At 40.8% G+C, this 93,469-nt stretch carries 86 protein-coding genes, 1 tRNA gene, 1 rRNA gene, 1 other RNA gene and 2 pseudogenes; 78 read left to right on the top strand and 13 right to left on the bottom strand.

The annotated features are described in order from the left end of the window. The 8 genes and pseudogenes from DL92_RS19140 to DL92_RS0111990 form a co-directional block, all read left to right on the top strand. Positions 1 to 307: pseudogene (locus DL92_RS19140) on the top strand (transposase); the annotation flags it as partial. Between the two features lie 570 nt (positions 308 to 877). Continuing rightward, positions 878 to 1,129, top strand: a complete 252-nt coding sequence (locus tag DL92_RS19135; protein WP_051625320.1) for a hypothetical protein — start codon at positions 878 to 880, stop codon at positions 1,127 to 1,129. 49 nt (positions 1,130 to 1,178) lie between these two features. Then, positions 1,179 to 1,415: a hypothetical protein gene (locus DL92_RS0112015; protein WP_026667851.1), complete on the top strand. Its 237-nt coding sequence runs from the start codon at positions 1,179 to 1,181 to the stop codon at positions 1,413 to 1,415. Between the two features lie 87 nt (positions 1,416 to 1,502). Beyond that, complete coding sequence (locus DL92_RS0112010; RefSeq protein ID WP_026667850.1) at positions 1,503 to 1,934, top strand: hypothetical protein; 432 nt, start codon at positions 1,503 to 1,505, stop codon at positions 1,932 to 1,934. 61 nt (positions 1,935 to 1,995) lie between these two features. Further along, a complete protein-coding gene (locus DL92_RS20785; RefSeq protein ID WP_081816899.1) occupies positions 1,996 to 2,115 on the top strand; it encodes a class IIb bacteriocin, lactobin A/cerein 7B family in 120 nt (39 codons plus the stop codon). A gap of 133 nt (positions 2,116 to 2,248) precedes the next feature. Beyond that, the gene (locus tag DL92_RS0112000) at positions 2,249 to 4,405 is read left to right on the top strand and encodes a peptidase domain-containing ABC transporter (RefSeq protein WP_034469039.1); all 2,157 of its coding nucleotides are present in this window, start codon (positions 2,249 to 2,251) and stop codon (positions 4,403 to 4,405) included. Between the two features lie 3 nt (positions 4,406 to 4,408). Beyond that, the gene (locus DL92_RS0111995; protein WP_026667848.1) at positions 4,409 to 6,739 is read left to right on the top strand and encodes a beta-barrel domain-containing protein; all 2,331 of its coding nucleotides are present in this window, start codon (positions 4,409 to 4,411) and stop codon (positions 6,737 to 6,739) included. A gap of 137 nt (positions 6,740 to 6,876) precedes the next feature. Further along, a complete protein-coding gene (locus DL92_RS0111990) occupies positions 6,877 to 7,965 on the top strand; it encodes a PucR family transcriptional regulator (RefSeq protein ID WP_026667847.1) in 1,089 nt (362 codons plus the stop codon). A gap of 44 nt (positions 7,966 to 8,009) precedes the next feature. Here DL92_RS0111990 and ffs read toward each other — a convergent pair. Then, positions 8,010 to 8,109: signal recognition particle sRNA small type (gene ffs, locus DL92_RS21870), an RNA gene on the bottom strand. Between the two features lie 81 nt (positions 8,110 to 8,190). After that, on the bottom strand, positions 8,191 to 8,598 hold the full coding sequence (locus DL92_RS0111985; protein WP_026656419.1) for an RrF2 family transcriptional regulator: 408 nt from the start codon (positions 8,596 to 8,598) through the stop codon (positions 8,191 to 8,193). Positions 8,599 to 8,743: 145 nt separating this feature from the next. Between DL92_RS0111985 and tadA the strand changes: the two genes are divergently transcribed. The 7 genes from tadA (at position 8,744) to DL92_RS0111950 (ending at position 18,634) form a co-directional block, all read left to right on the top strand. Beyond that, entirely contained in the window at positions 8,744 to 9,280 is a 537-nt protein-coding gene (gene tadA, locus DL92_RS0111980; RefSeq protein ID WP_420354238.1) for a tRNA adenosine(34) deaminase TadA, read from the top strand. After that, positions 9,281 to 10,870 (top strand): extracellular solute-binding protein, encoded by a 1,590-nt coding sequence (locus DL92_RS0111975; RefSeq protein WP_026667846.1) that lies wholly within the window; start codon positions 9,281 to 9,283, stop codon positions 10,868 to 10,870. It begins immediately after the preceding gene. Between the two features lie 95 nt (positions 10,871 to 10,965). Further along, positions 10,966 to 13,257 (top strand): hydratase, encoded by a 2,292-nt coding sequence (locus DL92_RS0111970; RefSeq protein ID WP_026667845.1) that lies wholly within the window; start codon positions 10,966 to 10,968, stop codon positions 13,255 to 13,257. 17 nt (positions 13,258 to 13,274) lie between these two features. Then, positions 13,275 to 14,867 (top strand): glycoside hydrolase family 9 protein, encoded by a 1,593-nt coding sequence (locus DL92_RS20340; RefSeq protein WP_026667844.1) that lies wholly within the window; start codon positions 13,275 to 13,277, stop codon positions 14,865 to 14,867. A gap of 71 nt (positions 14,868 to 14,938) precedes the next feature. Continuing rightward, a complete protein-coding gene (locus DL92_RS0111960; protein WP_026656423.1) occupies positions 14,939 to 15,733 on the top strand; it encodes an alpha/beta fold hydrolase in 795 nt (264 codons plus the stop codon). Positions 15,734 to 15,745: 12 nt separating this feature from the next. Beyond that, positions 15,746 to 17,395 (top strand): Mur ligase family protein, encoded by a 1,650-nt coding sequence (locus tag DL92_RS0111955; RefSeq protein ID WP_051594206.1) that lies wholly within the window; start codon positions 15,746 to 15,748, stop codon positions 17,393 to 17,395. 30 nt (positions 17,396 to 17,425) lie between these two features. Further along, positions 17,426 to 18,634, top strand: coding sequence for a D-alanine--D-alanine ligase family protein (locus DL92_RS0111950; RefSeq protein WP_026656425.1), 1,209 nt, complete (start codon positions 17,426 to 17,428; stop codon positions 18,632 to 18,634). A 77-nt stretch (positions 18,635 to 18,711) separates the two neighbouring features. Here DL92_RS0111950 and DL92_RS0111945 read toward each other — a convergent pair whose 3' ends face one another. Beyond that, the gene (locus tag DL92_RS0111945) at positions 18,712 to 19,449 is read right to left on the bottom strand and encodes a lysophospholipid acyltransferase family protein (protein ID WP_026656426.1); all 738 of its coding nucleotides are present in this window, start codon (positions 19,447 to 19,449) and stop codon (positions 18,712 to 18,714) included. A gap of 140 nt (positions 19,450 to 19,589) precedes the next feature. Between DL92_RS0111945 and DL92_RS0111940 the strand changes: the two genes are divergently transcribed. From DL92_RS0111940 to DL92_RS0111920, 5 genes are all read left to right on the top strand, one after another. Further along, the gene (locus tag DL92_RS0111940; RefSeq protein WP_026667843.1) at positions 19,590 to 20,879 is read left to right on the top strand and encodes a dihydroorotase; all 1,290 of its coding nucleotides are present in this window, start codon (positions 19,590 to 19,592) and stop codon (positions 20,877 to 20,879) included. A 15-nt stretch (positions 20,880 to 20,894) separates the two neighbouring features. Further along, on the top strand, positions 20,895 to 21,968 hold the full coding sequence (locus tag DL92_RS0111935) for a hypothetical protein (RefSeq protein ID WP_026667842.1): 1,074 nt from the start codon (positions 20,895 to 20,897) through the stop codon (positions 21,966 to 21,968). 79 nt (positions 21,969 to 22,047) lie between these two features. Beyond that, on the top strand, positions 22,048 to 22,827 hold the full coding sequence (locus DL92_RS0111930) for a dihydroorotate dehydrogenase electron transfer subunit (protein ID WP_026667841.1): 780 nt from the start codon (positions 22,048 to 22,050) through the stop codon (positions 22,825 to 22,827). A gap of 1 nt (position 22,828) precedes the next feature. Continuing rightward, positions 22,829 to 23,731, top strand: coding sequence for a dihydroorotate dehydrogenase (locus DL92_RS0111925; RefSeq protein WP_026667840.1), 903 nt, complete (start codon positions 22,829 to 22,831; stop codon positions 23,729 to 23,731). 114 nt (positions 23,732 to 23,845) lie between these two features. Continuing rightward, the gene (locus tag DL92_RS0111920) at positions 23,846 to 24,142 is read left to right on the top strand and encodes a hypothetical protein (RefSeq protein ID WP_026656430.1); all 297 of its coding nucleotides are present in this window, start codon (positions 23,846 to 23,848) and stop codon (positions 24,140 to 24,142) included. 40 nt (positions 24,143 to 24,182) lie between these two features. Here DL92_RS0111920 and DL92_RS0111915 read toward each other — a convergent pair whose 3' ends face one another. Beyond that, positions 24,183 to 24,806, bottom strand: coding sequence for a hypothetical protein (locus DL92_RS0111915; RefSeq protein ID WP_026667839.1), 624 nt, complete (start codon positions 24,804 to 24,806; stop codon positions 24,183 to 24,185). 193 nt (positions 24,807 to 24,999) lie between these two features. Between DL92_RS0111915 and ispE the strand changes: the two genes are divergently transcribed. Together ispE and DL92_RS19125 are read left to right on the top strand one after the other, a co-directional pair. Continuing rightward, on the top strand, positions 25,000 to 25,875 hold the full coding sequence (gene ispE, locus DL92_RS0111910; RefSeq protein ID WP_051625319.1) for a 4-(cytidine 5'-diphospho)-2-C-methyl-D-erythritol kinase: 876 nt from the start codon (positions 25,000 to 25,002) through the stop codon (positions 25,873 to 25,875). Positions 25,876 to 25,884: 9 nt separating this feature from the next. Continuing rightward, the gene (locus DL92_RS19125; RefSeq protein WP_034462145.1) at positions 25,885 to 26,325 is read left to right on the top strand and encodes a YwiB family protein; all 441 of its coding nucleotides are present in this window, start codon (positions 25,885 to 25,887) and stop codon (positions 26,323 to 26,325) included. A gap of 72 nt (positions 26,326 to 26,397) precedes the next feature. Here DL92_RS19125 and DL92_RS0111900 read toward each other — a convergent pair whose 3' ends face one another. Further along, positions 26,398 to 26,871 carry a hypothetical protein gene (locus DL92_RS0111900; protein ID WP_026656433.1) on the bottom strand — a complete coding sequence of 158 codons (474 nt, stop codon included), beginning with the start codon at positions 26,869 to 26,871 and terminating at the stop codon, positions 26,398 to 26,400. 192 nt (positions 26,872 to 27,063) lie between these two features. Here DL92_RS0111900 and tig point away from each other — a divergent pair, with 192 nt between their 5' ends. The 12 genes from tig to DL92_RS0111835 all read left to right on the top strand — a co-directional run bounded on the left by tig (position 27,064) and on the right by DL92_RS0111835 (position 38,463). Beyond that, positions 27,064 to 28,281 carry a trigger factor gene (gene tig / locus DL92_RS0111895; RefSeq protein ID WP_026667837.1) on the top strand — a complete coding sequence of 406 codons (1,218 nt, stop codon included), beginning with the start codon at positions 27,064 to 27,066 and terminating at the stop codon, positions 28,279 to 28,281. 45 nt (positions 28,282 to 28,326) lie between these two features. Beyond that, positions 28,327 to 29,718 (top strand): asparagine--tRNA ligase, encoded by a 1,392-nt coding sequence (asnS, locus tag DL92_RS0111890; RefSeq protein WP_026667836.1) that lies wholly within the window; start codon positions 28,327 to 28,329, stop codon positions 29,716 to 29,718. 82 nt (positions 29,719 to 29,800) lie between these two features. Then, positions 29,801 to 31,126, top strand: coding sequence for a C40 family peptidase (locus DL92_RS0111885; protein ID WP_026667835.1), 1,326 nt, complete (start codon positions 29,801 to 29,803; stop codon positions 31,124 to 31,126). A 78-nt stretch (positions 31,127 to 31,204) separates the two neighbouring features. After that, positions 31,205 to 32,755, top strand: coding sequence for a glutamine-hydrolyzing GMP synthase (gene guaA, locus DL92_RS0111880; RefSeq protein WP_026667834.1), 1,551 nt, complete (start codon positions 31,205 to 31,207; stop codon positions 32,753 to 32,755). A gap of 970 nt (positions 32,756 to 33,725) precedes the next feature. Continuing rightward, entirely contained in the window at positions 33,726 to 34,478 is a 753-nt protein-coding gene (locus DL92_RS19120; protein ID WP_051625318.1) for a hypothetical protein, read from the top strand. 54 nt (positions 34,479 to 34,532) lie between these two features. Next, on the top strand, positions 34,533 to 34,730 hold the full coding sequence (locus DL92_RS0111865) for a hypothetical protein (RefSeq protein WP_026667832.1): 198 nt from the start codon (positions 34,533 to 34,535) through the stop codon (positions 34,728 to 34,730). A 31-nt stretch (positions 34,731 to 34,761) separates the two neighbouring features. Then, positions 34,762 to 35,550, top strand: coding sequence for a class I SAM-dependent methyltransferase (locus DL92_RS19115; RefSeq protein WP_051625317.1), 789 nt, complete (start codon positions 34,762 to 34,764; stop codon positions 35,548 to 35,550). Further along, a complete protein-coding gene (locus DL92_RS21655) occupies positions 35,534 to 35,665 on the top strand; it encodes a hypothetical protein (protein WP_256379966.1) in 132 nt (43 codons plus the stop codon). Before DL92_RS19115 ends, DL92_RS21655 begins: the two co-directional genes overlap by 17 nt. Next, a complete protein-coding gene (locus DL92_RS0111850) occupies positions 35,662 to 36,168 on the top strand; it encodes a GrpB family protein (protein ID WP_026667831.1) in 507 nt (168 codons plus the stop codon). The genes DL92_RS21655 and DL92_RS0111850 overlap by 4 nt, the downstream gene beginning before the upstream one ends. A gap of 68 nt (positions 36,169 to 36,236) precedes the next feature. Continuing rightward, on the top strand, positions 36,237 to 37,100 hold the full coding sequence (locus DL92_RS0111845) for a TraX family protein (protein WP_155841141.1): 864 nt from the start codon (positions 36,237 to 36,239) through the stop codon (positions 37,098 to 37,100). After that, positions 37,097 to 37,762, top strand: coding sequence for a response regulator transcription factor (locus tag DL92_RS0111840; protein WP_034469034.1), 666 nt, complete (start codon positions 37,097 to 37,099; stop codon positions 37,760 to 37,762). The genes DL92_RS0111845 and DL92_RS0111840 overlap by 4 nt, the downstream gene beginning before the upstream one ends. Then, a complete protein-coding gene (locus DL92_RS0111835) occupies positions 37,744 to 38,463 on the top strand; it encodes a histidine kinase dimerization/phospho-acceptor domain-containing protein (protein ID WP_026667828.1) in 720 nt (239 codons plus the stop codon). The genes DL92_RS0111840 and DL92_RS0111835 overlap by 19 nt, the downstream gene beginning before the upstream one ends. A gap of 53 nt (positions 38,464 to 38,516) precedes the next feature. Here the strand turns inward: DL92_RS0111835 and DL92_RS20335 are convergent, their stop codons facing one another. Together DL92_RS20335 and DL92_RS0111825 are read right to left on the bottom strand one after the other, a co-directional pair. Then, positions 38,517 to 40,037 (bottom strand): ABC transporter permease, encoded by a 1,521-nt coding sequence (locus tag DL92_RS20335; RefSeq protein WP_051625316.1) that lies wholly within the window; start codon positions 40,035 to 40,037, stop codon positions 38,517 to 38,519. A 3-nt stretch (positions 40,038 to 40,040) separates the two neighbouring features. Beyond that, on the bottom strand, positions 40,041 to 40,760 hold the full coding sequence (locus DL92_RS0111825) for an ABC transporter ATP-binding protein (protein ID WP_026667826.1): 720 nt from the start codon (positions 40,758 to 40,760) through the stop codon (positions 40,041 to 40,043). Positions 40,761 to 40,920: 160 nt separating this feature from the next. Between DL92_RS0111825 and DL92_RS0111820 the strand changes: the two genes are divergently transcribed. The 30 genes and pseudogenes from DL92_RS0111820 (at position 40,921) to DL92_RS19100 (ending at position 74,039) form a co-directional block, all read left to right on the top strand. Next, positions 40,921 to 41,625 carry a response regulator transcription factor gene (locus DL92_RS0111820; RefSeq protein WP_026667825.1) on the top strand — a complete coding sequence of 235 codons (705 nt, stop codon included), beginning with the start codon at positions 40,921 to 40,923 and terminating at the stop codon, positions 41,623 to 41,625. After that, positions 41,625 to 42,776, top strand: coding sequence for a sensor histidine kinase (locus DL92_RS0111815; protein WP_026667824.1), 1,152 nt, complete (start codon positions 41,625 to 41,627; stop codon positions 42,774 to 42,776). Before DL92_RS0111820 ends, DL92_RS0111815 begins: the two co-directional genes overlap by 1 nt. 94 nt (positions 42,777 to 42,870) lie before the next feature. Next, positions 42,871 to 44,151: an AAA family ATPase gene (locus DL92_RS0111810; RefSeq protein ID WP_242838976.1), complete on the top strand. Its 1,281-nt coding sequence runs from the start codon at positions 42,871 to 42,873 to the stop codon at positions 44,149 to 44,151. Then, a complete protein-coding gene (locus DL92_RS0111805; protein ID WP_026667823.1) occupies positions 44,141 to 44,770 on the top strand; it encodes a hypothetical protein in 630 nt (209 codons plus the stop codon). The genes DL92_RS0111810 and DL92_RS0111805 overlap by 11 nt, the downstream gene beginning before the upstream one ends. A 64-nt stretch (positions 44,771 to 44,834) precedes the next feature. Further along, a complete protein-coding gene (locus DL92_RS0111800) occupies positions 44,835 to 45,422 on the top strand; it encodes a nitroreductase family protein (RefSeq protein WP_026667822.1) in 588 nt (195 codons plus the stop codon). Then, a complete protein-coding gene (locus DL92_RS0111795) occupies positions 45,419 to 45,895 on the top strand; it encodes a DNA-deoxyinosine glycosylase (protein ID WP_026667821.1) in 477 nt (158 codons plus the stop codon). Before DL92_RS0111800 ends, DL92_RS0111795 begins: the two co-directional genes overlap by 4 nt. 25 nt (positions 45,896 to 45,920) lie before the next feature. Beyond that, positions 45,921 to 46,376: a GNAT family N-acetyltransferase gene (locus tag DL92_RS0111790; protein ID WP_026667820.1), complete on the top strand. Its 456-nt coding sequence runs from the start codon at positions 45,921 to 45,923 to the stop codon at positions 46,374 to 46,376. A gap of 25 nt (positions 46,377 to 46,401) precedes the next feature. Then, entirely contained in the window at positions 46,402 to 46,932 is a 531-nt protein-coding gene (locus DL92_RS0111785; protein ID WP_026667819.1) for a cysteine hydrolase family protein, read from the top strand. Positions 46,933 to 47,239: 307 nt separating this feature from the next. Beyond that, complete coding sequence (locus DL92_RS0111780) at positions 47,240 to 49,375, top strand: HD-GYP domain-containing protein (RefSeq protein WP_051594214.1); 2,136 nt, start codon at positions 47,240 to 47,242, stop codon at positions 49,373 to 49,375. Positions 49,376 to 49,387: 12 nt separating this feature from the next. Next, the gene (locus DL92_RS0111775; protein WP_242845858.1) at positions 49,388 to 53,617 is read left to right on the top strand and encodes a hybrid sensor histidine kinase/response regulator; all 4,230 of its coding nucleotides are present in this window, start codon (positions 49,388 to 49,390) and stop codon (positions 53,615 to 53,617) included. A 9-nt stretch (positions 53,618 to 53,626) separates the two neighbouring features. Next, positions 53,627 to 54,400, top strand: a complete 774-nt coding sequence (locus DL92_RS19110; RefSeq protein ID WP_026656463.1) for a response regulator — start codon at positions 53,627 to 53,629, stop codon at positions 54,398 to 54,400. A gap of 18 nt (positions 54,401 to 54,418) precedes the next feature. After that, positions 54,419 to 56,803, top strand: a complete 2,385-nt coding sequence (locus DL92_RS0111765) for an HD-GYP domain-containing protein (protein ID WP_026656464.1) — start codon at positions 54,419 to 54,421, stop codon at positions 56,801 to 56,803. Positions 56,804 to 56,918: 115 nt separating this feature from the next. Continuing rightward, on the top strand, positions 56,919 to 57,941 hold the full coding sequence (locus DL92_RS0111760; RefSeq protein ID WP_026656465.1) for an acyltransferase family protein: 1,023 nt from the start codon (positions 56,919 to 56,921) through the stop codon (positions 57,939 to 57,941). Between the two features lie 91 nt (positions 57,942 to 58,032). Next, the gene (locus DL92_RS0111755; protein WP_155841139.1) at positions 58,033 to 58,557 is read left to right on the top strand and encodes a hypothetical protein; all 525 of its coding nucleotides are present in this window, start codon (positions 58,033 to 58,035) and stop codon (positions 58,555 to 58,557) included. Positions 58,558 to 58,780: 223 nt separating this feature from the next. Further along, on the top strand, positions 58,781 to 59,845 hold the full coding sequence (locus DL92_RS0111750) for an NAD(P)-dependent alcohol dehydrogenase (RefSeq protein ID WP_026656467.1): 1,065 nt from the start codon (positions 58,781 to 58,783) through the stop codon (positions 59,843 to 59,845). Between the two features lie 186 nt (positions 59,846 to 60,031). Next, positions 60,032 to 61,018, top strand: a complete 987-nt coding sequence (locus DL92_RS0111745) for a GTP-binding protein (RefSeq protein ID WP_026667816.1) — start codon at positions 60,032 to 60,034, stop codon at positions 61,016 to 61,018. 297 nt (positions 61,019 to 61,315) lie between these two features. Further along, positions 61,316 to 62,005: a hypothetical protein gene (locus DL92_RS0111740; protein ID WP_026667815.1), complete on the top strand. Its 690-nt coding sequence runs from the start codon at positions 61,316 to 61,318 to the stop codon at positions 62,003 to 62,005. Between the two features lie 229 nt (positions 62,006 to 62,234). Further along, positions 62,235 to 62,324: pseudogene (locus DL92_RS21865) on the top strand (DUF7695 domain-containing protein); the annotation flags it as partial. A gap of 121 nt (positions 62,325 to 62,445) precedes the next feature. Next, positions 62,446 to 63,882 carry an ATP-binding protein gene (locus DL92_RS0111725; RefSeq protein WP_026667814.1) on the top strand — a complete coding sequence of 479 codons (1,437 nt, stop codon included), beginning with the start codon at positions 62,446 to 62,448 and terminating at the stop codon, positions 63,880 to 63,882. Positions 63,883 to 63,961: 79 nt separating this feature from the next. Further along, the gene (locus DL92_RS21270) at positions 63,962 to 64,102 is read left to right on the top strand and encodes a hypothetical protein (RefSeq protein WP_197027257.1); all 141 of its coding nucleotides are present in this window, start codon (positions 63,962 to 63,964) and stop codon (positions 64,100 to 64,102) included. 166 nt (positions 64,103 to 64,268) lie between these two features. Then, positions 64,269 to 65,573 carry an MFS transporter gene (locus DL92_RS0111715; RefSeq protein WP_026667813.1) on the top strand — a complete coding sequence of 435 codons (1,305 nt, stop codon included), beginning with the start codon at positions 64,269 to 64,271 and terminating at the stop codon, positions 65,571 to 65,573. Between the two features lie 44 nt (positions 65,574 to 65,617). After that, on the top strand, positions 65,618 to 65,971 hold the full coding sequence (locus DL92_RS0111710) for a hypothetical protein (protein ID WP_026667812.1): 354 nt from the start codon (positions 65,618 to 65,620) through the stop codon (positions 65,969 to 65,971). Between the two features lie 328 nt (positions 65,972 to 66,299). After that, on the top strand, positions 66,300 to 67,034 hold the full coding sequence (locus tag DL92_RS0111705; RefSeq protein WP_026667811.1) for a response regulator transcription factor: 735 nt from the start codon (positions 66,300 to 66,302) through the stop codon (positions 67,032 to 67,034). Further along, positions 67,034 to 67,705, top strand: coding sequence for an LptM family lipoprotein (locus DL92_RS0111700; RefSeq protein ID WP_026667810.1), 672 nt, complete (start codon positions 67,034 to 67,036; stop codon positions 67,703 to 67,705). Before DL92_RS0111705 ends, DL92_RS0111700 begins: the two co-directional genes overlap by 1 nt. A 17-nt stretch (positions 67,706 to 67,722) precedes the next feature. Next, positions 67,723 to 70,143 carry a sensor histidine kinase gene (locus tag DL92_RS20330; protein ID WP_051625315.1) on the top strand — a complete coding sequence of 807 codons (2,421 nt, stop codon included), beginning with the start codon at positions 67,723 to 67,725 and terminating at the stop codon, positions 70,141 to 70,143. A gap of 197 nt (positions 70,144 to 70,340) precedes the next feature. Beyond that, positions 70,341 to 70,664, top strand: coding sequence for a hypothetical protein (locus DL92_RS0111690; protein WP_026656474.1), 324 nt, complete (start codon positions 70,341 to 70,343; stop codon positions 70,662 to 70,664). Positions 70,665 to 70,755: 91 nt separating this feature from the next. Continuing rightward, entirely contained in the window at positions 70,756 to 71,844 is a 1,089-nt protein-coding gene (locus DL92_RS0111685) for a metal ABC transporter substrate-binding protein (RefSeq protein ID WP_026667809.1), read from the top strand. A 16-nt stretch (positions 71,845 to 71,860) separates the two neighbouring features. Further along, positions 71,861 to 72,571 (top strand): metal ABC transporter ATP-binding protein, encoded by a 711-nt coding sequence (locus DL92_RS0111680; RefSeq protein ID WP_026667808.1) that lies wholly within the window; start codon positions 71,861 to 71,863, stop codon positions 72,569 to 72,571. Beyond that, positions 72,568 to 73,410, top strand: coding sequence for a metal ABC transporter permease (locus tag DL92_RS0111675; RefSeq protein WP_026667807.1), 843 nt, complete (start codon positions 72,568 to 72,570; stop codon positions 73,408 to 73,410). Before DL92_RS0111680 ends, DL92_RS0111675 begins: the two co-directional genes overlap by 4 nt. Then, on the top strand, positions 73,407 to 74,039 hold the full coding sequence (locus DL92_RS19100) for a hypothetical protein (RefSeq protein WP_051625314.1): 633 nt from the start codon (positions 73,407 to 73,409) through the stop codon (positions 74,037 to 74,039). Before DL92_RS0111675 ends, DL92_RS19100 begins: the two co-directional genes overlap by 4 nt. On the opposite strand, the gene DL92_RS0111665 is transcribed toward DL92_RS19100, so the two are convergent. From DL92_RS0111665 to DL92_RS0111645, 5 genes are all read right to left on the bottom strand, one after another. After that, positions 74,034 to 75,725 carry a GGDEF domain-containing protein gene (locus DL92_RS0111665; RefSeq protein WP_026667806.1) on the bottom strand — a complete coding sequence of 564 codons (1,692 nt, stop codon included), beginning with the start codon at positions 75,723 to 75,725 and terminating at the stop codon, positions 74,034 to 74,036. The two genes, DL92_RS19100 and DL92_RS0111665, sit on opposite strands and share 6 nt — an antisense overlap. Then, positions 75,718 to 77,484 (bottom strand): GGDEF domain-containing protein, encoded by a 1,767-nt coding sequence (locus DL92_RS20325; protein ID WP_026667805.1) that lies wholly within the window; start codon positions 77,482 to 77,484, stop codon positions 75,718 to 75,720. The genes DL92_RS0111665 and DL92_RS20325 overlap by 8 nt, the downstream gene beginning before the upstream one ends. Positions 77,485 to 77,586: 102 nt before the next feature. After that, entirely contained in the window at positions 77,587 to 78,480 is an 894-nt protein-coding gene (locus DL92_RS19090) for a TPM domain-containing protein (RefSeq protein WP_051625313.1), read from the bottom strand. 36 nt (positions 78,481 to 78,516) lie between these two features. Next, positions 78,517 to 79,572 carry a TFIIB-type zinc ribbon-containing protein gene (locus DL92_RS0111650; protein WP_026667804.1) on the bottom strand — a complete coding sequence of 352 codons (1,056 nt, stop codon included), beginning with the start codon at positions 79,570 to 79,572 and terminating at the stop codon, positions 78,517 to 78,519. A 15-nt stretch (positions 79,573 to 79,587) separates the two neighbouring features. After that, entirely contained in the window at positions 79,588 to 80,778 is a 1,191-nt protein-coding gene (locus DL92_RS0111645) for an SPFH domain-containing protein (protein WP_026667803.1), read from the bottom strand. 179 nt (positions 80,779 to 80,957) lie between these two features. On the opposite strand from DL92_RS0111645, the gene DL92_RS0111640 reads away from it, so the two are divergent. The 6 genes from DL92_RS0111640 to DL92_RS0111615 all read left to right on the top strand — a co-directional run bounded on the left by DL92_RS0111640 (position 80,958) and on the right by DL92_RS0111615 (position 86,209). After that, positions 80,958 to 82,517, top strand: a complete 1,560-nt coding sequence (locus tag DL92_RS0111640; RefSeq protein WP_026667802.1) for an ASKHA domain-containing protein — start codon at positions 80,958 to 80,960, stop codon at positions 82,515 to 82,517. Between the two features lie 101 nt (positions 82,518 to 82,618). Then, positions 82,619 to 83,521, top strand: a complete 903-nt coding sequence (locus DL92_RS0111635; protein ID WP_026667801.1) for a YARHG domain-containing protein — start codon at positions 82,619 to 82,621, stop codon at positions 83,519 to 83,521. 124 nt (positions 83,522 to 83,645) lie between these two features. Further along, positions 83,646 to 83,978 carry a cupin domain-containing protein gene (locus tag DL92_RS0111630; protein ID WP_026667800.1) on the top strand — a complete coding sequence of 111 codons (333 nt, stop codon included), beginning with the start codon at positions 83,646 to 83,648 and terminating at the stop codon, positions 83,976 to 83,978. Then, a complete protein-coding gene (locus tag DL92_RS21265) occupies positions 83,975 to 84,145 on the top strand; it encodes a DUF6472 family protein (RefSeq protein ID WP_175531841.1) in 171 nt (56 codons plus the stop codon). The genes DL92_RS0111630 and DL92_RS21265 overlap by 4 nt, the downstream gene beginning before the upstream one ends. A gap of 8 nt (positions 84,146 to 84,153) precedes the next feature. Beyond that, a complete protein-coding gene (locus DL92_RS0111620; protein WP_026656486.1) occupies positions 84,154 to 84,819 on the top strand; it encodes an NUDIX hydrolase in 666 nt (221 codons plus the stop codon). Positions 84,820 to 85,063: 244 nt separating this feature from the next. Beyond that, positions 85,064 to 86,209 carry a Yip1 family protein gene (locus DL92_RS0111615; RefSeq protein WP_026667799.1) on the top strand — a complete coding sequence of 382 codons (1,146 nt, stop codon included), beginning with the start codon at positions 85,064 to 85,066 and terminating at the stop codon, positions 86,207 to 86,209. A 187-nt stretch (positions 86,210 to 86,396) separates the two neighbouring features. On the opposite strand, the gene DL92_RS0111610 is transcribed toward DL92_RS0111615, so the two are convergent. After that, positions 86,397 to 86,483: transfer RNA gene (locus tag DL92_RS0111610), tRNA-Ser, on the bottom strand. A 124-nt stretch (positions 86,484 to 86,607) separates the two neighbouring features. Between DL92_RS0111610 and DL92_RS0111605 the strand changes: the two genes are divergently transcribed. The 8 genes from DL92_RS0111605 to DL92_RS0111570 form a co-directional block, all read left to right on the top strand. After that, positions 86,608 to 87,681, top strand: coding sequence for a 6-phosphofructokinase (locus DL92_RS0111605; protein ID WP_026656488.1), 1,074 nt, complete (start codon positions 86,608 to 86,610; stop codon positions 87,679 to 87,681). 36 nt (positions 87,682 to 87,717) lie between these two features. Continuing rightward, positions 87,718 to 89,316 (top strand): DNA polymerase III subunit gamma/tau, encoded by a 1,599-nt coding sequence (dnaX, locus tag DL92_RS0111600; protein WP_026667798.1) that lies wholly within the window; start codon positions 87,718 to 87,720, stop codon positions 89,314 to 89,316. Positions 89,317 to 89,318: 2 nt separating this feature from the next. After that, a complete protein-coding gene (locus DL92_RS0111595) occupies positions 89,319 to 89,666 on the top strand; it encodes a YbaB/EbfC family nucleoid-associated protein (RefSeq protein WP_026656491.1) in 348 nt (115 codons plus the stop codon). Then, the gene (gene recR, locus DL92_RS0111590; RefSeq protein WP_026656492.1) at positions 89,666 to 90,265 is read left to right on the top strand and encodes a recombination mediator RecR; all 600 of its coding nucleotides are present in this window, start codon (positions 89,666 to 89,668) and stop codon (positions 90,263 to 90,265) included. Before DL92_RS0111595 ends, recR begins: the two co-directional genes overlap by 1 nt. Positions 90,266 to 90,295: 30 nt before the next feature. Next, complete coding sequence (locus DL92_RS0111585) at positions 90,296 to 91,333, top strand: aldose epimerase family protein (protein WP_026656493.1); 1,038 nt, start codon at positions 90,296 to 90,298, stop codon at positions 91,331 to 91,333. Positions 91,334 to 91,387: 54 nt separating this feature from the next. Then, entirely contained in the window at positions 91,388 to 92,611 is a 1,224-nt protein-coding gene (locus tag DL92_RS0111580) for a DUF5711 family protein (RefSeq protein WP_026667797.1), read from the top strand. A gap of 47 nt (positions 92,612 to 92,658) precedes the next feature. After that, the gene (locus DL92_RS0111575; protein WP_026667796.1) at positions 92,659 to 93,123 is read left to right on the top strand and encodes a CvpA family protein; all 465 of its coding nucleotides are present in this window, start codon (positions 92,659 to 92,661) and stop codon (positions 93,121 to 93,123) included. A gap of 205 nt (positions 93,124 to 93,328) precedes the next feature. Next, positions 93,329 to 93,469: ribosomal RNA gene (locus tag DL92_RS0111570) — 16S ribosomal RNA — on the top strand; the annotation flags it as partial.

Below are 93,469 nucleotides of genomic sequence, written 5' to 3'. Positions count from 1 at the left end.
CGGAAAGGTCTGCGAAAACTGTCCTTACCTTGAACAATGTACACTTAGCAAGAATCATGTAAAACTGGTAACCCGTCATATCTGGGAAGATTACATGGATGAATGTGATGACATAAGATACACCGAGGGGATGAAAGATCTCTATTCTCACAGGAAGGAGACAATAGAGAGAATCTTTGGGACAGCCAAAGAGAATCATGGATTTAGATATACACAGATGTATGGAAAGGCGCGGATGGAAATGAAGGTCGCGCTTACCTTTGCGTGTATGAATCTAAAAAAGCTTGCAAGAATCAAGCATGAATGGCGGTTAGAAATGGCCTGATAAGGGCTGTTTATGACCATATTTATTATAAAAACGTCATCATAAGATGAAAAATGGCCTTGAGAGCTATGCTCTCAAGACCACTTTGTCTACAGTCTGAAAGGGGCATGCAAATTGCATGCCCCTTTTTTGCTTGCCTGAACTCTTATCATAAATGGAAGAAACACAACTACTAAGCTTACAATAGCATCGAGTAGACTCAATATGCCTATAAAAACCAAACAAATTTTTGCGAGTCAACAAAAAGTTAGATTTATTATAGTAAAACTCTAAAAATGTAATTACTAAATGATGCCGCGATCGTAGAACACACGGGGATTTGTATAATATGCAGGATTTTTTACCAGTCTATATCTTGCTTATAACCCCCCCCATGCAACTGTCGTTCACACAAAAAAACTGTATTTCACACAATTGATATTGCATATTTATTCAGGGGGGGTAGAGTAAGGGAGTCGACGGAATATACAGGCTTGTAGAAAAAAATCAAAAAACAAATGAAGTTATCTGATACAATTCTGTTGATTAGAAAACTTCAGAAAAGGGGTACAAATGGAATTAGTATTGAATGATAGTTTTTTAGAATTATCTTCTGTAGAAACAGAGCTAATTGATGGCGGCAACATTGATTGGGACGGTACAGGAGATGCGATTGCAGTAGGAGCAGGAGCAATTATTGGCCGAGCTGCTGGCGGAGCTGCTGGCATGGCCATTGGTGGTCCTGCTGGCGCAAAAGTTGGAGAAGCTGTAGGGGAAATAGCAGGTGCTGCGGCAGGTCATATGATATACAGAGCTTTTGACTAATTTATGCTGTATGAATAAATAATATATATTTAAGGAGAGGTTAAATAATATGAATAGCTTTTGTGAAATAAGTAATATTGAAGCAATGGAGTGTAATGGTGGTGGACCGGTTTTAGCAGTTGCAGGTGCAATGATTGGAGCTGCACATGCAATGGGTGCAGTAGCTGTAGGAGAAGTTGTAAACGGATGTGACTCAAAAGAACAATTTGCAAAGGATCTATATAAAGGAGCTGTAGCAGGAGGTTTAGCAGGAGGCGCAATCGGACTTGTTGCACCAGGAGTATAATATTTGATTCTGTTGTTTTTTAATATGATTGCCTCAAGGTTTAATTTCTATGCCTTGAGGCAATCATAAAAGATGAAAAGAGGAAGCATGACAACATTAAAATATTTCATTCGCTTTGGAATGATTTTGACAATAATAGCGATATTTGCAACAGTATATGCACTGTTTTGTGCTGATAAAAAATCAATGCTAATCATAGCTATTTCATATATTAGTGGAATAATTATATATGCTGTACCTATGTCGTTAATCGGAGGTGCAACTGCAAAGCCGACACAGGTAAGTATTAGTAAAGGTACAATATCGAAAAATGATCTAATAGCATATATAAAAAAGCAAACAGGGTGGGATATAAAGGAAAAAACTGAAGAAAGTTTAATTTTTTATAAAAAGAAATCAGCGTTTATTTTAAATGATTGGTCAGAGTATAATGTAACTTTGTCATCTGATGAAAAAAATAATTATAAACTGATTGTACCAGCACATATGGTCTCAAAATTTAGTGAATTAAAAAAATGAAATTAAAGGAAAGTATCATTTATTTCTATAATAAACAATTAGGATTTAAGGAGGATAAAAAATGTTTGAGAATGTTTCAAATAATGAATTAATGGAAGTTAATGGAGGTGCAGCGGAGGGAACAGCTGTGGTTGTCGGAGTTTTAGCAGGTATCAAAATCACAGGAAATGTGGCTCACTAGGTTTTAGGATTTATTGAAATGGATGTGGGAACCAACTATTTCAATAAGATGTGATAGAGAGGTATTGTAGGAAGATGCTTTCTACAATATCTTTTTAAAGAATAGCAGATGAAATAAAAAACGGATAGAATTTATGAAATACTATTGTATACGACAGCATGATATAACTGATTGTGGGGCGGCGTGTCTCGCTACTATTTCAAAGCAATATGGATTATCAATATCTATCACCAAGATAAGAGAAGTTGCAGGTACAGACAAAAAGGGTACAAATGCTTTTGGAATTATAAAGGCTGCGCAAGAGCTTGGGTTTACTGCAAAAGCGGTAAAAGGAAATCAGGAGGCATTTTTTTCTGAGCTTCCGCTTCCGGCTATTGCGCATGTTGTGGTAGACGGTAAGCTGCTTCACTATGTGGTTATACAGAAAATCACTAAAAAACAGGTTATAATATCGGATCCGGCAAAAGGACTTAGAAAAGTCACTCCGGAAGAGTTCTTTAAAGAATGGACTGGAGTTCTTATAATGTTAGTTCCTTCCGAAACATTTAAGAAGGGCAAAGATACTAAGAATCTGTTTGAACGTTTCTGGAATTTATTGATTCCCCAGAAGCGTTTAATTTTGGATATTTTTTTGGCATCAATTATCATAACTGTCCTTGGAATTATTGGGGCGTTGTATTTTCAGATTATTATAGATGACATTTTATCAGCGGATATCGTAAAGACTCTTCATATTATATCTATTGGTGTGATTTTGCTTAAACTCTTTGCTACGCTTCTGGCATATATACGTTCACAGCTTCTTATATACCTGGGGCAGAAGCTCGATATTGCTTTACTACTTGGATATTATGACCATGTGTTAAAACTTCCTATGAACTTTTTTGGAACGCGGCGAGTAGGTGAAATTATTTCAAGATTTCAGGATGCCTCATCTATTAGAAACGCTATTTCAAATGCAACGCTTACGATGATGATTGATTCAATAATGGCAGTTGTCGGTGCAGTAATCTTATGCTGTAAGAGCCCGATTCTGTTTTTAATTGCGCTTATCATAGTAGCTTCATATGCAATTTTAGTATTTGCATTTAATAATGGCTATAGAAAAGCAAATGAAAAACAAATGGAAGATAACGCTCAGTTGACGTCGTATTTGGTTGAGTCTCTAAATGGAATACAGACGGTGAAGGCCTTTAATGGAGAATTGGATGTTCAGTTTCAAACAGAATCCAAATTTATTAAACTTCTGAGAAGCATATTTAATCTGGGGCATCTTGGGAATATGCAAAGTGGACTGAAACTTCTGATTTCCTCTATTGGAGAGGTGGCTATTTTGTGGGTTGGCGCTTATAACGTTATAAAAGGTAATATGACAATAGGAAGTCTTGTGTCATTTAACGCACTTCTTATATATTTCATTGACCCGGTAAAAAATATAATAAATCTGCAGCCAACACTTCAGACAGCAATGGTAGCATCAGACAGGCTTGGAGAAATACTTGATCTTGAGCTTGAAAAAGATGAGAGGGAAGAACGAAAAATTGCTCCTTCGACTCTTAAGGGAGATATTGCCATAAATAACCTGTCGTTCAGATATGGGACAAGAAAGCTGATACTTGAAGATTTTTCTATGTATATAGAAAAGGGGCAACGTGTTGCAATAGTTGGTGAAAGCGGTGCCGGAAAATCAACTATCGCCAAAATACTTCTTGGATTTTATCCATATGAGAAAGGAAGCATTACAATCGGGGATTATGCACTTCCTGATATAAGGCTGGACTCGCTCAGAGATAAGATTGCATATGTGCCGCAGGAGACTTTCTTATTCAGTGATTCTATAATGAAAAATCTGACATTCGGGCTTGAAAATCCAGACCCGGAAGAAGTTATAGAAGTTGCCAAGATAGCGAGAGTTCACGAATTTGTGAATGAATTACCGCTTCGATATGAAACCATGCTTGATGAAAATGGCGCTAATCTTTCGGGAGGACAAAGGCAGCGAATTGCAATAGCAAGAGCAATGCTCAAGAAGCCGGATATTCTAATTCTTGATGAAGCAACAAGTAATCTTGACGCAGTTACGGAGAAAGCGATTCAGGAGACGATAAATGCATATAGCCAGGGAATGACAACAATTATAATTGCTCACAGGTTAAGTACGATAAGGAGCTGCGACAGAATTTTTGTTATGGAAAAAGGAAAAATTGTTGAAGAAAATACACACGATGAACTTATGAAGGTCAAGAATGGCTATTATAGAACATTACAGGAATCACAGGTGGGTGCCTGAGTTATGAGAGAAATAGTTTTAGATTTTAATGAGATGTCTGACACGAAAGAAGTATATGGCAGTCGTCCTAATCCTTACTATGCAGTTTTTATTTATGTACTTGTGGGGATATTTGTAATTTCCGGAATTTACAGTTGCTTTGGAAAGATAGAAGTTGTATCGCGTGCAGATGGCATTATAAGACCAAATGACAATGTGGGAACTGTTGCAAGTATTTCTGGAGGGAAGATAACCGAAATCAATTATTCTGATGGTCTTCCTGTGAAGAAGGGAGAGGTGCTTCTTAAACTTGACACAAGTGAAGCACAGATTACGCTGGAGGGTCTGAAAGACAGCGAGAAAGACTTTGATGAAAAGCTTAAAATGAAGAATAGATTTTTACAAGGGGTTCAGAATGGTAAAAATCCGTTCAAATCGGACATTGAGGGGAATGATTATCCATACTATGTTGCATATGAGAAATATGCGATTTCGCAAAAGAACGAGGAATTGAAAACTTCATACAACATTGAACAGGCTAAAATAAATGAAGCAGCTTCATCCGAGATCATAAAAACAAGCAAATATCAGATTGATGGACTTAAGGCTTATGAGAAAAGTATCAGAGAAGGAGTAGACTATACTTCTGATTATCCGGAATATCACAGTATGTATTTATTGTATAACGAGTCTATGAAGAGCATTGATATTGAGCAGAAAGCGAAAAAGGAAGAAGCAAACTTAAGCGCATCGGGAAATGGTAATAAATACAATCTTGAGTATTATAGGCAGATGCTTGAAGAATATCGCTATTTGATAGATTCGATTGAAAGTGGACATTCAGTTTTTCCTGATGGAGATACAAGCAGTGCACGACTTCTGTTTGATGACTATCTTTACACGCTTACCGGGTATAAGAATACTCTGAGTAGTGCAAAGGATACATATGATAAGCTTAAAGAATCAGAGGACAGTGGTGTCGATAATAAAAATATAGAAAATTATCTTTCATACGATTGCAATATGCTGGAAGGATATAAGTTCTTCAGAGATTCAATTAATGAAGATGCGGATCTTTTTGATGAATCTAATGATAGCTATTCATATCATTCTTTATATCTTGATTATATAGAGCAGTTTAATGCACTTAAAAATGAGGTTGAAGATGCACAAAGAAACTACGATGAATGCCTGACTGCACAGCAGATGAATGAAGCAGATGAAAATAACAGTGATAATGAATCGAGCGACAGTCAGGAAAAATCTGAAACTGACATTGAAGCAGATATGAGCCGTTTAAGCCTTCTAAAGGCAGAGCTTGACAGCGCGATTTCTGCCAAGGACAGCTATAAATCAAATAAACTTGCAAGCGCCAATAACACAATAATGCAGATTGAATCTACAATTGCGCAGAAGAAGATAAGTCTTGGCTCAGCAGATAAAGCAAAATCGGAAGTAACAAAGACAAACGTTGACAATGCTTCGGCTACTGTTTCAGCGTTCAAAAGCCAAAAACTTGCAGAATATAAGGCAGAGATTGACAATATCACAAATAAAATTGAAGAGCTCAAAAGGGCAGAAAATTCAACGAAGCCGGCAGAGGCACTTTTGTCAGATATAGATATTGCATATAAGAATAAAAAGGAACAGCAGCATTTAACAACAATTACTCAGATTGATTCTTCGATAAAAACTTTGGAAAGTCAGATTCGTGATGCTGAGTCCACGAAAAGGTTGAATCAGATTACGATTGAGATGTATAAAAACGGAATGTCAGTGGATGGAAAGTATATTTCAGTGAAAGCTACTACAATAGAGCAGTTGTCAGCTTTACTTGATGAAATAGAAGTAATAAATAACAGTATTGATGAGCTGAAAGTAAAAATAAAGCAGGTTAATGAGCAGATAGAACAGGGAACAATTGTTGCATCCTGCGATGGTATTTTTAATGCTTCAGGTGAGCATGCTGTTGGAGATATTCTTTCGGCAGGTACTGCTGTAGGAACTGTAATTCCTGGTGGAGAGAGTGAATTTAAGGTTCAGATGTATGTGGATAATTCATCTATAGGAAATCTGGAGGTCGGAGATAAGGTCAAATACAATATTGTAGCGCTTCCAAGTAACGAATATGGTGTAGTTGATGGCGTTATAACCGGTATTTCAAAAGATACAATAATGAATAATACCGGATATTCAGGATATTTCTTGGTTGAAGGAACAATTGATAAAGTAAAATTGGTTGACCACAACGGCAATAACGGAGATGTTGCAATTGGCATGCAAGTAGATGCCAAGATTGTCACAGAAGAAAAAAGCATAATACGTTATCTTTTAGAAAAAATTAATTTATTCTGATTTTTAATCCGGACAAGAGCTAAAGCTTGTCCGGATTTGTTGCTATACGGATAAAGTGCATAGTTATTTTGTGTGATATACTATGATATAGGAAAGTGGAGATATAAACCCGAAACTAAGTAATACGAGGTGAGAGCATGATTTCAGCGCAGACGATTAAAGGAAGTATAAGTGAACTTGGAGCTATAACCAAAGTGGATTTATGTGTTATGGATTTAAACGGAGAAACTGTGGCAACCTCGGGCGAAGTTGGGGTCTCGGATATTTCTATAATTACTGATTTTGCAGCATCTCCGGTTGATTCGCAGGTTATTGGTGATGTACATCTTTTTAAAGTAATGGATGATGGCGAACCACTTTACATCGTTCTTTCAAAAGGCGACAATGAGCAGGCATATATGGTGGGAAAGATTGCGGTGAGCCAGCTTCAGGCTCTTGTTCTTGCATATAAGGAAAGATTTGACAGGAATAATTTTTTCCAAAATCTCCTTCTTGATAACATGCTCATGATCGACGTGTATAACAGGGCAAGAAAGCTTAAGATAGAGGTAACTGCTCCAAGAACGATAATTCTTGTTGAGACCGGACGTACGAAAGATAACAGCGCCAGAGAGCTCCTTACAAGTATGTTCGCGCCGACTTCCGGTGACTATGTTACGGCGGTGGATGAGAATAGCATAATTATCGTAAAGTCTTTGGGTAAGAATGAGTCATATGATGATGTAAATAAGATTGCGACAACTATAGTGGATATGATGAATACAGAGGCTCTTTTAAATGTAAGAGTTGCGTATGGAACCATAGTTGAAGAGATACGCGATCTCAGTAAATCATTCAAAGAAGCAAAGATGGCGCTCGAAGTCGGAAGAATCTTCAATGCCGAGTGCAGGGCAAACGGATATAATACGCTCGGAATAGGAAGACTTATATATCAGCTTCCCGAGAGCCTTTGTAAGATGTTTATAGATGAAATATTTGAGGATAAGGAAGTACCCAGTAATCTCGATGAAGAGACTTTGAATACTATTTCGAAGTTTTTTGAGAATAACCTCAATGTGTCTGAGACTTCAAGACAGCTTTTTGTGCATAGAAATACTCTTGTGTACAGGATTGAGAAGCTTGAAAAGAGCTGTGGACTTGATGTGAGAAAATTCGATGATGCGCTTACCTTCAAGATCGCACTCATGGTCCTTAATTACATGAAATATCTTAAGGAAAGAGAATAAAAGAAAGCGGTCCTGTGAGGGATACATGCACGTTGACTTCCGACGCAGCGCAGGCGACCTTACAACACATGAAAGGTTCTGCTTAGTGCTGCTTCGTTCCCGACCTGACACGGTTCGCAGATTTTCATTGCATAAGACCCACGCTTGTACAAAAGGACTGCTACATGCACCCTTCACAAGACCGCTTTGATTACTATACTTTTTTTTGACCGTAATGTCAATTTGTTATTGCTGGATAAGATCCTTAAGGGTGTAGCTGTCGATGTATTTGTTTACGACTTCGTCCAGTCCTTTCCAGAAGTTAACAGAATTGCATGAATCGGTCCTGGGGCACATAACCCCGTTTTCATATGCGACGCATTCAACGGGCGTGAGATTTCCTTCAACTGTTCTGAGTACGTCACCGATATTATATTCCTCGGAGGGCTTGGAAAGACGGTATCCGCCGTTACTTCCACGCATGCTGTTGAGGTATCCTGCTCTATTTAAGGTCGAAACAATTTGTTCCAGATATTTTACAGGTATGTTTTGTCTCTGAGAAATGTCTTTAAGTGAAATGAAATTGTCGTTACCGAAGCTGGCAAGATCTATCATTACTCTCAAAGCGTATCTTCCCTTTGTGGATATTCGCATAAAAAACCCCTTTTTATAGATAATTTGGTATAATATAGTGATATAATGTAGAATTGCAAAAATGACTTAAGTCATGAAGTAATTCGTATATCATATATTAACAGAATTACTACCATTTCGCTAGGAAAGAAGTATATTTATGAAAATGCAGCCAAAATCCGCAGGTGTGAACATGGAAAACTGCACTGAGGATGAGCTTAAAGATATCAAGTACATGAGAGCCGCCATTAATCAGGCGAAGAAAGCGTTTGCGCTTGGAGAAGTTCCGATAGGATGCGTAATAGTTTATGAAGACAAGATAATCGGACGAGGATATAACAGGCGCAACACAGACAAAACACCGCTCGCACATGCGGAAATAACCGCTATACGCAAGGCGGGAAAGGTGATAAAAGATTGGAGACTTGAGGGATGTAAGTTGTATGTTACTTTGGAGCCGTGTCAGATGTGCGCGGGAGCCATAGTACAGGCAAGAATACCCGAAATCGTTATGGCAGCGGAGAATCCCAAGGCGGGATGCGCCGGATCGGTCATGAATATTTTGAACAATCCGGATTTCAATCATCAGGTTGTTGTGAAAAAAGGCGTATTGGAAGAGGAATGCAGTAAACTGCTGAAAGATTTTTTTATAGAGCTGAGAGCAAGAAATAAAGCTGAGAAAGAGCAGAAAGGAAATCTTTAAGTGAAAAGGAAGATTCTCGCGCTGGTTATGACAGCGGTAATGACAATTAGTACAGTAGGCTGTGGAAACAGTAGAAAAGTAGTTTCGGATTTTCAATACCGTAATATAGATGTTTCAGGCCCTCCGGTTACAATTACTTATCTGACTATAGGAGATAAGCCCATAAACGGAATGACCGAGAAGGTTTTGGACAGACTTAACGAGCTTCTTTTAAAGAAGGTAAATGCGAAGCTGGATATCTATTATATTGGCTGGAACGATTATCTGGAAAATTATAACAAGACGCTTAGTTTGGGAAACGTTAATGTAGATCTTATCGCTGCGGGAAGTGACTGGCTTGACGCATGGCCTAACGCGGCTAAGGGATATTTTTTACCCCTTTCTGAAGATATGCTTAGAACATATTGTCCGCAGACATATAAATATGTGTCATCCATGGACTGGAGTTGCTGCACTTATGAAGGAAAGATATATTTTATTCCGGAAAATGAGTATACCCAGTGGATAAACTATGGTTTTGTTTACAGATTGGATGATGTAAAAAATGTAGAGAAAGCAAAGAGTAACGATCTCGGAAGAGATTTCAACATAGGTGAGATACAGGACTGGGATACGCTTGATGCATTTTTTACGCTCTATAGAGAGCAGAATCCCGAGAAGCTTTTCTGGGATGCTGACGGAAAAGAAACAAAGCAGGCTCTTGGATATATCATGTCCGAAAGTAATTATATTCCTATATATGAGCTTGGCGAATACGGAGTGTGGGGCATTTTTAAGAATGCGCAGAGTCAGATAGTTTCACCTTATATGTCGGGTAATTATCTTATTAACTATGCCAAGCTCATGAAGAAATGGAATGAAATGGGCGTATGGAGAAGTGATTTTTCGGATTACAAGGATAACTATGAGGCTTTCTATAACGGAGATACCTCGGTTGTTCTTGCGACTACAGAGGACTATTACACTACGATAAAGCCCAATATGGAAATTTATCAGCCTGAGGCAAAGCTTAAGTTCTTCTGGTTTGGAAAAGAAAATCTATTAAAGACTAGTATTTTGCACGGAGCAATGGCAATCTCATCAAAGTCAAAGAATCCTGAGAGAGCTCTTATGGTGTACGATATCTTAAGAAATGATGTGGAGTGCTACAGACTTATAAGATACGGAATTGAAGGTGTGCAGTACCAGATAAATCCCAAAGACATGCTTGAGAGACCTAACGGATATAATGACGAAAAAGATGGAATAACAACCAACTTCTGGTGGGGAAGAAGAGATTCCTATGAAAAAGCAGACTCGAACTATGCCTGGGATGATTATAACGAACTTAAGTCAGAGTATAACAAGATTGCAATAGACTATCCTTGGGACAGATACCGATTTATGACGACCAATATCAACAATACGATAGAAGCAGTCACCAAGGTGTGCGATAAATATATTCCTGAGATCACGTATGGCAGATATGAAGGAACTCCGGAGGCTGAGGTCAATGAATTCAGGACTGCTCTACAGGCCGCGGGAGTAGATGAGGTAAAAACATATCTGCAGAATATTTATGATGCCGATAAGGATAAGAACGGACATTAATAAATATCATACAAAGAAGACGAAAACTATGATAAAATAACGCCTGTAAATTGTATACATGTATAGCGTAGTAAAAATGGGTAGGAGGAATGGTAATGGTAACAACACTTGAACATGGGTGTTATCTCATAAACGGTAACACTGTAGTGCCTGATAATGCAGAGGCTGCAGCGGTTCTCGCATCTAACGGTGTATCAGAGGATGCGGCAAAGAGTGCGAAAGAGAACACAATAGCATACGGAATACTTAAAGAGCATAATACTTCCGGAAACATGGAAAAGTTATGCGTTAAGTTTGATAAACTTACTTCACATGATATTACATATGTCGGAATCATTCAGACAGCAAGGGCATCGGGACTTGAGAAATTCCCTATTCCCTATGTACTTACAAACTGCCACAATTCACTTTGTGCGGTTGGCGGAACAATTAACGAAGACGATCATGTATTTGGTCTTACAGCTGCTCAGAAGTATGGCGGAATCTATGTACCCCCTCATCAGGCGGTTATCCACCAGTTTGCAAGAGAGATGCTTGCAGCAGGCGGAAGCATGATTCTTGGATCTGATTCACATACAAGATACGGTGCTCTCGGAACAATGGCTATCGGAGAAGGTGGCCCCGAGCTTGTTAAGCAGCTTCTTGGACAGACTTATGATGTTGATATGCCGGGAGTTGTAGCAATTTATCTTGAGGGTGAGCCTAAGAAGGGCGTAGGACCTCAGGACGTTGCACTTGCAATCATCGGAGAAGTATTCGGAAGCGGTTACGTAAAGAATAAAGTAATGGAATTTGTCGGACCCGGTGTTGAGAAGCTCAGTGCTGATTTCAGGATCGGTGTTGATGTTATGACAACAGAGACAACATGTCTTTCATCAATCTGGCAGACAGACGATACGATCAAAGAGTTCTATGAGATCCACGGAAGAGTCGGTGATTACAAAGAACTTAAGCCCGGAAAGGTTGCTTACTATGACGGTCTTGTTAAGGTTGACCTCAGCTCGATCAATCCTATGATCGCTATGCCTTTCCATCCAAGTAACGTATATGAGATCGCAGAGGTTAATCGCAATGCTGCCGATATTCTTGCAGATGTTGAGAAGAGAGCAAGAGTAAGCTTTGGTGACAGCATTGAGTATTCACTTCAGGATAAGCTCAAAGACGGCAAGTTCATTGTTGAGCAGGGAATAATCGCAGGTTGCGCAGGCGGTGGATTTGAGAACATTTGCGCAGCAGCAGATATCCTTAAGGGACACTATATCGGAAACGACAGATTTACACTCAGTGTATATCCTGCTTCAACACCTATCTTTATGGAAGTTGTTAAGAACGGCGCAGCTGCTGCAATTCTTGAGACAGGAGCAATCCTTAAGACAGCATTCTGCGGACCTTGCTTCGGTGCAGGTGATACTCCCGCAAACAATGCGTTCAGTATCAGACATTCAACAAGAAACTTCCCTAACCGTGAAGGCTCTAAGGTTCAGAACGGCCAGGTTGCTTCAGTTGCACTTATGGATGCAAGATCTATCGCAGCAACAGCAGCTAATCAGGGTGTTCTTACACCTGCAACAGAGTTTGACGGAGAACTCAAGAAATACAAGTATCACTTTGACAGTGAGATCTATAAGAACCGTGTATTTGATTCACATGGAGTTGCAGATCCTTCCGTTGAGCTTCAGCTTGGCCCCAACATCAAGGATTGGCCTAAGATGTCAGAACTTCCTGAGAACATGGTACTCAGAGTTGTATCAGAGATCCATGATCCTGTAACAACAACTGATGAGCTCATCCCTTCAGGAGAGACTTCATCTTACAGATCAAATCCTCTCGGACTTGCTGAGTTTACATTATCAAGAAAAGATCCTGCATATGTAGGACTTGCAAAAGAAGTTCGTGCGGCACAGGATGCTCTTGTAGAGGGCAAAGATCCCATTGCGGCATGGGGCGAGCTTAAGGGCGTAATGGATGTGATCGGTAAGAAGTTCAGCGGTGTTAATAATGACAACGTTGGATTCGGATCAACAATCTTTGCTGTAAAGCCGGGTGACGGATCTGCCAGAGAGCAGGCTGCATCATGTCAGAAGGTTCTTGGCGGATGGGCTAACATTGCCAATGAATACGCAACAAAGAGATATCGTTCAAACCTTATTAACTGGGGTATGCTTCCTTTTGTTATTGAAGAGGGTGAACTTCCTTTCAAGAACAAAGACTACATCTTCCTTCCCGGAATCAGAGATGCGGTTAAGAATAAGGATGAAGTTATTAAGGCATATGCTGTTGCAGGGGACAGCATGACTAAGTTTGAACTTAAGCTTGGTAATCTCACCGATGACGAAAGACAGATAATTCTTGACGGTTGCCTTATAAACTACAACAGAGTTAAATAAAAGGGACTGGTATTGGTATGTTTTCTGTTATGAGGCGGAAAAACAGAATAATTGCGGCAGTGCTGACACTGTCGCTTATTGGAAGCGTCGCAGGCTGCGGCGCTTCTTCTGCTGAAAAACAGGTTGATATGGTCGAGGCAGGTTCAAAAGGCCCGGAAAACGGAGGAGGCGGTGATTACAGCGTTCCTAATCAGATCCCGAGCGTCCTTGCCGACCAGGTCGGATATAAGACAGACTCGGTTAAAACAGTTATATTACACGGAAAGAAGCTCCCAAAGACATTCAGTATAAAGGAGCTTGGAACAAAAGAAGAAAAATACATTGGAGATGTGGTCAAGTCTGTCTATAACGAAGAGACAAAAGAATTTACCGGCATAGGATACTTTACAGATCTGAAGGAAGAAGGAACCTATTATGCATGCGCGGATATAATCGGAGAATCATATTCTTTTACCGTATCGGAAGATGTGTACGCGAACGTATTTAATGAGGCGTGCAAAAAATACTACATTAACAGGTGCGGAATGTCATTGTCCGAAGAATATGCGGGTGAAAATGCGCACAGTGCCTGTCACACTACACCTGCTCATCTTCAGGAACATCCTGAAACAGAGATAGATGTTACGGGCGGATGGCACATGGACGAGCAGGCTGACAGAGATACGACGGTCGGATGTAAGGTTGCGGAGAATCTTCTTCTTGCTTATGAGATGAACGAAGCGGCTTTTACTGATGAAGCGGGAATTCCCGAGAGCGGAAACGGTATACCTGATATTCTTGATGAGGTTAGGTATGAAGTTGAATGGCTTTTAAAGATGCAGGATGCAAAGACAGGAGGAGAGTACGGTGCGGCGCTTACCGACAGTTCGGGTGGCGGAGATGTAATGACATACCCTGTCACAGTTACACCGGTTTCTATGGATGCGACGATAAATTTTGCATCGGTGCTTGCCAAATTCAGCTATATCTATCAGAAGTATGACGGCGAATTTGCGACAACATGCCTTAAAGCAGCGGACAGAGCGTGGAGCTGCTATTTTAACAACCAGAAGGCGCAGGACAGCACCACGGTATTTAAGGCTGCGGCAGAACTATACAGAGCAACGGGAAACTCAGGGTACGTGACAGTTCTTGAGGATTACTTTGGCAGAACTAATTTTGACCGGATTTTCAATACGGATGAGAATATACTGATCGGTTCGGTGACATATCTTTCTACAAGTCAGCAGGTTGACGTTGCAAGATGTGAGTACCTTATGAAGCTTCTAATGAAGCGTTCTGAGGATATTGCGCAGAAGGCAGGACAATCGGCCTATCTGGTAACAAAGACCGATGAGAAGGCTTTTGATGAGCTTTTGGATGATATGAGATGTCTTACCATAACCGACCATATAATATATAACCATGAGTACACTACTATCATAGAGAACCATGCGCATTTTTTGATGGGTATGAATCCGGGAGCCGTTAATTACGTTACGGATGCAACGGAGAGGACTTATGCAGATGAAGCAGGAGTCGGAATCCTGAACGATCCGCAGGCTGATGCGCTGTTAGTATTTATGCTCAGTGTGCTTGAAAAAAGGGAGAGGAATAGCACTTCGATATAGAGCATTTTTTGCAATGTTTTTGCAAACTGTGGGATTTGCATGGGCAGAATCATGGTGCTATAGTTAACCAAATGAATGTTAATATAAACGGACTAAATATAAACTACATAGATGAAGGAACAGGACCTTTACTTGTTATGCTTCACGGATGGGGCTCCAACATAGATCTTTTTGCGGGGGTTATTAATTTTGCAAAAAGAGGCTATCATGTTGTTGCAATGGATATGCCCGGCTTTGGAAAAAGCGATGAGCCCAAAGAACCCATGAGCGTTGAAGATTTCATGAATTTCGTGATCGACTTTATAAAGACTCTTTATCCCGATGATAAAGAAGTGATCTTCCTCGGTCATTCCATGGGCGGAAGAATAATAATAAAACTTGCTTCCGGAATAAATGAGGGCAAGCTTTCTCCGGGATTTACGATCCCTAAGATCGTACTTACAGATTCAGCCGGAGTTATTCCCGTTAAGACCAAGGCTCAGGTAAAGAGGTCAAGAAGATACAAGTTCTATAAGAATTTCATCACAAAGAGCGGATTGCTTAAGCTTGATCCGAAAGCACTTGATAAGCTTCAGAAGAAGTTTGGAAGTGCGGATTATGCAGCGGCATCTCCTGTAATGCGAAAGAGCCTTGTAATGGCGGTAAATGAGGATATGGTTCCGAGCATGCCGTCAGTTACGCAGCCGGTTCTTCTTATCTGGGGTGATAAGGATACGGCTACACCGTTATCTGACGGACAAAAGATGGAAGAACTTATGCCTGAGGCGGGACTTGCGGTCATAGAGGGAGCAGGTCATTACTCATTTCTTGATAATCTCTATGTATATAACAAGATTCTGGGAAGCTTTCTTGGAATCAAGAATTAAGGAGAGGGATATTTGGGAGCGATACTTATATTATTTATCATAGTATATCTTTGCGCTGCGGTATTGGGGCTTCGTTACTACACGCACATGCTTCAGTTATCGAGCTATCAGTTTCAGGGGTATTTTAGATTTTTAAAGACCACTGTTACTAAATACGGACTTCATGCAGGTGCGGCTGCGGCTATCTTCGGTGCGGGATTTTTTGAATATGCGGAAGCTCTGGAAGAGACCGATATGAACAAGATAGCGGGAGGGCTGTTTGTTCTTGCTATCGTTTTTCTGGCGCTTATGGCGGTTATGTATATTCCCAAGAAGGCGAAGAAAAAGTTTGTAGTTACACAAAGGGTTCAGAGATTATTTGTAACCTATGCCGTTCTGTTAGTGATCGTGGCACTTATAGCAGGTATCTGCGTGGCTTTCGGTGCTGATTGGAGCGCAGGTAAGCATGCGGTTGCTGCATTTTTTGTTGCGGCTTATATAGGTTGTCTGCCTCTTGTAGTTGCACTTTCAAATCTTATTAACAAACCTGTCGAGAAGAGGATAAATCAGTGGTTTATCGATGATGCGAAAAGAATTCTTAAAGAGCATCAGGGACTTAGAATAATCGGTGTTACGGGAAGTTACGGTAAGACAAGCGTTAAATATTATCTGACAACACTTCTTTCAGAAAAATACAGAGTTTTGATGACTCCCGAGAGCTATAACACTCCGATGGGAATTGTCAGGACTATCAGAGAGAAGATGGTTCCCACACATGAGATATTTGTTTGCGAGATGGGAGCAAGACATCTTCATGATATAAAAGAGATAACGGATATTGTTCATCCGGATGATGGTATACTTACATCAATAGGTTACCAGCATCTTGAGACGTTCCATTCACTTGAGAATATCGTCAGCACCAAGTATGAACTTCTTGATGCGGTTGACGAGAAGGAAAAGGCAGAGGGCGCAGCAAAGGGTAAGCACCTTAAGTTTGCAAACGGTGACAATGAGATAGTCATGGCAAACATGAAATATAAGGATGCCATAACTTACGGTGTTTCAGAAGGATGCGATTACAGGGTTTCCGATATTTCCGTTACGGGAGCGGGAACGACATTTAATGTGACTACACCTGAGGGCGAGACTTCTGAATTCAGTACGAAGCTCGTCGGAAGACATAACGTGGAAAATATTGCGGGTGCTATCGCAGTTGCGGCAAGCTTCGGAGTTCCGATGAACAAGCTTCGCATGGCGGTAAGAAGAATACAGCCCGTTCCACACAGACTTGAACTTGTAAGACACGGCGCTGTTTCAATACTTGATGATGCGTATAACTCCAATCCTAACGGAGCGAAAGTTGCGCTTGAGACACTTGCTCTTTTTGAGAACTCGGTAAAGATACTTGTAACACCCGGGATGGTAGAACTCGGGGCAAAAGAGGATGAGTACAACGAAGAGTTCGGAAGACAGGCTGCAGGCGTTTGCGACTACATCATACTTGTAGGTGAGAAGCAGACTCATGCGATCAAAAAGGGAGCACTTGGTGCAGGATTTGCAGAGGATAAGCTCTTTGTAAAGAGCAGCCTCACGGAAGCTACACAGCTTATGTACGAGCTTGAAGCGGGAAGAGAAAAAGTAATACTTCTTGAGAATGATCTTCCCGATAACTATACATGATCAAAAAAGAAATTATGAAAGAGGGATACTATGAAGCTTAAAGTTGCGGTTTTATTCGGCGGAAAAAGTACAGAGCATGAGATTTCAATTATCTCTGCGATTCAGGCAATAGGACATATCAATAAGGAAAAATACGATGTTGTGCCTGTTTACATCACAAAAAACAACGACTTCTATGTTGGAGATGACATCGATAAGATTGAGGAGTACACTCACATTAACCAGCTCCTTGCCAAGAGCACACAGGTTGTATGGGTAAAAGAGAATGACAAGGTTAATCTTGTAAGATATCCTATGAAGAAATTCGGAAATAACGTTATGACTCAGGTTGACGTTGCATTCCCCATCGTTCACGGAACAAACGTGGAAGACGGAACACTTCAGGGATTCCTTGCAACACTCGGTCTCCCCGTTGTAGGATGTGATGTTCTTTCATCCGCGGTCGGAATGAACAAATATGTAATGAAGACTGTTCTTAAGGACAATGATATTCCTGTTCTTGATTGCAAATGCTATACATGGAAAGACTATGAGGACGTTGACGCGCTTGTAGCAAAGATCGAGGGAACATTTGAGTATCCCGTTATCATAAAGCCTCTTAACCTTGGTTCAAGTATCGGAATCAAGAAAGCATCTGACAGAGCATCTCTTCTTGAAGCTCTAGATCTTGGATTTGAGTTCTCCAAGAAGATTCTTGTTGAGCACGCTATTTCTAAGCTTAAAGAGATTAACTGCTCGGTTCTCGGCGATTATGAGTCAGCTGAGGCATCTGAGTGTGAAGAGCCTATCAACTCAGATGATATTCTTAGTTTTGAAGATAAGTATATCGGTGGTGGATCAAAGGGATCCGCTAAGGGCGCAAAGTCAGGCGGAAGCAAGGGAATGGCTTCTCTTAAGAGAAAGATTCCTGCAGACATTTCTGATGAGATGCGTGACAAAATCAGAAAGATGGCTGTAGATGCGTTCATCGCGCTAGGCTGTTCGGGAGTTTCAAGAATCGACTTCATGATTGATATGGAGACTAATAACGTATATTTCAATGAGATTAATACAATTCCGGGATCGCTTTCATTCTATCTTTGGGAGCCCCTTGGAATGAAATATGAGCATCTTTTGGACAACATGATCCAGCTTGCACTCAAGGCTGACAGAGAGAATCACAAGGTTGTTTATTCTTTCGAGACAAACGTACTTGAGGGCGTAAAGCTTGGCGGAGGTTCCAAGGGAAGCAAAGGCTGATAAATAAAAATAAACCGCTGTAACATGGTAACATGCTACAGCGGTTTTTCTCTAATCAAATATTGATTTATAATAGATTACAGAGGAAGTTTTTCGTTTTTAATGTAAGTTTCTTCGATGATATTTTTCACATAGCTGTCGATATTTCTCTGATCTTCCTTATCAAGTTCACTGATGACAACGGGTTTACAATACTCGATAACAACGTGAGTAGGTTTGATAAAAGGAATGTGATTTTCGAAAATGTCACGCGAGTGGTTGATTACCATAGGAACAATGGGACATCCTGATTTCTGGGCAATCTTAAAGCTTCCTTTGTGGAAATCGAGCATAGGAGCGTCAGTGCTGTTTCTTGTTCCTTCGGGGAAGATACACATTGAAATGCCGCTCTTAACTTTTTCGATAGCTGCAAGTACCATCTCGAGACCTTTTCTGATATCAGATCTGTCGAGGAACAGACAATCGAGGAAGATCATCCAGTAGCCAAGAATGGGAATCTTTTTGATGACATCTTTTGAAATATAACCCGTAGGTCTGGGAACTCTGGGGTAAGTAACTACGATATCAAAGTAGCTTCTGTGATTTCCGACATACAAAACGGAACGATCCTTGGGGACATTTTCTTCGCCGATAACGGTAACTTTTATGCCGCATATCAGCATAACGGTGTTAAATGCAAAACCGACGATTTTTAAAGAAGCTGTTTTGACAGCGTAAGGATTGGATTTTTTGATTATCAAAAGAACAAGCTGAATCGGGATACTCACAATCAGGAATATCACGATGAATAGTATTGCAGCGATAAAACGTATCATAAAATGTAAAACCTCGTTTCTATAAATGATTCTCTGATTCAAAACATATTTTACCATATAATTTAATGCCATTATTATTTATTTTGTCGTATAATGGGGCAGAGTAATATGCAAAACAAAAGCAGCCGAGGAGAAATGTAATGCTGATTATTAAGAATGGATACCTTATCGAGCCCGAATCAGGCTATGAAGGATATAAAGATATAATAATAAATGGTACAAAAATTGTGGATATTGTGGATAAAGATTGTGTAAAAGTGGAAAAACTTTTGCAGGATACCGCAAATCAAGTGATAGATGCAGACGGAAAAATAGTAACGGCGGGACTTGTTGACGGACATGTTCACTTCAGGGACCCCGGATTTACGTATAAAGAAGATATAGAGACAGGAGCGAGAGCTTCGGCAAGAGGCGGATTTACATCGGTTGTCATGATGGGAAATACCAATCCGCATATGGATAATGTCGAGACAATAAAGTATGCTCTTGATAAGGGCAAGAAAACGGGAATCAACGTGTATACCTGCGCAAATGTGACCATGAACATGGAGGGAAAAGAGCAGGTGGATATGGAAAAGCTGCTTGATGCAGGAGCAGTTCTTTTTACAGATGACGGAAAACCCATAACCGATGAGAAGATAATGGAGGCTGTTTGTAAAAAAGCTGCGGTACTTGATAAAGTTGTTAGTCTCCACGAAGAAGATCCTAAGTTTATTACAGACAACGGAATCAATGCGGGCGCTGTTGCAGGGAAGCTTGGAATCACAGGCTCACCCAGAGAAGCAGAGATTTCAATGGTGAAAAGAGATATTGAGATAGCTGAGAGGACGGGGGCAAAGATAACCGTGCAGCATATAAGCGCAGCTGAGTCAGTCGATCTTATAAGACAGGCCCAAAAGAGAGGCGTGAAAGTTTATGCCGAGGCAACTCCGCATCATTTCACACTTACGGAGGATGCGGTTTTAAAGCACGGAACTTTGGCAAAAATGAATCCTCCGCTCAGACTTGAGTCTGACAGACTTGCAATAATCGAGGGCCTTAAGGATGGCACGATAGAGATGATCGCTACCGATCATGCGCCTCATTCAAAGGAAGAGAAGGATAAGCCGATAAAAGAGGCTCCGAGTGGAATAACCGGAATAGAAACATCTCTTTTGCTGGGAATAAGAGAAATTGTCGACAAGGGATATATGACGCTTTCTGAGCTGTTAAAGCGCATGACAATCTGCCCTGCCAAGATCTACGGTCTGGATGCGGGAAGTGTGAAAGTCGGAGGAAAGGCAGACCTTGTGATATTTGACAATAAGACAGAGTGGGTGTTTGATAAGACATATTCAAAGGCCTCAAATACACCGTTCTTGGGAGAGAAATTCCCGGCGCGTGTTTTATATACAATATGCTGTGGAAAAATGGTATATGAAGCAGATTGATAAAGGAATGAAAGAATGAAGAAAAGATTTATTTTAGCACTTATGGTGTCCGTTTTTTTGACAGGATGTCGTACAGAAGCAAGTGCGATCAATGGAAGCAGAGCCGGTGAAGAGATAGCCACAGATGCCGTTGATATTCTTGGTGCAGATGCGAGCTTGGCTTCGAACAGCGAAAATAGCGAATCCGGTGAAGACGGAGCTTCCGAAGAAGTTGATGAAGAGAAGTATGGATCGTACGAGCAGTTTATCGATGACATAAGGTATTGCGTCGAAAAAGGAGATCTCAAAGGGCTGGATGTTTCTTCAAATGTATATAATACATACAGAAGTGAGGCCGAAGATCTGCGATATGGCTATGTGATAAGAGATCTTGACGGTGACGGGATAAAGGAGCTTATCATTGGCGCTAATTCATGTATAAAAGACACCGACATACCGGGAAAAGACAGATATCATACGCTTATTTTTGATATCTTTACATTACAGGAAAGTGTAATGGTACATGTATTAAAAAGCGAAGAAGACGAAACTTATTATTTTGGAACAGACGGAACAATCATCAAGGAAGACAGCAAACCAAGTACAATGCCTTCAAAATCGGTATTGGAGGTTGCTACATTTTATAAATTTGTCAATGATGAGCTTGAAGTTGTCGAAGGACTCCGTGATGAATATCTGGTGAATACAGAGAAAATCAGGTATTTTTATTCTGACGAAAGTCCTTATTGGGATACTACCAATGAGATTTCATATGATAAGTGGATGGAGATTGTCGATAAGCACGGCAATGAGTACGTGAAATTTACAGATTTTGTGGATCCGAAGAGGACAGGAAGAAAAGCCACCGTATACATTCGCGAAAGAGAAGAAGATTATCAGGATTCGAGGATGCAGTATAAGTGGAGAGATTATATTGTATTTTACAGTGACAAAACCGGAATACATAATTCGGGAAATGAAAGTGATTACTGGTTTGTATGGAACGATGAGAGAATACAATATGATAACGATCCTTCACAGGCAATCAAGTATTTCATTAAAGATGACGTGCTTATGCTTGGGGATACAGAGTATACTTTAGCGCAGTAATTTTTTATTTGATAGGAGATTCCTATCAAATAAAAAGCGCTTCGCTATGGAAGAAATATATAAATGAGGAGAGTTCTTAATGGCTAAAAAAATGAAAAAAGAAGCGAAGGTTCTCAGTCAGAAGCTTCTTGCGGACGGAATATATGATATGTGGCTTGAAACGCCATTTGCTGGAGATGTTAATCCCGGTCAGTTTGTTGGGGTATATCCTGTAAATAAATCTACATTACTTCCAAGACCTATCAGTATATGCGAAGTTGATGCAGAGAAATCGGCAATCCGACTTGTTTACAGAGTTGTCGGATCCGGAACGGCGGAGTTTGCGCTTTATCAGCCGGGTGATTATATAAATGTCCTCGGACCTTTGGGAAACGGCTTTCCGCTTGAAGCTGCCGAGGGAAAAAAGGTAGTTGTAATGGGCGGAGGAATCGGCGTGCCACCGCTTCTTGAGACAGCAAAGAGGCTTTCTTCCGAAGACGTCAGTGCAGTTATGGGATATAGAAACAGTGAGACATTTTTGTCTGATGAATTTTCTAAGTATGCCAAGATGTACATCGCAACCGAAGACGGTAGTGTCGGAACAAAGGGAAATGTCATTGATGCAATGAAAGCAGAGAAAATAGAGTGCGACGTTATTTTTGCATGCGGTCCTATGCCTATGCTCAGAGCAATAAAAGCATATGCATCCGAGGTTGGTGCAAAGGCATATCTTTCTCTTGAAGAAAGAATGGCATGCGGCGTAGGCGCTTGCCTTGGCTGTATCTGTAAGACAAAGGAAATTGATGACCATTCTCACGTTCATAATGCGAGAATTTGTACCGACGGCCCGGTTTTTGATGCTGACGATTTGGAGATGTGATATGAATACAACAGTTGAAATAGCAGGAGTTAAATTTAAAAATCCCGTAATGACAGCTTCGGGAACATTCGGTTCGGGAATGGAATACTCGGACTTTGTAGATCTTAATAAACTTGGCGCAGTAGTAACTAAAGGTGTTGCAAACGTGCCGTGGCCCGGAAATCCGGTTCCCAGAGTTGCTGAAGTGTACGGTGGTATGCTCAATGCAATCGGACTTCAGAACCCAGGAATAGATGTGTTTGTAGAACGAGATCTTGAGTTTTTGAAAAAATATGACACAAAAGTCATTGTAAATGTATGCGGAAAGTCCGTAGAGGATTACCTTGAAGTAGTAGAGAGACTTGGCGATGAGAAGCGCGTAGATATGTTGGAGATCAATGTTTCATGCCCTAACGTTAAGGAGGGAGCTATCGCTTTTGGCCAGAACAAAGATGCTCTTTTTGACATAACAGAGAAGATAAAAAAGGTTGCAAAGCAGCCCATTATCATGAAACTAAGTCCCAATGTCACAAGCATTTCCGAGATGGCTAGGGCGGCAGAAGCAGCCGGAGCGGATGCAATCTCACTTATAAATACGATCACGGGAATGAAGATTGATATTTATAAGAGAAAGTTCGCGCTTGCAAATAAGACCGGAGGAATGTCCGGCCCTGCGATCAAGCCTGTTGCCGTAAGAATGGTATATGAGGCATCTCATGCGGTTGATATTCCCGTTATAGGAATGGGCGGAATTGCCAATGCTGAGGATGCAATCGAGTTCATCATGGCAGGAGCAACAGCGGTTGCAGTCGGAGCAATGAACTTCCACGATCCTTATACTACGGAAAAAGTAGTGGATGGCATCGAAGAGTACATGAAGAAGTACGATGTTAAGGACATAAACGACATACGTAAGATTGTATAAATAGTTCTTTTATCTATATATAATCAATCCTTTAACGTTTTTTAATATTGTGATGATAGAATAAAAAACAAACAGACAAGGGGACGCAGGGAAGCGGTCTGTAAAGGAAAGATTATGATTATAAAGAAGATATTGGAAGCGTTATTATATGCAATAGGTGCGTTGATTGCATTGGTTTTTCTTATTATTTTCATATGCACGGTCAGTCCGTGGGCACATGATATGCTTAGCGGCGTTGCGACAAATGTTTCGGTAATGAGGATTCAGCGGATGGCGGAACTTGAAGAGAGCGCTGCAGCTTCTGTTACTGAGGCGGCAAGTACCGATGCATCGGAAGAACCAAGGTCGGAAGCAAAAATATACGAAGAACATATGAATAACATGAAAAAAGGACTTCACTTAGATGAGTGATCATCTAAAGTGACAGTCCTTTTTTGTTACTAGCAACGTATTATTCAGTCATTGTCTTGCCGGTTAATTCGTCAAAGCCTTTCATAACTGCGTCGAAGGTGTTTTTTGAAATCTCGGGAAGCTCGCCTCCCCAAGTTTTCTCTGCCTGAGCATAACCCTTCTCAAAAGCAGCTCTCATCTTTTCCAGCTTTTCAGGATCGTTTCCGGCCAGTGTGGTGGCAAAATCGAGGATTCGCTCGGATGTCTGCTTGACGCCCCAGTATCCGTCATCGGCAATGTCAGCCTCTGCCTGTGCCTTAGTTGCTGCATCCACTGTGAAATCCCCTTTTGCAAGGAACTTCCACATTGAATCCTCATCGTTGTCAGAGTTGGCGATGCCGTAGGCTCTGGCCTGCTTGCCCATCATCTTCTGAACAATGTTCAAAAGTTGCTGCTGGCGCATTGCTACATCTGCCTGCATCTGCTTGATGATCTTGGTCCGGTCCGCTTCTTTGGAAGATACGTTTTTTGTATCACTTTCCTCAGATTTTTCGTACACGGCTGCAGCTTGGGTCTTTTCCTTTACTTCATCGTTTTTACTCTTCTCGTCTACAGAGGGATTAACTGATGAAGCATAGGTGGTTGCGATGTTGTTAGTAACCTCGGTAATTCCGTTTACGCCCATATCGAACTCCTTTTCTGCGACAGGGTACTAAATACCGCGCTGAAACGAAACTATGGTTTACCTAATCCTCATATCGGTAATTATACAAAAAACTTTAGCGAAATATCGAAAATTTTTAAAAATTTTATTTTTTCCTTGAGTTTGATCCTTCGTAGTGAGAAGATGAAGAAAAATAATTTCGGAGTATATAATTATGAAGCTTGAGAGAAAAGCATATGCAAAGATCAATCTCGGACTTGATGTTACGGGAGTTCGTGAGGACGGATATCACATTGTAAAGATGATAATGCAGAATGTGGATCTGTACGATACGCTTACATTTGAGGATAATGACAGCGGCGATATCATTTTGACCGCGTCTACGGATAAGATCGAAACTGATGAAAGGAACCTTATCTGCAAGGTGGCCGGGCAGCTTAAGGACAAATTTAATGTGAAAAAAGGTGTTACCATGCACCTTGTAAAGAGAATCCCTGTAGCTGCGGGAATGGCAGGTGGAAGTACAGACGGTGCGGCAGCATATCTGGCTTTGAATGAGTTATGGGGACTTAACCTCAGTAAAAAAGAGCTTTGTGAGCTTGCTGTGTCTCTGGGTGCCGATATCCCGTATTGTATAATCGGAGGAACGGCGCTTGCAGAGGGAATCGGTGAGGAACTGACAACTATAAGCGACATGCCGGATTGTTATCTTGTTATCGCAAAGCCTGCGATAGATGTTTCAACAGGCTGGGTTTATAAAGAGCTGGACAGCAGGGAAGTGATAACACATCCGGATATAGACGGAATCAAGGTTGCAATAGAAGCAGGTAATCTTAAGAAGATGTGCTCTCTTATAGGAAATGTTCTTGAAGATGTCACTGCATCCAAATACAAAGAGGTAGGGCAGATTGAAGAGATACTCAGAAATGAGGGCGCTGTAGGTGCATTCATGACAGGAAGCGGTCCCACAGTATTTGGCGTATTCGACAAAAAAGAAGCGGCAGAAGCGGGTTATAAGGCAGTTGTTGAAAGTAAGCTTGCGCCGGAAGCTTTTTTGTCCGCACCCATTAATCCCGGTAAAGAGGACTGAGATAGTAAAATGAAGAAAAAAGTTGATATAAACGTGGCAGGAATCCACATAAGAGACGGAAACGAAGAAGAGCGCATTGATACAAACTCAAGAGGAATCTACGAGGCGCTTTCGGACGGCTCTGTATGTATAGAATATGATGAAGTGCAGGATGTGGGCGGCCAGAGAATAAAGGTGGCCAACAAAGTCACTGTACCTGCCGATTTAAAGTGCGTAGAGATCGTGCGCACAGGCGCTATGAATTCGAAGATGGTATTTGGCGCCGAAGAATATGTCATGGATTACAAGACACCGTACGGATCGATGCAGATGGAAGTTATCACCAAGAGTCTTGATTTTAAGAATGAAGAAAACGGTGTGATCGGTGAAATTTCTGCGGAATACATAATTAAATCCGGAGATGAGGTTTTATCCGACTCCAAAATGATAATAGAAATAAAAGCAAGATAAGGCAAAAAAAGAGCTCTCACATCGCGTGATATATTATCATCGCTTGCGAGAGCTTTATATTTTGAGCAAATATTATTTAACCATCTTAGCGCCGGCTTTTTCCTGAGCCTTAGCAACAAGGTTCTTAAAGAAGCCTTTCTTTTTCTCAGGAGTAACAGTCTTACCACGAAGGCCTTTAACTTCTGTTACGTAGATACCGCTGACAGAAGCCTTAACTTCCTTCTTAACGGGAACTGAATCGAAAATCTTTTCATCACAGATAAGGCTCATAACCCTGTTTCCGACTCTTACCTTAAGGATTGGAAGCTTGGATCTGCGAAGAAGCTTGGGAGTCTGGTCGATAACGGCCTGCGGAAGACCTGCTTCGTTGATCTTCATTCTCTTTTTGTCAATGATAAGCATAGACATGCTCTGCTTCATGGAATCGAGCTGAACCTGCTGTTCTTCCTGCTTCTTCTGGGCTTTTCTGCCGATTATCATAAGTGCAATGATTATTGCGACTAAAATTACTGCTATTACGATAAATACAATTAAACCGGTACTCAATCTATTATCCTCCGAAAATCAATATACTATATTATAGCAAAAAGTATTGTAGCATTCTTTAGGAAGATAGGCAAATAAAATACTTTAATCATTTTGGAAGGTGTGGTAGTATAAGAAATATTGTTTTGATATGAAATAGCAAGATATTCTATATTCTTGAATATATCAAATTATTTTAAAGGAGAAAGCATTATGAAAAAGAATCTTTCTGTATTGTTGGTCGTGGCAATGGCAGTAACTTCACTTACAGCATGTGGCTCAAAGTCTAAAGAGGCTGCAAGCGATGCGGCATCTGAGAGCTCATCTACAGAAGCAGTTGCAGCAGCTGCTGCAGCAGGCTCAAACGACATTGCATCTTTGCAGAATTTGGACAAACTTGAAGTGAAGACTCTTGATGATATAAATCCTATGGATTACATCACATTGGGCGAGTATAAAGGTTTTACTGTCGAGGTTGCTCCCGCATCTGTGACAGATGAGGATGTTGACGGATATATCAATAATCTTATTGAGTCCAATCCTGCCAAGACAGAGATTACAGACAGACCTATACAGAAGGGTGATATTGCAAATATAGATTACGAAGGAAAATACGCTGACACCGGAGTTGCTTTTGATGGCGGAACAGCGAAGGGATTCGATCTTGATATCGGATCCGGTATGTTTATCCCCGGATTCGAAGACGGACTTGTCGGTGTAAAACTTGGAGATACAGTAGATCTTGACCTTACATTCCCTGAAGAATACGGTTCAAAGGATCTTGCAGGTAAGAAGGTTGTATTTACAGTTAAAGTTAACAAGATAAGTGAAAAGTCAAAAGAGCCTACAGATGAGTGGGCAGCCGGCCTTGGAATGGAAGGTGTTACAAATCTTGAGCAGCTTAAGGAAACATCTAAGCAGCAGCTTACAGAAGAAGCAGAGGCAACACACAAAGCGGATGTTGAGTCTGCAGTTATTGAGAAAGTTATTGAAATCTCAGAGTTTAAGGATTTCCCTCAGGAACTTCTCAATTATTACCTTGTTCAGGAGAATGAGCAGCTTGAGAATTATGCTCAGATGTACACAGCATACGGACAGCCTACAACAGCAAGCGATATTGTTCGCATTATGATGCAGAATACCGCTCCTGATCAGACAGATGCCGATGCATTTTTGAAGAACATGGTAAATGAGGTAGCTCAGCAGTTTATTACATTCGCAGCAATTGCTAAGAATGAAAATATTGCAATTTCTGATGAGGATGTTGAGAATTATCTTAAGGAAGCTTTTGATGCAGGAACTACAGGATACAGCTCACTTGATGAACTTAAGGGTGATGTTGATCCCAAGACTATTAGGGAAGGCCTTATGGCAGATAAGGTTGTAGCATTCCTTGTTGATAATGCAAATGTGGTTGAGCCTGCTAATTGATAAAGCGTTTTATTTGTTGGGAAATATTTTTAATTGGAGGATGTCATGGAACTTACAGATATAAAAGCATTATTTACAGAACAAGAAAAATATGTCGGACAGAAAGTGACAGTCGGAGGATGGATCAGAAGTATCCGTGATTCTAAGGCTATCGGATTTATAGTTTTGAATGACGGTACATACTTTAAACCACTTCAGATCGTATATTCGGATGCACTTTCAAACTTTGCACAGATCAGTAAGCTCAACGTAGGTGCTGCGGTTATCGCAACAGGAACAATCGTTGCAACACCCAGCGCAAAGCAGCCTTTCGAGATGCAGGCTGAGGAAGTTGAGATTGAGGGAACATCTACTTCAGATTATCCTCTTCAGAAGAAGAGACACACTCTTGAGTTCCTCAGAACAATTCCTCATCTTCGTGCAAGAACAAATACTTTTGAGGCAGTATTCAAGGTTCGTTCAGTTGCTGCATATGCTATTCATTCTTTCTTCCAGGAGAGAAATTTCGTATATGTTCATACTCCTCTTATTACAGGAAGTGACTGTGAAGGTGCCGGAGAAATGTTCCAGGTAACAACTCTCGATCTTAACAACGTTCCCAAGACTGAGGACGGAGCTGTTGATTTCTCAAAGGATTTCTTCGGAAAGCCTGTTAACCTCACTGTTAGCGGACAGCTCAATGTTGAGACTTATGCTTTTGCATTTAAGAATGTATATACATTCGGACCTACATTCCGTGCTGAGAACTCCAATACAACAAGACATGCCGCTGAGTTCTGGATGATCGAGCCTGAGATGTGTTTTGCAGATCTTAAGGATGATTGTGACACAGCAGAAGCTATGCTTAAGTACGTTATCAACTATGTCCTTGAGCATTGCCCTGAAGAGATGGCATTCTTTAACGAGTTCATTGACAAAGGACTTATCGATAGACTTAACAACGTTGTAGGTAACGAGTTTGGTCGTATCACTTATACAGAAGCTATCGATATTCTTACAAAGAACAATGATAAGTTTGATTACAAGGTATCATGGGGATGCGATCTTCAGACAGAGCATGAGAGATATCTTACTGAAGAAGTATTCAAGAAGCCTGTTTTCGTAACAGATTATCCTAAGGATATCAAGGCGTTCTATATGAAGCTTAATCCCGATGGAAAGACTGTTGCAGCGGCAGATTGTCTTGTTCCCGGAATCGGAGAGATTATTGGCGGAAGCCAGAGAGAAGACGACCTTGAGATTCTCGAGAAGCGTATGGATGAGCTTGGAATGAAGAAGGATGATTACCAGTTCTATCTTGACCTTAGAAAGTACGGAAGTGTAAGACACGCCGGATTTGGTCTCGGATTTGAGCGTTGCGTAATGTATCTCACAGGTATGGGAAATATCAGAGACGTTGAGTCATTCCCGAGAACAGTCGGAAATTGTGAGCTTTGATTTTGCAGAATCAAGCAATTTCTTGGTGTTACGTGTTATAATTATATAGAGTTACTGAATAATGAGGGACAAGGAGGATGAAATGAGAAAAGATTACTTTTTTTCTGCGATAGCTCTTTCCTTAGTCCTTAGTATGCTGGTGGTGGACCCTGTAAGGGCTACCACCAGTACTGATTTACAGCAAAAACAGAACAAGCTGGAACAGGAAGAACAGACATTAAAGAATCAGAAAAAAGAGCTTGAGAAGAAAAAGAACGAGAGTCAGAAAAATCTCAATAACGCAAACGGCAAGGTAAATTCGATTGCTGCAGATCAGGGAAAGACAAAAGCAGCCATGGATGAAACTTCAAGTGCAATTGTTTCCATGATGGCTGATATAGATCTTATAAAAGAAGAAATTGAGCGAACCGAAGAGCAGATAAAAATTAAAACAGCTGAGTACGAGGAAGCAAAGAAAAAAGAAGACACTTTGTATGAAGCAATGGTGCAGAGAATAAAGTATTTGTATGAGCAGGGAGAATCATCTTATATACAGATTCTTTTGACCGCCGCAGATTATTCGGATGCACTTAATAAAGCTCAGTACATTGAGCAGATTTATGAATATGACAGAGAAAAGCTTAAGGAATATGTTGAGGTGAAGACGGCTGCTGATAAAGCCAAGACACAGCTCGAAGAGGAGAAGGGACAGCTTGAAACTTCTAAATTTGAGATGGAAGAAGAACAGCAGCAGATGGAAGAAGTCCTTAAGGAGTACAAGGCTAAATACTCGGATTACGAGGTAAAGCTTGCTAAGGCAAAACAGGATGCTGCGTTATATACGGCGCAGATCAAGAGTCAGCAGTCTGATATGGCTGCACTTCAGAAGCAGATAGCATCTAAACAGAATGAGGTTAATGAGACCAAGAAAGCTGCGCAGGCTGCCCGTGAGGCGGAAGAAGCTGAGAGGAAGCGTAAGAGTGAAGAAGCTCAGAGAGCAAGCGCAGATAACGGAGGTGGCTCGGGAGATTCTACATCTTCAGGCGGTTCCAAGAACTCATCTCCTCCACCGGCACCTTCGGGAGGCGGTTCAGGCTCTAATATTGCGAGCTATGCTTGCCAGTTCGTCGGTAATCCATATGTGTCCGGCGGAACAAGTCTTACAAACGGCGCAGATTGTTCAGGATTTGTATATTCTGTTTACAAGGCGTTTGGAATATCGGTTCCCAGAACATCATGGGAGCAGGGAAATTACGGAACGGAAGTTTCATATTCCGATGCACAGCCGGGAGATGTTATCTACTACGGCGGGCATGTGGGAATATATATTGGCGGCGGACAGATCGTTCACGCAAGTACACAGAAGACCGGAATTAAGTATAGTTCAGCGATGTACAGACCGATTATCTGTGTCAGAAGATTTGTGTGATGTGCCAATTGTTAGCCTTTATACCATAGTGTATAATCGAGCATAATTATTGTTGTAAAATTTTTTTCGGGAGGAACCATGACTGCAGAAGAGAAAGTAATAGTTCTTGATTTCGGCGGACAGTACAATCAGCTTGTAGCTCGTCGTGTCAGGGAGTGTAACGTCTATTGTGAGATTTATTCATATCGCACTCCGATAGAGCAGATAAAGGCGATGGCGCCTAAGGGAATTATTTTGACCGGAGGCCCCAACTCATGTTATGAGGATGGAGCACCAACTTATACTAAGGAATTGTTCGAGCTTGGTATTCCTGTTTTGGGACTTTGTTACGGAGCGCAGCTCATGATGCACGTGCTCGGAGGTAAGGTTGAGAAAGCGCCTGTAAGAGAGTACGGTAAGACACAGACATTTATTGACGGATCTAAGGATAAGTTGTTTGCAGGTGTTGAGGATGACACTATCGTATGGATGAGTCACTTCGACTATATCAGCAAAGTTGCACCGGGATTTGAAATCATTGCACATACAGCGGATTGTCCCGTTGCTGCAGCAGCTTGTGAAGAGAAGAAGCTGTACGCTATCCAGTTCCATCCCGAAGTATTACATACAGTCAAAGGAAAAGAGATTCTCCACAACTTCGTAAGAAATATCTGCGAGACTGCAGGTACATGGAGAATGGACTCTTTTGTTGAGAATACGATTAAAGATATTAAGGCTAAGGTAGGAGACGGCAAGGTTCTTCTTGCTCTTTCGGGAGGTGTTGATTCATCCGTTCTTGCAGCGCTCCTTGCCAAGGCAATCGGTAAGCAGCTTACATGCGTATTCGTTGATCACGGACTTCTTCGTAAGAATGAAGGTGATGAGGTTGAAGGCGTATTCGGTGAAAAAGGAAACTTCGACATCAACTTTATCCGCGTGAATGCGGCAGACAGATATTACGCAAAGCTTGCAGGCGTAGAAGAGCCTGAGCGCAAGCGTAAGATTATTGGTGAAGAGTTTATCCGTGTGTTCGAGGAAGAGGCCAAGAAGATCGGCGCAGTTGACTTCCTTGCACAGGGTACAATATATCCTGACGTTGTAGAATCGGGACTTGGCGGTGAGTCAGCCGTTATCAAGTCACATCACAATGTAGGAGGACTTCCTGATTTCGTTGATTTTAAGGAAATCATTGAGCCCCTTAAGACATTGTTTAAGGACGAGGTTCGTAAGGCAGGACTTGAGCTCGGACTTCCCGAGTATCTTGTTTTCCGTCAGCCCTTCCCCGGTCCCGGACTTGGTATCCGTATCATCGGCGAAGTTACGGCCGATAAGGTTCGTATCGTTCAGGATGCTGACTACATCTACAGAGAAGAGATCGCGGCAGCCGGCTTATCAAAGCTTCCCGATCAGTACTTCGCAGCTCTTTCAAACATGCGCTCTGTAGGCGTTATGGGCGATGAGAGAACTTACGATTACGCAATTGTTCTCCGCGCAGTTGAGACGGTAGACTTCATGACAGCTGAGGCTTCCGAGATTCCTTTCGAAGTTCTCCAGAAAGTCATGAGCAGAATCATCAATGAGGTTAAGGGCGTTAACCGCGTAATGTATGACCTTACTTCTAAGCCGCCGGGAACAGTGGAATTAGAGTGATAACGAGCCGGGCACGAGACAATTTTAAATGAAAAACACGTAGTGTTTTAGCATAAGATAGGAGGTAGGACAAATGCTTGCATTTATGTCCTGTCTCCTATTTTATGCGTGAAATCCCGAAGGGATTTTCATATAAATTGTCGAAGCATCCGGCGACAACTCCTATAATAGAAATCGCTGTATTTCAAGCGATTTCTATTATAGGAGTAAAGGAGCAAAGCCCGCAACCTCTAGTATTTATAGGGGATGCGGGCTCTTTGGCGCGAGGCTGAAAACTTGTAGTTGCTTTTTTGTATGTGTTGGAGTATATTCTTATTCAGTTTCAGGATTTCTATAATTTTTTCTTTGAGTGGTTATATTTGTCTTACCACAAAAATCCTTGATATGTGATGTGTTGTGATTTTAGTGTTGCGTGCTGAGAAGCCGAGATTGAGGGTGCTGTTGGAAAAAGCACATAAGCTTTATATATGGCGGCGGAAAAGCTATTTTTTAATATTCCGCTGTCGGAAATTAAGTAAATAAAACATCTATGACAGCGGAAAAAGTAGGTTTTTATAATCTCGCTGTTAGAAAATGCGAATGATGCTTATATACGGCGGCGAAAAAGCAATTTTTTAAAATTTCGATGTTGGAAACTAGGTAGATAAACAATTTATGACAGCGGATAAGCCAGCTTTCATAATCTCGCTGTTATAAAAAGTAAATGATGATTATCTATTGCAACGAAAATGCCATTTTTCACAATTCCGCTGTCCGAGCATGAAAGGCATGATTGACAAGTGGCAGAAAAAAAGAACAACTTAGCTGCATAGTACAAGCTTTTATAATTTTATTTGCAATTTAGGCTTTTATAATTCAAGTCTTTTTATATTTTTAAGGAGGAATCATTACGAAGAAGCAACGAAATTTATTAACGACTAAATATACCAATCTATATTCTGAAGCAAAGCGGAGGTACAACGAGCTGCTTTTGATCAAGAATTCAAAAGAGGAAGCATTAGAAAAAGCGCCGCCGGGGAAAATACATGTGAGCAGAACTGCGCATGGAGTCCAGTTTTATTTGCGAAGAGAAAGTTCGGAAAAATCCGGAAAATATATTCATAAATCTGAAATTTCTATGATTAAACAATATCTTCAAAAAGCTTATGACGAAAAGATTAATAAGCTTGTCACGGTAGAGGTTCAATGCCTGAAAAAACTCATCGACAAATCGGAAAATACAATAGATAAGATTCAAAAAGCATATTCATTGTTTCCTACTGAAGCGAAAGAATTAATAACACCTATTGATGTCTCGGACGAGGACTATGTGCAACTCTGGTTAAAAGAGCCATATCAAAGAAAACCTATTCCGGAATATCTTCCTTTTTTTGAAACTAAACGAAAAGAAAGGGTTCGATCAAAGTCAGAACTCAATATAGCCAATGCACTTGCGGACAAGGGGATTCCATATAAATATGAATGTCCATTAAAACTAAGTGGCGGGGGAATAATTCATCCTGACTTCACTGTTTTGGATGTCAAAAGAAGAAAAGTATTATATTGGGAACATCGTGGCATGTTAGACGATAAAGAATATGCGAAGAATTCAGTACAAAGGTTAAAATCTTTGATGAAGGAAGATATTTTTATCGGAGTAAATTTGATAATTACAGAGGAAACATCAATCAGTCCCTTAGGAACTAATGAGATTGATGCTATAATAAAAAAGTTCTTTCTCTAAGTATTCGTTAGAATATGCATAAAAATATGGAATAAGCTTGATTAAGGAGCAACGATGGACTTTCAGACGGCATTGAAACAAGAAAAACTTGATGATATACGCAAATGCCCAAAGGCGGATCCACACAACCACTTTGTACTTGGCGGAAGCAGGCGATTTTTGAAAGAACAGACAGGAAAAGATATACAACCAATCACAGAGCCGCTTAATTCCATGCAGAGGAATTGGACAACATTAGAAAGAACGGATTGAAAAAAGTTATAAATCAATTGCGGGGGAGTTTATGAAAAAAGCATCAGGAATAGATGGTTCCAGAGATTGGGGATTGGAAAAGGTATATTTACATAGTACAAGGCAGAACCTGTGGAATAATGATTATTTTGAGTTCCTTGTAAAATGCGTATGGAAAATAGATAAGCCGGTGAAAATAATTGATTTTGGCTGCGGATATGGATTCTTGGCGCAGATGCTGTTGCCGTTAGTCCCGAAGGAAAGCTTATATAAGGGAGTTGATATATCTGAAAATCTTATCGATGAAGCGCGTGAAATCTTTTCTGGCAGCAAGGAGGTATGCTTTGAAGTTGCAGACTTAAATGAGTATGAGCCTGATGCTGAATATGATATAGCTATATGCCAAGCTGTACTTCGGCATGTTACAAAACCAGAAGATATAATGAAGAAGATGATCGGGGCTGTAAAAGAGAACGGATTGGTAATATGTATCGAACCAAGCAGGCGTTTGGAGAATGCAGGGATTTATATAGACAGTAGGACATATGATCCGTTTAAAAACGACGAGTTTTTAAAGCAGAGATGGTTATCAGAGGAATATTCCGGTGGAAGAGATTATCAAATTGGGATGAAAGCGCCGGTTTTCATGGAGAAACTTGGGCTAAAGAATATCGGAGTAAGAATCAATGATTATGTTGATTTCGTTAGCGCAGGGGCTAATGATTTTGAAACAGGGCAAAGAAGATTCATAATCGACCACGGAGTGGATGAAAAATATGCTGATTCAAATGTATACTTGGCTGCACGATGTCATGTGATTTCTTATGGCTATAAAAGATGAGGTGATAAGTGTGGAAGATTTTACAATAAATGAGATGCAGGAAATGCAAAGAGATTTACAGGAAAAGTATAGAGACAAATGGGAATCAATCGGGCCGGAGACCGGGAAAAAATGAGAACAAAACATGTAGTAGTGCTTCCGTATGATGAGAAGTGGAAGCAAGATTTTATAGATATAAAGAATGAGCTGTCAGCGGTGCTTGGCGACGTTGCAATTTCTATTGAACATGTTGGAAGCACATCCGTTGAGGGGCTGGCGGCTAAGCCGGTTATTGATATTGATGTGGTTGTAAAGCCAAATGATGTCAAAAAGGCTATCGCGGCGCTTGAGGCCATCGGATATACCCACGAAGGAAATCTTGGAATTGAAGGGCGCGAAGCCTTTGCATATGAGGGAAAAGAGCATTTGCAGACACATCATTTATATGTATGTCCGGAAGATTCTGCAGAGCTTAAAAGACATCTTGCGTTCAGGGATTATTTGAGAAGTCATCCGGACGATAAGGAAAAATATGGAAATATAAAACTTGAGGCAGCAACGCTATACCCTGATGATATAGATAAATACATTGAGCATAAATCGCCGGTAATAGAGAAGATTTATGCTGCTTTAAATTGAATTTTTTCCATCCTTATAAATTCCTTATAATTTCCATCTATCCTGTATTCAACAGGAGGATGACGGAAATGTTTAATATCAAGGAAAAAGGTCTTACAGGTTTTGGTTTGAAATATCTTGCACTGGTGTTTATGGTGCTGGATCATATTCACTACTTTTTTGAATTTACGGGAAAGGTGCCGATCGTATTTTCGTGGATAGGTCGATTGGCGGCGCCGCTGTTCTTGTTTTGCTTCGTGGAAGGATTTATTCACACGCACGATAGAAAGAAATATTTTTTGAAGATATATCTGATCTCAGTTGTAATGGGAGTGATTCAGTCTGGATTTTATTTCGTCTTGTCGCCTGCGGTCAGAGGCGATGGATTCTTTCCGCAGAACGGGATGTTATCAAGCTTTGCGATACTGTTTGTTGTAATGCAGGGGATAGAGTGGATCAGGGAAAAGAAATGGGTAAAAGGCCTGACAGCTTTGATAGTGCCTTTGATATGGCCGATAATCGCATATTATTGCGTGTTTGTACCATTTATGAATGCGAATAACAGTACCGGATTGGCATTGGCAAATATGTGTGCACTTTCATTTTTGCCAATGCATACGGCAATTGCTGATGGCGGAACTATCACAGTGATTGAGGGAATAATACTTCTTCTTTTCAGCTATTGTAAGAATAAGAAAATTCGCATTTATGCATGGGCTGTTATGTGCCTTTTGATAAATGTGGGCGCTCTTGCGGTAATGGGAATGCAGCTGAATGTGCAGACACTGTTTTTTGATGCATATGAATGGCTCAGCGTTTTTTCAATAATACTCATGTTATGCTACAATGGTGAGCGTGGAAAGGGAAATGCCAAGTTGTTCTACTGGTTTTATCCCGCACATGTCTATGTTTTATATGGACTATCATTTATTCTTTACATGGTGATGCGATGAGAATTTTAGCAATTGATGATGAAAAAGAAATTTTGATTCTTATAGAAAAAGCATTAAGAGGGCAGTATCAGGTAGATACTGTCCTTTCTCCGACTCAGGCTCTTCCGCAGGATCTGTCTGTATATAGTTTGATAATAATGGATGTTATGATGCCCGGCGAAAGCGGATACGATCTGCTGGCGAAGATAAGAGCAGTCGTTGATTGTCCGATTATTTTCCTTAGTGCGAAGGCGCTGGAAGAAGACATAGTATACGGGCTTTCGATAGGAGCGGATGATTATATCAGGAAGCCTTTTTCCATAGCAGAGCTTAGAGCCAGAATTGTGGCTCATATCAGAAGGGACAATAGAGATTCTGCAGGTGTGGTGTTAAGAGATGAAAATGTTTTGCTATATCCAAATGAGTGCCGCTTGAAGGTCAGAGGCGAACTCGTGGAGCTTACGAAAAGTGAGTTTGATATTGTGACACTGTTGTTTAAGAACAAAGGGCAGGTTTTTTCGAAAGGTCAGATTTATGAGATCATATACGGATATGATAAAGATGGCGATGAATCGGCCATTACGGAACATATCAAGAACCTCAGAAGAAAGCTTAAACAGTACGAAATTGAACCTATAGAAACGGTGTGGGGTGTTGGCTATCGATGGAAAAAACAGATGTAAAATTCAGCGGAGTTTTGGGAATATATTTTTTGATAATTTCAAGCTTATTATGTGTTGTGACGGTAGTTGCCGTAATCGTCTTTCAAAATATGACGGCGGTCAGGGCAGACGATACCGAAAAGAAGGTTGAGACATGGATTAAAAATGTTGAAGCTACGGGCAAAATTGATACTAATTCTTTTCCCGAAAATGCGGATTATGTTGCCGAAAAAGACGGCGAAGAAATTGCTTCAGGGATCAATGACGGAAATGAAGATAAGCTAAGAAAGTACATTTCACAGTATAAATCGAATGGGAAAGAAAAATATCTTGACGGTCAGGAAGCTTATATTGCCAAAAAGATAGGCGATTCTATAATTTATATCCACTACAGCGTTGGCGTTTCGGGAGAGTGGACGGCGTTTGGACTTACGGCTTTGGCATATATTCTGGTTATCCTGGTTCCTTCTGTCGTTCTGATAAACAGGCTAAAAAAGCTTATATATACTTTGGCTGAGGAAAAGTGGCGCAAAGATTATGAGACAAAACAGGAGATGGCGCAGATAGCGCACGACCTTAAAACTCCGCTTACTATCATCAGGGGGAACGCGGATCTTCTTTTGGAAAAAGACCCTGACGAAGACAGCAAAGAGAGTATTGATGCGATAATTAGCAGTGCTGAACGCATTGCAAAAAGCGTTTTGGAAATTCTTGAAAAATAAACGCTTCGCAATATCGCTCGCACGCTAGCATTTAGAGAATAAAAGAGTAAAACTCATTCGTTAGATCTTACATCACTGCGACTAAGATACAGGATAGAAATCATGATAAACACTACAATAAATATCACAGACGAGAGTGTAAATGCGCCGATATTCGCATTTCCCAATTCCCGCTGATTCATGGCAAGGTCGAACAAGGAGAACGGTGTCAGGTAAGGCATATCCTTTGCAATACAGGAAAGACCTGCGAACCCTCCAAGGAATGCGACAATTATGGGAAGGACAAAGTTTCTTATAACAAGCGAAACAAGAACCTGGAAGGCGCAAATAACCCACGAACTAAGGATTCCCAAGCCAATCCACTGAATGATTCCCGAAGGCAATTCTCCGTCTATGTGAATCATTGATCCGGCAATGAGATACAAGGCAACGACCCAGATCAGTGAAACAGATGTGATAAAGCAAGTGGCCGCATATTTGCCGAGTACTATCATTGCAGGCCTTTGATGAGTCATTAATAGGTTCATATTTGTTCCGCTGTGTTCAATTCGCCAGATACAGCCTGTAAAAATCCCAATGATGACAGGCATGAAGAAATAGCACAAGAACAGCGTATGCTGAGTCCACAGTGAGTACCAGCCTTCTTTTAAGATGCTCAGATTGGCGAGATAGTTCACGGTTCCGATTGCCGCCGATATTGCAGGAACTATGAAAAAGGCAATCCAAGCAGGTGACCCCTTCAATTTCAGAATCTCAACAGGACGTCTGTGTAGCGCTATCTTCGTTGTCTTTCGTTTGCTCTTTATTTTTTCCGCCTCTTCAACACCGGATTTCTTGAGCAGCATAAGTGTGATACAGGTTAAAAGAACTATCCATCCAATGCAGATGATTGTTGATGTGTAGTCGGGGGTTCCAAGCGCGTATTTTACTTCCCTCGTGTTACGATTCCAGTCCATTGTGACAAAGCCCGATGTCACGAAAGTTGCCCAGGGGAGGAACTTCTGTATGATTGATTCAGGAAGGACCAATGAGAAAAATGCAGTGAAACTTCCAAGAATTCCCACTGAAATACTAAGAGCCTGATTCCTGTAAAAAAACGACAAAAGCAAGTGTATGCTTAGCAGAGTCATGCTGGTTATATAAGTGATCAGCCCGTGTATAAGCAGATATTTAAGCGGGAAGTCGCTGTCAAAACCAAGAATTCCGCAGCAGAGTATGATCGAGCCGCATTGCATTGCGACCAGGATAAGTGTGCATATCGCTCCATAAAGATATTTTGTGAAAAAAATCTTTTGCGGTGTGGAGAAGGTGTATAGGCATTTCAGCATCTCGCCCTTGTGCTCAATGTCCATTAGCCTGGAAGCAAATCCAGCGATCGCAACCGGGAAAAACACGCAGTTTATGATGGGAATATTATAAAAGAGGAGCATCCATCCGGCGGAAGTAGCTTCTTTTCCATGGAAATTTCCGTATAAAAATGCCATCTCGGCAACAATCACCGCAATGAATAACAGCAGATTACAGCGGCGTTTATGTTTTTTGAGTTCGATAAAAAGATTTCCTATAATGCCCATTTTTTAAGCTCCTTTTGTCATTTCGAGGAAGACTTCTTCAAGAGAAGCATCTCCGATTTCAAGTTCCGACAAGAGCCCCTGATAGATCATCTTTCCCTTATTTATAATTCCCACATAATCGGCAATCTGCTCAACTTCAGAGAGAAGGTGACTTGAGATGATAACCGTTGAACCATATTTTTCGGGAATACTTTTTACCAGATTCCTGATCTCGTTTATTCCTGCGGGATCGAGACCGTTTGTCGGCTCATCCAGAATGATCAGCTCGGGTTTTCCCATAAGAGCCATTGCGATGCCAAGTCTTTGCTTCATACCAAGCGAATAGTTTTTTACTTTGTCATCTTTTCTGTCATAGAGACTGACTGTGTAAAGAGCCTCTTTTATGTCGGCGGAACCAAGATTTTTATAACGAGCGATTATCTCAAGATTTTCCTGTCCGGTGAGATGCCCGTAGAAGCCGGGACTTTCTATAAGGCTTCCTGTTCGCATGTTTATATCGAACCTGCTTCCGGGAGACATCTTTTGACCAAGAATCTCCACAGTTCCGCCATCGGGCTGTATAAGTCCCAGAAGAAGCTTCATTGTTGTGGTTTTACCCGCGCCGTTGGGGCCGAGAAAGCCGTATATACATCCTTTTGGAACCGCCAGATTTACGTCTTTTACCCTGAATTTATGACCGCCTTTTTTGCATAGATCATAGGTTTCGATTATATATTTCTTCATGATTTTTCCTCCACATATTGTTGATAAATACAGTATAAAAAGGCAAGCTTACCTGAACATGACAGCTACATTACAATTACATTACGCTGTGGGCACGGTTATTTCATTGCAAAAGATATGTGTGTATACTGATTATTGAAAAGAAAAAGAGGGAAAAACTATGGTTTTAACAGATTGCAGCATCCTTCTCGTAGATGATGAAAAGCAGATATTGGAGATTAACGACAGGCTCCTGTCAGAGAATGGATTTAAGAATATATTGCGCGCTTCAAACGGGAAAGAAGCAGATGAGATTATGGGAAAAAATCAGGTGGATCTGGTTGTTCTGGATATAATGATGCCTGATATTAGCGGACTTTCGCTCTATGAGCAGTGGACGAAGCAAGGACTTAATGTACCGGTGATTTTTCTTTCCGCGAGGGATGAGGAAACAAGCAGGTTAAAAGGACTCGGACTTGGTGCCGACGATTATGTGACAAAGCCCTATACGCCTGAGGAACTGCTCCTTAGGATAAAAGCGGTTTTGCGAAGGACGTATCACTTAACAGAGAATAAGATTGTCAATCTCGGGGCTGTGAGAGTGGATCTTTACTCGGGAATCGTGATAAGACCTGACGGAGAGGCGGAGCTGACCGCAAAAGAGTTTCAGCTCTTTTCCAAACTATATGATAATCAGGGAAAAATTGTGTCGCTGAATGTCCTGATGGATACACTATGGCCGGATGGGAGCTATGGACTTGAGAATTCGCTTATAGTACACGTCAGAAGGCTTAGGGAAAAAATTGAAGAAGATCCGTCGAAACCTGAGTATCTGCAGACTGTTCGAGGACTGGGATACAGGCTAAACATAAGAGGTAGAAAGTAATGAAAAAATTATCCGGATACATCTTTTCCATGATGCTGGTTCTGGTGTCACTTATAGTGATCGATGTTTTGGTGATGTTCTTTATATGTGTGCAGAAAGAGAAGGAATATCTTGATACGTATCGAATAGAAAAAGTATCGGAGAAGATCGTTAACGAAGGCGGCGTGTATAATGTGGATCAATCCATATATGACCGTTTGGACAGGACAGGCTCTTTTGCCATGATAATTGATGATTCCGGGAACGTGATCTGGAATTATAATAAGCCGGCGGAAATTCCGGATTTCTATGGGATAAAAGAGGTGGCTTCTTTTTCACATTGGTATCTGAATGATTATCCCATTTATAACTGGGCGAGGGACGACGGCATTTTGGTGGTCGGACATCCCAAGGGCAGCATATGGAAGTACATTTTGGAAATAAATATGGAAACTATGGATGGCATGATCAGATTTGGTCCGTATATGCTTATTGCAAATATGCTTATCCTGTTGCTGTTGCCGGTTCTGATAACGCGTAAGTGGATGCTTGCAAGAGAGAAAGCAAGGACTGAGTGGATTGCCGGAGTTTCGCATGATATAAGGACGCCGCTCAGCATAGTTATGGGCTCTGTGGAAAAGGGAAGCATCGAGGAAAAGCAGTGCTTTAAGATAAGAGACCTGATAGGGAATCTCAACACCGAGAATAAGCTGGAATCGGGAACAGGTAAGTGGAGTAGCGAAAAGATAAATCTCACATCGATCCTGAGAGATATATTGTGCGATTATATAAATACTTATGAAGATTATTCTTTTGACCTGGAAGTGGATGAGCAGCTTGAGAACTACAGTATCCAGGCGGACGTAACGCTGATCAGGCGCATGATCGAGAACCTTATTACAAATTCAATTGTTCATAATGAAAAAGGCTGTGAGATGAAGGTTACGTTATCTGAGCGCGGTAATGGTAAGGCTAAACTTGCTATATGTGACAACGGACAGGGCGCACCGGAGCAGAAGATCAAGGTACTTAACGAAAGAATAAAGAATGCATATCTTCCCGAGCATGGCCTTGGAATTCGCGTTGTTAAGCAGGTGGCAAAAAAATATAAATATGCAGTAAAGTTCTCGGCAGAGGAAAATGAGTACTTTAAATGTGAGATAGATTTGTGACAATATAGCGGCCTATATTTTTTGTGGAAAAATATTGCATAAAAAATATAGGCCGCTATAATTAATGTATACCGTACTTTTTGTGGAGGGTTATATGATGATTATAGAGATAAGGGCAAAGAATTGTTTCGCCTTTGATGAACAGATTACATTTTCAATGAAAGCAGACATGCGAAACAAGAAATTTGCTTCGAATGTGCATAAAGAAAACAACTTTAATGTTCTTAAGACAGTTGGTATATATGGGCCTAATAATGCAGGAAAAACATGCCTTATCAGGTGTATTAAGGCTATAAAAAATGTGTTACTTAATAAAACGAACGGCCTTATGTCCAATATTTTTACCGAAAGCGATATATGTGAGCTTGGAATCACTTTTTTAAGTGCCGGAAGAAAGTTCTCATATGATTTTAAGTATGATGTTGGAAAAGAAGAATTTGTATATGAGTCATTTGATGAGATTTTAAAAGATCAGTATAACAATGAGAAGGAAATATGTTGGCTCAGACGAGATGCTTTGAAAGATGAATATACATCTGCCGATACGGAATTGCTTGCAATGATGCCGGTTGTTGCAAAGAACAATGTTATTTTTCATCTGATTGATACGAGTAAGTTTGAACATACAGATGAGATGAAACAGATACTAACAGGCTTTGCGGAAAAAATCGACATTATAAACATGAATAATATTCCTATGGAGCATACGATTGAGCTTATGAAAAATAAGAATAAGCTTCAGGAAAAAGTTGTCGGTTTTATCAAGAACGCAGATCTTTACATGGACAATTTTGAATATGTTGAGATGAGCAACATAAAGTTTAATGGCGGAGATGTAGGGGAAAAGCCAGAAGAAGATGTGCTGGATCTTCCTGAGAAGATTATGGATCAGATAAGGCTGGTATCAACTTATAAGGGAGTTCAGGTTCCCAGTATGCTTTTTGATTCTACCGGAACAAAGAAGATAGCGGCTATGGCAAGCTATGTTATAGAAGCGCTTGAGCAGGGAAGAATACTTGTTATAGATGAACTTGACAGTAGTATACATTTTAAGTTGACAAGGGCAACGGTTGCGATGTTCAATAATGAACTTAATACAGATGCACAGATGATATTTACAGTTCATGATATAAACCTTATGGATTGTAAGCGACTGTTTAGAAAAGAGCAGATATGGTTTGTGGATAAAGATGATAATGGCGTATATGTATATTCACTTGCCGATTTCACTGCTGAGAATGGTGTTAGAGATACTTCGGATATTATCGAAAAATATAGAAAGGGAGCTTTTGCAGCTTTGCCTGAGCCTGAGCTGATTGACACTCTTTTGGGTATAAAGGGAAATGCAAAGGAGGATATGTCTGATGGCGAATAGACTTCCACGCATATCATCCAAGCATAAAGTTTGCATTATCTGTGAGGGAAATGAAGAATATAAGTACCTTGAAAGACTTAGAGAACTTCATGTTTGGAATGATATTTATGACATTTCTTTGGTAAATGCAGAAGGTAATGGGAATATTCCGGCGCGTTATCAGGACAGATATCAGAATGGCTCATATGAAGCAGTCTTGGTGTTTTGCGATACAGAGAAAAAACCATACGAGCAGTATGAAGACATAAAGCGAAAAATCAATGAGTTTCATGGTATAGATAACGTCGCCGAAGAAATAGTAATATTTGCAAATCCTTGTACAATGCAGATTGTATCTAAACATTGGACAGATGAAACTATTAAATCTCCTGCAAAGAAAGTTAATGCACCTCTTATAGAGAAGTTCACAGGTGTAAAAGATTATAAAGGCAAAGCAGCTCAGATTGACAAACTTATGAAATATGTGACCGATGCAAATTATGATACGATGAGAAATAATATCTGCAAGGCAACAAGGGATGAGAAGCTTGTTGGGAGCACAAATTTTAATAAGCTTATAAGTTATCTTGATAGTTGCGATTCGACATGGATAACGACATTGAATCAGGTATTGGAATAAGATAGGTATGTTATTTTGGGGCAGATTATTTGAATCTTTAGTGGATAGATGGGAGGACAAACACATGAAAGAAATCTCGGCAAGACACAGCATCAGGAAATATAAAGCAGATGCGGTTAATAAGGATGATATAAAAAAGATAATTGAAGCGGGAATTCTTGCGCCTTCTGCGAAGAACAGACAACCGTGGAAGTTCATTGTGATGGAAGGCGAGAAGAAAGAAGACGCTCTTAATGTTATGGAGAAGGGACTTGAAAGGTCTCGCGAAGAGCTTAAGGATGTGCCCGGAATCGAACCGCTTATTTCGGATGCTTTCAATACTTTGGGGATAATGAGGCAGGCTCCTGTGGTTATCTTTGTGGAAAACTCCAACGGAAAAATCCCTTTTGTGGATATCAATGTCAATGACAGAATTACGGAGATTTGTGATTCACTTTCCATAGGTGCGGCAATTCAAAATATGCTTCTTGCTGCGACAGAACTTGGATATGGAACGCTTTGGATCGCCAACACATTTTATGCTTATCAGGAGCTTGCAAGCTATCTTGGAATAGCGGGACAGCTAATAAGCGCCGTTATAGTGGGAGTTCCGGATGAGACACCAAATCCCAGACCGAGGAAGAGTTTTGACGAGGTGGTGGAATTTAGATGATAGTACATCCGATACCGCCTCTTTTTGACAAGGATTCGAGAGTGCTTATTCTTGGGAGTTTTCCTTCGGTGAAATCACGAGAAGCGCAGTTTTTCTACGGACATCCGCAAAATAGATTCTGGAAAGTCATTGCGGCGGTTTTTGAGGAGGAAGTTCCGAAGACAATAGATGAGAAGAAAGCGCTACTTAAGCGAAACAACATAGCGCTCTGGGACGTTATTCATTCGTGTGATATAACGGGATCCTCGGATTCCAGCATAAAGAACGTAACGGCGAATGATCTTAAGATAATCCTTGATAACGCTGATATTGAGGCAATATACGTAAACGGTAAGACGGCAGAGAAGTATTACAAGAAATACACCGAAAAAAATATAGAAAGATCCGCAATCTGCCTGCCATCCACAAGCCCAGCCAATGCGGCGTGGAATGTGGATATGCTGGTTGAGGCATGGGGAATAATAAAGAGATAAAAGATACGACAGAAAGGATTGTTTCATGGAATATAAAATAGCGACACTTGATGACATCGAGCTTTTGACTTCTTCGCGAATTGAGGTGTTGCGTGCAGCAAATAAGCTTGATGATTCAGTAGATATGTCAGAAGTAGAGACTTCTTCAAGAGAATATTATAAAAGAGCACTGCAGGACGGCACGCACACAGCAATCCTGGTTATGGACGGCAACTCTTTTGTCGGCGCAGGCGGGGTAAGCTACTATGAAGTCATGCCGACATATCACAATCCAAGCGGTAAGAAAGCCTATATTATGAATATGTACACCAATCCCACATATCGCATGCAGGGAATCGCACTTAGAACCTTGGATATGCTGGTACAGGATGCCAAAAGACGCGGAATCACGCAGATATCGCTGGAAGCAACTGACATGGGCAGGCCACTTTATGAAAAGTATGGCTTTGTGCCTATGAATGCAGAGATGGAGTTGATATAAATAATAAACCATTAGGGAGGCAGGCATGGTATTACTTGTAATCGACACGCAAAAAGGGATAACGGATGACAGACTCTATGAGTTTGAAAAGCTAAAATCCAACATCAAGGATCTTATCGCTCTTGCAAGAGAGAACAACAAAGAAGTAATTTTTGTTCAGCATGATGACGGCCCCGGAACGGGATTCAGCGTAGGGGATGAAGATTTTGAGATATTCGATGAATTTGCACCAAACGATGGGGAAAAGATATTTACTAAGAACGTAAACAGTGCACTTCACCCGTCGACAGGTCTTTTGGATTATCTTAAGGGAAAAGGTGTAAAAACTGTGATGATGGTGGGTATCATGACAAACTTTTGCATAGATGCGACGATCAGAACAGGTTTTGACAACGGATTTGAGGTTCTGGTTCCCGAATATACCAATTCGACCTATGACAATGAGTTTATGGACAGGGCATCGTGCTACCGCTACTATAACGAATTCATGTGGCCGAAAAGATATGCAAAATGTATCACTATGGAAGAAGCAAGAAGCCGTATGCAGGGTAAATGAGCGTATTGATACGCCTGAGAGCCTCGAATCTAGCCGCAGAGTATTGTATGATAATGTATAAATATTAAATAACGATAAAGAATACAGCAAGTGTTCGTTGCACAACCTAAAACGTGCTAAAATATTTACGAAAAGTTGATTATTTCAGTTTTTTTATGTTGCATTTTTTTAGGGTGACGAAGTTATGTTGTTTTTTCAGAGTCGAATCTTGCGATTTGTTATATATGATTATGATATGCCAAGAGATGGAGAATGTAAGAAATTTGTTCCATCTTTTGGCATTTTGCGTTTTTTGGAGGTATAGGGGTTGAAAATTACTTTACAAAAAACAAGTCATAATAGATTACTTCGCGTGTTGACCATCTTTTTCGGAATCGCAATGAATGTAGCTATGTCATTTGTTGCCCGCAAGTATGATTTGCCTATTTACCTCGATGCAGTCGGAACTATATTTGTATCGCTGATTGGAGGTCTTTTTCCGGGAATAGTAACTGCGGTACTGACGAATGCGGTCAGCACTATATTTAACAGAGAGGCGATTTATTTTGGCTTTATAAGCGCGCTTGTGGCAATTTATACGGCGTGGTTTGTAAGAGAAAAAAAGTTCGATCATATAAAAAAGATACTTATATTTGTATTTACCGTAGGAATAGGAAGCGGTGCTCTTGGCGCGGCTATTCAGTGGGGCGCTATGGGAAGGCCACAGACCCAGTCGTTTGATGCTTTGGTCGAGGCTTTTACAATACAGTTTGGAATCGGCGATTTTTGGTCCTATTTCATCATCGATATCTTGCTGAATATTCTGGATAAGGGCGTGTCAATTTTTGTGGCACTTCTTCTGCTACATTTTATTCCTGACAGAACATGTGAAAATATTAGGAACAGCGGGTGGAAACAGAAGCCGCTATCGATAAGTGAAGTAAAAAGGATAGGTTCACTTAGTTTTTCTTCGATACATTCTCTTAGGATCAGAATAACAGTGATGCTTGTCGGATGTTCATTGGCACTTACCGTGATAATGGGAATCGTTGGAATAACTCTGTACTTTAAAAATGCAAAAGCGGAAAAGGCAGAAATTGCCTTAAATGTGGCACGTTTCGCAGCTCAAAAAGTCGATCCCAATATCATAGATGAATGTATTGCCAAGGGCATATATGCGGATGCATATGAGGGAACGGAAAGAGAACTTATCAGTATCAAAGAAGCAGTTACGGGAGTTGACCGTATCTATATAAATCAGCTCAGTAGTGACGGCTGGTACATCGTATTTGATATAGTTCCGGATGGCGTAAGAAAGCACATTCCGGGCGAAAAAGAGAAATTTGATGAAAATATGCAGCCGTATGTCGGAGCGCTGTTTAAAGGAGAAGAGGTTGCGCCTGTTGAAATTCTGTCGCATTCCGGTTGGTTTATGAGCGCATATTGTCCGATCATAGACAAAAATGGAATCTGTATGGGTTATGCGGTAGCAGAGACATCACTTGCGTTTCTTTCAGATTATATGCAGGGCTTTTTGCTACGTGTGTTATTCATAATGACATCTTTTTTTATCCTGATAATAGCGTTTGGTCTGTGGAGTACCGGAACAGGTATGGTATACCCGATAAACAGTATAGAAAAGAGTGTTGAGAACTTCATCAAGGCCGGAGATGACCAGGTGGAACTTGATGAGGCGGTAAGACAGATGAGAGCCATTGATATTCAGACAGGCGACGAGATTGAGAAGATGTACAGGATAATATGCGATATGGCGCTCAATCAGACAGAGAAGATCCGTAGTGTAAGAAGATTTTCAGAGGCAACGCTGAAGATGCAGGACGGACTTATCATCACAATGGCGGATCTTGTCGAGAACAGGGATTCCGATACAGGTGCGCATGTCCAGAAAACTTCCGAATATGTAAAGATAATCGTGGAAGGCCTTGAAAAGAAAGGCTACTATCCCGAAAAGATCAGTGCCAAGTTTAAGTCCGATGTTGTCAGAAGTGCTCCTCTTCATGATGTAGGTAAGATCAATATATCCGACAAGATCCTTAATAAACCCGGCAAACTTACACCTGAAGAATTTGAAATAATGAAAACTCACACCACCGCAGGTAGAGAGATTATCGAGAAGGCAATCAATACGGTAAAAGGTGAGGTATATCTTAAAGAAGCAAGGAATATGGCTGCATATCACCATGAGCGCTGGGATGGAAAAGGCTATCCCGAAGGACTACACGGAGAAGTTATACCGCTGTCTGCAAGGATCATGGCTGTTGCGGATGTTTTTGATGCGCTTTCTTCGCCGCGTGTATATAAGGAGGCATTCCCTTTGGATAAAGCGCTGGATATCATAAGCGAGGGTGCGGGAACTCAGTTTGACCCCAAGTGTGTAGAGGTATTTATGGATTCAATCCCTGAGATAAAGGTAATCCTTAATAAATATAATCAGAAGGTTTGATGGAGGTTGCCTGTGAAGAATGTACACAAAAAAATAGCATTCATGGCTATAGCAGCAGGCTGCCTAATGATGCTGATGCATATAAACGTATATGCTAAGTATGATACGGTAGTCGGCACTCATTCTTACTATGGCGGAGGATATGCGGTAACCGGACAGATTCCGGGTGTCTCGTATTCTTATGAAATATATGATGCATCGAATGGTCTTCCGACTTCCGATGCAATGTTTCTTATGGGTGCAAGAAATGGATATATATGGATTGGCGGTTACAGCGGAGTTATTCGCTACGACGGTTCGACTTTTGACAGGATTGATGCGCATTCATATCTTACAAGCGCAAGAGGTTTCTTTGAGGACAGTAAGGGTAGAATCTGGGTCGGAACAAATGATAACGGTGTAGTGGTTCTTGATGGTACGGAGAGTATACACTATTCGTACAAAGAAGGTCTGCCTTCATCATCAATCAGAATATTTGAGGAAGACAACAACGGAAACATCTTTATCGGAACGACATCAGGAGTATGTTATGTTGATCAGACCAATACGCTTCGCGTTCTTAACGATGAAAGAATAGCTGAAGAGCGAGTCCTTAAACTGGACAAAGACACTTCGGGAAGAATATACGGGCAGACTGCCAACGGTATAGTATTTGCGATAGATGACTGTGCGATCACAGAGTTGTACCAAAGCTCAGATCTTGGAATCGGAAAGATAACAACTATCCTTGCCGATCCGTATGATGCCGGAAATTTATACTTTGGAACGGACGAAAGCGTCATATATTACGGGAAATTTGGAGATTCGGCTAATAATCTGGAAAGAATATCAGTGGATCCGCTTAGTAACGTGCACTGGCTTAACTACGACTGCAACAGAGTCTGGGTTTCATCAACAAGTATGATAGGTTACATTGACACGGACAGTTCTTTTAAAGAACTTACCAATGTAGCGTTTGACAGCGGAATTGAGATGGTTACGTCTGATTATCAGGGAAATCTGTGGGTGGCTTCGTCTACTCTCGGAGTTATGAAAGTTGTTGCAAATAACTTTATCGACATAACTCATGTGACGGGAGTAACTACGGGAGTAACCAACGCTGTTGCTCTGCATGACGGGGATATTTACATCGGAACAGAGATGGGCCTTGATATTATTGGGAAAAACGGCGAATCAATAGAGAATGATCTGACTTTTTATCTGGGTGATGCGAGAATTCGAAGTATTGCGGAGGATAACGATGGAAATATGTGGGTTTCCACGTATACGCATGACCTCGGGCTTGTATGTTATGAAACTAATGGCGAGATTATTTCATATACGACAGAAAACGGAATGCCCAGCAATCAGATAAGGTGCATAACCATTGGAAAAGACGGAAGTATTCTTGTAGGTACGAATGGCGGACTTGCCGTTATAAAAGATTTTGAGATCGTTCGTACGGTAGGCGCTTCCGATGGCGCTAAGAACACGGTTTTTTTGACTCTGGTAGAAAATGATGAAGGCGCAATTCTTGCGGGTACCGACGGCGACGGAATATATGTAATTGAAGAAGACCGTATCAAAAAAATCGGCAGAGATAATGGGCTTACAAGTGATGTCGTCATGCGGATTGTAAAGGATGAAAAGCGAGATATCGCTTGGATCGTTACGTCTAATTCCATTGAATATATGAAAAACGGATTGGTGACGAATGTTACATCTTTTCCTTATAACAACAATTACGATATGTATTTTGACAACAGCGATAACGCATGGATACTGTCATCTTACGGTGTCTATGTGGTAAATGCCGATGATATGGAAGATGATGCCATAACTGATTTTAAGATATACACGATAGCTAACGGACTTCCGTATGCGATAACAAGTAATTCTTTCGGATATAAGGATCAGGACGGAAATCTATACATGGCCGGAAGAAATGGTGTGGCCAAAGTAAATATCAATAAGTATTATGACGGCACGCTGGAAGTTTTGATGGATGTAAAGTCCATATATTGTGATAACCAAAAAATAGAGCAGGATGAAAACGAAGTTTATCAGATACCTGCTTCGGACGGACGTGTACAGATATCTGCATCTGTAATGGATTATTCTATGATGAATCCCGATGTGCGTCTGTATCTGGAAGGCGGACCCGATGATGGAATTATCACTCAAAGGAGCAAGTTGTCGGCTCTTGAATATACGGGACTTCCGTATGGAAATTATAAATTGCATGTCCAGATCTTAAGTGCCGGAGGGCGTGAAGTACTTCAGGAAGATGTATTCAACATAAGAAAGGCTCCGAGACTTTTGGAGCTGGTGGTAGTAAGACTCATTCTTTTGATACTTGTTGCATCGATAGCCGGTTTTATCGTATGGCAGGTAATGAGACTTACTGTTATAAAAACTCAGTATGAAGAGATAAAGAAGTCGAAGGAAGAGGCAGAGAACGCGAACACGGCAAAGTCCAGATTCCTTGCTAATATATCCCATGAGATCAGAACTCCTATCAATACTATCATGGGAATGAATGAAATGATAATGAGAGAAGATCCGACAAGTGTTCCCAAAGGGTATTTCATGTCGGTCATGAACTATGCTTTTGATATCAGGAATGCTGCAGAATCGCTGCTTGGTCTTATTAATGACCTTCTTGATATATCCAAGATAGAGTCGGGAAAGATGCACCTTGTGGAGCGCGAATATGACACGCAGGAACTTCTGCGTTCCATTGTATCAATGATCAGAATAAGGGCTACGGAAAAAGCGCTAAGCTTTGACGTGGTTATTGATGAGATTCTTCCCAAGAGGATGTATGGAGATGCCGAGAAAATAAAACAGGTAGTACTCAACCTCCTTACCAATGCCGTGAAATATACTGCAGTCGGAGGCTTTTCACTAAACGTGTCGATGGAAGAGCGCAATGACAGGGAGGCAGTTATTCGCATTTCGGTAAAAGATACCGGAATAGGAATAAAAAAAGAAGATATGGACAAACTTTTTACAGCATATGAAAGACTTGATGAAGAACAGAACAGCGGTATACAAGGAACAGGCCTTGGACTGGATATTTCGAGAAAATTCGCGGAGCTCATGGGAGGAACTATCTTTTGTGACAGCGTATATGGAGAAGGGTCTGAATTTATCTTTATAATATCGCAGAAGATTGTAGATGCCACATCAATCGGCATATTTATCGAGCATGATGAAAGCAAGGCGGGTGGACCGTATGTACCTAAGTTTATTGCGCCCGATGCCGACATTTTGGTTGTTGATGATAACCCTATGAACCTGAGCGTTATTAAGGGGCTTCTTAAAGCAACCAAAGTATTTGTGACAACTTCTGAAAGCGGCGCGGATGCTATAGATAAGATAAAAGACGGCGATTTTGACGTAGTTCTTTTGGATCACATGATGCCCGGACTTGACGGAGTAGAGACGCTTGCAAAAATAAGGGAAATAAAGCCCGATATTCCCGTATATGCGCTTACTGCAAATTCGGTTTCAGGTGAGGAATATTATAAGTCGAAGGGCTTTAACGGATATCTTGCAAAGCCTGTGGATATAGAGACTTTGGAAACTACCATTATGAAGCATATTCCCGAGAATAAGATGGAAAAGTCTGAGAGTGTGGATGCAACAGAAGAACTTACCGAACTGCCTAAGGATATGCTGTGGATATATGATGTAAAAGATATATCTGTTCCCGAAGGAATAAAGAACTCGGGAGGAATTTCGAGTTATCTTTTCGGACTGGATCTTTTCTTTGAAACAATTGATGAGAATTCAAGGGTATTAAATAATGCATATGATGAGGGAAATATAAGACTGTTTACGATCAAAGTCCATGCGCTTAAGAGTTCTGCTCGAATCATAGGTGCACTCGGGCTTGAAGAATTCGCTGCCAAGATGGAAGAGGCGGGCAATAATAACGATAGGGTCTATATTGACAGCTATAAAGACGATCTCATGAAAGAGTATGCTTCTTATAAAGAAAAGCTTGGAAGGATTAAGGAGGCCAATGTATCAGATTCTTCGAAAGAGATGATACCTGAGGATGAGCTAAAAGATGCATACGGAGCGCTGATCGATCTTATACCGCAGATGGACTATGATTCTGTTGAAATGATTTTGGAAAGTATATCGAAGTATTCTCTTCCCGATAAGGATGCAGAGTTTTTCAAGGAACTTGGCAGGTTGTTCAAACTGTTTGACTGGGACGGAATGGAAGCACTGATCAACACTTCAAAGTAAAGGAGCAAAATGGGAAAAATCATATCAGGCAAAAAAATCATATTCACCGGAGAAAAAGAGACGTTTATTTTGAGAGCCATTATTGAGAAGGTACAGGCGGTTGGGCTTGAGTGCGCTTTTGTTCCTTTTACAGTAGATGCCCTCAACGCTTCCGGAGAAGACATATCGCTGTACATCCTTTATATGGACGAAGAGGTCAATCCAAGAGAAGATGCACTGCATTTCCTGATTGATACCATGGAAGAAAACGGCAGCAAGCTGATACTTATAGGCGAGCAGATAGACCTTAACAATACAGCGAAGCATTTGAGCGAGAATCTGCTGTACAAGACATTTTCCAGACCCGTCAATAATGATGAATTTATTAAAGCCATAAGGGAATTTTTTGATAAATCCGAATCGGGAGAGTACAGAAAGAGCATACTGATCGTTGATGACGATCCGCAGTATCTTTCTCTTGTAAGACAGTGGCTGAAAGATACGTACAGAGTATTTATGGCTAATTCAGGGCTTCAGGCCATCAAGTATCTTGGAAAAAGCAAGGTCGATCTGATACTTCTGGATCATGAGATGCCGGTAACGAGCGGGCCGCAGGTTCTTGAGATGCTAAGGAGCGATTCGGAGACATCTTCGATACCTGTTATTTTTCTTACGGGTAAAAGCGATAAGGAGAGCGTTATGGCTGTTGTTGAACTTCGGCCTGAGGGATATTTTTTAAAGAATATAAAGAAAGAGGAGCTCTTGGAAAAGCTTAAAGAGTTTTTTGTTCTGCATGGAGTATAGTACAAGGAGCAGGTGGAAATGTTTGAGATTATAGAGAAGTATCAACTGGATATTATGCTGGGCCTTTCCTCTACGTGTATGGCATTTGCATTTCTGTTGTTCTTTACGCAGTTTCTGGAGAAAAAAAGAAGATTGATAATTTTTACTGTAGAGTCATCTGCGGCAATTCTTATCTTCTTCGATCGTTTGTCGTATATCTATTCCGGAAATACGACAATGACGGGATATATTATGGTCAGGCTCAGTAATTTCCTTGTATTTGCGATGACTCCGGTGGTTATATTGGGACTGAATCTTTACATAGTCGATCTGCTGAGGGTTGAGGCAAATCAAAAAACTATGCTCAAAAGACTTAGATTTGTGAATATTGCGGCAATTGTACAGATAATGTTTGTAGTAATCTCGCATTTTACCGGATGGATCTATTACATTGATGAAAGAAATATATATAACAGAGGATCGCTGTTTTTGCTGTGTTACATTATGCCTGTGCTGTGTCCGCTTATACAGTTAACGGTTATACTAGAGTTTCAAAAGGCTATAAGCAGATTGGCACGCGTTTCTATCGTGACCTGCATATTTGCGCCTATCATAGCGGGAATTATTCAGATATTTGCGTTTGGAATATCTATTGTTGATATTTTCATGGTTCTGGTTGCGATCTTCTTGTATGTATTTAGCTATATCGATGTAAACCGTGCGGTAATAAGGGCACACAAGATCGAGATAGGCGAGCTGAAGGACGGAGAAAAGCGCATGAAGCGTCTGTTTGACCAGACAACATCAGCTCTTGTAAAAGCAATAGAAAATAAAGATGAATATGCACAAGGACATTCCCAAAGAGTTGCTGATATTGCAAAAGAGATCGCAATGCGCTCGGGCATGGATGAACAGAAGTGTGAAGGCGTGTACTATGCAGCGCTTCTCCACGATATAGGTATGGTCGGAATTCCTGACAGTATTATTGAGAAGCAGAAAGATCTTACAGAGGATGAACAAAAGATACTTAAGAAGAAGCCGATAATAAGCGGCGAGATCTTGGCAGATATCAAGGAATATCCGTATCTGCGAGACGGGGTTCTTTACAGCAATGAAAAGTATGACGGCAGTGGTTATCCTGAGGGACTTAAGGGAGAAGAAATTCCCGATGTTGCAAGGATCATTGCGGTTGCGGATGCGTATGTCTCCATGACTTCGAATAAAAGGTACCGTGAACCGCTTCCGTATATCATGGTCAGGCAGGAATTTGTTGAGATGTCCGGAACGCAGTTCGATCCTGTCTATTCCAAGATAATGCTCCATATAATGGATAGAGAAAACTCGTGTAAAAAAGACGACAGAGTTATGGATTCTGAGATTGTCTGCAGGGCATACAAGGAGCAGGTTTCTCTTGGAGTTCATATAACAGATGTTGTAAAGAAGATATATTTTGACTGCGATCAGCTTGAACTTAAGGAAGGGGAATATTCATCGCCTTCGATTATTTTGTTTGATTCCTATGACAAGCGATTTCATAAGAGCATAAAAGCAATAAACGCATACAGATATCTGGAGTACGGAGAAATCTGGCCGGACGGACATTATGTTTCAACTGCGGCAAGGAATATGAAAATTGAAGTAGTTGAGATTCCGGAAAAAAAGAAAAAGCGAAGGGCTGTAAAGAAGGAGAAGAAAAAAGGGCAGTATGAGATAGGAATGGCCAAATATGACGATCACATAACGCTTGAGATGAAGTACATGAATCACAAGGTCAAGGCGGTCATATCTCTTCAAGACAATACCAAAGAAGCATATATTGGTATTACGGGTGAAAATTGCCATATAAAAAATATTATTGTTGAAGAGACCGGCAAAAAAATCGGCGAAGGTGATATAGAGCGAATTTCAGATGTTATAAGATATACAGATCGTATTGAGTCTGACCTTCCTAATATCCAGATTGACAGGACAAGGTCTGCATCTACTGAAGGAATCGAGCTTGAAGATGAGGTAAGGCTTTATTTCCATTCCATGAGCCTTCCGGCAGCCAATCTTGTGTGGCATTGCCCTTATATCGTGCTGTTTTATTCCTCGGACGGAAAGGTTGGAGGCGAGGATTATCGTGAATACGCGATGATAAAGATAAACGGCGAAGTGTCGGGCGATGAAGATATTGCGGAAAACAAAGTATTTATGAAGAAAAATGAAAATTTCAAAGGTTGGGAAAAATGGAAAGAAGAGACAAAGGAAGGCATAGACTGTTTTGTACTCTTTGAAAGACATGGAAATAAGATTACAACGGAGACGGAAAATCTTGGTATTGCCATAGAAAATACGACCACCTTCCACGGTGAATATGATGAAGTTTATGTGGCACTTACGGGTGATGAAGTCGCAATTACGGATATCCGCATTATGAAATAACAAGATATGCATAATATTTGATAGAATGTTCATAAAAATTTTAATGAATATGAGAAGCGGGGGTGATAGAATAATCTGCATATCAGAATGCAACAAAAAGTAACAAGAAGAACGAATGAAAGAACAGATAGTAACGAACAGATTAAAAGAAATGGACATATATAAAGCTATAGCGATCATCATGGTTGTTTATGGTCATGTAGCTTCAAATACGGTAGGAGTGTATTCGGGTTTTATCAGCTTTGTGCACATGCCGATCTTCTATTTTGTGAGCGGTTTTTTCCTGTATAAGGAACTTAAGAAGTATTCGGAAAAAGAGCTTGTGAAAAAGAAGTGCTTGCGATTGATCGTTCCGTATATTACATGGTCGTTTGTCGCCTTTATGGCAAACGCTGTGGTAACAGTAGCGGGAAAAGGCATGGAGATGGGCATTCTCATGGATGATGCCGTGCAGATATTTATATATGCAAGAAGTGTGTGGTTTTTTATTCAGCTCTTTTTTGCACATATGCTTTTTATACTGATCCACAAAGTGACGGATAAGAAGGCGCTGAGAGCGGCTTTGAATATAGGCATATGGGCGCTTTTGATTATCTTTTGCACTACGGAAATTTTCTGTATGTGGAAAATTAAATGGCTGTATGGCTTTTTACTTCTGGGGTATGTATGCGGCGAATATGATGTGCTTCCTAAGATTGGGACGATCAAGCCGAAAATGCGGGGCGCTATATTTATCTTTTGCCTTGTAGGATGGATAGCGGTTACGGTTATGGCTTCCGGATGCTATTCAACGGACCTTGTCTACGGCTTTGACGATATGCCATTTTCGTTTAAGACGTTTGGAATTGAACTTTCTGTCTGGGCATGCGGACTTTTGGGTATGACTACGATATATTTTGTGAGCCGTTTTATTGCCGGATTCAGAATTTTTGATATACTGTACCGGATGGGAAGCTATACTTTGGATATATATGTGGGCCATATGCTTCTTTTGTTTGTAATAAAAAGGATAACTATGCCTCAGGATCTTGTGTTTGTATTATCGTTTATTATTGCGTTTTTCTTTATAAGTGTGCCGCTTTACGTATTGTCAAAATATTTTTTGAGAAAAATAGAACTATACAGAATGGTCACATAATTGCCGAAATATATGGGTGTTCAGAATAGTAGAAAAATAAGCGAATAACGGTAGGGGAACCGGCTTATTGGTTAATGGAAAGGGTGAAATTATGTATAGGACAGTAAAAAAGAAGTATATCATTACAATGCTTCTTATATCGGTAGCATGCGCGTTTTTGTTCGCAGGATGCGGGAATGGCGGAGCGGAAGATCTTTATCTTAGCAAGGTGAGCTACGTTGTTTGCCCGGTGGACGGTCAGAATATCGATATGTATGTAGTGTCATCGGATTGTTCGGTGATACATTATTTGATAAGAGCAACCGATGACCTTGATATCAAGGAGCTCTTTGAAGGCAAATTCCCTGAAGGGGGATTTTCAAGCGAAAGGCAGCAGATAACCGAACAGGACTGGGAGAAGCTCCAAAGCGTAGTGAATGAGACGGAGTTTATCTATTTGCCCGGTGAAGTGTCAGATTCCGAGATGGTAGCTGATTCAGGCAGCAGCTATATAGAGATAAAGACGGATATGATAAAGCATCTGGCCGGCGGGCATAATGCAGGCTTTGGCAGAGATAAGGCGAATAAGAAATACAGGAGCGTCGCTGATGTGCTTAACACCGCGCTTGGTAACTGACGGTCTGATGTTATACTTTTTTATAAAAAAAGAAATGATAGTAGAAGGAAGCTTTGTGAAAAGAGCTTCCTTTTTTGTGCGCTCATTTTTTGAAATACAGAAAAGTGCACATAAATATACGAATAACAATTGACTGTATGTGCATTTTTCATATAAGATGATATCAACACTCAATTTTGCATAATTAAATAAAGGAGGAGAACATCTTATGGAGCAGAAGACAATGAAGGGTTTTGCAATGCTTAAGATCGGTGAGGTCGGATGGATTACAAAAGACGTTCCGAAGTGTGGACCGCTCGATGCAATCTGCAAACCGCTTGCCATTGCAATATGTACTTCAGATGTACATACAGTATGGGAAGGTGCTGTTGGTGATCGTCATAACATGATCCTTGGTCATGAAGGTTGTGCGGAAGTTGTGGAAGTAGGTGAACTTGTTAAGGACTTTAAGCCCGGTGACAGAGTTTTGGTACCTGCTATCACACCCGATTGGAGTTCGCTTGAGGCTCAGGCCGGATATTCGATGCACTCAGGTGGAATGCTTGCAGGATGGAAGTTCTCCAACTTTAAGGATGGCTTGGATTCCGAGTTTTTCCACGTTAATGATGCGGACGGAAACCTTGCACATATGCCGGAAAACATCAACATTGTAGATGCATGTATGCTTTCTGATATGGTTCCCACAGGATTCCACGGAGTAGAGCTTGCAGATGTTCAGTTTGGTGATACCGTTCTTGTAATCGGTATCGGTCCCGTAGGACTTATGAGTGTAGCCGGGGCGTCACTACGTGGTGCGTCAAGGATCATTGCTGTAGGAACACGTCCTAAATGTGTTGAAGCAGCTAAGAAGTACGGCGCAACCGACTTTATCAATTACAAAAACGGATCTATAGAAGATCAGGTTATGGAACTTACATCAGGAAAAGGTGTAGATAGAGTAGTTATCGCAGGTGGTAATGTCGATACTTTTGAGTCGGCAGTTAAATCGGTTAAGCCCGGCGGACTTATCGGTAACGTTAACTACCTCGGAAGCGGTGACTATATCAGCATTCCAAGAACTGACTGGGGCGTTGGAATGGGACACAAGCAGATCCGCGGAGGACTTATGCCCGGTGGAAGACTTCGTATGGAGAAACTAGGGGCATTGGTATCTTCAGGAAGACTTGATGTAAGCCCGCTTGCAACACATATATTTGAAGGATGGGATCACATTCCCGAAGCATTGCAGCTTATGAAAGATAAGCCGGCAGACCTTATCAAGCCGGTTGTAAAGCTTGTAAATGAGTAATGTTTAACTTTTACTAAAATTATAGGGCAGTCGCAGATTTTAAAGTTTGCGACTGCTCTTGCTGAGAGAACCTGCTGAGGTTTTTTCGAGGCTGGTTCGAACGTCTTACGGCGAACGAAGTGAGAGCGGAAGTTCCTTATACCCTTATTAAGAAGGAGAATACGCCGACGCACCGGCGATGATCATATGAAAGTACTGATAGTTACAGGCTTTTTGGGAGCCGGAAAGACCACATTTATAAAAGAGTTGTTAAAGCATACTAAGCGCTATACTGCGGTTCTGGAGAATGAATTCGGCGATACAAATCTGGACAGCCTCGAAATTTCAGGCTCTACAGATAATAAGGATATGCAGGTTCTTGAGTTCATGGAAGGCTGTGTTTGCTGCAGCAAGAAAGATTCTTTTTTGTACTCAATCCTTACAGTATCAACGGGAATCGCACCCGAGTATCTGATCGTAGAACCGTCGGGCGTTGCCAAACTGAGTAATATTCTTGCCGGCATTGAAAAAGTCAGGTACGAAAAAATTATTCCCGTAAGTCCTATTGTAATAGTATCTGCGAAGTCTTTTTTGGCAAATCTTCATGAGTACAGGGAGCTTATGCGAGACCAGATTTTGAACGCAGGGCATGTCATCTTCTCAAAGACTGAGGGAATGGATGCTGATGAGCTGGAAGAAGTAAAGAAGCAGATAAGAGAGATAAATTCCGATGCGAAGATAACGGAATCCTACCATGATGGCAAGAGTGAGGATTGGTGGACGGAGGTTATGTCGGATGAGGAAGCGCACGCAGTTGGTGACGGCGAGGATGAAGGCGCAGATAATAGTGGGCAGCAGGCTTTTGAGCAAATGACATTTGATCTCATGGAGTTTAATTCTGTAGGAGCACTTGCTGTTTTCTGTGACGATCTATTGAGGAAGCAATACGGCGATATAGCTCGCGCCAAAGGTGTTGTTAAAGTGGGCAATGAAGCCCTTCGTTTTGACATCGCCGACAATTCATACGTAATTACAGGCGGAGAAGAGCCTTATCAGGCAGTGTTCATCGGATCTAGCATAGAGCGGGAGAAACTGTTGGTAGATCATGGGAAGTATTCACTCGCGCAAAATATGTCGAAGAAGGTTGCAGATGGAGCTAATGCGAGTGGGAATATGAAGATAAGACCAAAGTAAGGATCTATGATAGTGCGTAGATTATGACCAATATTGTGGGCAGTATTTAGTGCACTATCATTAACTAAAATCAACTTTCCGAAAATGAAACAGCAATTATTTTTGCATTGTTAAACGGTAGTCAAGGAAGAATGTTCGCTAGCAACTAATGCTATTTTCGAGATTTTTACTATGTGTACTTTCAGAAGAAGTATCTATGCGGGCATTGAACAATTTATATAATATTATTTTTGAAAGGAAGAATTTATAGAAGACAATATTAAAATTGATGATGACGGCTTAAATGCAATAGTTGTTATGGGCGCAGTTAAAGAGGTTGATGACAAGATAAAAAAGATTCAGCCTACTTATGAGAAGAGTTTAGCTAAAGCACAAGCACAGCAAGAGGTTTTAGATAAATACTTAGATAGTTGTAATAATCTTTGCCCAGAGTACTATATAAACGAAATGCAGAAGGTGCTAAAAGGTGAAAATAGTTGGGCGTCACGAGATGCATCGATTCATGAAAAAAAGACTAATAGCCAAGTGAGACGTGATACATATACTCAGTTTATAGGTTTACATCCAACAAAAAGCAGAGATGAGTTAATTGTGGTTTATGATGCTACGATGAAAAAGTTGGAGACTACAAAAAGTGGGAGTAAAAGAATTGAGACGGCTGTCCCAACTTTAAAAACGTTTGCGGATACAGAGAACGATATTGTGAATCTGCTTAAAGAAAAAATAGAAAAACCTGTTTTATCAGAGAGGGAGAAATCACTATTTCATATTCTTCAAGATAATAACGGTAATCAAAGATTGACTAATATAAAAACTTATTTTACTGGTCCGCAGAAAACAACTTGTCCGTTTTGCTTCCAAGATGTTGATGAGAAGTACGCGGATGATTTGGTGCAGAGTATAGAGAAGATTCTTAGTAAAAAGGTCGAAGAACATGGCGAAGCTTTCAAAAGAAGATCAGGCTTATTACGAAAATCTAATGTATAGGCTTGTATTGAATACTGGAAGCCACATGGAAGAAAAGGTAAAAAACTATAGACGATATGAACTTCTTTGACTACATTTCAGATGCAGATAAACAAAGAACTGCAAGGGATGTAATTTGTTTTCTATATAAAATAAACCCACTACATGTTAAAGCACATTTGCAAGATAAAGAAAATGCGATGGATATAATAGATTCATGGTGTGATGCAATATCCGTTTAATTCAAATAATGGAGAATAGTATGCGGAGGATAATCAGAAATGCCATCCAGTGTAAGCGTAGTGGTGATACAATTGAATCAATGAATGTACATGACTACGGAACCTGTAGACATGGCAGACAAACTTTGCGGAGTACTTTCACACTTTCCGGAGTTTTGGATTAATCTGCAGAAGAAGTTTGATGAAGATAAGATTAAATTACAGAAAGGGTGATAGCATATGACAGTAGAAGAAATCTTCCGGGGAGAGTCAAAAGACTTGGAGTTCAAAGAAAAGCTGCCGGAAGACAGTAAAAAATATATGAAGACGATTGTCGCCTTTTCTAATGGTGAAGGTGGCAGACTTATAATTGGTGTCAATGATGACAGAGAAGTTGTTGGTGTTGATCAGACAGCTGTATTTACCATGATAGATAAGATTACTAATGCGATTAGTGACAGCTGTGAGCCTTTGATTATTCCTGATATTGCACCACAGGCCATCGGGGATAAAACGGTAATTGTGGTAGAAATCAGTGCAGGAAGACAAAGACCTTATTATCTTAAATCTCTTGGAATGGATAAGGGTACTTTTATTCGTACAGCCGGATCTACACGACTTGCTGACAGACCATTTATCCAAGAAATGTACTATGAGGATGAGAATAGATCCTTTGATAATGTTGTTAATAAAGACATTGAAGTAACAGATGCTGATATTAATAGCTTCTGTGAGGATATGAAAAAAGAAGCGCAGCGTAATTGCTTGAATGATAAAGACGCTGAAAAGGTAAAGACACCTACCAAGAATAACTTGATAACTTGGGGGATTCTTAAGGAAGAAAACGGAGTTGTTCGCCCAACGTATGCATATTATTATCTGAGAGGGTTAGATGGCATAATGTCTCAGATTCAGTGTGCAGTATTTAAAGGCAATACACGTGGGATTTTTGTTGATAAAAGAGAGTATGAAGGTAATCTTTGGGAGCAGGTGGAGCAGGCTTATCAGTTTGTTCTTCGGAATATTCATCTTGGAGCAAGGATTAAAGGTATTCACAGACAGGATGTTTATGAACTGCCGCCGGAGAGCATACGAGAGCTTATTATCAATGCTGTTGTTAATTGTAGCTTCCTGCAGGGAAGCCTTGTACAGGTGGCAATATATGATAACAGGCTTGAAATCTCGTCTCCTGGTGGATTGATGCCGGGTGTTACAATTGAAAAGATGAAGGAAGGTTTTTCAAAGGTTAGAAATCACGGCATCGCCAATGCTTTTGTTTATATGAATCTCATAGAACAATGGGGGAGCGGTATTCCAAAGATATTGGCACAGACCAAAGAGTATGGACTTCCAGAGGTTGAGTTTATCGATATGGGAATTGCCCTCAGGGTTAATATGTATCGTGCTCTTCCGGAAGATGGTAGACAAGCGATAAAAGTAAGCGATAAAAAGCAAGCGACAAGCGGTAACTACAAGCGAAAAACGATAAAAGCAAGTGAGTGTAGGACTATGTTTGTAGAATATATGTCGCAACATGGTGCTTCTACAACTGCTGAAATGGCTGCAATTTCGGGACTTAGCCCACAGAGAACAAGAGCAATTTTAGCAAAAATGGTAGATGATGGAATCGTAATTGCTGAAGGATCAAATAAAACCAGAAAATATCGCTTGCAATAAACAAGCGATAAAATACACTTAAGAAGTTAAATTTGCAAAACATCGAAGTGAAGATTTTCATAAAAAGGATGGGGGAAATATGAGAAAATTTAATGATATGCTTAATGAGCATTTACAAGATGAGAAATTTAGAAAAGAATATGAAGCAATTCAACCGGAAATGGATGCAATCAGAGCTATTGTAGAAACAAGAAATTTACAGATTCATACGCAGAAATAATTTTCAAAGCATACAGAAAATAGTGTAATGGCGTAACAAAGCAAAAGAGCGACGGATTTGATTCCTAAGCTCTTTTTATTATGACTTTATCAGTTTATTGCTGTAATTGAATGATGAGATATCAGATGCTACAATAGGGAGGCATCATAGACAACAGGGGGACGACATGAATAACAAGACTAATTATATTTCTTTCTGGTTAAGCCAAGCTGTCTCAGAACTTGGAAGTATGATGACAAGCTATGCGCTTATCATTTGGGCCTATCAGCAGAGTAGGTCTGTTATGCAGGTATCGCTGCTTACCTTTTTCACTTTTGCACCAAAGGCAATAACAAGCTTTTTTATAGGCGGATTTGTGGATCGCCATGATAAGAAAAAAATCATCATGCTTACGGATACGGCATCTGCGCTTTGCTCCGTTATTGTATGTGTACTTCTTTATACACAGAAAATGAGCTTGTCGTATATATACGTTATAAATATTGTGCTGGGCGTCATGGAAGCTATACAGTCACCGGCTTCATCAGTGGCATTAGGACTGATCGTACCTGAGGATAAATATGAGAAGATCAGCGGATTAAGTTCTATATCAGAGAATGTAAGCGTTGTGCTTTATCCAATGCTTGCCAGTGCTTTGATGGGATTTTTTGGAATTGCGTCTGTGCTTATGTTTGATATCGCGACATTCCTTTTTGCAATCACAGTAATGTTCTTTGTTATACAGATTCCCAAGGGAAGTGACCCTGAGGAAGAAGAGGGAATGTTTGACGGTTTCTTTGGCGGAGTGAAGTTTTTGAAAGAGAACAAAGGAGTCCTCTATATCATCATCTGCATGACCTTAATGAATTTCCTTTCACGTTTATCTTATGAAAATATTTTGTCACCTATGATTCTTGCAAGAAGCAATGACAATGAAATGGTACTTGGCATTGTAACGTCATTCATCGGAGCAGGTGGAATTGTTGGAGGAGTTTTGGTTAGCACATTGAAAATGCCGAAGAACAAAGTGAAGATGCTGTTTTATTCCGCAGCGCTTTCATTCGCATTCGGCGATTTGCTCATGGCATTTGGACAGAATGTTTTTGTATGGAGCATTGCAGGAATTGCGGCAAGTTTGCCGATTCCGTTTACTATGGCGGCGCAGTCGGTACTGATATATACAAATGTGCGCGAAGATATACAGGGCAGAGTGTTTGCGGTAAGGAATGCGATGAAGTTTGCTGCAATCCCTATGGGAATCTTGCTGGGCGGCGCGATGTCTGAGTACCTCTTTGAACCATTTGTGGATAGTGGAACGAAAGTATCCTCAATGATTGTACGTTTGCTTGGAAATACAGACGGAACCGGAATGGCGATTATGTTCTTGTGTACCGGCATTACAGGATTTGCAAGCTGCATGTTGCTTTCAAGAAGTAAGCAGGTAAAAGAACTGTCTATGCCTGCAGAGCAAGATGAGACTCAAGCGGCATAAGAGGAAAAATCCATACGGATCAAATGCTACTATATGGGGGGATTATGGATAACAAAGAAAAAGAGCATTTGCGAGAAGTGTTATTTTATGATGAGAACTTTTATAAATATTTACCGGATATAATAAATGAGATATTACTTTTTTTAAAAAACAAAAATAATAATATTCCGATATCTATGGCATATATATGTTACTCGTTAGGTTTTTCTCATGATGAATATCGAAAAGTAACATTAAAGTTGCTAAAAATAATATGCAATGAAGAGGAACTTAATAGTGATAACTGTAGAAAAGTATTAGAAGAAGTGCGTCCTTCTGATAAATATGGTATTGTTTATGATGATGAAAGCATTCAAGGAATAATCAATAATTTTTCACTGCTTATTCCAAATAAGTAAGATTTAGTCACTAAGGAAGGGCGCATTATGCAGATAGTTCCAATGAGAGATATGAAAAACACAATAGAAATAGAACGCAGATGTGCTGAATCACAGGATACCTACGCGATACATTAGTGTCGCGTTTTTTTTATACACTCCTACGGATATTACGCTTTCTCATAAGTGTTGACCATAATTTTGTTCATGTTTCTAATGCTCAAATAGTCGTGAACGGTCGCAAGTATCCCATCTTAAACAATTCTTAAAGATTTCCCCTATTGGAACTTAAAAATTTTTTCAATACAATGTATCTATGATTAATCATTGAAAATATACGGGAGAAAAAATGAACAATATTCTTATTTGTGACGATGAAAAGGACATCGTATCTGCGCTTAGGATCTACCTTGAAAGTGAAGGCATGAGTGTTACGGCGGCTTATAACGGAAAAGAAGCGCTTGAAATAATGCAGAGTCCTATCGGAAATGACATTCATCTTATCCTTATGGATGTGATGATGCCTGAGATGGACGGAATAACTGCAATGGCAGAGATCAGAAGGATATCCAATGTACCTATAATCATGCTCACTGCAAAAAGTGAGGATGAAGATAAAGTTGTGGGGCTGACGGTCGGAGCAGATGACTATGTTACCAAGCCGTTTAATCAGGTTGAGCTGATGGCGAGAGTAAAATCCCAGATTCGTCGTTATACAATGCTTGGGGCTAAAGGGACTTCGGAAGTAACAACAAATACAGATATGATCACTATCGGCGGTATCGAATTAAATGATAAGGCAAAAGAAGTAACGCTGGATGGAAATCCTGTTTCGCTCACTCCCTTGGAATATGACATATTGAAACTATTGATGATTCATCCGGGTGAAGTTTTTTCTCCAAAAGAAATATATACAAGTGTCTGGAAAGAAAACATGATAGGCGCCGAAAGTACGGTGGCTGTTCATATCAGGCATCTTAGAGAAAAATTGGAATATGACAGTACAGATCCCAGATATTTAATAGCTGTCTGGGGGCGAGGATATAAGATTGAGAAGGGAACACCTCGGGAAAGGAAAGTGTAATGAAAAAAAGAACTGGTTTTTTAATAATATCTGCTATGGTGCTTACACTTGCAGGCTGTGGACAGGCGAATCAATCAAATACATCTGATGCATCGAATGCGTCTGACACATCGAATGTGTCAAGTACACCTGAAATATCGAATACATCTGACACATCAAATACACCTGAAATATCGAATGTAGCAAATACATCGGATACACTGAATGCGGTGGTTATATCTGATCCATCGTATACGATACCGGAATCAGATCTATCTTTTGAATATAACGGAAAGAGCGTTTCCGTCAAAAATGATGCAAAGAAAAATATTGAAGCTCTCGGTAATCCAACTGAGGAAAAGACTTCACCATATAATGAACTTGACAAATCATATATATTTGGCAATGCTCCTGATTCAATAGAGCTTTTAACTATTAAAGATAAAACACAGGCAATAGTAATCCATGATTCAAATGTAAAAACTTCCAGAGGCATAGGAGTGGGAAGTACTTGCGATGATGTAATAGCTGCGTACGGTGGTAAAGCTCCTACCGGCGTGGATGGTATTGATATCTCGATAAAATTCTCTTATAGTTACAAGAATTACTCGGTTTCATTTGATATTGATGATAAGGACCGTGTGGTAACAGCAATTACCTATTCAAACAATACTATGACACGTCTGTGGTGACGGATTGAGGAAAGAAGATGAAACGTTTTTACAGTATAAAAGCAAAAATATTATTGGCAATAGCATGTATATTCTTTACAGTGTGTTTTTTAGTGAGTATAGTTGCAAGTTATATTATTGGTGCAAAAACATATCATAGTGATGGTTCAACGACATACTCATTTAGAAAAGAAGTTTTTGATGATGCGGGAAAAGCATATGCTGTGCTAGCTCTTTCTAAATATGATTCCGGATTCAATACCGATCTTTTGAATGGGATGAACTGTTACTATGGAGTTATTGACGGGGCTATATCGGAAGATGCAGATTTAAATGATAACAGCATATACCTTTATCGAAATTTTGCCGGTGTTTCAGTGCCATCATGGAATAATGAATTATTTATTAATTCATATACAGTAAATGACAAAACAGTTTTTAATAGAAGTGAACAATTCTTAGGAATGTTCGGGGCGCAGAATAGCATACTTACAGATACAAGCAGACGTGAGGAAGTATTTGAAGTTCAAGGTATAGGATACGATACCTTGGGAAGTAAAGCATATGCTTATGCCAATGATCGATTCTTTGCGCTGGATTCATTTTGGTATGGGAGGGTAATGGATGATTATGTTGCTGAAGCTCACAATATGGATAGCACTTTTAGTAAAATATGGTCCATGAATAACACGAATGGCGAAGAAGCTACAGAAGAAAATGAAAAGCTTTTTATTGCAGGCAATGCGTATGATCCTATTTCAAAGTCTATAGAAGACTATAAATTGTGTTTGAATAATTCCAATGGCGAAAAAGGTATATTGGATGGGGATTATGTGGCGGATCTGTCTCCGATTCATGATACTTTAAAAGACATTGACTCTTTTGATGCGGTTGGAACACGTTTTACTTATTTTAATGATCCACCCAAAATCAGAAGCGAAGTGGAAAATTCCCAAAACAAGCGTTTTACTTTCATTTGTTTTCCCAATGAAGCTAAACTTTCCACCAAAGGTCATGCAAATGATTATTATGCAAAGGCTAAGAAGATTGTCAGCGTAGCATATACGATTAAGCCTTTCGTTCCTATAGTCAGTATTATTTCTTTTGTAATGATATGGGTATGTTTTGGGTTATTTATTAAAGCAGCAGGCCATACAAAGCAGAGCAAAAAAATTGTGGCAGGTCCGTTTGATTGGATTCCGGTAGATTTAGCATTTATTGCGACAGTAGCTTTGGAGCTTATATTTTTAGTAATAATAGCTGAGCTGAAAAATAGATTGGATTATTTGCCGTTTTATAAGGCGCTAGTTGGTATAGGTGGAAGCTTTATACTTGGAATGGCGGTAGGGCTTTGTTTTTGTTCATTATTTGCAGTAAATTTCAAGCTTTGCAGATTACACAAGAACATGTTTATTATAAGGCTACTGATGAAAGTTGGATGGAAGGCGCGTATATGGATTTCCTATATGATGTTACCTCTAATTCTGATTATGATAAATGTAGCTTTAGAATGGTATGTAGGTGTATGGTTCGATGGTTTATTTGTTTATTTAATGGATAAGGTGGTACTCGCAGCCTTTATATTCTGGGGAATTCGAAGCTATTCGAAGATAAAAGACTCTGCAGAAAAACTTGCGGCGGGAGATATGACAGCACATGTTGATGTGAGGGGAATGCCGCAGTTTATGGAAGAAACCGGAACAGCCCTCAACGATATTCAGGCGGGAATTGAGATTGCTTTGGCGGAGCGCACAAAGAGTGAGCGAATGAAGACTGAGCTCATTACAAATGTATCTCACGATATCAAGACGCCTATCACATCCATAATAAATTACGTTGATCTTCTAGATAAAGAGAACCTGGAAAACGAGAATGCAAAAGAATATCTTGAAGTCCTGAACAGACAGTCGCTTCGTCTTAAAAAACTTGTTGAAGATATTATTGAAGCATCAAAAATCTCCAGCGGAAATATTGAGCTTAATATGGAGGAAGTAAATGCGGAGGTTTTGCTGGATCAGTCTATCGGAGAATTCGCGGAACGACTTAAGGAAAAGAAAATAGAAGTCGTTGTTAACAGCTGTGACAGTGAAATGCACCTCATTGCAGACAACAGGTATTTGTGGAGGGTGTTCGATAATATTATGAGTAATATTGTCAAATATGCTCAGGCAGATACAAGAGCTTATGTAGACCTTGAAAACAATGGTGATAAACTTAGATTTACTTTTAGGAACACATCCCGTGAACAATTAAACATCTCACCTGAAGAACTGATGGAAAGATTTGTCAGAGGAGATAAATCAAGATATACAGACGGAAACGGACTCGGCCTCTCTATCGCTCACAGTCTCACCGAGGCCATGGGTGGAACTATGAACATCTTCATAGACGGTGATTTCTTTAAGGTAATTCTTGAATTTGATGCGATTATAGAAAATGTTACAGAAAACGAGGATTAATGCTATGCTGGATTACTTATTTTACTTTTGTGTAATTATATGGTTCATAGTGCTATATCACTTCGCAGATAACTAATACTACCGGCCATCCCCTTCATTAAAGGCACAACCTTCGCCTGAAACTTCCCCCCGGCCATACGGCTTGACATTTTTGCAAACAATGAACTAAACTTGAGGAAGTTTTAGGAGAAGCAAGCATGAATTATAATGGCGCAGTTGAGAAACATAATAATGTGCGCAGAGTGATAGCGGTATTTGTGGCGGTAGCACTCAGCTTTACCATGCTCTTTTCCACAATATATATAGTTAAGGAACAGCATCATGAGTGCCATGGCGTAGAGTGTCCCGTATGTCACAATATTGCAAGGTGCGAGCAGTTTCTTAATCAGATTTCTACAGGTCTTATACATCTTGCTATAAGTGTAGTTGCGGTAATGATCGTCTCGATTATTTTGCCTAGAGAAAATGAGAACATTTCTCATCCTACACTTGTCAGCTTCAAGGTACGTCTCGATAATTGAAGCAACCTCTTTTGTGTAGCGTTTTGCTGCTACATGATCATATTTTTTATCCAATACAATAATAAAAAAATGAATAAGAAAGAGGAATATTATGAAGAAATATATTTCAGTTTTGGTTGCTGCCGTAATGGCAAGCAGCATTATTTGCGCATGCGGAAATGGAAATGCTCAGGATGCATCAGCTGCAGGAACATCAGCAGTAAATGCTTCGGAAGCTGTATCTGAGGCAGCAGGCGACAGTGATATAAGCATTGTGACAACTATTTTCCCTGAATATGACTGGGTTAAGAATATAGCAGGAGAGAACCCTGCAAATGCAGACATCACAATGCTTCTTGATAGCGGTGTAGACCTTCATAGCTATCAGCCCACAGCAGAAGATATTGCTAAGATCTCAAAATGCGACATGTTCATTTATGTTGGCGGAGAGTCTGATGAATGGGTAGATGATGCGCTTAAGGAAGCAACCAATAAAGATATGGTAGTTATCAACCTTCTCGACGTACTTGGCGATGACATCAAGGAAGAAGAGATTGTTGAAGGTATGGAGCACGAGCACGAACATGAAGAGGGCGAAGAGCACGAAGAAGGTGAAGAACACGAGCATGAGGAAGGCGAAGAGCATGAAGAAGGTGAAGAAGTAGAATACGACGAGCACGTATGGCTCTCACTTAAGAATGCGGCTAAACTTTGCAGTGCCATAAAAGACGGAATGGTTTCTGTTGATGAAGCTAACAAAGACGTTTATGAGAAGAACGCAAACGACTACATTACAAAGCTTGAAGCTCTTGACGCAGAATACGAGAATGCGGTTAAGGCAGGAAGCAAGAAGACAGTTCTTTTCGCAGACCGTTTTCCGTTCCGTTACCTTGTTGATGATTACGGACTTGATTATTATGCAGCATTTGTAGGTTGCTCAGCAGAGACTGAAGCAAGCTTTGAAACAATAACATTCCTTTCAAAGAAAGTAGATGAACTCGGACTTGGTTCCATCCTGACCATTGAAGGAAAGGACAAGAAGATTGCCGATACTGTAAAGCAGAACACAGCAAAGAAGGATCAGAACATCCTTACAATGGATTCTTTGCAGTCAACAACTTCTGATGATGTGGCAAAGGGAGTAACTTATATTTCTGTAATGGAAGGAAATCTTGAAGTACTTAAGGAAGCGCTTAAATAAAGCGGGAGGTGTTATCATGTCGTTCATTTCCGCGCAGAATCTGTCGCTTGGATACGATAGGACTGTGGTTGTTGATGATTTAAATTTCATAGTTGAAAAAGGAAACTATCTTTGCATTGTTGGAGAGAATGGCTCAGGTAAGACAACTCTCATGAAAACAATGCTGGGATTACAGGCATCTATTGGTGGACAGATTCTGTTCGGTGATGGGCTAAAAAAGAATGAGATAGGCTATCTGCCTCAGCAGACGGTTGTTCAAAGAGATTTTCCGGCATCCGTATTTGAGATTGTTCTTTCGGGATGTCAGTCTCACATGGGACTACGACCTTTTTATACGGAAAAAGAAAGGAAGATTGCCCGTGAGAATATGGATAGGATGGGTATTACCGATCTGAAAAACAGGTGTTACAGAGAGTTATCAGGTGGTCAGCAGCAAAGAGTTCTTTTGGCAAGGGCTCTTTGTGCCACCACAAAAGTTCTTCTTCTGGATGAGCCTGTTTCCGGACTTGATCCCAAAGTTACGTTTGAGATGTACGAACTTATAAAAGAACTGAATGACAGCGGAGTTACGATAATCATGGTATCGCATGATATAGCCGCTGCCGTTAAGTATGCAAGCCACATACTTCATATCGGGAAAACTTTGTTTTTTGGAACCAAGGATGAGTATGTATCGAGTAATGTCGGAAAGTTCTTTATGAATATGGAAGGAGGCGAGCTTGCATGATAGAGAAGTTAGTGGAATACTTCCAATATCCGTTTGTTGTTTATGCATTTATAGTAGGAACGCTTATAGCACTGTCGTCGTCGCTTCTAGGAGTGACACTTGTTCTTAAGAGATATTCATTTATTGGAGACGGACTTTCGCACGTTGCTTTCGGAGCGATGGCGATTGCAACTGTATTAAAGATTGCAAACCAGACCGCCGTTATTTTGCCGATAACCGTTATATGCGCCGTTTTCCTTTTAAGGAGCGGAAATAACGCAAAGATAAAGGGCGATGCCGCAATTGCGATGATCTCTGTCGGAGCGTTGGCATTTGGTTATCTTATCGTAAATAAATTTTCAACCTCCGCGAATCTTTCGGGAGATGTGTGCAGTACATTGTTTGGTTCGATGTCTATACTTACACTTACGATGTCGGAAGTTATGGTATGTGTGGTGTTGTCGATCATTGTTGTGGCATTATTTCTTTTTATGTACAACAAGATATTTGCGGTTACTTTTGATGAGGATTTTGCAAAGGCTACAGGTGTAAAAGCCGATGCCTATAACTTTATCATTGCGGTAATGATCGCAGTGATAATAGTGCTTTCCATGAATCTTGTAGGTTCGCTGCTTATATCGGCGCTTGTGATATTCCCCGCGCTCTCTGCCATGAGTATATTAAAGAATTTCAAAAGCGTTACGATTTTTTCGGCAATCTCATCCGTTATATGTGCAATATCAGGAATGCTCATATCGATGCTTGCCGGAACGCCTGTCGGATCTACTATTGTAGCGGTTGATGTTTTTGTATTTGCGGTGGCTTATTTTATCGGAAAAGGAACAGGAGGAAAAGCATGATGAAAAAAATGAGATATATAGCAGTGATGACATTGGTTGTGCTTATTACTTCGGGATGCGCAGATGATTCAAGTGCGGTAAGCTCAAGGCCCGGAAGCGGTGCAAAAACTGTTGATGATGTGATCGCTGAGCAGATGGCTGCAAGTGATATGTCGTCTTTGATCGCAGAGTACGGAGAATATGAAGAGGATGATGATGCTTCTTATGGTGACACTTCGGGCGCTTCGGATAACTCGGCGGCTGCAACAAGTTTTCATACCGCGGAAGAGATTAAGGTGGACGGAGATTACGTCGATCTGACCAAACAGTCTTCGACAATGATATACACAACTGTTTATAACATGATGTATTATCCTGAAAATTTCGTTGGAAAGACTATCAAGATGACGGGAAATTATTCCGAGTATGTTGCCGAGGATACGGGTAAGCGCTATTTTGCCTGCATTATAAAAGATGCCACGGCGTGCTGCTCGCAGGGAGTTGAGTTTGAACTTACAAGTGATTACAAATATCCCGATAATTACCCGAAGGAAGAGGACCCGATAACGGTAGAAGGAGTCTTTGATTTGTATGAAGAAGGGCAGTATCAGTACTGTACACTCAGAAATGCCAAACTATGTGAATCATAGTCTGGCATCTATTCCAAGTTTTTCATGCATGATTTTCTTGGTTTCATACATACGGCGATCGGCCAGAAGGTATACCTCGTGCGAGCCCTTTTCGGGGCATTCGTGCCGGTATGCGTAACCTGCCGCAACGCTTCGTACGTAATCAGGGTAGATTGCATTCATAACATCAAGGGCGCTGTTCATTCGACTTATCAGATCATCGATGTCGAGTGAAACGGCGTCTTTTATTATTACAAGAAATTCGTCTCCGCCTATTCTGGCGCACATTCCGTATTGGGCGAAGGTGCCGGTGAGTATCTTTGAGAAATCCAAAATATATTTATCGCCTTCGGGGTGACCCATTTTGTCATTTACGGGTTTAAGCCCGTTTAAGTCGATACTGATTATGCAGTAGTCCCGCTGGGATCTGTCGAGCGCCTTCATTTCTCTGTCGGCACTTGCCCTGTTGGGGAGATCTGTCAGTCCGTCTGCATAAGCAAGGTGGACAAGCGATTCACGCTCTTTTTTCTGAGCAAAAGTTTTTGTTATGTACAGCAGGTAGTATGCAAGCTGTGACATTGCAAAGATAATCGCGCCCAGACCTATTATCGGGAAAGTCGCCGTCTGAGCGGGCAAGACGCGAATGGTTGTCAGCGTATATCCTATAAGGTGTATGAATCCTGAAGTTGAAAGTGCGAACATACCTATCATCTGCAGGTTTTCTATAAAGAGAGCTTTCTTTTTTACAATTGTCCTTACAAAGCAATAGACAATCAGAACGTAGATTATAAGCGCATTTATGTCGAACAGTACAAGGGTGCGTTTTAAGTGAATGGAAAAAATAAAGTACAAAATCTGCTGAAGAATAGGCACTACTATACTTGCAACAAACAGTCCGATCACTGTCTTTTTCAGCTTTATCTCATTCATGAAGTATAGGATTATGTAGCACAGAGGAACAAAGAGAAATAGCGTGAAATACTCCAGTTCGGTCTCAATGTCGGTGTTTATAAACAGCGAAAGCATATTTGAATAGCACATGAGATAAAAGCCTATGTTTATACATAGGATTGATGCAAATATCTGTATCTTTAATTCCGGCAGGTACGTGACAAACAAAAGGCTCAGTGTCAGCAAAAAGAGACCGAAAGTAAACAGGAACATTCCGATCAGAATGACAAACTGGTTATTGCTGATAATGAATGTCAAAAGGTCGGGGTGGTTTCCGAAATACACCGGGTCAAAGAATGAAAAGGCGTCTTTCTCACACGCGGTGAGCTTGAATGTTAAGTAGCTTTTTCTATACTTGCGCGGAATTGTTATGAAGTGATATCTTCTTCCGACAAATTTGTTGTTGTCATATTTGTCCATTCCGTATTCATATATGAGTTTGCCGTCAAGGTAGCATTTGATCGCAGAATAATTAGTTCTAAATACTATTGCGGGAAGCGGAATATCACCTATAAACGGCATGTTAAGCGACATGATGACTGTGTCACCACGTTTTGGAGGAACGGAGAAAAGAGTATTGATCTCTGTGAGCTTTACATGCGGAAATTCTTCATTGCCTACTCTTACGGTCCAGTTTGAATTGAACTGAACGGAAGGATAGTCGTGAGTCATATCAAGAAACCAGAAGCATGCAAGGAATATTACGACGACGGTTATGCCGCTGAGCGCAATTATTGAAAGAAGACGTTTACGCATTACTTGTGCTCACCTCCTTCTTTGCCTGGTTTTTCATGAGGTCATTGTATAGTCTGCCGAGTGATTCGTTGTGATGTTTCTTTTTCATGGAATACATTCTTTTATCGGCAAGCAGGTATACAAGCTGAGCAGAAGGGTTATTTAGCGAGGAATCTATACTTTCGGCGTATCCCCAGGAGGCAGAATAATGTATCCTACTGCTTTTGCCATTTCTGTAGCTCATCAGGTCTTCTAGGATTGCCAGATCGGTGTCTCTTCTTGGCGCATCAATATATGGAAGCACGACTATAAATTCGTCGCCGCCCATTCTTCCGACAAGTGAAGCGTCTATGAAACTGCTTTTTAGCATGGTTGCAAAACCGCTAAGCAAGGTATCTCCCGCGGAATGGCCGTAGTTATCGTTTGTGTATTTGAGATAATCAAGGTCAACACTTATTATTGTGTAGCGGCCTCTTGTATTGGCAAGGGACAGCTCGCACTTTGCCCTGTTTGCCAGTCTTGTCAGGGAATCTGTGTATGCAAGACCTTCAAGCTGGCTCTGTACGGTTGCTTCATTGATATATTCGATACAGTGATAGAAGTAGTTGACCAAAAGGCAGAGCATGAAGAAGAATGAGCCTATCGTCATGAAGTTGATAGAGGCATTTATCTCGCCCATCTTAAAATATTTAAGGATATTAAATTTGATGATGTCTATCATTGCACAGCCGAGCAAAAGGATAAATCCGATAATGAGCAGATTGGTGGAATAGATTCTTGTTTCAAACTCATTTCTGGCTTTGGCTCTGGATATAACCGTAATTACTATTGAGCTTATAATGGTCACGCCTTCCAGTATGGCAAGTATATGTAGGAACAGTATAAATTTGCATATGTGAATGATATTTAAAATGTGCAGAGTTGAAGTCACAACAATGAAAATAGTGTCAACTATCAAAAATATTTTGCAGAGCAATATATGCTTGGTCTGTTTGGAGGACATGACAAATCCTGCAATAGAAGCAGGGAGCGTGAAAAGAGAAAAATATTCCAAAAAGTTTGCTATGCTGGCGTGGTCTGTGAAAAACCAGAATATGTCATTATAGCAAAGAACATATATGCCAATTGCAAGAGATATAAAGGCACTGAAGATAATACTGTAATCATGAAAGTCTGAGAAAATAAGGATTGGCGCCAATATGGCAAGTACAAAGCCAAAAATGCACAGAAAGGCACCGATTATGAGGGACAGCCTGTTTTTCTGAATGAGATATGTTGATATGTCGCCGAATGTTCCGAAGTATATTTCTGAAAATCCTGAAAAGGCTTCATCTTCGCAGGATACCATTACTATCTTTATTTTTTTTCCGGAGTAGCCTTCGGGAAGAGAAATAAAGTTCTGCATTTTGGGGACCATTTTTTTATTATCAGCAATAAGATGACCGTAGTTATAGACAAGGTCGTTGTCAATATATACGTCAACCGTTGCAAGGATGGAGCGAAAGTGGATTGATGCCGGATATATGTTTGACTCGGGAAGCGTGTTCTCGATAATAACAATTTCATTTTTGTTGACCATGCCGAGATTTGCATCTTTCAAGGATACGGCCGTAAAAGATTTGTGTCCATGCGAAACAGTCCAACCGGAATCCAGCTGAACCATATCTTTTTTGGGCGGTGTATTCAGTTTTGGCGATCCGAGAAATAAGATAACAGTAGTCATTATGGCAATAGCCAATATACCTAAAATGGCTGCCTGCATCTTTGTACCTTTTTTCAAAAAAAGCCTCCTTTGAACTTATATCTAGTATAGCTCAAAGAAGACTTAATTTACATAAAACAGTTAATAAAGAAATGATAAAAAATAAATATACAGATTATATCAGAAGTGTCCGTGGCTTCCTCCGTGAGAATGCCCGGAACTTGAGGTGTGAAAAGAACTGCCGCCTCCGGAGTGGCTTCTGGAGCCGTTGTCCTCGGATTTTCTTACCCTTGATACGCTGCTTGTAATGAAAGTGTCGGTATGAACTTTCATATGAATTCCGTCATGGGTGCGGTATTCCGATGCACTGTTGTTGATGTGAACGGTATTTAGCTTCGCTGCCATAACGCCTATAGGTATGATCGCGGTTGCAAGTCCTATGAGGATGCTCAGAAAAATGTGGCTCTTAGGATCGTAGGTGCTTCCGGAATCATATGAAGTTCCCGAGCCCTCCTCGATATCATACGGTGTTCCTGCGTAAAACAGATCAAGGTAATGGTCGGCTTTCTCGATATAGACTTCAAATGCACCGTAGTAGTCGCCGTCTTTTAGATAGGGCAGCATTTCGTCGGTCATTTCCGCCTGGCCGTAGTCGGTGAAAGCAGAAATTCCGTCGCCTGATGTGCTTATGGCCCATTCTCTTGTATCCATGGAAAGAACAAAGAGAACTCCGGCATCGTTGTAATCGGCACCAAATCCGTTGTAATCAAAATAATCGTCAGCAAAAGCTTCAATGCTTCCCGAGTGGGAAGTTACGGTCAGGATGACTACGTTGCAGTGCTGTTTTTCGCTGAGTTCGTTAAGCTTGCTGAGTATTGTGGCTTTTTCGGATGAACTAAGCAGTTCTGCCTGGTCAAGGAGTCTTTCTTTTTGCCTCGTTGCGGGAATCGAGTAATCGTCCCAAAGAGGCGTCTGGTCGGCATGAACAGGAAAACTTGTGAAAAAGCAGATAAATACTGCAACAAGAAGTCCCAATATATGTATATGTTTGTTTATAAAAATTATTTTTTTCATATTGTTTTACTGTAATAACCTTTTGGTATAGCGAAGTTACATGAAAAAGAACATGGCAATATAAGCAAGTGCGGTAAATCCGAGTGCAAACGGTATATAGTACTTCAAAGCCTGCGTGAAACTAAAAGGAAGTTTTCCTACAAATTTACCGGTTTGTCCGTTCATGGCAAAAAGATAGTTTTGGTCATTCCAGCTCGTGTTAAGTATGTACACGGGGTAGAGTGCATATTTGTGGGAAGAGTTAACCGTACTGCACGTAACATTCACGGGAGTAACAGAGTCGTACCCTGAAACAGTCTGCTGGAAGTCGATGGTGGTCGTATGTTCCATTCGCGACAGGGCTCTGGATATCGATTCTTCAGAAGTTACATTGTATTTGTTTGCCAGGAAACCTGCGAGATAGCCCATGTTAAACGAGAGCATCTTGCTTCTGTCAAACGGTTCAAGGGAATCCATGAGGTCGTCAGGCATTTCCTTTGAAGCATCAACGGGAACCTGCTTGAAACTTTCGGTACCTTCGCGAAGCACACTGTAGTACTTGGTCTCCGTGTAATAATATCTTGAATCGGACCATGATCTGTGCTTTGTTGCCTTGTATTCGCCGCTGAAATGTTCGGTAGCATCGTAGAGCCAGAAAGGGACATAAATTCCGCGTATCTCATCAATATGATTTTTCTCCGCAAAAACCGGCGGTACCAGCTTTCTTTCAGCTACATAGCTTTTGTAGGTGCTTACCGCGTCCTCTTTTGTCTTGGCAAAAGGAATTATGTAGTCCGGCTTGAATTCGCCGGTAAATTTCTCTTTTACTACGATGTTATTGCTGCAAAAAGGGCATTTGGTAGAGCCAAGTGATTCTGTAGTGATGATCTCACCGCCGCAGGAAACGCATGAATAGATAAAAAGAGGTTCGCTTTCTCCGGTTTCGGAAGAAGTGTTTTCTGTCGGCGTGCCGGTGCTGCTTGAGTTGTGGTTTGCCACATAGTCTTTTACATCAAATTCAGAATCGCAATATGGACATTTCAGTTTCTGGGTTTTGGGATTAAATTCCATAGCCCCGCCACAGGCGGGGCATTCATATTCTTGTAAAGCCATATTATCCTCAATAAATCAATTTGCTTTGGGTGAACCGCAGCTTGTGCAGAAGTTTCCTTCATTTACAGTTCCGCAAGAGCAGGTCCATGAAGTTGAAGGCTTCTTGGCACCGCAGTTAGAGCAGAAGTTACCTGTATTTACAGAACCGCATGAACATGTCCACGATCCTGCAGATGCCTGAGCGGGCTGAGCCTGCTGTTGTGCGCCCATTGCAAAGAGCTGGTTTGCGTTCATTCCACCTGCCTGCTGAGCCATGTTCATTCCTGCGAATGCCATCATAGGGCCTGCTGCGGTGTTTTTTGCTGCATCTTGCATAGCCTGTGCCTGTGCACTTGCGATAGTGGCGGCGGCCATGTTGGGATTTCTGAGTGCGCCTGCGCGCTGAAGCTCTTTTATAGTCTTTTCATCTTCTTCGTTTGCGATTACAGAGCTTACGCCAAAGCTTGTAATGGTGATTCCGTAGAATCCTGCCCATTTATCTGAAAGAACTTCGTTGAGAGCGTTTGCAATCTCGGTTGTGTGACCGGGAAGCGCGCTGTATCTTATGCCCATCTCGGAGATCTTTGCAAATGCGGGCTGAAGAGCTGTGAGAAGCTCACTCTTAAGCTGCGAATCAATTTTTTCCTTGGTGAAAGATCCCTCCACGTTTCCGCAGATGTTCTTGTAGAAAAGAACGGGATCAACAACTCTGTAACTGTATTCGCCGTGACATTTGATGCTTACATCCATATCAAGGCCGATATTTGTGTCAACTACGCGGAATGGAACGGGATTGACCGTGCCGTATTTGTTTCCGAGGATTTCTTTTGTATTTATGAAATATACGCGCTGGTCTTTGGGAGCAACTCCGCCGAATCCAACTCTTTTTCCGAATTCCTTGAAACTGTTTACGATAGATTCGCTTAAGTTTCCGTAAAAGATTGAAGATTCGGTTGAAACGTCGTATACGAATTCGCCTGCCTCGGCGCAGATCTCGGTAATCTGTCCCTGATCAACAAGGATCATGCACTGACCTTCGTTGATAGCGATGATTGATCCGTCTGAGATCACGTTGTCGGATCCTTTTTTATTTGAGCCTCTTCCGGCCTTTTTTTCACCTTTTGTAAGTAATGTGTCGTTTGATAATGAAGGACAGTAAAAATACTCTCTCCACTGATCGGCGAGTACGCTGCCTCCGGCTGCCATTGCTGCTTGAATAAGCCCCATAACTGTCTCCTTTCATAACTAAAATTCAGAGTATATTGTGGAAAACCTCTGTTTATTTTAGATTTTTTGTGAGTTTACAAGTAATATTTTCGCACATTTAATCTTAAAAAACTATAATATCGGGAAAATAATGGTATGATACTCTAAAGTAGAAAAAAACAGTTTGCGCGGTGGTAAGAGTGAAGAAAATCAGGATCGGCATTGAATACAAAAATAATAATGTTACTCTTGAAACCCTTAAAGGAAAGCAGTTAAAAGGGCTTCTTGCAGATGCGGGTCTTGAGGCATCTTATCCGTGCGGCGGAGTGGGCAGATGCGGGAAGTGCAAAGTGCGATTCACGGAGGGCGCGCCTTATCCGAATACACTCGATAAAAGTTTTTTAAGTGAAAAAGAAATTGCGCAGGGCGTAAGACTTTTGTGCAGGTGCAGTCTTGAAACGGATTGCAAGGTGTGTATCGATGGCGCGGGATTTGCCGAAGAGGATATCGTGGCGGAGACGGCAAAGAGCTCTTTTTCCGGAAAAAAATATGATAAGTACGGCATAGCTGTCGACATCGGTACAACGACGATCGCGGCGGCACTTGTGGGAGTGTCGCTTGACGGGGAAAAAGAAATAATAGATACGGCAGGCGGTATAAATCATCAGAGGCGTGTCGGAGCGGATGTTATATCGAGGATTGCGTATGCGTCCGGCTTAGGTATTGTGGGAAACAAGGAAAAGCTTGATGAACTCAGAGAGTTGGTGCTTGATGATATTTCAGCATTGATTGAAAAACTTGGTAAAAGAGCTTCTGGAGACTTGGCTGCGATAGTTGTTACGGGGAATACCACGATGCTTCATATTTTCAGAGGTCTTGATATCGAGGGACTCGGAAAATATCCGTATAAGCCGGTTGATAACTGCGTATATGAAACTGAGATGTTTGGGACAAAGCTTGTGACAATGCCGGGAATATCTGCATTTGTCGGAGCGGATATTGTTGCAGGCATATATTATGCGGATATTATAAACGAAGAGGGAAGGAAAGAGCTTCTTTTGGACCTTGGAACCAACGGGGAGATGGCATTTTTTGACGGGAAGAATCTGAAGGTGACTTCGACTGCGGCAGGCCCAGTATTTGAAGGCGGCGGAATATCCTGCGGAACTGCGTCCGTGCCCGGCGCGATATGCAGGGTTGATATAAATGGTAGCCGCGACAACGGCTTTTTTACGAAAATAAGTACTATAGGTGGTAAAGCACCCATAGGACTATGCGGAACGGGCATAATGGAGGCGGTTTCTGAGCTTGTACGAAATGGGATTGTTGATAAAAGCGGACTTCTTGCAGATGAATTTTTTGACAGGGGGTTCGCCCTTACGGACGACGCTGAACTGACTGTGACTCAGCAGGATATAAGAATGATCCAGCTTGCAAAGGGTGCGGTCTACACAGGACTTAAAGAACTTGTAGGAGATGATGCTCCTGACAAGGTGTATGTTGCAGGCGGATTTGGAACGAATCTTAATTATGATAGGATAAGGTATATCAGGCTTTTTCCCGACAGCTTTGCAGGAAAAGCCGAGAGTATCGGGAACAGTGCACTAAAAGGCGCAGTGAAATTGCTTTCTGAGATTATTACCGGAAGAAAAGAGGAAGCTTTATCTAATCTGAATAAGATAAGTGAATGTGCAACGGAGGTTGTGCTCGCCAATAAAGAAGACTTTGACGATTCTTTTGTTGATGCTATGAATTTCTGATGGCGTTGTATTAACGAAGATATTATATTGTTTATTTACTGAAACTTCGCTGTTTTGCAACTGCGAAGTTTCAGTTGGTTTAATATATGGTGGGGGATATCATGCAAAGAATCACAAGAAAAAAGGCGTGGATGTTTGGATATGTGCTTTTGTTATTTTTGCAGGGCTGTTCAGAAAATGAATTACACAAGAGCAATGATATGCAGGATGCTTATGCTATGTGTGAGGGTATTTGGAGCACAGATGGAAAAACTTCTGATGAAATTGTTGCTAATGGCGGAATGATATTCACGATTGAAAAAAGTAGCAATGGAGAACTTAAAGGGAATGTTTTTTATCAACAAGCAGAGAGCCAGCGGGTGGCTACTATAGAAAATATAGTCGGAGTTATAGAGAATGGAAAAATTCTGTTTGATTATACAGATGATGGATGGGGAAATAATGGATCAATAGAAGTGCTTCTTTCACAAGAAGAAGTAATTGTGAAAATTGATAGAGATGATGAAGTTAGTAGTGAATATGCGTTAGATGGTACTTTTTCTTTAAAAAGAATGAACTCAGGTAATATGAATGTTGAAAAACAATGTGAGATTGATGAGGAAAGCGAAGAAAAATATCAATCTTATTGGTCTGCGGAGCAGATTATGGAGGAGAAGAAAAAGCGAGAGAATATAGTTAATGATAAGGAATATTATGAATTTGTAAATGGATATAAAGAAAGTCAGATGGTTACGGATGGTTCGTGGATTTTTGAACCATTAATTTCCACAGATAGTGTTGTGTATTCAAAGGAACAATTTGAAGAAATGCCTAAATTGATGATACATATTATCAAAAATGAAATATATGCCAGACATGGATATGTTTTTAATGATGATAAGTTGCAGAATTATTTTGAAATGCAATTATGGTATGTCCCTGACAAAGAAAAATCATTTGAACCTGATGTTTTAAATTCGTATGAGAAAGCAAATTTGGAAGTTTTGGCAGAATTGGACAGATAATAGTATGCAATTTATATATGTTTATATTTTTATTGCGTAAGTAAAAAAAGAATGGAATCATATCTCTATCTTTGTTATCTTGAGATAGAGGTTTGTTCTATAAAAATAATTTGGAGGTATACTCATGTTAGATGATAGATGGGTTTTTTATGATGATGTTAAGCCTGAGGATCAGGGTAATGGCGTAGTGAGAAGGGTTCTTGCGTACAGCAAAGACCTGATGTGCGTTGAGAATACTTTTGAGGAAGGTGCTATAGGAGCCCTTCATCACCATCCGCATACGCAGATTACTTATGTTGTGAGCGGAAAGTTTGAATTTGAGATTGATGGGATAAAAAAGATTGTCAAAGCCGGAGATACCATGCTTAAGACAGATAGCGTCGAGCACGGCTGCGTGTGTCTTGAGAAGGGTGTTCTTCTTGATATCTTTAATCCCATGAGAGAGGATTTTGTATGATCTGTGATACTTGTGCAAATTATGTCTATGACGAAGACTGGGAATGTTATACGTGCATGGTAAATATGGACGAAGATGATTACTATAGGCTTATGTCCGGCAATAACAAGGACTGTCCGTATTATCAGGACAATGATGAATATAAAGTCGTAAGACATCAGATGTGAGGAGAGTTATGGAAGGACCAAAGATTACAAAAGAAAAAGTTAAGCCCGTGTTCGATGAAAAGTTTATCAGGGTTTTTGATCTTCAGTACGATGAAGGAAGACATTATTTTAATGCGACAAGAAGGCCGCTTGATGAGCTTGCTTCTATTAAGAGTGATGAAGAGTTTAAGAAAATGGTTCCCGATGCCGTCAGCTGTGTAGTGGTTATTGAAGACGGCGATGAGCCGAAGCTTCTTCTTTCATATGAGTACAGATATCCAGTCGGAAGATTTTTGCTCGGAGTTCCTGCGGGACTTGTAGATCCCGAAGATAAGGACGGCGGTTCTCCGGTTATCACTACTGCAATCAGGGAAATCCACGAGGAGACGGGAATTGTTGTCGATGAATCAAGGGATGAAGTATATGTTATCAATCCGCTTTTGTTCAGCACTCCCGGAATGACGGATGAGAGCAATGCTCTTGTCGGAGTCGTTTTGAAGGGGCACGATCTGTCTGATCTTACGCAGTCGGGAGCTGAAGGGCAGGAGTGCTTTGACGGATTTGTTTTTGTTGATAAGGCTAAGGCAAAAGATCTTTTGAAAAAAGGAATGGATGACAGAGGACACTTCTATTCAGTATATACGTGGTCGGCACTGATGTATTTTGTAAGCGACATGTGGAAAGAACATAGATAACACTTTTTTAACAGAATAAAATTTTATTAAAATACCGATTATAAGCGAATTTGCTTGTGATCGGTATTATTTTTCGTAGATTATTACAAATACATATTGACGTAATGGTAACAAGAATGGTAACATAAGTATACTTGGAATGTTAATTTACAAGTAAAGTATAATTATCAATTTAGAAACAGGCTATCAGACACTTTATTCAAGGCATGCGATAGAGGGGGATGGATAGCAGGAGGTAATACAGATGGGTGTGTGCGAATATTGTGGAAAAGAACTTGCGGACGGAGAACTTTGTACATGTGCGCAAGCGCAGAATAAACGTGAAGCCAATGACGAGATAAGAAAAGTTTTCGATATGATGGATAAAAGAGAATTCGGAGAGGAAGAGCGTAAGGCTAAGCCTAAGAGAAAATCCACACGTGCCAAGAAGAGCGAAACATTTGCCGAGGAGATGAAGACATTTGAGGAATCATCAGAGGAAAAACTTGAAGAGAAGGCTGTGAAAAAGACAAGAGCAAAGGCTAAAGCAGAGCCGAAGGCTGAGATGAAAGCTGAAACAACAGAAGAAGCTTCTGAAGTAAAAGAAGAGACTGCCGAAGCAAAAGCTGAAGAGGCAATAGAAACAAAGGCTGAAGGATTAGTTAATACCAAGCCGGTATTCAGTGTTTTTTCAAATGCGGAAGTTAAGGAAGAACCTGCCAAGAAGGAAGTAAAGAGTAAAAAGGAGCGTTCTGCAAAGAAGCCTGAGGTTGATTTTGTTGCGATCAAAGAGGATGCATCTGAAGCATTTGCAAGATTTGTTGACTTGTTCAGCAAGCCTGTTACCAACGGTGCAACTTTTGCCGCAGGAAAGAATTTTACTTCCGCACTTATATTTATGGTTGCTCAGATTATATTCTCATCAATTTTTGTGGCTGTAGTTATTTGTAAGATAAACAATGAGATGCAGGAACAGGTATTTCCGTTCATGGATCTGTCAGGATATACATTTTCGGCAGGAGGATCTTTTATCCTTGCCATGTTGTTCTCTGCTTTGCTTGCGGTAGTATTTGCACTTCTTATGTTTGCCGCAGGAAGAGCAATGAATATTGATATCGAGTTTAAGGAAGCTGTTGCGATAGCGGGTATCAAGTCCGCATTTATGATACCTTGCATAATACTTGCAATATTCTTTACAATGATAAAAGCAATGCTTGGAATCGGCATCTATCTTATCTTTGGAATAGTGGTGCTCTGTATGGTATTTGGTATTGTATTTGAGAAATATAAGAGAAACAAGAACGCTATGCTGTATCTATACTCTGCAGTAATATTGATGTTCCTGATAATTCTTTTTGTTATCTATTCAAACTCAGTTAAATTGTACATTCCCGATGCATTCCTTAAGTAGTCCGCATGAATGTATAGTGGGAAATGTGCTTTTGCCATTCAAAGGGGCTGTGAAATAATCAGTTCATGAAAAAAGAGAAGTGATAGCTGGAAACAGCCAATTACTTCTCTTTTTTCATGGTAAAATATTACCATGATCAAACAAACCAATTCTTATTACTGATTAAAACAGCATTTTTACAATATAGCGGAGTCGGAGGGATTCGAACCCTCGTGCCCAAAAAGGACAAACGCATTTCGAGTGCGCCTCATTACGACCACTTTGATACGACTCCAGAACGTTTTACATTATACTTATTATACAGGCCTTCGTCAATCGGTATTAACTTGGCATTGGGAATATTATTTTGTATAATTAACGGTAGTATGCGATAAAAAATAGGAGGAGGCCTATTCATTATGATTAGAATCGGGATGTTGACCAGCGGTGGTGACTGTCAGGCTTTGAATGCTGCTATGAGAGGTGTTGTGAAATGCATCGCCAATAGCGGAGAAGAAGTTGAGTTCTACGGTTTTTTGAATGGCTACAAAGGGCTTATATACGGCGATTTTCGTATGCTTACTTCCAGGGATTTTTCGGGCATACTTACAAAAGGTGGCACAATACTCGGAAGTTCGAGAACACCTTTTAAGACGATCAAGGATCCGGATGAGAACGGACTTGATAAAGTTGAGGCAATGAAGCAGAACTATTACAAGTTAAAGCTGGATTGTCTCGTGATACTCGGAGGAAACGGTTCACAGAAGACTGCGAATCTTTTGAGCGAAGAAGGACTTAATATTGTTTCTCTTCCGAAGACTATCGACAACGATCTGTGGGGAACGGATATGACATTCGGCTTCCAGAGTGCGGTTGATATTGCGACGGGTGTAATTGATAACATCCATACTACGGCCGATTCGCACGGACGAGTATTTATCATTGAAGTAATGGGACATAAGGTAGGCTGGCTTACTCTTAACGCAGGAATTGCGGGCGGAGCGGATGTAGTCCTTATACCTGAGATTCCTTATGATATAGACAAGGTGTGCAATGCGATAAGAGCTCGTGATGAGCACGGCAGCAGATTTACCATTATCGCGGTTGCAGAGGGCGCGATTTCCAAGAAGGACGCCAAGCTTTCCAAGAAAGAATATAAAGAGAAGGTAGCAAACCGCAAATATCCTTCTGTTTCATATGAGATTGCCGATGCGATCCAGAAAAAGACCGGACACGAAGTAAGAGTTACCGTTCCCGGCCACATGCAAAGAGGTGGAGCGCCTGATCCTTATGACAGAGTTTTTGCATCGAGACTCGGTGCGGAAGCCGGCTGGCTTGTGCTTAAAAAGCAGTACGGATATATGGTGGCTTACAAGAACAGAGAGATAGTTAAGGTTCCGCTTAAGGAAATTGCGGGCAAGCTTAAATCTGTGGCACCTGATGCCGGAATAATCAAAGAGGCCAAGGCTTTGGGAGTTTGCTTCGGAGATTAAGCAATAAAAAAGTTTTGTTTGGAGCAATTATTTTAGATGAGTTATGTTGCATTATACAGAAAATTCAGACCACCTGTTTTTGAAGATGTAAAAGGACAGGATCATATAGTAACCACGCTGAAAAATCAGATCAAATCTGACAGAGTCGGACACGCTTACCTGTTTTGCGGAACACGCGGAACAGGTAAGACTTCTGTTGCCAAGATTCTGGCAAAAGCCGTAAATTGTGAACATCCGATAGACGGAAGCCCCTGCGGTGAATGCGAGATGTGCAGGGAAATTGCCGCCGGAAACAGCATGAATGTGATAGAAATCGATGCTGCATCGAACAACGGTGTTGATAATGTAAGAGAGATCATAGACGAAGTTTCTTATTCTCCGACAAAGGGAAAGCGCAAAGTGTACATCATAGACGAGGTTCACATGTTGTCTACGGGTGCTTTTAACGCGCTTTTGAAAACTCTGGAGGAACCTCCGTCATATGTAATGTTTATTCTGGCAACAACGGAAGTTCATAAGATTCCTATCACAATTCTTTCAAGATGTCAGAGATATGACTTCCACAGGATTACAGTGGACAGTATTGAGCAGCGTCTCAGAGAAGTTGTTGATTCGGAAGGAATCACGGTCGAGGAGAGGGCTCTCAGATATATTGCAAAGACTGCAGACGGATCTATGAGAGATTCTCTGAGTCTACTTGATCAGTGCGTTGCGTTTAATTATGGCGAAGAGCTTACCTACGATAAGGTGCTGAATGTGCTCGGAGCCGTTGACACTGAGGTGTTTAGCAAGCTCTTTTCCGCAATATATAGTCAGAACGCGGATGAAGCACTCAAGATATTGGCAGATGTAGTCGTTCAGGGACGAGAGCTTTCGCAGTTTGTAAATGATTTTGTCTGGTATCTGCGCAATCTTATGCTTATTCAGGCTTCGGATCAGATGGAAGATGTTGTTGATATTTCCACCGATAACCTGAAAGTGCTGAAGGAACAGGCAGAAGGCGTTGATGTAGACGTTCTTCTTAGATATATCAGAATTTTTTCCGAACTTTCTTCTCAGCTGCGCTTTGCTACGCAGAAGAGGGTACTTATAGAAATAACTCTTATCAAGATGTGTAAGCCGCAGATGGAGCCGGGTGAAGATTCGCTCGAGGACAGGCTTAGGATCCTGGAGAAGAATGCCGAAGAGAATTCGAAGCTGTTAAAGGGAATTCAGGGTGGACAGATCGCTGTTACAACGAGTGCTGCGGCCGCCTCCGGGAGTTCTGATATTGTAAGGGAAAAGAAGGTGCTGGACAGGGCTGTTCCCGATGATATAAAGCGAATTGTTTCGAATTGGCCGAGGGTTATCGCGGGAATGGAAAATCCCATGAAGACCTACCTGCAGAGAGCAAAGTTGAGTCTTGGAAACAACGAGGCACTGCAGATTGTTTTTGACAACAAGCAACTCGCCGATAAATATTCTTCGGGACAGTCGGCTGAGGATCTTCAAAATGTTCTTGATAATTCTATCGGCAAGCATGTGGCATTTGAGACGCGCTATGTTGAGCCACAGCAGACTTTTGAAGAAAACTTCGTAAATTTGCAAGCTATAAATTTTGATATAGTTACAGAAGATGAAGAAAAGGAGAACTAGAAATGGCTAAAAGAGGCGGTTTCCCCGGAGGCGGAATGCCCGGAAACATGAACAATCTTATGAAACAGGCGCAGAGAATGCAGCGTCAGATGGAGGAGAGTCAGAAAGAACTTGAGACCAAAGAATTCACTGCCAAATCCGGCGGCGGTGCTGTAGAGGCGACTGTATATGGAAATAAGACTTTAAAGAGCGTTGTTATATCACCTGATGCGGTTGATCCCGATGATGTTGAGATGCTTCAGGATATGATAGTTGCCGCAGTTAACGAGGCTATGAAGCAGGCTGACGAAGCAAGCGGAGCCATGATCGGCAAGATGACAGGCGGATTAGGCGGAGGATTTCCTTTCTGATGGATCTTTACAGCGGACATATTAATCGGCTGATAGATGAACTTGCTTCCCTGCCGGGAATAGGTGGCAAATCGGCGCAGAGGCTTGCTTTTTATATAATCAATCTCCCTAAGGACAGGGTAAAAAAGCTTGCCGATTCAATAACAAGTGCGAGAGAAAATGTGCATTACTGCAAAGTGTGCTGTACTCTTACCGATGAAGACATCTGCCCTATATGCGGTAATCAGAACAGAAATCACAAGATTATTATGGTTGTGGAAAATGCCAGAGATCTGGCGGCATATGAGAAAACCGGGAAGTACGAAGGGGTGTATCATGTACTGCATGGTGCGATTTCCCCGATGTTGGGAATTGGTCCGGGGGATATAAGACTGGCTGAGCTTATGCAGAGGCTTCAGACAGAAGATGTTGAGGAAGTTATTGTAGCGACCAATTCAAGTCTTGAAGGTGAAACAACAGCAATGTATATAAGTAAGCTGATCAAACCCACAGGCATTAAAGTTACGAGAATAGCCAGTGGTGTTCCTGTAGGCGGAGACTTGGAATATATTGATGAAGTTACTTTGCTCAGGGCTTTGGAAGGTAGAACAGAACTGTAATGTTCACGAATTATGGAGGTAATGTAAAAAATGGCAGTAAAAAAAGTGTTATTTGGAGAAACACCAAATAAGGAGCAGGTGTTTGAGTACCATATCTCAAACAAGAACAATGTTGAGGTTGTTGTTATCAACTTCGGAGTTACTATCAAGAATATTTTTGTACCTGATAAGGATGGAAAGGTTGTTGACGTTGTTCTTGGATATGACGATCTTGCCGGATATCTTGAGAACTCATGCTTCCTCGGATCGACTGTAGGACCTACAGCTAACAGAATCTGCGAAGCTAAGTACAAGATTGACGGAAAAGAATTCTCTCTTCCTGTTAATGATGGACCCAATAACCTTCACACAGATATGAATAATGGATTCCATAAGAGAGTATGGGATGCCGTAGAAGGTGATGACAGCGTTAAATTCACTCTTAAATCAGAGGATGGCGACCTTGGATTTGCTGGAAACAGAGTATTTGAAGTTACATATTCTCTTTCAGACGACAATTCATTGTCTATCCATTACAATGCAACAAGTGATGCAAATACACTTATCAATATGACAAATCACGCATACTTTAACTTGAACGGTCAGGGATCGATCCTTGATCATACACTTAAGCTTAATGCGTCACACTATACACCTGTAATCGATTCTGCAGCTATTCCTACAGGCGAGATTGCAAGTGTTGTCGGAACACCTTTTGATTTCCTTGCAGAGAAGACTATCGGAAAAGATATCAATGCAGATAACGAGCAGCTTAAGGCTGTTGGCGGATACGATCACAACTACGTTGTTGATAATGCTGACGGTTCTATCAATGAGATCGCTGTTCTTTCATCAGCTCAGACAGGTATCACAATGAAGTGCTTCACCGATCTTCCGGGTGTTCAGCTCTATGCAGGGAACTTCCTTAGCGGAGAAAATTGCAAGGGTGGAGTAAGCTATAAGAGCAGAGAAGGAGTGTGCCTTGAGACACAGTTCTATCCCAACTCTATCAATCAGGAAGGTTTCCCTAAGCCTGTTTTTGGCCCTGATAAGGTTTATGATACAACAACAATCTATCAGTTCGTATAATTCTGATAAATTAGAAAAAAGCTTTTTGCGAAGCTGATATTATGGAGGTTTGTCTTGGCAGAAGTACGTGACTTTAGTACATATGCTGGTAAATTGAATAGCAGGAAAAAGAGCGGTGCATCTGACAGGCAGACCTCTTACAAAGAAAAAATCAGGAGCCACAAGCTTAAAGTTTTTATAAGAGCGGTGGTTCTTATCGTATTTTGTACGGTTATGATCTCGGTCATATACATAAGTTGGCGTGACAAGGTGTATTCTGAAGCGATTACGGTAAAAGGCGTGCCTATATCTATTGAAGACGATACTAAGATAGTAAGTCTCGGCGGACACATGGTGCGGTGCAGTAAGGACGGCGTGAGTTGCTATGATTCATCCGGAAAGGCACTTTGGACTCAGCCGTATCAGATGCAGAATCCAAAAGCAAGAACATGCGCCAATACCATAGCTATCGGAGATGATAACGGCCACGAGATCTATGTGGGCGATATCAACGGTCTGTTGGGAAAAGTGGATATAAACATGCCTATGAGAGATTTTTGCGTGTCATCGCAGGGTGTGGTTGCTGCGGTTCTTGACGGAGAAGATGTTGCCTGGATATATCTTTACAGCGCGCAAGGTGAAGAACTTGCCAGATTCAGAACAACAATGAAAGATTATGGATATCCGCAGAAGATCAGTATTTCTCCGAACGGTCAGCTTGTGTGCGTATCGTACCTCGGACCTGAAGATGGAAATATAATATCGAAAGTTGCTTTTTATAATTTTGGCGATGTTGGAAAAAATGTAGAAGATAATCTGGTCAGCTCTTACAATTATAATAATTCCGTTGCTCCTTTTGTTCAGTTTTTTGACTCTGATAGGTCATTTTCAGTTTCCAATGACAAGATCATGTTCTATTCAGGATCGCAGAAACCTGAGAAGCAGGCGGAGGAAACAATAGAGAACGATGAAATAAGATCTGTGCGTTACAGTGATTCTTATGTCGGACTTGTGTTTGCTGAAGGTTCCGATAAGGGAGCATACAGGCTTGAAGTGTATAACACGGCGGGAAATCACGTGTTGACCACATATTATGATATCGACGGCGCGGATATTATTTTTAGTAATAAGCAGATTGTTATCTATAATCAAAATGATTATCTGATAAAAGATATGAACGGAAGAGTCAAGTATCAGGGAACATTTGAAGAACCGGTAAGGACAATGATACCTACAGGTTCAAAGAGTAATTTCATTTTGGCAACAAGAGAAAGCATTGATACATTGGTACTTAAGTGAGTTTATATTGTTGTGCTTGTATTAAGAAGCACGGACAGAGGATTATTATGAGTATAGACATTTCACAGATTGTAATTACAGTTGCGGTAGTCTGTATTATTTTATGGAGAATATCATACGGATCAAATATTGGCCTGGTTGCGGAAGCGGCAGGCTTAATTGCTGTCTTGGCGACATTTGCATCGGTGTATTTTATTATGGGCATAATGGAAAATGTCCTGGATAAGAGCTTTGGAGGCATAATTCCAAAGATTGGATATCTGATTGTGGCGTTCGTTGTTTACAGAGTAATGACCGCGATCGGGGAAAACCTTCGGAAAATGAAGGAAATACCTGTGCTGGGAAGCTTTGACAGGATTCTTGGAGCGGTGCTTGGATTGATTGAAGCAATTGCGATTTTATACCTGATAGAATACATTACTGATATAAAACTCTTGACAACCCTCCAGGCCGCATGGGGAGAGACTTTTGGGAGTTTTAAAGACCAATTTTTAAAAAGTTTTATAAAATAATCAAAAAATTTTAAAAAAGGTGTTGACACGGCCTATACCCTGTGATATTCTAAGTAAGCTGTCGCTGAGGACAGCGCAAACAAAGCACTTTGACAAATAAACAGTAATGCAACCCTGAAAGATTCCAAGAGAATAATTCAGAAAAATGTAAATTAACGGACAGAACGAAAAGCCAAGCTTAAGTTCTTAGCCGGATTAAACTTTTAAACGTGAGAGTTCGATCCTGGCTCAGGATGAACGCTGGCGGCGTGCCTAACACATGCAAGTCGAACGGAGATTTAACGCTGATGAAGCTTCGGCAGATTCTTGTTAAATCTTAGTGGCGGACGGGTGAGTAACGCGTGGG

Origin of the sequence: Butyrivibrio sp. AE2005, from assembly GCF_000686965.1 — a bacterium.
GTDB lineage: Bacteria > Bacillota > Clostridia > Lachnospirales > Lachnospiraceae > Butyrivibrio > Butyrivibrio hungatei_A.
The sequence above is the reverse complement of the archived record's forward strand: the minus strand, read 5'-3'. Positions and strand labels throughout refer to the sequence as shown.

Bases quoted from the DNA above. Each gene is read 5' to 3' on its own strand.
- tig (WP_026667837.1), top strand. From the start codon at position 27,064: ATGAAAAAGAATCTTTCTGTATTGTTGGTCGTGGCAATGGCAGTAACT.
- DL92_RS0111970 (WP_026667845.1), top strand. From the start codon at position 10,966: ATGGTAACAACACTTGAACATGGGTGTTATCTCATAAACGGTAACACT.
- DL92_RS0111630 (WP_026667800.1), top strand. From the start codon at position 83,646: ATGTTAGATGATAGATGGGTTTTTTATGATGATGTTAAGCCTGAGGAT.
- DL92_RS0111725 (WP_026667814.1), top strand. From the start codon at position 62,446: ATGACAGTAGAAGAAATCTTCCGGGGAGAGTCAAAAGACTTGGAGTTC.
- DL92_RS0111665 (WP_026667806.1), bottom strand. From the start codon at position 75,725: ATGCGTAAACGTCTTCTTTCAATAATTGCGCTCAGCGGCATAACCGTC.
- DL92_RS0111675 (WP_026667807.1), top strand. From the start codon at position 72,568: ATGATAGAGAAGTTAGTGGAATACTTCCAATATCCGTTTGTTGTTTAT.
- DL92_RS0111745 (WP_026667816.1), top strand. From the start codon at position 60,032: ATGAAAGTACTGATAGTTACAGGCTTTTTGGGAGCCGGAAAGACCACA.
- tadA (WP_420354238.1), top strand. From the start codon at position 8,744: ATGCAGCCAAAATCCGCAGGTGTGAACATGGAAAACTGCACTGAGGAT.
- DL92_RS20785 (WP_081816899.1), top strand. From the start codon at position 1,996: ATGTTTGAGAATGTTTCAAATAATGAATTAATGGAAGTTAATGGAGGT.
- DL92_RS0111815 (WP_026667824.1), top strand. From the start codon at position 41,625: ATGAAAAAATTATCCGGATACATCTTTTCCATGATGCTGGTTCTGGTG.
- DL92_RS0111605 (WP_026656488.1), top strand. From the start codon at position 86,608: ATGATTAGAATCGGGATGTTGACCAGCGGTGGTGACTGTCAGGCTTTG.
- DL92_RS0111800 (WP_026667822.1), top strand. From the start codon at position 44,835: ATGAAAGAAATCTCGGCAAGACACAGCATCAGGAAATATAAAGCAGAT.
- DL92_RS0111945 (WP_026656426.1), bottom strand. From the start codon at position 19,449: ATGATACGTTTTATCGCTGCAATACTATTCATCGTGATATTCCTGATT.
- DL92_RS0111755 (WP_155841139.1), top strand. From the start codon at position 58,033: ATGTATAGGACAGTAAAAAAGAAGTATATCATTACAATGCTTCTTATA.
- DL92_RS19110 (WP_026656463.1), top strand. From the start codon at position 53,627: ATGGGAAAAATCATATCAGGCAAAAAAATCATATTCACCGGAGAAAAA.
- DL92_RS0111760 (WP_026656465.1), top strand. From the start codon at position 56,919: ATGAAAGAACAGATAGTAACGAACAGATTAAAAGAAATGGACATATAT.
- ispE (WP_051625319.1), top strand. From the start codon at position 25,000: ATGAAGCTTGAGAGAAAAGCATATGCAAAGATCAATCTCGGACTTGAT.
- DL92_RS0111750 (WP_026656467.1), top strand. From the start codon at position 58,781: ATGAAGGGTTTTGCAATGCTTAAGATCGGTGAGGTCGGATGGATTACA.
- DL92_RS0111615 (WP_026667799.1), top strand. From the start codon at position 85,064: ATGGGTGTGTGCGAATATTGTGGAAAAGAACTTGCGGACGGAGAACTT.
- DL92_RS0111935 (WP_026667842.1), top strand. From the start codon at position 20,895: ATGAAGAAAAGATTTATTTTAGCACTTATGGTGTCCGTTTTTTTGACA.
- asnS (WP_026667836.1), top strand. From the start codon at position 28,327: ATGGAACTTACAGATATAAAAGCATTATTTACAGAACAAGAAAAATAT.
- DL92_RS0111845 (WP_155841141.1), top strand. From the start codon at position 36,237: ATGTTTAATATCAAGGAAAAAGGTCTTACAGGTTTTGGTTTGAAATAT.
- DL92_RS0111805 (WP_026667823.1), top strand. From the start codon at position 44,141: ATGGCGAATAGACTTCCACGCATATCATCCAAGCATAAAGTTTGCATT.
- DL92_RS0111700 (WP_026667810.1), top strand. From the start codon at position 67,034: ATGAAAAAAAGAACTGGTTTTTTAATAATATCTGCTATGGTGCTTACA.
- DL92_RS0111765 (WP_026656464.1), top strand. From the start codon at position 54,419: ATGTTTGAGATTATAGAGAAGTATCAACTGGATATTATGCTGGGCCTT.
- DL92_RS20335 (WP_051625316.1), bottom strand. From the start codon at position 40,037: ATGGGCATTATAGGAAATCTTTTTATCGAACTCAAAAAACATAAACGC.
- DL92_RS0111960 (WP_026656423.1), top strand. From the start codon at position 14,939: ATGAATGTTAATATAAACGGACTAAATATAAACTACATAGATGAAGGA.
- DL92_RS0111950 (WP_026656425.1), top strand. From the start codon at position 17,426: ATGAAGCTTAAAGTTGCGGTTTTATTCGGCGGAAAAAGTACAGAGCAT.
- DL92_RS0111995 (WP_026667848.1), top strand. From the start codon at position 4,409: ATGAGAGAAATAGTTTTAGATTTTAATGAGATGTCTGACACGAAAGAA.
- DL92_RS0112000 (WP_034469039.1), top strand. From the start codon at position 2,249: ATGAAATACTATTGTATACGACAGCATGATATAACTGATTGTGGGGCG.
- DL92_RS0111930 (WP_026667841.1), top strand. From the start codon at position 22,048: ATGGCTAAAAAAATGAAAAAAGAAGCGAAGGTTCTCAGTCAGAAGCTT.
- DL92_RS21270 (WP_197027257.1), top strand. From the start codon at position 63,962: ATGAGAAAATTTAATGATATGCTTAATGAGCATTTACAAGATGAGAAA.
- DL92_RS0111920 (WP_026656430.1), top strand. From the start codon at position 23,846: ATGATTATAAAGAAGATATTGGAAGCGTTATTATATGCAATAGGTGCG.
- DL92_RS0111810 (WP_242838976.1), top strand. From the start codon at position 42,871: ATGATGATTATAGAGATAAGGGCAAAGAATTGTTTCGCCTTTGATGAA.
- DL92_RS0111585 (WP_026656493.1), top strand. From the start codon at position 90,296: ATGGCAGTAAAAAAAGTGTTATTTGGAGAAACACCAAATAAGGAGCAG.
- DL92_RS20340 (WP_026667844.1), top strand. From the start codon at position 13,275: ATGTTTTCTGTTATGAGGCGGAAAAACAGAATAATTGCGGCAGTGCTG.
- DL92_RS0111820 (WP_026667825.1), top strand. From the start codon at position 40,921: ATGGTTTTAACAGATTGCAGCATCCTTCTCGTAGATGATGAAAAGCAG.
- dnaX (WP_026667798.1), top strand. From the start codon at position 87,718: ATGAGTTATGTTGCATTATACAGAAAATTCAGACCACCTGTTTTTGAA.
- recR (WP_026656492.1), top strand. From the start codon at position 89,666: ATGGATCTTTACAGCGGACATATTAATCGGCTGATAGATGAACTTGCT.
- DL92_RS19115 (WP_051625317.1), top strand. From the start codon at position 34,762: ATGAAAAAAGCATCAGGAATAGATGGTTCCAGAGATTGGGGATTGGAA.
- DL92_RS0111705 (WP_026667811.1), top strand. From the start codon at position 66,300: ATGAACAATATTCTTATTTGTGACGATGAAAAGGACATCGTATCTGCG.
- DL92_RS0111925 (WP_026667840.1), top strand. From the start codon at position 22,829: ATGAATACAACAGTTGAAATAGCAGGAGTTAAATTTAAAAATCCCGTA.
- DL92_RS19100 (WP_051625314.1), top strand. From the start codon at position 73,407: ATGATGAAAAAAATGAGATATATAGCAGTGATGACATTGGTTGTGCTT.
- DL92_RS0111645 (WP_026667803.1), bottom strand. From the start codon at position 80,778: ATGGGGCTTATTCAAGCAGCAATGGCAGCCGGAGGCAGCGTACTCGCC.
- DL92_RS0111685 (WP_026667809.1), top strand. From the start codon at position 70,756: ATGAAGAAATATATTTCAGTTTTGGTTGCTGCCGTAATGGCAAGCAGC.
- DL92_RS0111710 (WP_026667812.1), top strand. From the start codon at position 65,618: ATGGATAACAAAGAAAAAGAGCATTTGCGAGAAGTGTTATTTTATGAT.
- guaA (WP_026667834.1), top strand. From the start codon at position 31,205: ATGACTGCAGAAGAGAAAGTAATAGTTCTTGATTTCGGCGGACAGTAC.
- DL92_RS0111825 (WP_026667826.1), bottom strand. From the start codon at position 40,760: ATGAAGAAATATATAATCGAAACCTATGATCTATGCAAAAAAGGCGGT.
- DL92_RS0111620 (WP_026656486.1), top strand. From the start codon at position 84,154: ATGGAAGGACCAAAGATTACAAAAGAAAAAGTTAAGCCCGTGTTCGAT.
- DL92_RS0111740 (WP_026667815.1), top strand. From the start codon at position 61,316: ATGGGCGCAGTTAAAGAGGTTGATGACAAGATAAAAAAGATTCAGCCT.
- DL92_RS0111715 (WP_026667813.1), top strand. From the start codon at position 64,269: ATGAATAACAAGACTAATTATATTTCTTTCTGGTTAAGCCAAGCTGTC.
- DL92_RS0111835 (WP_026667828.1), top strand. From the start codon at position 37,744: ATGGAAAAAACAGATGTAAAATTCAGCGGAGTTTTGGGAATATATTTT.
- DL92_RS19090 (WP_051625313.1), bottom strand. From the start codon at position 78,480: ATGAAAAAAATAATTTTTATAAACAAACATATACATATATTGGGACTT.
- DL92_RS0111865 (WP_026667832.1), top strand. From the start codon at position 34,533: ATGGACTTTCAGACGGCATTGAAACAAGAAAAACTTGATGATATACGC.
- DL92_RS0111940 (WP_026667843.1), top strand. From the start codon at position 19,590: ATGCTGATTATTAAGAATGGATACCTTATCGAGCCCGAATCAGGCTAT.
- DL92_RS19135 (WP_051625320.1), top strand. From the start codon at position 878: ATGGAATTAGTATTGAATGATAGTTTTTTAGAATTATCTTCTGTAGAA.
- DL92_RS0111680 (WP_026667808.1), top strand. From the start codon at position 71,861: ATGTCGTTCATTTCCGCGCAGAATCTGTCGCTTGGATACGATAGGACT.
- DL92_RS0111915 (WP_026667839.1), bottom strand. From the start codon at position 24,806: ATGGGCGTAAACGGAATTACCGAGGTTACTAACAACATCGCAACCACC.
- DL92_RS21265 (WP_175531841.1), top strand. From the start codon at position 83,975: ATGATCTGTGATACTTGTGCAAATTATGTCTATGACGAAGACTGGGAA.
- DL92_RS0111885 (WP_026667835.1), top strand. From the start codon at position 29,801: ATGAGAAAAGATTACTTTTTTTCTGCGATAGCTCTTTCCTTAGTCCTT.
- DL92_RS0111790 (WP_026667820.1), top strand. From the start codon at position 45,921: ATGGAATATAAAATAGCGACACTTGATGACATCGAGCTTTTGACTTCT.
- DL92_RS20330 (WP_051625315.1), top strand. From the start codon at position 67,723: ATGAAACGTTTTTACAGTATAAAAGCAAAAATATTATTGGCAATAGCA.
- DL92_RS0111690 (WP_026656474.1), top strand. From the start codon at position 70,341: ATGAATTATAATGGCGCAGTTGAGAAACATAATAATGTGCGCAGAGTG.
- DL92_RS0111650 (WP_026667804.1), bottom strand. From the start codon at position 79,572: ATGGCTTTACAAGAATATGAATGCCCCGCCTGTGGCGGGGCTATGGAA.
- DL92_RS21655 (WP_256379966.1), top strand. From the start codon at position 35,534: ATGGCTATAAAAGATGAGGTGATAAGTGTGGAAGATTTTACAATAAAT.
- DL92_RS0111635 (WP_026667801.1), top strand. From the start codon at position 82,619: ATGCAAAGAATCACAAGAAAAAAGGCGTGGATGTTTGGATATGTGCTT.
- DL92_RS0111985 (WP_026656419.1), bottom strand. From the start codon at position 8,598: ATGCGAATATCCACAAAGGGAAGATACGCTTTGAGAGTAATGATAGAT.
- DL92_RS19125 (WP_034462145.1), top strand. From the start codon at position 25,885: ATGAAGAAAAAAGTTGATATAAACGTGGCAGGAATCCACATAAGAGAC.
- DL92_RS0111840 (WP_034469034.1), top strand. From the start codon at position 37,097: ATGAGAATTTTAGCAATTGATGATGAAAAAGAAATTTTGATTCTTATA.
- DL92_RS0111850 (WP_026667831.1), top strand. From the start codon at position 35,662: ATGAGAACAAAACATGTAGTAGTGCTTCCGTATGATGAGAAGTGGAAG.
- DL92_RS0112010 (WP_026667850.1), top strand. From the start codon at position 1,503: ATGACAACATTAAAATATTTCATTCGCTTTGGAATGATTTTGACAATA.
- DL92_RS0111575 (WP_026667796.1), top strand. From the start codon at position 92,659: ATGAGTATAGACATTTCACAGATTGTAATTACAGTTGCGGTAGTCTGT.
- DL92_RS0111595 (WP_026656491.1), top strand. From the start codon at position 89,319: ATGGCTAAAAGAGGCGGTTTCCCCGGAGGCGGAATGCCCGGAAACATG.
- DL92_RS0111795 (WP_026667821.1), top strand. From the start codon at position 45,419: ATGATAGTACATCCGATACCGCCTCTTTTTGACAAGGATTCGAGAGTG.
- DL92_RS0111785 (WP_026667819.1), top strand. From the start codon at position 46,402: ATGGTATTACTTGTAATCGACACGCAAAAAGGGATAACGGATGACAGA.
- DL92_RS0111990 (WP_026667847.1), top strand. From the start codon at position 6,877: ATGATTTCAGCGCAGACGATTAAAGGAAGTATAAGTGAACTTGGAGCT.
- DL92_RS0112015 (WP_026667851.1), top strand. From the start codon at position 1,179: ATGAATAGCTTTTGTGAAATAAGTAATATTGAAGCAATGGAGTGTAAT.